This window comes from Cellulomonas gilvus ATCC 13127, from assembly GCF_000218545.1.
GTDB lineage: Bacteria > Actinomycetota > Actinomycetes > Actinomycetales > Cellulomonadaceae > Cellulomonas > Cellulomonas gilvus.
In genome coordinates, this window is the sequence record NC_015671.1 from 3,143,176 (window position 1) to 3,258,065 (window position 114,890).

Sequence of the window (114,890 nt, forward strand, 5' to 3'; positions counted from 1 at the left end):
GCGCCCACGGGGAAGTCGCGCTCGTCCAGCAGGCGGCGCATCACGGCGCCGACCTGGCCCGTGGCGCCGACGACGGCGACGGTCGGGTTCGCGCTCATCGGCCCGTCCCCCCGTACACCACGGCCTCGTCCTGGTCGGAGTCGAGCTCGAACGCCGTGTGGATCGTGCGCACCGCCTCGTCGAGGTCGTCGGCGCGGGTGACCACCGAGATCCGGATCTCCGAGGTGGAGATCATCTCGATGTTGATGCCCGCGTCGGACAGCGCCGCGAACAGCTTCGCGGAGACACCCGGGTGCGACTTCATGCCGGCACCGATCAGCGAGACCTTGCCGATCGTGTCGTCGTACTGCAGCGACTGGAAGCCGATGTCCGGCTGACGCTCGGTGAGCGCCGCCATGCCCGCGGTGCCGTCGTCGGCCGGGAGCGTGAAGGAGATGTCCGTCAGGCCCGTCGCGGCGACCGAGACGTTCTGGACGATCATGTCGATGTTGACGCCCGCGTCCGCCACGACCTGGAAGATGCGCGCGGCCTTGCCCGGGACGTCGGGGACGCCCACGACCGTGATCTTGGCCTCCGAGCGGTCGTGCGCGACGCCCGCGATGATCGGCTGCTCCATGTTCGGGTCCTCGTTCTTCTCGTTCGTGACCAGCGTGCCCGTGTGGTTGGAGAACGACGAGCGGACGTGGATGGGGACGGAGTAGCGCCGGCCGTACTCGACGCAGCGCAGCATGAGCACCTTGGCGCCCGACGCGGCCAGCTCGAGCATCTCGTCGTAGGAGACGCGGTCGAGCTTGCGGGCGGCGGGCACGATGCGCGGGTCGGCGGTGAACACGCCGTCGACGTCGGTGTAGATCTCGCAGACGTCCGCGCCGAGGCCCGCGGCGAGCGCGACCGCCGTGGTGTCCGAGCCGCCGCGGCCGAGCGTCGTCACGTCGTTCGTCGACTCCGTGACGCCCTGGAACCCCGCGACGATCGCGACCTGACCCTTGTCGACCGTCTCCCGCACCCGCGTGGGGACCACGTCGACGATGCGGGCGCGGCCGTGCACCGCGTCGGTGATGACGCCCGCCTGCTGCCCGGTGAAGGACTTGGCCTTCACGCCGAGGTTGTTGATCGCCATGGCCAGCAGCGACATCGAGATGCGCTCACCCGCGGTCAGCAGGATGTCCATCTCGCGCTGCGGCGGCAGGGGGCTGACCTGCTGGGCGAGGTCGATGAGGTCGTCGGTGGTGTCCCCCATGGCGGAGACCACGACGACGACGTCGTCCCCCGCGCGCTTCGCTGCCGCGATGCGCTTGGCGACCCTCTTGATGCTCTCGGCGTTCGCTACCGACGATCCGCCGTACTTCTGCACGACAAGTGCCACGTGCTGCTCCATCTGTCGCCGGTCGCCGTCTGTCTCAACGGCCCGCCGGGTCCTGTGTGGTCCGGGCGATCGTAGGCACGCCGCCCGGTGGTGTCCATCGTGCTCAGGATGTGGGCAGCTGCTCCGCGGCCGCGATCCTGCGGCGTGCGGTGCGGTTGGCCGCCGCGACGACCACCAGGGCGACGCCGAACATCAGCGCGACCAGCAGCAGCGCGGGTGATGCGCCGTCGATCGTCACGGTCGCGACCACGAGCGCGACGAAGGTCAGCACCGCCACGGCGACGGCCGCGGGCACCGGCACGGCCGCGAGCCACGGGCTGGTGGAGTGCGGACGCTGCACCGAGACCGCGCTGAGCGCCGCGACGACGGCGGCCGCGGCGACCCCCGCGGCCAGAACCCCCGACGTGCCGTCGACGCTCCCGGAGGCGGCGAGGCTCCCGAACAGCACGGCGGCGAGCGCGAGGACCAGCACGACGAGCCAGGCCATCACCACCACCGCGCGCCGACGGCCCGCCGGCAGCGGGGGCACGGTCACGAGACGACGGCCTTCGGCCACTTCCCGGAGCCGAACGCGGGGTCGGCCAGGGCGCGCTCGATGTCGAGCTTGGAGTTGGTCGCGGCGTTGCTGAGCACGAACCCGGCGCCCGTCGCGGCCGTCAGGAACACGACCACGCCGGCGGCAGCGATGAACGGGCCGGCGGGCGCACCGAACACGGTGGACGTGCTCGCGATCGCGCCGATGATGCAGCCGACCAGCGTGGCCAGGCCGCCCGCGATCACCCCGAACTCGACCCACAGCGCGGTCGCCAGGCCGCTCAGCGCCTTGCTCATGCCGTCCGCGAGCGCGGACTTCGCGGCGGCGATCGCCGCACGCTGCGGAGCGAGCGCCTGCTTGTACCGGTCGGCGGCCACGCCCACCCAGACGTCGTCGGCGAGCAGCGTCCCGGCGTCCGCGACGGTCGCCTGGCCACCGACGGGGCCGCCGACCTCGGACGTCCACCGCCCCGCGAGACTCTGCAGGTCCCACGGGAAGCCGGGCTTCGAGAAGTACTTCGCTATCCAGTCCCACAGCGGCTGCAGCTTCTCGCACAGGTAGTCCCACGCGTCCAGCAGGCGGTCGCGGACCCAGCCGAGCCAGCCCGGGATCTGCTCGAGGATGTTCCGGACGGCGCCGTACAGCTCGTCGACGAGCTGTTCGATCCGGTTGACGAGTCGTTCGATCTCGTCGAGAAGCGCCTGTGCGTCCATGGTCGTCGTCCCCCGTCGTGGCTGTCTCGTGGTCGGGCTGGTGGTGGCCGGCGGCCTGCCGGTGGGGTCAGGGGGTCACTCGCGTGGCGTCCACATGCCCGAGAACGTGCTGCGCGCCCGCTCCTCGCTGGCGAGGTACGCCTCGCGCACCTGGGTCAGCGTGTCGCCGATCAGGTCGGTCTCGTCCCGGCCCTGGTTCAGGAGCTCGGCGATCCGGGTCACGCCATTCGTGTACGTGTCGTACAGGCCGGTCTGCAGGGCCGCCCAGGACATCGCGGTGTCCGACGCGGTCAGGCCGGCGGCCGCGGTCGCGGACGTGCCGAGCACACCCGACAGGGCGTGCCACTGCCCCGCGTCCTCGTCGAGCGCCTCCAGGGCGATGGTCAGGTCCACGCTGTCCTCCTGGGTCGGGTCGGTGCGGTGAGCGGGTCGGTGGTCAGCGGACGTCCGGCGTGCGCGCCGACGGCAGGTCGAGGTTCGCGACGAACCGCTCGGGGTCCTCGAGGAGCGCGGACACCCGCCCGATCGCGCTGCTCGCGATGATGCTCGTCGGATCGTGCCCGGCCGCGGCGCGCCCCGCGGCGCGCAGCGCCTCGAGCGTCTGGTGCGCGATGTTGGACGCGTGCGCGCCCGCGAGCCAACGCTCGTCGTACCGGATGCTCGTCGGGTCGCCCGCACCGTTCACGGTCGCCTCGACGTGCCGGTCGGGGCTGTGCCCGACGAAGCCCGCCGTCACCGACGCGGTGACCTGCTGGCGCACGCCGTCGATCGAGTCGTTGAGCTCGCGCAGCTGCCGGACCATGGCCTGCAGCATCTCCGGCGGCACGCTGTCGCGCCCCGCGAGGAGCGCCTGACGGATCCGGTCGAACGTCGCGGCGTCGGGCGGACGAGGGACCCCCGAGGGCTGCTCGGTCGGCGCGGGAGCGGCGTGCGCCGAGACCGCCTGGACCCCGAGCGCGTCGACGGCGGCCTCCTGGCCCACGGCCGCGTCGCCCCACGCCCGGGCACGCTCGTTCGCGGCACCCTGCAGCGCCTCCATCACGGCGGCCCCCAGCGCGACCGGCTCGAGGTCCTCGGCCCACGCGACGTGGATCCGCACCGCCTGGACCCGGCCCTCGCGGCTCAGGGTCGCCTCGACCCGGCCGGTCGAGTCACGGCCCGTCGCCGGACCAGCCGGCCCCCGGAGGAACGGCGCCGCGGCGGCCTCGGTCTCGGCCCGCAGTGCGTCCAGCGCCTGTGGCATCGCCTGGTCCACGCATCCCCCTCGTCGTCGGCGTCGGAACCCTACCAAGTTGTCCGTTACGTCAGCAGCCCGAACGGCGGCACCCGCTCAGTGCTGCGGCACCGCGAGCTCGGCCAGGAGCTGGTCGATCCGTGCGGGCGGGCCGGGCCGTCCCAGGTGGAACCCCTGCAGGATGTCGGCGCCCAGCGCGGTCACGGCCTCGCGCTGCGCGGCCGTCTCGACACCCTCGGCGACGACCGTCAGGTCGAGCGCGTGACCGAGGTTGACGACCGTCGACACGAGCGCGGCACCGGCCCGGTCGCGGCCGATCGCGGCCACGTAGGACGCGTCGACCTTGAGCGTGGACGCGGGCAGCCGACGCAGGTACTCGAGCCCCGCGTAGCCCGTGCCGAAGTCGTCGATCGCCAGACGCACCCCGATCGCGGGCAGCGCGCACAGGTCCTCGAGCACGTCGGGCGCCGAGGACAGCGCGTGCCGCTCCGTGAGCTCGACGCACAGCAGGTGCGCGGGCAGGCCCGTACGTGCGAGCACGTCGGCGACGGTCTGCGAGAACGCGTGCCGGCCCATCTGGGCCGCCGAGACGTTGACCCACATCTCGGGTGCCAGCTCGCCGTGCTGCGCGTACCACCGCGCGGCCTGCTCGGCCGCCTCCTCGAGCACCCACGAGCCCAGCGGGGACATCAGCGCACGGTCCTCCGCGACGTCGAGGAACTGACCGGGCGCGAGCACGCCGAGCGTGGGGTGCTCCCATCGCAGCAGCGCCTCGCACGCGATCAGGCGGCCGTCACGCGCGTCGAAGCACGGCTGGTAGTCCAGGAACAGCCGGCCCTTCTCGGGGATGCGGACCGCGGCGGCGGGGCGGTCCTCCCCCGCGTCGGCGCTGCTCGGCGGCCACTGCACCGCGAGCGTCGCGCGCAGGTCGGCCTCGAGCTCGATCTGCCGCAGCGCACGCACCTGCAGCCCCGGATCGGCGAACTCGTACCGGGCGCGGCCGTTGGCCTTGGCGCGGTACATCGCGATGTCCGCCTCCCGCAGCAGGTCCTCGGCCGTGGTGTGCGGCGACGTGCGCCGGGCGATGCCGATGCTCGCGGACGCGGTGACCATCTGCCCCGCCAGCGGCAGCTGGATGGCCAGCGCACGCGCCACGCGGTCGGCGACCGCGGTGAGCTCCTCGACCGTGCGCACGTCCTCGCTCACGACGACGAACTCGTCGCCCCCGAGCCGGCCCGCGAGCTCCTGGTCCTCGAGCGCCCCCGCCAGCCGGCGCCCGACCTCGACCAGCAGCTCGTCTCCCGCGGCGTGACCCAGCGAGTCGTTGACGTCCTTGAAGTTGTCCAGGTCGACGTACAGCAGACCGACGTCCGTCCCCGAGTGCCGGGCCCGGTTGAGAGCACCGGCCAGGTGCTCGGTGATCAGCGCACGGTTGGGCAGACCGGTGAGACCGTCGTGCAGCGCGTTGAACATGAGCTCGGCCTCGGCCTCGCGCCGCGCCGTGACGTCCGTGAGCATCGCGACGACGTACGCGCCGCCACCCTGCTGGTCCGGCATGACCGAGGCCAGCGACACCTGGGCCCACACCGTGCGCCCGTCGGCGCGCAGGAACCGGTGCTCGATCAGCTCGGTCACCGGCTCGCCCAGCATGAGGCGCTCGAGCGTCGCGGCCACCAGCGGCAGGTCCTCCGGGTGCGCGAGCCGGGCCACCGTCGTGCCCGTGAGCTCGGCCGCCGAGTAGCCGAGCAACGCCTCGAGCGCGGGGTTGACCTGCAGCACGCGGCCGGTCGTGGGCGCCTCGATGCTCACGAGCCCCACGCCGATCGGGGCGTTCACGAACGCGAGGCGGAACCGCTCCTCGCTCGCCGCGAGCGCGGCGTCCCGCGCCCGGCGCTCGGCCTGGTCGGTCGCGACCAGGATGAGGCCCGCCGGGACGCCGCCCGCCTGGCGCACCGTCACGGACAGCAGCACCTCACGGAGCTCGCCGGACTTCGCGCGCAGCTGCCACGCGCGCGTCGTCGCGACCCCGGACTGCACGAGCGCGGCCACCCGGTCCCGCGTGTGCGAGTCCGCGGGCACGCCCCACGTGCCGCTCACGTCGGCCCCCGGCGCGCGCAGCATGTCCGTGCGCTGCCCCAGGACCTCGTCCGCGGTGTAGCCGAGCAGCAGCTCGGCCCCGCGCGAGAACGTCTCGATCCGGCCCTCGAGGTCGGTCGCGATGACCGCCTGCTGGGTCGCGGCCGACAGGATGCCGGTGACCAGGTCGAGCGAGTCGCGCATCCTCGCCTCGGCGGCACGCACCTGGGACGCGTCGCGGACCGAGGCGACGACGACCGAGCCGGAGTCCAGCTCGGCGGCCGCGAGGTTGACCTCCACCGGGACGTCCCGGCCGTCCTTGTGCCGCGCGGAGATGCCGGGTCCGGTGATCATGGGCTGCGCGTGGGCGGCCGCGGTGTACCGGGCACGGTGCCCCCGGTGCGCGGCCGTGAAGGCGTCGGGCACGAGCATCTCCACGGCCCGCCCCACGACCTCGCTGCGCTCGTACCCGAGCAGCGCACGCACCTGGTCGTTGACCTCGACGATCACGCCGTCCGGCGAGCAGATGACGATCGCGTCCGGCATCGCCCGCAGCAGCGCGTCGGCCGGCAGGCGCGACGTCGCGCCGTCACCGTCGGCGGCGCCGCCCCTGGTCCCCCGCATCGAGCCATCGTCGGGCCCGGTGGGGCGGGCGGCAACGGCGAGGGTGCGGTCGGCCTCGAAATCACCCTGTCCGCGCTCCGCAAACCGGGGGGTCTCGGACGAACCGCCGCGCTCGGGCGATCTCATCCCGCGGACGGACGTCGCCCCGGCGCCGGGTCGCTACGGTCGTCGCCATGGACGACGTGGTGAGTCAGAGATCCGGACCGGAGGTCGCCACCGCGGCGGCGGGCGGCATCGTCGTGCAGGGGGTGCACCGGAGCTTCGGCGCGGTGCACGCGCTGGCGGGGATGGACCTGACCGCACGGCCCGGTGCGGTCACCGCGCTCGTCGGGCCGAACGGCTCCGGGAAGACCACGCTGCTGCTGGTCCTCGCGGGCCTGCTCGTGCCGGACACGGGACGCGTCACCATCGCGGGGCACGACCCGGTCGCGGACGGACCCGCGGCGCGTGCGGTCACCGGCTGGATGCCGGACACGTTCGGCACGTGGGACTCGCTGACCGTGCGGGAGGTGCTGCTGACGTTCGCGGCCGCCTACCGCCTGCCCGCCGCCCTCGCGCGCACCCGCGTCGACGCGCTGCTCGCGACCGTGCACCTCGGCGAGTACGCGAACCGTCCCGCGTCGGTGCTCTCGCGCGGGCAGAAGCAGCGCCTCGGCCTGGCCCGCGCGCTGGTGCACGACCCGCAGGTGCTGCTGCTCGACGAACCCGCGTCCGGGCTGGACCCGCGCTCGCGCGTCGACCTGCGCGTGCTGCTGCGCTCGCTCGCCGAGCAGGGCAAGACCGTGCTGGTCTCGAGCCACATCCTGTCCGAGCTCGAGGAGATGTCCGACGACGTCGTCTTCGTCTCACGCGGGCGCACCGTGCAGACCGGCGACGTCGGCGCCACCGGTGCCGGCAGCCGGCGCACGTGGCACGTCGGCGCGCTGTCCTACGCCGCGCTCACCACCTGGCTGACCTCCGTGGGCGCCGCCTGGCGTCCGGACGACGAGTCGGCGCAGGCACCCGGCGACGGACCCGGCGGGGTCCTGATCGACGTGGACGGCGAGCAGGGGGCCGCCACGCTCATCAAGGACGCGGTGGCCGCGCAGGTCCCGCTGGTGCAGGCCGCACCCGCGACCGGCGCGTTGGAGCGGGCCTACCTGGCCCTCGAGGAGGAGCGACGATGACGACGGTCGAGCAGAGCCCGGCACCCGCCGCGGCGCGCGGCACCTGGGGCCTGAGCTGGCACGGCGTGCGCACCGTCGCCGCGCTGGAGCTCCGCCAGCGCGTGCGGTCCACGCGCTGGCTGATCGCGCTCGCGGTGTACTTCGTCGTGCTCGGCGCGCTCACGCTGATGCTGTTCGGCGCGGTCTCCTCGCTCATGGGCTACGACGACGACGGCGGTTCGACGAGCCGTGGCCCGACGCTGTTCAGCGCGGTGACCTTTCTGGTGCTCGGGCTGGGCCTGCTGGTCACGCCCACACTCACGTCCACCGCCGTCAACGGTGACCGCAACGCCGGCACGCTCGCCACGCTCCAGGTCACGCTCCTGACACCCGCCGAGATCGCGCTCGGCAAGCTCCTGGCCGCCTGGGTCGCGTCGTGCGCGTTCCTGGTGGTCAGCGTCCCGTTCCTCGCGCTCGCCACCGGTGCCGGGCCGACGCCCTGGCGCTCGCTGCTGTTCGTGGTGCTGCTCATCGCAGGGCTGCTGGTCGCGGTGTGCGGCATCGGACTCGGGCTGTCCGCGCTGGTGTCCCGGACTGCCGGGTCCACGGTGCTCACGTTCGTCAGCGTCGCCGCGCTCGCGTTCCTGTCGCTGATCCTGTTCGGCCTGACCTACCCGTCCGTCACCGCCACCGAGACCGCGCGCGTCTACACCACGCCACCGGACTGGGACGGCTCGATGATCGGCGACGTCGGGTGCGAGACGCGCGAGGAGCTGCGAGACGTCGCCCACACCGAGCGCACGTGGTGGCTGCTCGCGATCAACCCGTTCGTGATCGTCGCCGACGGCGCCGGGACCTCGCCGGCGTCCTCCGAGGCGACGATCGCCGACGGGGACGTCCTGGCCGGCATCCGCTACGCCGTCCGCGACGCGCGCGACGGCGCCGCAGCCGTGGTCGACGAGTGCTGGCTCGACGACACCGGACGCGAGCGGGAGGTGCTGAGCACCGCCCCCGTGTGGCCGTGGGGGTTGGCCGGGAACCTGCTGCTCGGTGCCGCGGGGTACGTCGTCGCGGTCCGTCGACTGACCGTCCCGCAGCGCAAGCTCGCGCGCGGGACCCGCGTCGCGTAGCGGCGCCTGACGGGCACCCGCTCCCGCGGTGTGCCCGTCAGGGCTGCAGCGCGTCGTACTCCGCCTCGGCCGCCACGTCGTCGGCCACGTCCAGCCGCAGGTGGGCGAGCATGACCTGCAGCGTGCGCAGCGTGCTGGACGCGCGCTCGCCCCAGTCGGACAGGTAGGAGAACTGCCACCACCACAGCGCCTCGAGCACGCCCCCGGCCTGGTGGTGCCGCAGTCCCTGCGCGAGCGCACCGGCGATCGCGACGAGGTCGCCCGAGATGGTCGCGGGCTCGACGTCCGGGTCCAGGAGCGGGTCCACCACCTCGAGGTACTCGTCGACTCCCTCGAACGCGTTGGCGAGCCCCGCACGCAGCGGGTCCACGTCCGGGTCGGGCCCCAGGTCCGGCTCGAACCGCTCGGCGGGCACCACGTCCGTGGTGGCACCGAGCCGCGCCCCGACCGCGAGCACGTCCGAGACCGCGAGCAGCAGCAGCGGCAGCGCGGCCTCCGGGTTGGCACCCGCCGCGACCTCCGTCACCGTCGTCAGGTACCGCCGCGACTCCGCGGCCACCGCGTCGGCGATCTCCTGCAGACCCTCGTCCGCCGTGCTGGTCATGGTCGCTCCCCTCGTCGTGCCCGCGCGCGTCACGCGCTCAGCAGGCGCCGGCCCTCGAAGGCCCGGCCCAGCGTGACCTCGTCCGCGTACTCCAGGTCCCCACCCACCGGCAGGCCCGACGCGAGGCGGCTGACCGTCAGCCCCATGGGCAGCAGCAGCCGCGCGAGGTACGTCGCGGTCGCCTCACCCTCGACGTTCGGGTCCGTGGCCAGGATCACCTCGGTGACCGTGCCGTCCGTCAGCCGGCGCATGAGCTGCGCGATGCGCAGGTCGTCCGGGCCGACCCCCGCGATCGGGTTGATGGCGCCGCCGAGCACGTGGTACCGCCCGCGGAACTCGCGCGTGCGCTCGATCGCGACGACGTCCTTGGCCTCCTCGACCACGCACAGAGCGGTCGGCGAGCGCCGCGGGTCACGGCAGATGCGGCACTGCGGCTCCTGCGCGACGTTGCCGCAGATCTCGCAGAACTGGACGCGCTCCTTGACCTCGATGAGCGCGTCAGCGAGCCGCCGGACGTCCGCCGGGTCGGCCGCGAGCAGGTGGAACGCGATGCGCTGGGCACTCTTGGGACCGACGCCGGGCAACCGCCCGAGCTCGTCGATCAGGTCCTGGACCGCGCCCTCGTACACGACGACCACCCTACGTCCTGCCGGCCCGACGGCACCGCGCGAGCCGTGGCCGCGCCGACGCGCCGGCGGACCCGTGTGCCGTGCCGCGGACGGTCAGACCCGGCCGTCGTCGATCTGCTCGTCGATGACCGTGCCGCCCAGGATCTGCGCGACGAGCGGCGCACCGACCAGCCCCGACGACGCGACGTCCGGGTCGTCAGGCGACAGGTCGTCGTACAGGTCGGGCGGCGGGCCGGACGGTGCCGCGGCCGGCTCGGGCCGGGGGGCTGCGGCCGCCGCGGCCGCGAGTCGCTGCGCCCGCGCGAACGCCGACTCGGGTCCGGAAGGCACGGGCGGGCGCACGCGCTCGGCCGGCGCCGCGGCCGGTGTCGTCGGTGCCGGGACGCGTCGCTGCTCCGTCACGTCCGGACCCGCGCCGTGCGACGACGGCGCCTCCGGGGCCGGCGCGTCCTTGGGCTCGTCGTGCGCGGGCGGCTCGACGTCAGCGGCGGGACGGCTCGGTGCTGCCGTCGCGGGCGCCGGGTCGCCCCAGGACGCGGCCGCGTCAGCGGGGCTGATCACGCCCGGCACGCTCGGCACGGCACGCGCAGCGGGCGCAGCGGGCGCAGCGGGCGCGGCTCGCGGGGCCTCCTGGGGCCGGGCCGGCCGGTCCGGTCCGTCTGTCGCGGTCGACGACGGTCGGCCAGCGGGCGCGTGGCGCTCCGTCGGTGCGGGCGTCGCCCACGGGTCCTCGGGCTCCTCGCCCGGGACCCAGCCGTCGGGGTCGGCTTGCGCCTCGCCGCCGGGTGCAGCCCCGGGTGCCGGGGCCGACGGCGCCGACGAGGTCGCGCGCCGGTGGCCCTCCTGGTCGTCGTCGTCCGACGAGCGGGTCGCCGCCGGCCGGCCCGAGGGTGCGCCGGGACGCGAGGACGGTGCGCGCACCTCGGGTCCCGAGCCGGAGCGCGGTGCGGCGGGACGCTGCGAAGGGGCACGTCCGGCCGAGCCGTGGCCGGCCGGACCGCCCCCGCCCTCGCCCGCGGAGGCCTCCACGCGCACGTCGAAGCCGAGCGTCTCGCGCACCGCTCGGGCCACCACGTCGGCGTGCGGGCCGTTGCGGAACGTGTTCGCGAGCTCGGGTGTGGTGAACGCGAGCCGGAGCGTGGTCGCATCGAGCTCGGCGACCTGGGCGTTGTTCGGGTCGACGAGCGCGCCCGTGACCCGGCGCAGCGAGCGCACGGTGTCGAGCACCTCGGGCCAGCGTCGGCGCAGCGTCTCGGTCTCGCCCGAGACCCCGGAGGGTGCGGGGACGAACGGCGCGTCCTCGACCGGCGCGTCGAGCGCGGCGCGCGCCGCCTCGGGCACGGCCACCTCGCCGCCGACCACGGCGGGGTCCGCCAGAGCCGGATCGGCCGGAAGGATGGCGCCCGCGTCGGCGGTGGTCTGCTCGTCGGTCGTGCGGTCGGGGCCACCCGGCTCGTCGGACGCGACCACGCGGGCGGCACCCGTCGGCGCGGGTCCGCCGACCACGGGCTCCGAGTCCGCGGCCTCGGCGGGTGCAGGCGCGGGCTCGGCAGGTGCGGGCTCGGGCTCGGCAGGTGCGGGCTCGGCGGGAACGGGCGCGGACGTGGTCGGTGCCGGCCCGGCGGGGACGGCGGCCACGGCAGGCGCGGAGGCGGCGGGCACGGAGGCGACGGGCTCAGCCGGAGCGGGGGCGGCGAGCGGTCCGGCGGCGGATGCTCCCGCGTCGTCGCGGGGCGCGGGTCGCGCGGCATCCGGGCTCGCCGGGCTCGACGCCGATCCGCCGGATCGGTGCGCCGCGAGCGCGGCTCGCGCCGCGGCAGCACCGCTGACACCGCCCAGGCTCGGGCGTTCGGGAGCCGGGGTGGCGGCGGTCGCGGGCGACGCCGCAGCGGGCGCGGCGACGGGCGCCGGCCCCGCGGGCAGCCCACGCTCCAGGCGGTCGAGCCGCGCGGCCAGGCCGGTGCTCGCGTCGTCGGCGGCGGGGAGCAGCAGCCGGGCCATGAGCAGCTCGAGGTGCAGGCGCGGGGACGTGGCGCCGGTCATCTCGGTCAGGGCCGCGTTCGCCAGATCCGCTGACCGGGACAGCTCGGTGGCGCCCAGACGCGCGGACTGCACGCGCATCGAGGCCAGCTGGTCCTCCGGCAGGCCGCGCAGCGCGGCACCGGCGGCGTCCCCGGCGGCGTCGATGACGATGAGGTCCCGCAACCGCTCGAGCAGGTCCTCGACGAACCGTCGCGGCTCGTGGCCGGTCGAGATCACGCGCTCGACCACACGGAACGCCGCGGCGCCGTCACGCGCGGCGATCGCGTCCACCAGGTCGTCCAGCAGGGAGGACTGCGTGTACCCGAGCAGCGCAGCGGCTCCCGCGTACTCGAGCCCGGCCTCGTCGGAGCCCGCGATGAGCTGGTCCAGCACCGACAGGGTGTCCCGCACCGAGCCGCCGCCGGCCCGCACCACGAGCGGCAGGACGCCGCCCCCCACGGGCACGCTCTCCGCGTCGCACAGCTGCTCGAGGTAGGGCAGCAGCACGTCCGGCGGGACCAGGCGGAACGGGTAGTGGTGGGTGCGCGAGCGGATGGTGCCGATGACCTTGTCCGGCTCCGTCGTCGCGAACACGAACTTCACGTGGGGCGGCGGCTCCTCGACGATCTTGAGCAGCGCGTTGAAGCCCTGCGGCGTCACCATGTGCGCCTCGTCGAGGATGAAGATCTTGAAGCGGTCCCGTGCGGGGGCGAACGTGGCGCGCTCGCGCAGCTCACGCGCGTCGTCGACGCCACCGTGGCTCGCCGCGTCGATCTCGACGACGTCGAGGCTGCCCGGCCCGCCGCGCGCGAGCTCGACGCATGACGGGCACACGCCGCACGGGGTGTCCGTGGGCGACGCCTCGGTGTTCTGCGCGCAGTTCAGGATCCGCGCGAGGATGCGCGCGCTCGTCGTCTTGCCGCAGCCGCGCGGTCCCGAGAAGAGGTAGGCGTGGTTGACCTGACCCGTGCGCAGCGCCTGCCGCAGCGGCGCGGTGACGTGGTCCTGGCCGATCACCTCGGCGAACGTCTCCGGCCGGTAGCGGCGGTACAGCGCTGTCGTCACCCCCCGAACCCTAGACGCCGGGACCCACACGCGACGACGCCTCCGCACACCCGTGAGGTCACCCGAGCGCGACCCATCCCGCGAGCAGCACCACGAGGCCCGAGCCCGCGGGCGCGGACCAGTCATGCCACCGCGCGCCCAGCCGTCCCCCGGCCCACGCGCCCGCGACCGCGAGCCCGCACTGCCAGCCGAGCGACGCGGCCCCCGCGCCGACCGCGAACGCCACCAGGGCCCCCGGATCCGTGCCCAGCTGCCCGGCCAGGCCGGTGGCAACGGTCGCGAAGATCAGCGCGGTCGCCGGGTTGAGGAGGGTCACGACGACGAACCGCGCCCAGACCCGGACCTGCCGCGGGTCTGCGGCGCCGTCCTCCCGAACCGCCGGCCCGATGCCGTTCGCGCCCCGGCCCAACCACCACCGCACCACCCCGGCCAGCCCGACCGCCGCGAGCACAGCCGCACCACCCACCCGCAGCTGGTCCTCGTGACCGGACAGCATCCGGGTCACCTGGGCCCCGAGCAGGACAGCGAGCACCGCGTAGAGCAGGTCCACCGTCGCGACACCGGCCGCCGCTGCGAGCCCGGCCGGCCGCCCGCGCACCAGCGACTCCCGCACGACCAGGACCGCCACCGGCCCGACGGGCACCGCGACCGACAGCCCCGCGACGATGCCGAGGGCGAGCGCGGCGAGGACGGCGGTGGTGGTCATGCGCGCATCGTCGGGCCTGCGCCGCGCTCGCCGCGAGGCGCGGCGGCGACATCCGCTGTCGCACGACCAATTCGCGCGGTCATTCGGCGTCTCAAGACGCCACGCCCGCGCCTCAGCCGCACAATGCGCTGCGGACTGACACACTCGTCGGCATGGACCGGATCGACGAGGCGATCCTGCGCGAGCTCACGGCCGACGCGCGGCTGCCGTTCCGCGAGCTCGGCGCCCGGGTCGGCCTGTCCGCGAACGCCACCGCGGCGCGCGTGCGGCGCCTGCAGGAGGACGGCGTGATCCGCGGGTTCACGGTGGTCCGGGGGTCGTCGGCCGGCTCGTCGTCCGCGGGGCTCGAGGTGTTCGTGGAGGTGCGGCTGGCGGACGGGACCACCAACGAGGCGTTCACCACCGCGGTCTCGACGCAGTTCCCGCAGGTCACCGACGCCGTGCACGTCACGGGCGCCTACGACTACCTGCTCCACGCGGTGGTCCCCGACGCCGCCGCGCTGGACCTGCTGGTGCGGCGCCTCAAGCGCGATGCCGGCGCCGCACAGACGTTCACGCGCCTGGCCCTGCGGGGGTCGTGACCGTGCACGTCCGCGCCACCACCTCCGCCGACGACCTCGCGCGGGTCTATGCCGACGTGCTGCGCCCGTCCTTCCCCGACGACGAGCTGGCCGACCTGGCCGTGCTGCAGCACCAGCTCACGGCGGGCCACCTGCACGTGGTGGTCGCCGAGGAGGCCGGGGCGCTGCGCGGGGCCGCGCTCGGCGAGTGGTTCCCGGAGCAGGGCGTGCTCCTGCTCGCGCACCTGGCCGTCGCGCCGGGCGGCCGGGGCGGTGGCGTGGGCGGTGCGCTGCTGGACGGCGCGGTGGCGGCGTGGCGTGCGGAGCTGGACCCGTGGCTCGTCGTGGCCGAGGTCGAGGACCCGGCGGTGCACCCCGGCTCACCGGCGCACGGCGACCCGACCGCGCGCCTGCGCTTCTACCAGCGGCGCGGCGCGCGCGTGCTCCCCGTGCCCTACGTGCAGCCCGCGCTGCGACCCGGCGGCGCACGCGTCCCGGGCCTGCTCCTGCTCGCGCTGGCGGTCCGGGAGGACCGGCTCGCGGGCGTCGAGCCCGACGGCACCTGGCTGATCCCCACGCCACCGCTCGACGACTTCCTGCGGGCCTACTACACGTCGGCCGAGGGCAGGGCGCCGGCGTCACTCCCCTGGCCCCCGCTGCCGCCCACACTCGCGGCGCGCCCGGGCTGACGGGCTGCGGCGCCCCGGCACGCAAAGGACCCCCCGTGCACCCGCCAGAGCTCACCTGCCCTTGCTGCCTTCCGGCCCTGGGGGGGTTCAGCGAGATGACGCCGCACGAGGGGTCTGCCGCTCAGCCTAACGCAGCCCGTCAGGCACCCAGCACGTGCCGCAGGTACCGCTCGGGCGCGTCCAGGAACCCGCGCCAGCCGACGACGAGCTCGAGGTCCTCCCACGCCGCCTGCCGCAGCCCCCACGGCCCGACCTCGTAGATCGTCGCGCCCGGCAGCGCCGCGAGCAGGGGCGAGTGCGTCGAGAGGATCACCTGCGAGTCCTGCTGCACCAGGCCGTGCAGGTGCTCCAGCAGCGCCAGGCACCCCGTGAAGGACAGTGCGGACTCCGGCTCGTCCAGCACGTACAGGCCGGGGTGGAGCATGCGCGTGCCGACCAGCTCCAGGAACGACTCGCCGTGCGACATCGCGTGCAGCCCGCCGCTGCCGATGCCGTCCAGGTACGTGTAGTGCCCGTGCATGGTCTCCGCGCGCAGGAAGAACCCGCGTCGCGGCGCTCCGGCACCCCGCACCAGCGAGATCTCCCGCGCGAACGCCGACTCCGTGGCGTGCGTCCGGTGCGTCGACGCCGTGGTCCCGCCCTCCACGCCCAGCCCGAACGCCGCCGCGACGCCCTCCACCAGCGTCGACTTGCCCGCCCCGTTGTCCCCGACCAGCACCGTGACCGCCGTCAGGTCCCACCCCTGCTCGAGCACCTGCCGGACCGCGGGCACGTCGCGGTGCCAGTCCGCGCCGGCGCCGTCGTCCTCGTCCGACGAGCCCGGCGCCTCCCGCGCCTGCACCCGGCGCACGGGCAGGCTGCTCCACGGACCGCTGCGCGCCACCATGCCCGCACCCCACCACACACGACCCACACCGCACGGTTCGGGAGGCCCGCGATCCTCCGCTAGACTCTTGCGCGCAACGCGGACGAGCCGGCCTGGGGCTGGCAGCGCACGCGTCTGGAGGATTCGCCTAGTGGCCTATGGCGCACGCTTGGAAAGCGTGTTGGGTGAAAGCCCTCGGGGGTTCGAATCCCCCATCCTCCGCCGTCCGAAGCGCCCGTGACCTGCAGCGATGTAGGTGACGGGCCCTTCGCCGTCTACGGGTACGGGTGGTCGGCAAGGCCGCGGCGGCGGCTCTGGTAGCAGTTTGCAGTCCAAGCGGCCCGTCTGGGTGGTGCCGTCGCGGCATGATCGACCCATGACTGTGGAGACGCCGCCCCCGCCCGTCGCGCTGACCGAAGATCAAGTCTTCTCGGGCGGAGCAGCTTCCGGGTACCTCCAAATTGCCAAGTGGAAAACGCCCGTCACGTACTTCGTCGGCAGGAACGGGAGTGGAAAGTCTCGCACCGCCCGCGCGGTTGCCGACACGACGGGGGGGAGGCTGCTCTCAACCGACCGACTTACCGGGCTGATGTCCTTCAACGACTATGGATGGGGCTCAGTCCCGTCGGCCTACAAAGGCGTGCCTCTAGGCGAGCCTCAGCGCCAGCACATCCAACAAGTTTCGCGGTCAGCGGGCAGCGCGACCGATGATCTGTACGCGCTAAGAGAGCAACCCGAGGTCGCCCTCAGGGTTGCGGCGTTCGTCCGTCGCGCCCTAGGCCGCGCTATCGACCTTCGCGAAAGCGCAGGCTTCCTGGACCCCTATGTGCGCGTTGGCGACGCCGAGTACTCACTTCTTCGCGACGAGGGGCATGGCCTCCGCGAACTCGTCGTGCTTCTCTCCGCAGCATACAGAAGGGACTGGACCCTCCTTGTAGTTGACGAGCCTGAGTTGCACCTCCATCCATCGATGGTCCGACTTTGGCTCACGGAACTGAACCGAGAGTGCCGGGACTCTGGTAGGCGGGCTCTCATTGTGACGCACGAACCCAGTGTCATCCGGCCTACGAGCCATGAGGATCTTGGAAGCGTCTACTACTTTCAGCAGGGCAGACCTCCGCTCGCAATGAGCGAGGCTGTGCTCCCCGTCCAGGCGCAGCGAGTTACCGCGTCATTGGTCCGCTATCCGACTCTCGTGAGCCAACTGGCGTTCGCGCCGCGGCCCGTCCTGGTCGAAGGCGCCCACGACATCGCCGCTCTCACAACGGCGCTCAAGCGCGGCCAGGCGCCGGAGGTCGCCGCTCAGACCGAGATCGTCGAGTGTGGCGGCAGTGGCGGAGTGGCCCTGTGGTTCGAGATCTGCGGCAAGCTCGGAATTGACGTAAGAGGCATCGTCGACCTTGACGCGCTGCTTGACTCAGAAGTCCAACGCGTAATGGACGCGCGGCCGGAGGTAACCGCCCGCTACGAGACCGAGCTTGCGGCGGAACCGGCCCGCACTAGCACAGTCCTTCGACCACTGCTTCAGGGAGCAGACAAGGCTGACATCCCCGCTGATGGCCGTAGCCGTAGTCGCTGGTTGACGACAGCAATGGGCGGTTCTGCCGGCCACAGCGCGCGCCGGGACAAGTTGCTCGAGATCTGGCGTGACGCTGGTTTGTGGGCACATCCACAGGGCACTTTGGAGGACGTTCTCGGCATCAGAGACAAGGGAGCGGAGCCCGCGAGGTCTGCAGCGTCTTCCCCGGGTGTCATCGATGCCGTCTCCGCCTGGTGCGCGTACGACTTAGACCCCGCAGGCGATGTCGAGGTACTCCTGAACGTCGCCGTTGAACGCGTTGCACATGCGTTGATGGAGGCGATGCGAACGAGCCCGGGCCAAGTCTTCTTCGCGCCGGTCGGCCAGAGCGCTGTCGGTGACTCTCGCCTCGTCCAGGTCAGGCACCAGGGAGGCGACACGTACAGGATCACCGTCCGCGCGCCTGCGCAATTCGAAGGCTACTGGCTGGATTTCTCGAGGGAGACTCCTTCGACCAAGCTTGTGTTGCGGCCTCCCTCAGCCGGACCCAAAGAGGCCGTTGCCGCGACCGACGAGGCTGACGGATCCGGGGCCCAACCCCAGAGCAACTCGCCCGGCTGGTAGCGCGTCATGATGGCCTGCGCCGTCCAGCCGAAACTGCTCATCACCACCCGCTGGTCGCGGCCCGCACCAGTCCGGCGACGGTCAGCTTCTGGCGCAGTTCGATGATGCGGGTGCGTGCGTGCTCGTCGGTGGCTCTCGGGGTGGAGTGCGGGCGCCTGGATCGGGGCTCGAGGCCGTCCAGTCAGGTCTGCTGTTCGAGTGGGCGCCAGCCGGCTCAGGCGGTCAATGCCACTTGGGCGGGAGGGTACGACGTGCGGAACTCAGCGGTGGGCACCGTCAACGACTCCGCTCACGGAGTCCCGTTCGGTGCCTGACCGTCCACGGCGGCGCGAGTCGATCCGAATCCCCTCGGTAGGCTCGAACGGGGACCGCTACGACCATCCCGGCATCGAGCGCTTCCTGGTCCGGAAGCATGCTGCGTCGACAATCCTCCCCGGCTGGATCGGACCCATAGAGTTCGAGAAGAGACAACCGATCACCGTAGCCAAGCCGACTCCACGGAACCGGGCGCACACCCAGAGACCCAATGAGCCAGGGCGACTCACTGGCATCGGCAGCGTCAGTCGAGCGGCTTGAGTGTTCGCAAGAAGCCATCCTTGATCTTTCGCAGCTGCGCAGGCGTAAGCAGAGCGTCCTTGCGGGAGACGCGTTCGACGAGTGCATCCACGTAGAGCATGTAAACAAGCACCTTGAGGGCGCCCTCGTCGTTCCCAACCAACTCGGCCACGAACGGATGCCGCAAGTTCAGAACGAGCGCGAGTTTGTCGCCAGCCGGGAACCCGACGTGCACGAGCGGCTCGCTTGGGTGACTGTCATCGACGAGGCCCAGCGACATCGTCGGGAAGTTCGTATTACCGAAGGTAATGGGGATCAGGTCCCCACCGAGGCCATCGAGCAAGTCACTGACGAGCTCGCTCTCGGCCTCGTCCGCGGCCGGAACGATGCCGGCTTCGACGATCGTTATCTCGGCGCCGAGTTCGTCGTTGTCCTCCAGCTCCTCACGTGTCTGTTCGACGACGGATTCAGCGGCTGCGCGACTGAGCGCGGGCCTGACGTCCGATCGTCGGGACTCGCGCGCCTTGCTGATGTAGTCGGAACAGACATCCTTCAGCGCCTCGAGGAGTTCGTGCTCGTCGGCGCCGGACCAGTCGATGGCGTCCTTGGTGTGGCTGACGCGCCATGCGTCAAAGTCGAGCTCACCGACCAGCCGCTGAGCCTGGAACGAGTTGGGAGAGCCGAAGATCTCCCAAGGCTTCCATCCGTTCGGTGGCCCGCCCTGGATCAGCCGGTCGCGCCTGAAGAGGTGGAAGCCAGCGTCGGCGGCCTTGCCTCGTGCGAGCAGGCCGATCCAGCCACCAACCGGCTTGCCGCCGATGGTGATGTCGATCTCGCGTCGCCACTCGATGGTCTCGTCACCAACCTGCTCGGTGAGCAACTCTGGCTCCACCCACTCCAGGCGTTCCCCATTGAACGTGATGACGACCCGACCGTCGAGCAGATCGCGTCGGTAGATCGACGCGATCTCTCTCTTGATCTTGCCAAGAGTCCGGCCAACGAACACGCGGTCATACTCAAGGAGGCCCTCGACCTGCACACGCGTGTAGTGCTGCGCTGGATCGCGGCCGTCGACAGTCCGGATCGCCAGCGAGGTCGGCTTGTCGGCCTTGAGCTGCGCTACGTCCACCACCGCCGAGTACTCGACCGTCTCGCCGAGTCGCTTACTAATGACACGCCAGCGCGGGCCCAGCCAGCATGCCGCCGTTTTAAGGCCCATCCCGAACTCCGACCGACCGCTGGTGTCTGCCGGTGGCTTCGCAAGCTGGAGAGCACGGCTGAACTCATCGAGGTTCATACCCATGGCGTTGTCCACGACGTCGAGCGTTCCCGCGTCACGATCGTAGAAGAGGTCGACGCACAGGACCGTCGGCTGGCCGGCGGCCTCGTCGATCGCCGCGCGGTGTGCCGCAAAGTTCTGAGTCGCGTTATCCACGAACTCGGCGATGGCGAACCACGGCCGGTACGACAGCCGACGGTACGTCCCATATATGTCGCTGTCCGGGCGGATGTCGACTGTGGGTGATGCGATGTCAGTCATCCGAGCACCTCTCCATTCAGCAGTTCGTAAAGGGCTTGGGCGGGATCAATCGGGCGGATGACCAATGGCCTTCCTTGGACTTGGACGGCGCCTTTTGGCAGGTAGATCGCACGCGCCGTGGTGAGATCGAACACTCGTGTCGGATACATCGTCTGGCCAACACGCAGGCTGAAGTCCTTAATGTTCGGGAAACCGCGGGGCAATGTCCCACGCTGCCGACCGCCAAGGCGCTCAGGCGCGAGTCGGAGTAAGTACTCGACGCCAGAGGGTCCTCGCTTCTCCATCAGGCTGGAGGGCACGCGCCGCCACTCAATCGCGTATGAGCCGCTGCCCGATCTGTACGGGGTTCCGACCGCCAGTTCGAAGCCGAAGTCTCGGCACGCTATGCGGAGCGACTCGCTGAGGTCGTCTGCGACGCAGAGCAGGGTCGGGGGCTCCTCGCGGAGAAGGCGCTCGATGTCGGACGGCGCGAGCGAGGGAAACGCGGCACTCAGGCCCCGCAGAAGGTGTGTGTCGTAGTACGCGGCCTCCAGTGCTTCGAACTGGCCGCGAAAGTGCGACTCAGGGTGGCTTGCGAGTTCAACCTCGACCACGCACCACCGCGAGCAGTCCTTCGAGATGAGCGCAATGTCAGGCCTCACGCGTCCCGCCGGACCGTCAAGGAGTGGCTTCCAGTCGGCCCAGAGCCAGCGTTCCGACAGCCGCTGCACGAAGCGCGGCACGAGTGCCTCGAACTCCCCTTCTCGTAGGCGGATCGGATAGAAGGCTTCGGTCTCTGTCGCGAATGTGGTCACCTGAAACTCACCTCAAACCACGTCACGTCCGCTAGCCCTTCGAGTCGGCGCTCTTCCGCCGCAAGGCGGTCACGCTCGGTTTGGGTTGCGAAGATGGTGGCCACCTCGGCGACTGTCTTGCCAGGACTTGGGCGCAGGAGCCGGCCCAGTCGCTGGACTCGCTGGCGAGTGCTCGCAGAAGAGGCGCACACAAGCCCAAAAGTGGCGTTCGGGACGTCGAGCCCTTCGTCAAGCGCTCTGCACGATACGAGAACGTCGGCCTGTCCTGTCCGAAACAAGAGCAGGCTCCTCAGGGACTGCGCTGGCGACATCTGGGAGTGGTAGGTGGCGACTCGATGCCCCGCGTCCATGAGGCGTCCAGCGATCTCCTCCGCCGCGGCGACCTTCTCGTGGAAGACCAATGAGCGCTCGCCCAGGTGTCGCGACATGATCGCGACTGCCGCAGGTATGCGCGCGCGCGCGCCCTGAGTCACTCGCGATCGCGCGACAAGTCCTCGCCTAATCGCCTCGCTGTTCGCAATCTCGTCCGCGCTAAGGGCGGCGATCCGCTTCGTGAGCCGTGTGTACTGGTCTTCTTCGCTTGGAGTGAGCGGCACGGAGTAGTTCGTCAGCCGGAAGGGCGCCAGGACGCCGTCGGACGCCGCGTCGGCATAGCCGTACTCGTAGAAGACTGGTCCAATCGCCGGCTCAACGAACTCCTCGAACCACTGGTCGTACTCGCGGCTGGGCGTGGCTGAGAGCCCGAGGCTTGCGGACCACTCGGCGTCGATCGCCGTGCGGTTCGAAGGAGAGGCGTAGCGGTGGCACTCATCGGCGACGATCATCCATCGACCGCTGGCTGTGAGCCTCTGGGTCGCTACCCGTGCGGTATTGACGGTCGCAACGTGGAATGTTGCCACGTGGTCCGAGACTCGCCCATCGCGATGAACCGCGAGGTCGCTGCGGCCGATGGTGCCGTCCGCCTGCATCACAGTCAGCCACTGGTCAACTAGCGCCAGCGTCGGGACCACGATCAGGACGCGGATTGCGGGGTCTGCCGTTCGGGCGACCGACATGCAGGCAAGCGCGAAGCGGGTCTTCCCCGCCCCCGTCACGACGCTCGCTACGCCTCGACGCCTTGTGAGCCACTTGGCCAGGGCGTCTTCCTGCCATCTGCGGAGCGGTGTCGCCATCGGTGATCGGACGCCCCTCCGTGTGTGGTCGCAGTTCAGGCTAGTCGTCGCCGACGCCGCGCGTGTCCAATACGGCGGCCGGACTGTGGGGCGAGGACCGTCCACGGACGCGCCGGCCTGAGTGATCGACTACCGCCTGCCCCGGAGAACAGCGGCAACCGAGCCGGCGGCACCCCGAGGGTCATCGTGCTCCCAGATGCGCACCACCAGCCAGCCATCCGCTTCCAGCCAGTGCGTGGTGTCCTCGTCGCGCGCCTGGTTCGCCGCCAGCTTGGCGACCCACCACGCCGCGTTGGACCTCGGTTGGGTTCCGTGCGCCGGGCACCCGTGCCAGAAGCAGCCGTCGATGAAGACAGCGACCTTGGCGCGCGTGAAGGCGATGTCGATCGTTCGCCTCCTCTGCCCGGGCACCGGGTGGTGCACGCGATACCGGTACCCCGCAGCGTGGAGGACACGGCGAACCGCGAGCTCCGCCTCGTTGTCCTTGCGTCGCAGCCGGCTCATCCGTCGCGACACCGACGCATCCGCCGCACCAGGGTGGGCGGGGACGTGGAACGTCGGGGTCACCAGCCCATGCTGGCCCGCGTGCCTCAGCGCCCGCATCCGGGCGGTGACCGACACGCGCGGCGACACGCGGTGGAGCTTGTGCAGCTCGAACGGGAGTTCTAAGCTTCGTGCATGCCCACCGAGCCCGCGTTCCGCTTCGTCGATCTGTTCGCCGGAATCGGAGGGTTCGCGGCCGCCCTGACCGCGTTCGGCGGCAAGGGCGTGTACTCGGTCGAGATCGACCGGGCCGCCGCGAAGGTCTACGAGCTCAACTGGGGCCACAGCCCGCTCGGTGACATCACGCAGGACGCGACCGACTCCGTCATGAACGTGCCTGCCCACGACGTGCTCGCCGCCGGGTTCCCGTGCCAGCCCTTCTCGAAGTCGGGCGCGCAGCGAGGGATGGACGAGACGCGCGGCACGCTGTACTGGAACATCCTCAACATCGTCCAGGCGCACCATCCGTCGGTCGTGCTCCTCGAGAACGTGCGCAACCTCGCCGGGCCGCGCCACCGGCACGAGTGGCAGGTCATCGTCGAGACGTTGCGCGACGAGGGGTACCGCCTCTCCGAGACTCCTGCCGTCTTCTCTCCGCACCAGATCCCGCCAGAGCACGGGGGCCGCCCTCAGGTTCGCGAGCGCGTCTTCATCACCGCGACCTACGACCCCGACGGCATCGGTTCCGCGATCGCGGCCGAGCCGGTCGTCTCGCCTCGTACCCGCGTCGGCGGCTTCGACCCGAGCACCGAGTGGTCGCTCGACGACTTCCTCGACGAGGACCATCACGTGCGAGGTTGCGACCTCTCGGTCGCGGAGAAGCTGTGGATCGACGCCTGGGACGACTTCGTCCAGCTGATGTGGGAGCAGCGCGAGGGCCGCCGCCTGCCGGGCTTCCCGCTGTGGGCGGACGCCTGGCCGACGACGGCGGCGAAGGCGGCCGAGCTGGCGGAACTGATCCGCGCCGAGGAGACCGCCTCGTGGAAGCGGGACTTCCTGGTCAAGAACGCCGCGTTCTACGACGCTCATCGAAGGGTCATCGACCAGTGGGCCGAGAAGTGGGGGGTGTTCACCGACGCCTTCCCGCCCTCCCGCCGCAAGCTGGAGTGGCAGGCGCAGGACACCCCGCGTCTGTGGGACACCGTGATGCACCTCCGACCCTCGGGCATCCGTGCCAAGCGGCCCACGTACCTCCCCGCGCTCGTCGCTATCACCCAGACCTCGATCATCGGACCGCGTGAGCGTCGCCTGAGCCCTCGCGAGGCCGCACGCCTCCAGGGACTGCCTGACGAGTTCACGTTCGGCACCCAGCCGGCGTCCGCGACCTACCGGCAGCTCGGGAACGGTGTCAACGTCGGGGCTGTCTGGAACGTGCTGAAGGCCCACGTGGCGCGCGACGAGGAGATCCTCAAGCGCACCGCCGCAGGGCAGCGGATCGTCCAGGCGGTCCTCGACGCCCCGAGCTCACCCGACCAGCGGCTCCGGGAGATCCTCGCCACCCGCTAGCCTCCGGCTGATGGTCCCGACCGAGCCGTTCCTGCCCGCCGCGTCCAAGGCGGAGGCCGTCGCGCGGATCTACGCTCTCGCGGGGGTCACACCGGAAGCGCTGGGCCCGGGCAGCACCGAGAAGAAATCGGTCCTGGTCGAGCTCGCGAGGCGGCTGGACCTGCCGGTTGACTCGCAAGCGGCCAAGCCGGCGCTCGGTGCCCAGGTCGCGGGCGCGCTCGGCGCCGACTGGCCGCCGGCTGCGTGGTCGAGCGGCTCGACCATCACCTTGTACGGCCTGAACACGCTGCTCGAGGCGGCGACGTTCGAGCTCCACCGGCGGGCGTTCTTGTCCACACCCGAGGACTTGCTCGCGGGGCAGCTCGAGTTCGGCGGCTTCCAGCACGCGCGGAGCAAGCTCGAGGCGGTCAACCGCATCTCCGCGCTCACGCGGAGCGGCCCACAGGTCCTCGGCCCGGGCAGCAAGGAGCGCAAGTCGGTCCTCGTCGATCTCGCAGCCGGGCTCGGGCTCGACGTGGACACCGCGCAGAACAAGGTCGCTCTCGGCGCCGCCATCGCCGCGCGGCTCGGCGCTCGATGGCACGATCGCCACTGGTCCACGGGCCACACCATCACCCTCGACGGGCTCAACGCGCTCCTCGCGGCGGCCGAGAGACGCCTGGGGCTGCTGGGGCAGAGCGCCGCCGACGCGTTCTCCACACCGGCCGACGAGGCCGCGGCGCTGCTGGTGGCGCTGGCCGATGCCATCGACACAGCGTGGGACGGCCGCACCTGTGTCGAGGCCATGCGCGACGCCGAGTTCCGCCACTGGCGACAGACCGAGTGGACGGGCTGGTACTTCGAGTACATCGGCATCGCCGCGCTGGTCAACGCCTACGGGGGCGGGCCACGACGGGTTCGCAACACCTCGTTCGACTACGCCCTGCACTCGACCTGGGATCTCAAGGCGCACAGCGTCCACCGCGACGACGCGGCGATCCTCAACGACCTCGACGCGATCGAGGCAGGGCTCGCCGAGCCTGGCGGGCTGGGGTTCATCGTGCTCAGCGGCGTCGCCGACTACTCGCACAGCGCAGCGTTCGACGCATGGCATCGTGAGCAGCGGGGGGCAGGGCCGGCGCACGACCGGTCGCGCGCGCTCAAGTCAGGATTCGTGCCGCAGCGCCTCGACGCGTTCCACCTGCCGACCATGGAGTCGCTCGAGTCCGCGAGGCTCCGGGGCGAGTTCACCGTGATGGCGCAGGGGCGTCAGCCGGACGGCAGCCCCCGCAAGCCGAAGCTCAAGATCCGGCTCGACGTCGCGCGTTCGTCAGGATCGCTCGTAGCCACGCGCACCCTCAGGACCGGTTGACCTCAGCTGCTCGTCCGCGCGCGAGCCGTGGGACGCTCGGCTTATGAGCAACCCACCCGAGCCGCAGGGACCAGCCGCCGCGTTCCGGGAGGCGTTCGGGCAGGAGGTGCGGCGCGAGGCGCGCGCGCTCCCGCGGGACATGGCACGCAGCGTCCTGGAGGACCTCGCGCTCGGGCTGGGCACGCTCGTGGTGTTCGTGGTCCTCGTCGGCGGGGGCGCGTGGGTGGGTGCGGCGCTGGGCGGGGGCGGGGCCACGCTCGTCGGCGCGCTGGCGGGTGCGGTCGCGTTCGTGGGGGTCGGGGTCGCCGTGGTGGTGGCCGGCGGCGTCGAGGCGGTCCGGCGCCTCCGCGGCCGGGGCGGGGACCGAGCGGGTGTGGGCGGGGCGTCGTAGCGTCGGGAGTCCCGACGTGAGGAGCGGCACGTGCGCAGCAAGGACGTCCTGGCGGACGGCTTCGGCCGGATCGAGGGCCTGGTCCGGTCGGTGGTGGAGGGCGCCGACGAGGCGCTGCTGACCCGGCGGGTCGGGCGCGAGGCGAACACGGTGGCGTGGCTGGTGTGGCACATCGCGCGCGTGCAGGACGCGCAGGTCGCGCCGCTCGCGGGCACCGAGCAGGTGTGGACGGCTCGCGGGTGGGCGCAGCGGTTCGGGCTGCCGTTCGACGACGAGGCCAACGGTTACGGCCAGAGCCCCGACGAGGCGGCGCGCGTGGTCGCGAGCCCGGCGGACCTGCTGGGCTACCTGCACGACGCAACCGCGGCCACGCTCGCGTACGTGGCCACGCTGTCCGACGAGGACCTGGACGAGGTGGTCGACGAGGCGTGGGACCCGCCGGTGACGCGCGGCGTGCGGCTGGTCAGCATCCTGGCGGACGTGCTGGAGCACGCGGGGCAGGCGGCCTACGTGCGCGGCGTGCTCGAGTCATGACCCGCCTGACGAGGCACGGGACGGCGCGGTGAAGCTCCTGCTGACGTCCGGCGGCGTCACCAACGCCAGCATCCGTGCGGCGCTGGTGCAGATGCTCGGCAAGCCCGTCGAGGAGTCCGCGGCGCTCGTGGTGCCGACCGCGCAGTGGGGCCACCCGATGTGCGGGCCTGCGTCGGTGCGCCGCCTGGTGGCGGCGGGGGCCGGGTCCCCGCACCTCGCGGGGCTGGGGTGGGCGTCGCTCGGGGTGCTGGAGCTCACCGCGCTGCCGACGATCGGCGCCGAGCGGTGGGTGCCGTGGGTGCGCGAGGCCGACGTGCTCCTGGTGGACGGGGGCGATGCGACGTACCTGAGCCACTGGGTGCGCGAGTCGGGACTGGCGGCGCTGCTGCCGTCCTTGACGGACACGGTCTGGGTGGGCGTGAGCGCGGGGAGCATGGTGATGACGCCGCGCATCGGGACGTCGTTCGTCGCGTGGCCCGCCGCACCGGACGACTCCGCACTGAGCGTGGTCGACTTCTCGATCTTCCCGCACCTGGACGCGTTCCCCTCCAACACGCTCGAGGCGGCACAGCGGTGGGCGGCGCAGATCGGCGGCCCGGCGTACGCGATCGACGAGCAGACCGCGATCACGGTGGTGGACGGGACGGTCGAGGTGGTCTCGGAGGGGCGCTGGACGCGGTTCGGCTGAGCGGGTGCGGCGTCCCACCAGGCAGACAATCTGTGGGTGAGGCCTCCACGGCGGGCGCTTCGCCCGGTACGGTGGCGCCGTAGTCGCAGTGCATCGCGTATCACCGCCCCGGCCTCCGGTCGGCGCGGCCCGGACGACGACCACCGTGATCACCGGTCCCGGCACCGCCGGGGTCGTCCCGCCGCAAGAAAGTGATCGGCCACATGGCAACTGGCACCGTGAAGTGGTTCAACGCCGAGAAGGGGTTCGGCTTCATCGCGCCCGACGACGGCGGACCGGACGTCTTCGCCCACTACTCAGCCATCCAGTCGAGCGGCTTCCGCTCGCTGGAGGAGAACCAGAAGGTCGAGTTCGAGATCACCGAGGGCCAGAAGGGCCCGCAGGCCTCGAACATCCACCCCCTCTGACCGTCCCGAGCCACGCTCGGACAGTCTCGACGAACGGCGGGTCCCCTCGGGGGCCCGCCGTTCGTCGTTCCTGAGCCGCTCGTGCGCCTGGCCGGGCTCAACCCGCGGACCGGACCTGCCGAGTAGTCAGTGGACGCCGGCTCTGCGGGCGGACCCGACGAGCAGCGCGACGGAGAGGCCTCATGAACGCCCCCACCCCCGGTTGGTACCCCGATCCGCAGCGCCCTGACCTGGTGCGCTGGTTCGACGGGACCGTCTGGACCGCACACGTGGCACCCGCGGCGCCCGGTGGCCCGGGTGCGGCGCTCGCGGCGGCACCGCGGCGCCGGTCGGCCGGCATGACGGCACTGGTGATCACCCTGAGCGTCCTGGGGGTGCTGTTCGTCGTCGGGATCCTTGCGGCCATCGCCATCCCCGTGTTCCTCAACCAGCAGAAGGTCGACGCCTTCCGCGAGGCGGTCGACGCGCAGTCCTGCGAGCGGGTCGAGGACGACTGGACGCGCCTGAGCGTCGAGGACCCGGGACCCGGGGAGCGGCCGGTGGCGTCGATGGACCTGGCGCCGGTCGACGACGAGCGCGCCACGGTGCAGCGGCCGGGCGCGGGCATCAAGGTCCACGTGCTGACGTGCGAGGGGATCGTCGAGGACGACCGGGGCGATCGGAGCTTCGTCCGCATCGAGGTGCAGATGGACCGGGACGGGCAGGGATGGCTGACGCCGCTGGACCCGACGGGCTCGGGCACGCCGTGACGCGCGCGCGTCCATGCCCGGCGCGGCCCGGGAACGCACGGCGCGGCGCCCTCTAGAGTGGCCTCCGTGATCTTCAAGGCGGTGGGCGAGGGCAGGCCCTACCCGGACCACGGGCTCGAGACGACGAAGCAGTGGGCCGAGGTCCCGCCGCGCCAGGTCCGGCTCGACGAGCTGGTGACCACGAAGCGGACGCTGGACCTGGGGAACCTGCTCGCGGAGGACTCGACGTTCTACGGCGACCTGTTCGCGCACGTGGTGCAGTACCGAGGCGTGATGTACCTCGAGGACGGCCTGCACCGCGCGGTGCGGGCCGCGCTGCACCAGCGGCCGGTGCTGCACGCACGTGTGCTGGTGATCGAGTGAGCGACGCGGACCGCGCCCGCGCGCTGCGCCGGCGCCACATGCACGAACGTCAGGCCGTGGTGTTCGGCGTCCTGCTGGCGACCCTTGCGGTGGTCGGCCTGGGCGCCGCGGCCGTCTACACCGGGAGCCTGAGCCTGCCGTTCGTCGAGGAGGAGTTCTCGGCCAGCCCGACCCCCACCCCCGTGGTCCGCTCGTACCCGTGCCCGCCGGAGGGTGCGCGCCCGGTCTCGTACGGCAAGATCACGGTCAACGTCTACAACTCCACCAAGACCGGCGGTCTGGCGGCGAAGACGCTCGCGTCGTTCACCGACCGCGGCTTCAAGGAGGGCAAGACCGCGAACCAGCCCGAGTTCGAGGGCACGGCGCTGGTCACGTTCGGCCGCAAGGGCATCGCGGCCGCGTACACGGTCGCGGCGCACATCCCGGGCGCCCAGCTCAAGCTCGACGCGCGCAAGGACGCCACGGTCGACGTGACGGTGGGCACCGAGTACACGGCGCTGATCCCGGTCGACGAGGTCAAGCTCGACGCCAAGGAGCCGCTGGTCGCGCCCAAGGGGTGCACGCCGCTCGCTGACCTCAAGCCGACCGCGACGACCGCCCCGAAGCCGACGAAGTCCGCCTCGTCGGACTGAGCTCCCGTCCGACGAGGCGGCGCGTCGTCAGTGCGCGGCGCCCTCGACCACGGCGTGCTCGTCGCCACCCGGCGCGGAGGCCGGCGAGGCGGGCTCGTGCGTGGTGCCGCGCCACCGGGCCACCACCCGCATGAGGTGGTAGATCCCGATGGCGCACGCCGTGCCGAGCGCGATGCCCTTGAACGTCAGGTCACCCGGGGTCCAGGTGAAGTCGGCGATGCCGACGACCAGGGCGACCGCGGCCGGCATGAGGTTCACGGGGTCGGAGAAGTCGATGCGGTTCTGGATCCAGATGCGCGCGCCGAGCAGGCCGATCATGCCGTAGAGCAGCGTGGCCGCACCGCCGATCACCCCGGGCGGGACGGTGCCGACGGCAGCCCCGAACTTGGGCGACATGGACAGCACGAGCGCGGCGAGCCCGGCCACCCAGTACGCGGCCGTGGAGTAGACGCGCGTCGCGGCCATGACACCGATGTTCTCGGCGTACGTCGTGGTGCCCGAACCGCCGCCCAGGCCCGCCAGGGTGGTGGCGACGCCGTCGGCCAGCAGTGCGCGGCCGGTCATCGGGTCCAGACTCGTGCCGGTCATCGCGGCGACGGACTTGAGGTGGCCCACGTTCTCCGCGACGAGCACGAACACCACGGGCAGGAACAGCGCGAGCACGTTGAAGTCGATGCTCGGCGTGACGAACTCGGGCAGGCCCACCCACGCGGCCTTGTCGAGCTCCGCGAAGTCCACCTCGCCGCGGATGAGTGCGACGACGTAGCCGAACGCGACGCCCACCAGGATCGAGAGGCGGCCCAGCATGCCGCGGAACAGGACCGCGCTGAGCAGGATCGCGCCGAGCGTGCACATGGCCGTGACGGGTGCGGCGCGGAACCCGCTGGTCTCGTCCACGCCCCACGCGACCGGCGCCAGGTTCAGGCCGATGAGCGCGACGATCGCGCCCGTGACCACCGGCGGCATGACGGCGTCGATCCACCGCGTCCCGGCCAGGTGCACCACCAGGCCGACCACCGCGAGCAGCAGACCGGTCAGCAGGATGCCGCCGACGGCGACGGACTGACCGCCTGAGGCCTTCGCGGCGGCGATGGGGACGATGAACGCGAAGCTCGAGCCCAGGTAGCTGGGCACGCGGTTGCCGGTGATGAGCAGGAAGCCGAGCGTGCCGATCGCGGAGAAGAACAGCGTGGTCTGCGCCGAGAACCCGGTGATCAACGGCACCAGGAACGTGGCCCCGAACATCGCGACCACGTGCTGCAGGCCGATGCCGATGGTCCGCGGCCATGCGAGCCGCTCGCCGGGCGAGACCACCTGCCCGGGCGTGATCCGCCTGCCGTCGCCGTGCACCGTCCACCCGAACCGGCTGCCCTGGGTGGCGTCCTTCGTCGTGCTCGGCTGCGTCACGTGCTCCTCCGTACCCCGGCCGTCGCCGGTCGCTCGCTGGGGGCTCGGGGGGGCGCTCGTCGGCCCCTCGCCCGTCCCGAGAACGGACAGTAGCGGTCCCGCTCGGCGCGCACGGGAGTTCTCCCGGTGGCAAGGTCGTTCGGGTAACGTCCGACCCGACCTCGGAGGTCACGATGTCCGATCACGACGAGACCAACGTCCCGCCCACGGCCGCGGACGCGGTTCCGGGCGGCGTCCCGGACCCGGTGGTGGCGACAGCACCCACGGCGCCGCCGGCAACCGACGAGTCGAAGGACGACGAGATCGACGAGACGCTGGCGGCCGAGCGTCCGCCCGTGTACCCGGCGGCGGGTCCGCAGTCGGGCGTCGTCCTGCCGCCCGTCCCGCCGCGCACCTGACCTGACCGCCGCCCCACCCCGGGGCCCGCCATCACGGAGGCCCCGCTGAACCGGTTGCTGCGATCGCCGCTGGCCCTGTGGTGCGCGTTCCTCCTGGTGCACGGCTGGATCCTGGTCGTGGGCGTGTGGTGGAAGCCCAGTGAGACGTTCTGGGACATCGACCTGTACCGGTGGTGGGTGTGGCAGGGCCTGCACCAGGGCGTGTGGCCCGTGCTGGACGGGCCGTGGGTGTACCCGGTCGGCGCGCTGGTGCCGATGCTCGCCGCGGGCGTCGGCGGCACCGGGTACGGACACGGCTACGCCCTCGCGTGGACGCTGTGGCTCACCGCCTTCAACGCGGCGGGCGTGCTCGCGCTGCTGCACGCGCCACGCGTGATCGGCCACCGGCAGGTGGCGCGGACGCAGGCGGGCGCCTGGTGGTGGATCGCGTTCATCGCGCTGCTGGGCCCCGTCGCGATCGGGCGGCTGGACGGCGCCGTCGCACCGATCGTGGTCGGCGCGCTCGTCCTCGCATTGCGGCACCCCGCCGTGGCCTCGGCGCTGCTGACGTTCGGCGCGTGGGTCAAGGTCGCGCCCGGCGCGCTGCTGCTCCCGCTGGTCCTCGTCGTGCGGCGCAAGGCCGAGGTGGTGGCGGCCGCGGCGACCGTCTCCGCGGTCGTCGTGCTGGGGGTCGCGGCCGGCGGCGGCGCCGCGCACCTCACGTCCTTCCTCGACCAGCAGGACGGCCGCGGGCTGCAGATCGAGGCGGTGGGTGCCACGCCGTGGGTGCTGGCGAGCACCTGGCGGCCCGACCTGCGGATCGAGCTCAACGCGGAGCTCGTGACGTGGGAGGTGCACGGCACCGGCACGCAGGCGGTCGCGGACGCGCTGGGCGCGCTGTTCTACCTGGGGCTGGCCGCCGCGGCCGCGCTGCTGTGGTGGTGCACGCGCCGCCTCGGTGACCGGTTGTGGACCGACGCGACCGTGCGCGCCCAGGTGCTGATGCGCGGCGCGCTCCTGGTCAGCCTGCTGCTGATCGTGCTCAACAAGGTGGGCTCGCCGCAGTACGTCGGGTGGATCGCGCCGCCGGTCGCGGTCGCGCTCGCGCTGCGCCTGCCCCGGTGGCGGACCACCGCATGCCTGGTGGCGGGCATCGCGGGCGTGACGCAGCTGGTGTTCCCGTGGGGCTACGCGGACATCACGGGCGGCGGCACCGGCATGGTGCTGGTGCTCGCCGCCCGCAACGTCGCGCTCGTGGTCCTCACCGTCCTGGTGGTCCGTGACCTGGTGCGGGACGTGCGCACCGCGGCGCCCGCGCGCGCGATCCCGGCCGAGCCCCGGCCGGAGGCTCAGGTCAGCTGAGGGACGACCTCCTCGGCGACCAGCGCCAGGTGGTCCAGGTCCGCCAGGTCCAGCACCTGCAGGTACGTGCGCGTGGCGCCCTGCTCCCCCAGCCACCGCAGCCGCTCCGCCACCTCGCCGGGCGTGCCAGCCAGGCCGTGCTCGCGCAGCTCGTCGGGCTCGCGGCCGATCGCCTGCGCGCGGCGCCGGAACTCGGCCTCGTCGCGGCCCACGCACAGCACGAACGCGGCCGAGAGGACCAGCTCGTCGGCGGGCCGGTCGATCTGCTCGCACGCGCTGCGCACACCCGCGAACTTGTCCGCGACCGTGTCCAGCTCCGGGAACGCGAGGTTGAACTCGCTCGCGTACCGGGCCGCGAGCGCGGGCGTCCTGCGGGGGCCGTTGCCGCCGACGATCACGGGCACACCCGCGCGGCCCCGCGCCTGCTGGACCGGCTTGGGCAGCGCCGGCGAGTCCGTGAGCGTGTAGTGCGCGCCGGTGTGCGAGTACGTCTCCCCCAGAGGCGTGCCCCACAGACCCGTGACGATCTCGAGCTGCTCCTCGAGCAGGTCGAACCGCTTGCGCGGGAACGGGATGCCGTACGCGGTGTGCTCGGCCTCGAACCAGCCCGTGCCCAGGCCCAGCTCCACGCGGCCGCCGGACATCTGGTCCACCTGTGCCACCTGGATCGCCAGGATGCCCGGGTAGCGGTAGGTGACCGACGAGACGAGCGTGCCGAGCCGGATGCGGGACGTCTCCCGGGCCAGGCCCGCGAGCGTGGTCCACGCGTCGGTGGGGCCGGGCAGCCCCGTGCCGCCCATGGCCAGGTAGTGGTCGGAGCGGAAGAAGGCGTCGAAGCCCAGCTCCTCGGTGGCCTGGGCGACCGCGAGCAGGTCGTCGTACGTGGCGCCCTGCTGGGGCTCGGTGAAGATGCGCAGCTGCATGGTCATGTCTTCCTCGTGGTGGTGCGGGGTCGGCGCTGGCACGTCGGGCAGCGGTAGAGCTTGCGGGCGGCCATGTCCTCGACCAGCACGGGCGTGCCGCACACGCGGCAGGGCTCACCCGCGCGGTGGTACACCCAGTGCCGGAGCCTGGTGTCCGTGGCGGCGGCCCGGCGCTCGTCGGGCGTCAGGTCGTCGCGCGTGATGATCATGCCCTCGGCGATGCCCGTGGCCAGGAGCGTCGCCCAGTCCTCCCACAGCGCGGTCGCGGTCCGCACCGGGACCTGGCGGCCGGGCGTGCGCGGGTCCAGGCGCGCGCGGAACAGCAGCTCGGCGCGGTAGATGTTGCCGATCCCCGCGACCACGGCCTGGTCCATGAGCAGCTGACCCACGGCGACCGAGCGCGCGCGCAGACGCCGCACCATCTCGCGGCCCGCCGCGGCACGCTCGTCGTCGTCGGTGAGCGTCGCCGGGTCCGGCCCCAGCCGCTCGACCGCGGCGGCGGCACCCGCGGGGTCGAGCACCTCGCACGCCGACGGGCCGCGCAGGTCCGCGACCGTCTCCTGCGACGCGAGCCGCACACGCACCTGACCGACGGGGTCCGGCGGGAACTGCGCGACCAGCCCGCCCTCGTCGGCCGGGCCCTCGCGCTCGTCCTCGCCCATGCGCAGCACGCGGCGCAGACGTGGCGCACCCATCGAGCCCCAGGCGAGCTCACCCGTGGTCACGGGCGTCAGCCGGCCGTGGAAGTCCCAGGCGCCGTACAGGCCCAGGTGCACGCGCAGCACGTCACCCGAGGCGAACGTGAGGAACAGGTGCTTGCCCACCGCGGTGGACTCGAGCAGCACCTGACCGTCCAGGCGTGCGGCTCCCGCCGCGAACCGGCCCTGGGGCGAGGTCACGCGCAGCGCCCGGCCGACGAGGTCGAGCTCCAGCTGGCGGGCGATGCGGTGGACGGTGTGACCTTCGGGCACGCGTCGCAGGCTACGTCACGGGCGGGTGAAGCGCGGCCCCAGCGGAGCGGGTCGGGTGGTGCCCCGGACGCGTCGCGCGCCGGTCACCACGGCGGCAGGCGGGCGCCGGACCAGGGGGCGGCACCGCACCGCTGAGGGCTCCGCGGGCGGGGGACAGTCGCACGGCTCGGTGGGGCGCGGGTCGGCCTCGGCGCACGGGCACGCCGGGCCGGTCGGCACGTCCTGGGGCACGGTGGTGCTCATGCGGCGGGCTTCTCCCCCACGCGCGAGGCCACGGCGGACGCGAGCGCGGGCCGGGCCGCGCGGGCCTCGGCCAGCGCCGCGGCCCGCTCGAGCACGTCCGTGATCTCGGGGCCGATGAGTTCGTGCCGGTCCAGCAGCGCGTCGCGCAGCGCCTCGACCAGGTGCCGGTTGCGGGACAGCAGGCGGCGCACCGTGCTGCGCGCGTCGTCCAGCACCCCCTCGAGCTGTTCGCGCGCCGCGGAGTCCGCCAGCACGCAGCTCACCAGGTCACGGTCGGCCGCCAGGAACGAGACGAGCGAACCCGTCATGCCCGCCGCACCCACCATCTGCGCCGCCGTGCGCGTGGCCGCCGCGAGGTCGGAGGCGGGCCCGGTCGTCGTCTGCCCGAAGAACAGCTCCTCCGCCACCCAGCCGCCCATCGAGATCTGCACGAGCGCCTGCAGGTCGTACTGCGAGTGCGTCCACACCTCCTCGCAGTCGCCGTGCGCGAGCAGCCCGAGCGCGTCACCGCGGCGGATGATCGTCAGCACCTCGAGCGTGCGGTTGGGCGCCACGAGCCACGCGACCGTGGCGTGCCCGGCCTCGTGCGTCGCGATCAGGCGCTGCTCGGCCTCGGTGTAGCGCACGGGCTGGCCGATCCCCACCATCTCCGTGATGCGCGCCTGCTCCACGTCCTGGAAGGACATCGTGGTCGCACCCCGGCGCAGCGCGTTGACCAGCGCCTCGTCCAGCAGGTGCTCGATCATCACGGGCGTCCAGCCGTTGGTGGCGGCCGCGATCCGGTCCCGCAGCGCCGGGTCGTCCAGGCCCACCTCGTGCGAGCGCCTCGTCAGGAAGTGGTCGACGAGCGCGCGGCGGCCGTGCGCGTCGGGCGTGGAGAACGTCAGGTGCCGGTCGAACCGGCCCGGGCGCAGCAGCGCCGGGTCGAGGGAGTCGGCGCGGTTGGTCGCCGCGATCAGCAGGATCGGTGCGCGGCCGGGACGGCGCTGCATGATCTGGCGGTGCGCCGGCAGCAGCAGGTTGATCGCGGCGACCACCCGGTTGTAGAGCTTGTCCACGCCCGTGGGCTCGTCGAACGACTGCATCTGCACCAGGAGCTCGTTGACCACGCCGCCCGTGCCCTCGGAGATCACCGCGTTCGTCGTCGTGCCCCGCAGGCCGGGCAGCCGCGCGGAGGACGACGACACGCATGCGCTGGCGGCCGACGGCCCGTACGCGGGTGCGCCCGCGAGCATCCCGCCACGGCGCAGCGCGATCGCGTCGATCTCCTCGATGAAGCCGATCGCGCCGCCCTCGCGGCGGGCCGTGGCGCGCAGCGCCTTGAAGTAGGAGCGGATCCGGCGCGCGGTCGCGCCGTAGTACATCGACTGGAACGACGTCGCCGAGACGAACAGGAACGGGACCCCCGCCTCGGCCGCCATGGCCTTGGCGGTCATGGTCTTGCCCGTGCCCGGCAGCCCCTCGAACAGCAGGCCGCGGCGCGGGGTCCCACCCATCTGGTCGGCGAACCGGCGGTGCGTCTGGAACAGGTCGATCGAGCGCCGCACGTCCTCCTTGACCGGGTCGATGCCGATCACGTCGTCGAGGCGCACGTCCACCTGCTCGGGCCGGTACGTCAGGTGCGGCGAGCGGGACGTGCCGAACGTGGTCAGCACCACGATCAGGAGCATCGCGACGAAGAACACGACGATCGTCAGCAGGAACGGGTCCACGTGCGGCAGACGCGGGAACAGGGGCCACCCCGCGAGCGCCGCGGTGATCACCCACGCCTCGATCGCCAGGACGGCGCCCGCGAGCCGGTACACCCGCCGGCGCCGCACCCGCTCACGCTCGACCGCGATGTCGTGCGCGCCCTGCCGGATGGGGGACTGCAGCTCCTCGGCCACGGGCCGCTCCTCTCGCCAGGCACGCGGGCGCGAGGCCGCACGGCGGTGTCCGCTCATCCTGGGACCGGGTGTCCGATTCGGCAATATCAGACATATCGGACCACCCGTTCGGCGTAACCGCGGCGCCGCGGCGGCGTCGGGAGGCCTGGACGGCGGGACGCAGCAGGGCGCCCGCCGCCCCGGGGTCGGGTGGCGGGCGCCCTGGTGCGGGGCGGGTCAGCGGATGCGGACGGCACCCGAGGTGCGGCTCGTCGTCGGGAAGCCGGTCTTGCTGCCCGTGACGGTGACCGTGACCTTGTCGCCACGATCGGCGCCGCGCACGGTGTACGTGCGCGACGTGGCGCCCGTGACCGCGACGCCGTTCACCTTCCACTGGTAGCGCAGCGTGACGGTGCCCGGACCCCACGTGCCGGGGTCCGCGCGCAGCGTCTTGCCGACCGCGGGCGTGCCGCTGATCGTCACCGCACCGGCCTGCAGCGACCACGTGCGCGCCACCGAGGTGACGGTCACGGTGGTGTAGCCCGCCCGGGTGCCGGTGACCGCGACGGCGATCTTCTTGCCGACGTGCTTGCTGGTCAGCCGAAGCGTGCTGCCGGTGGCGCCCGTGATGGTCGTGCCGTCCGCGAGCCACCGATACGTCACGCCCGTGGGTGCGGGCTGCCACGTGCCGAGCCGGGCCGTGAGGGTCGAGCCGACCTTCAGGGTTCCGGCCACGGTGGGCCGGGGCGCGACGAACGTCGCCCGGGCGACGCGCCCGACTGGTCCGGACATGAGCGAGGCCGTGACGAGCCCGTCGCCGAACCCGGTGGCGCGCACCGTGATCGTCGCGCCGGCGTGCGCGGGCGTCAGCACCAGGCTCGGTGCGTTGCCGCCGAGCACCGCCGTGCCGTCGGCGTACCACTGGTACGCCAGGCGCACGCCGTCCGGTCCCCAGCCGGCCGCGGTCGCGGTGAGCCGCCGGCCGACGGTCGGGGTGCCCGTGACGGTCACGGTGCCGGGCTCGACGTGCCGCGGTGCCGGCGTGCAGTCGGGCACGGCGGCGGTCACGACGAACGACACCACCTGCGCGTCCCCGACGAACGTGTACCCCGTGGCGGGCCGCGCCACGACGGTCACGGTCTGGCCCGCAGGCACGGCGACCGTGCCCGTGACCGTCGCGCCGCCGATGCGGTACACCACGCCGGTGGTGGCCGGGATCGCGAGCGACCCGTCGACCGCCTCGCCCTCCACGCACCGCGGGGCGGTGAGCACGGGTGCCGCGGGGGTCACCGCGAGCGGGCCCGTGGCGGCGAGCTCGACCGTGCGGGTCTCCTCCTGGTTGCCCGCCAGGTCCTGCGAGCGCACGTGCACGTAGACGGGCCGGTCCGCGTCCAGCGAGACGCCGAACGGCTCGTCGTACGTGGCCCACATGACGTTCTCGCTGGACTCGGGGTCCGTGCTCGGGCCGTAGGAGAACAGCGTGCGGGACAGGCCCGCGCCGGGCTCGGGGTCCGTGGGCGTGAGCGTGAACGTCGCGGACGTCGCTCCCCGCACGTGGTCGATGCCGGTGACGGGTGCGCGCGTGTCGATCTTCAGCGCGCGCGTGCCCTCGCCCGTGCGGTCCTCGGTGTCGGTCGCGCGGGCCGCGACGGTCACCGCACCCTGGGCGTCGACGGTCACGGGCTCCGTGTACGGCTGCCAGTCGCCGTCGCCGATGCGCAGCTCCACGGATTCGACGGGCGCACCGCCCTCGACCACGCGCACGCTGACCTGCGGTGCCGTGGTGTACCAGCCCGACGAAGCGGGCGCGGAGTCCACGTCGACGACGACCCCGGGGGCCTCCTCGTCGACCACCGGTGCGATGACCCACACCGTGCACTCGACGGGCGGCGCGAAGCCGGCCACCTCACCCTCGACCACGAACAGCTGCTCGGGTTCCGCGTAGTCGGCCGGGTCGGCCGCGTCCCAGGTGACGGGCGTGGTCGAGTCGGCGCTGCCGTCCGTGTGCCATGCGGTCACGCTGCGCGCGCACACGGGTGCCACGCCGGGCGTGGTGATGGTCGTGGTGTGGTCCACCTCATCGACCGGGGACGCCAGGTCGGCGACCACGTGCACGGTCGCCGACAGGTCCACCGTGCCCGCGGTCCCGACGACCGCCGCGGTCCCGATCTCGCCGACGTCACCGGCGGGCACGGGGTCCCACGTCGCGTCGACGTACGTCAGCGGGCCGTTCTCGGGCAGCACCCACACCTCGTCGGGAAGGCTGGGCGCCTGCCCGACGAGCGTGCGCACCGCGACGTCCTCGACCGCGATCGGCGCGTCGGGGTCGACGGGCTCCTCGGGCTCGGTGCCACCGGTCCCCCACGCCTGCCACTCGGTGGCGGCCACCGCGTAGTACGGGTCGGGCGTGCCGCGCTCCTGCGCGTCCAGGACGATGCGCAGCGCCGTGGTGGTCACGGGCGTGAACGTCACGGTGTTGGGGCCGAGCACCTGCGCGGTGCCGGTCGCGATCGGGTACGTGGCCACGTCCACGGGCTGGAAGTCGCCCGCTGCGTCCTTGTACTCCAGGTGCCACGCCGCGGGGCTCAGCACGTTCGCGGAACCGTTGGCGTCGTTCCAGAACCACACCGCGGACCGGCTGACCGTGACGGGCCACTGCCAGTCGTACTGCGCCCAGTGCTGCGGCTCGAACTGGCCGTACGTGCCCCACACGGAGCCGTGGCCGTCGGGCGTGGCCTCGGTGCCGTCGTTGAGCGCGGACGCCTTGTTCCAGCCGGGCACGTAGCTCACGGTCGGCTCGGCGATCAGCGCGACGTTGGTCTCGACCACCTCGTCGGCAGCCGCGAGCGCGGCCGCGGGCACCCCGGTGGCCGCACTCGCCGCCGTCCCGGCCGCGACTCCCGCACCCAGCAGCGTCCCGACGAGCGTGAGGGCGGACAGGCCGGCGACCAGCCGGCGCCGCGCGCTCATCGGGTCACCGCCGGCCGCGTGAAGGGCGCGCGGGCGACGGCCACGAGCACCTTCTGCCGGTCCCGTGCGCTCATCAGGCGTTCGGCGACCCAGGCCGCGGACGTCGTCTGCACGCGCTCGAGCAGCTCCTGGCGGTCCGCGAACGGCGCGGCCGACCACACCTCGTCGAGGAAGGACGTGCCGTCCGGGCGTGTCGGGTTGGCGGCGCCCGAGTCGACGCCCGCGAACGTGATGCGCTTCTCGGAGCGTTGCACGTACATGTGGTACGCCACGTCCTGCCCGGAGAACGCAGGCTCGAACCGCTGCGTGCCGATGGTCACGTAGCCCTGCTCGTCGACGTCGACGCCGCGGGACAGCGAGCCGTCCAGGCCCATCCGGTCGTACAGCGAGACCTGCAGGTACTTGGTCGAGGAGCTCAGCGCGCTGAGCACCACCGGGCCGCGCTGCAGGGACTGGATGTCGGGCCGGTCGATCGTCGGCTCGGCGCGCAGCGGGAGCGCCAGCGTGATGGTCACCTGGTCACCGGCGGCCCATGTGCGGTCCACCGAGAGGTACGTGCCGGGCGTCGCGGTGCCCGCGGCGGTGCTCGCCACCGTGGCGCCGTTGACGGCGACGACGAACGACGTCGCCCACGCCGGCACGCGCAGCCGCAGGTCCAGCTCGCCCGCCCCCTCCGCGATGCGCAGCGTGACCGTCTCGTCGTTCGGGTAGTCGCCCTCCTGCACGATCCGCAGGCCGCGGCTGGTCCAGCGCAGCTCGGACGGGACGTACAGGTTGACCCACAGCGCCGAGTCGTCGGCGGAGCGGAACCAGATGGAGTCCTGGTACTTGACCGGGCTCTCCAGGCCCGTGCCGCCGCAGCACGTGCCGATGTTCCCGTTCCCGTACTCCTTCCGGGCCCCGGGCCCCACCGGGAACATGTACAGGTTCTGCGGGCTGGTGGTCGAGGCCTGGTCGCGCTTGCCACCCAGGATGTGGTTGAGCACCGTGCGCTCGTAGTAGTCCATGTACGCGGGGTCCTGCTGCTCGAAGAACAGCGTCCGCGCGACCTTGAGCATGTTGTAGGCGGCGCACGACTCGGCGTTGCGCGGGCCGATGTCCCCGGCCACCGTGTTGGCCGGGCCCCACATCTCGCCCTCGCCCGTGCCACCGTGCGCGTACATCCGGCCGGGCACGATCATCCCGAAGAAGTTGCGCGTGGCGGCCGTGTACGTGGCGTCGCCCGTCCAGGCACCCAGCTTGGCGTAGCCGACGAACGTGGGGATGTGCATGTTGGCGTGCTTGCCGTTGAGCGTGTCGCGGTCCTGCGCGCACGCGGTCACCAGCGAGCGCAGGTCGAACAGCGCGGCCGCGGCCAGGAAGTCGTCACGGTCCGCCGCGGCGGACAGCGTGTAGAGGTCCACCAGGGCGTCGTTCATGCCGCCGGCCTCACCGCCGATGTAGATGCCCCACATGCGCTCGAGCTGCTCGGGCGTGCACGCGGACAGCCGTGCGTGCGTCCAGCGCCCGAGCCCCTCGGCCAGCTGCAGCGCGAGCGCGCTTCCGGTGTACCGGTAGGCGTCGATCAGCCCCGCCAGGATCTTGTGGCACGTGTACCACGGCGCCCAGATCTCGCCGTAGGGCGCGTACGCCTCGAGCGCGCTGAACTGCCACTCGCCGTAGGCCGCCAGGAAACCCGGGTGGGAGTACTTTCCCGTGGCCGCGAGCGCGGCGCGGCACTCCTCGAGCCCGTCGACGAAGTCGTCGACCTTGTCCAGGATCGCCTGGTCGCCCGTGGTCGCGTACGCCATGGCGAGCATGGACAGGAAGTGCCCGCCGTAGTGGCCGCGCAGCAGACCGCCGGCCCCGCGCGTGTTCTGCCCCCGCACGTACTCCGCGGGGCCCCAGCGCTGCTCGTCGGGCGCCGGACCCAGCTCCTCCCAGCCGCCCGGTGCGCTGGCACCCCTCACGTCCAGGTTCGCGTTGCGGCGGAACACGACGAGCACGCGGTCCACCGGGTACGCGCGTGCCAGGTCCACCATCTGCTGCTGAGCGCGCGTGAAGACCGACTCGCCCAGCGAGACCTCGGTGAGGTTGAAGGGCCGGACGGTCCACGACGCGGGGTAGGCCGGGACGTGCTCGGCGGCGGTCGCGGCGTCGCGGGACAGCCGCGGGAGCGCGGCGGCCGCTGCGGGGCGCGCGCCACCGAACGCCCCGGGGACCGCGCCCGCGAGGCCGACGGCCGCGGTGGCGAGCGCTCCCGCGCGCAGGACCGTGCGACGGCTGAACGGTCGCTGCGCGAGCGCGGCGCCGGGTGGGCGCGTCTCGCTGCTCGGTGCGGACGGGTGGTGGTGCTGCTCCATGTGCCCTCTCCCTGGTCGACGTTGACCTCGCCGGGCGGTCGGTGGCAGCCGCCGGCCCAGCACCGCGCCCGGGCATCGGTGCTCGGGAACGGGGTGCGCTGCGAGTCTTCCCCGATGGTCGCGGGCTCGCAATGGGTTTCGGTCTTTTCGGCGAGGCAATGTGCCCGAGGCACCCGATCGGGGGCGCGCGTGTCCGTGGACCTGCCCCGGGGCACCATGAAGTCAGGAGGAAAGCCATGAGCCCGCACCGCCTCGTCCGCCACGCCGTGCTCGTCGCTGCGCTCCTGGTCCCGTCGCTGGGCGCGTGCGCCGCGCCGCGACCGGACACGCCGCCCCCGCCCGTCGTCGTCCGCGCGCCCGTGGCCGTCTCCAAGACGAGCGCGCCGCCGCCCGACGTCCGCGTGGACCTCACCGGACTGGTGACCATCGACCCGACGCACGTGGTGCCCGGGCTGCCGGGCCTCGACGGGCTCACCCAGCTCGCCTCCGACGATCCCGCGCTCGGCCGGTGGCGCACCGTCGTCGTGGTGCGGGACACCGCCGCCTACGCCACCCCCGGCGGCGGGTCGGCGACGCCCGTGGGCGTGCTGCCCGCGCGCACGTTCCAGGCCCGGACGGTCGTGCCGGTGGTCGACGAGCGTCCGGGCTGGCTGCGCGTCATGGTCGCGGCACGCGGCGCGCTGCCGAGCCGGGACGCGACCCGCACCAACGAGCGCACCGCGTGGATCCGCACCGGTGACACCCAGCCCGCGGGCACCGACTGGCGGATCACCGTCTCCACGGCGCGGCAGACCATGACCGTGGACGACGGCACGGCCGTCACCACCTACCCCGTGCTCGCCACCGGCAGCCCGTCACGTCCCACACCGCCGCGGCCGCAGTTCGTCGTCGGCACGTTCTGGACCGACCCCGGCTCGACCACGCCGCGGATCATCCTGCTGTCCAGCCAGAGCGAGACGATGGACGACTACGACCGCGCGACGGGCACGTCCGCGACCGCGTTCCACACCACCACGCTCGCGTCCCGTGGCGAGGTCTCCAACGGGTGCATCCGCGTGTCCGACGACGTGCTCGACGTCCTGTGGCGTGCGGTGCCCGCGGGCACGCTCGTGCTGGTGACGCCGTGAGCCCGCGCCGGCCGCCCGAGCGACGGCCGGCGCGGCCCGTCAGCCTCGCGCCGCCTCGACGGCCGCCCGCAGAGCACCCGGGACGGTGAAGTTCTCGGTCCAGCGCACCCCGTCGATCGTGACGGTGGGCGTCCCGACCTTGCCCTCCTCGTTCGGCGGGATCTGCGACATGCCGGCCGCCGCCCAGCCCGCGAACGTCCGGCCCTGGTCACCCTGCTCGGTGAACCGGGCCACCACGTCGTCGTCGACACCCACCGACCGCGCCACGTCCGCGATCTCGTCGTCGCTCAGGCCCGGCGTGTTCTCCTGCGGCTGCGTGCCCTCCGCGAACAGCGCCGAGAGGAACGCGGTGAAGTGCTCGGGGTCCTGATCGGCGATCAGCCCCGCCGCGTTCGCAGCACGCGTCGAGTACGCCGTCCCGCGGGACAGCTCGTCCAGCGCCGCCACCGGGTGGTAGACGACCGTCACGCCCTCCTGCTGCGCAAGCTCCTCCAGGTCGGCACCGTTGACCCGGTCGAAGATCCCGCAGTACGGGCACATCGCGTCCAGGTAGACGTGCACGGTCACGCCGTCCTCGGCCGCGACGCCCGCGCCGGCCGCACTCACGGGCACGCCGCCGTGCACCGGGTCGGCGGCGCGCGGCAGCACCACTCCCCCGACCGTCGGGCGGGCCTCGGGGAACTTCGCCGCGTCCCCCTCCCGCTGCTGGAGGAACGTCACGACGAGCGCCGTGAGGAGCCCGGTGAGCGCGAGGGCGAGGATCGTCACCGCGGCCACGCGCTGCGACCGGCGCTTGCGCTGCGCGGCGATGCGGTTCTGCTGGGCCTGCAGCCGCGCCTGCTCGCGGCGTTCGGCGTTGGTCAGGGGCGCGCCGGGGCGCGCGTCGTTCGTGGTCATGGTCGGTTGCTCCGTCGGTCGTCGGTGGGGATGGGTCGCGGCTCACACGAGCCGCGGCGGCCCCCTGTACGACCACGCGCTCGCATGCCCCGCACCCCGCGCCGACGACGCGCGGAACGTCGCGGGCACCCGCGTGCCCACGCGCGGCGTCCACGCCGCACCCGTCCCGACGACGAGCCGCGCCAGCAGTCCCCGCACCGCCGCGACCAGCGGCGAGACGGCGCGCGCCACGGCCGGGACCGCCGGCGCCAGCAGGAAGGGCACGCCCAGCAGCGGCAGCACCGCGACCGCGATGAGCACCGCCGCCCGCGCACCCGTGGAACCGCCGCCACGCTCGTCGACGCAGCCCGTGACCTGCGCCGCGGTGCTCAGGTGCAGCTCGAGCGCCGTGCGCCAGCCGACCGGCACGCAGGTCTCGGCCACCGCACGCCCCTGTGCGAGCACCGTCGCCCACACCAGGGCGACGGTGACCACCAGGGCCCGGCCGCGTCCCGCCACGTCGGCGAGCCTAGACCTCCGGGATGTCACCCGTCCGGGACGGGTCGGCCACCCCCTGAGCGCCGAACGCTGCGCCGCGTCCCCGACGCAGGCGGATGTCACGACACGGATGTGCGGCGCGTCACGCCGGACTTCTCGTCGGCGCGCCGGTGAGCGCAAGACCGTCGTCGGGCGCCCAGGGGCGCACCAGAACGGGGGGCACGTGAACAGAAGACTGCGCATCGGAGCGCTGGGGGCCGCTCTCGCCGCGGTGGCGGCGTGACTCAGCTCAACGTGTCCTCGACCGTCTTCTGCCGCGATGTGGTGACGGCGCGGGATGCCTGGCTGCTGTCGGGCACACGGCCTCAGACCCCTGCGGTCGCGCGCCCCGATCATCCCGAGGACGGGTTCGACGAGTTCATGGACGGCTGGGTCTCGATGGTCGACGACGCGGTGGACTCGGGTGACCCCGACGGCCTCCGGGACTGGCTCCTGGGCGACGGCGGGTGCCGTGATGTTGTGGCTGACCCGCAGGACCCGCAGCGGACGATCGTCGATGTCCTGGCGGGCTAGCGCGGCGGGTCTCGTCGTGCTGGTCGCGCTGTGCGGCTGCACCGACGACGCACGTCCCGAGACTCCCGCGGCGGCACCGTCCGCCACCGCCGCGGACGAGAAGCCTCGCGCGACGGTGCTGCAGCGAGACTTCGCGCTCGACTACCACCTGGACGCGACGACCGCCGACGGCGTGCCGATCACGGTCGCCTCGCACCGGCCGACGAGATCACCGGCAGCATCGCCGCCGCCACCGCGATCCTGCGCAAGCACGGCTTCGAGGTCGTCGAACCCGCGGCCGCGACGCGCGTCGCACCACGGCCCGCCACCCGGGCCTCGTCGCCCCGGACGTCCACCCGCGCCGCCACCACGACGACCGCACGCCGCTCCACCGCCGCACCCGAGCGCGTGGCCCCCGTCTGCCCCACCTGCTCGATGACCCTGCCGGGCACCGGCGTCTGCGACTACTGCGACTGAGCTCGCACCGCCGTCACGGCACGCGCAGGATGCGCACCGGGTCCGCCCGGGCCGCCGCGACGGCCGGCGGCACCGACCCGACGAGCGTCACCAGCACCGCCAGGACGAGCACGCCGCCGACGAACGAGGCGGACGGCCACGCCACACCGTCGATCCGGAGCGCGACCAGCCCTCCGATCCCGCCCAAGACCGCGCCCACCAGCCCAGCGCACGCCGACTGCACGAGCACCAGAGCGACGACCGCAGACCTCGTCGCCCCGAGCGCACGCCGGCGACCGAAGTCCCGACGCCGGCCCGCCACGGCCCCGAGCATCGTGACGGTCACGAGCACGAGGCCCACTCCGAGGACGCCGGCCATCGTCTGCCGCGACGCGGCCCCCAGGCGGCCGGCGACCACGTCGCGCAACTCCAGGGCGCCGTCCGAGACCGAGACGTCGACCGCGGCCGGCACCTCGGCGACCAGCAGAGCGCGCAACGCGTCGGCGACCTCCTGCGCGCCGGTCGCCGACCCGGCGAGCACGTACACGTAGCGCAGCGGAACGTCCTCGTCCGCCCCCGCCGGTCGCAGAGCACCCTGGTCGATGAAGCTCAGCGGCCCGGACCCGTGGATCTGACCCACCACCGCAAGCCCGCGCGTCCCGTCGCTCACGGCGCCGGCGACGTCCGGCATCCGCAGGGCGCTCGACGCCGCACGCCCGACCACCACCTCGCCGGGGCTCGTCGGAAGGCGTCCGACGGTCAGCGCGACGTCCGCCGGGAGGTCGCCGACGAACGCGCGCAGAGGAACCGGACCCGCACGCCCAGCGCCGACGTTCTCGACGTCGACCGCAGGACCCAGCCCGAACGCCCAGCTCACAGAGCCGAGAGCGGCGACGGAACGGACGGTCGCCGGGTCGATCCCGGCCTCACCCGTGGTGTCCGTCGCGACGACCAGACGTGTGCCGACGGCGTCGATCGACGCGACGACCGCCGCTTCGGTCGCAGCCGCACGGCCTGTCGTCAGCAAGGTCACCAGAGTGACGAGGGCGACGACGACCGCGGCCGTCGCGGTCGCGACGGGCTGGGCGCGTGCGGTGAGGACCGCATCGCGGCCCAGTGCGCGCATCCGCGGAGCACCGGCGAGCTGCGGCCGCGACCTCGCGGCCCCGTCTCGGGTCGCCGCGACCGGTGGTGCCACGCGCTCGACCGTCACAGGGTGACCCGCTCGTCCGCACGCGCGGCGAGGCGCGCGTCGTGCGTCGCGACGACGACCGTCGCGCCGGCCGCCGCGGACTCCGTGAGGACCTCCCACACGACCTGCGCGGAGTCGTCGTCCAGGTTGCCGGTCGGCTCGTCGCAGAACAGCACGGGTGGGTCGGTGACCAGCGCGCGGCACATGGCGACACGCTGCGCCTGGCCTCCAGAGATCTCACCGGGCCGGTGATCGGCCCGGTGCCCGACCCCGACGCGCCGCAGCAGGTCACCCGCCCGGTCACGCGCGGTCGCCGCGGCCATACCGGCGAACAGCGCGGGTTCGCAGACGTTGTCCATCACGGTGCGCGCGGGGTCGAGCATCGCATCCTGGAAGACGAAGCCCGACGTCGTCGCACGCCATCGTGCGCGGCGCCCGTCCGGCTGGGTGTCGAGGACCTCGTCGTCCCACAGGACGTGCCCCGCCGCGGGTCGCAGCAGGCCCGCGACCAGGTACAGCAGGGTGGACTTCCCGCGGCCCGAGGCGCCCGTGATCGTCGTGACCGCCGCCTGCGCGAAGTCGAGGTCGAGGTTGCTGATCACCAGCGGCGCGCCACGCCGGTACCGGAAGCCGAGCTCCCGGACCGTGAGCCGCGCGCTCATCCGGCGGCAGCCGTGGCGTCGGTGTCCGGCTGATCGCCCGGATCGCCAGCCGGATCGCCGCCCGGCTGGTCCGGCTGGGCTTCGGGTGAGCCGGCGAACAGCAGGACCCGAGTCCCGGCCGCGATCCCGGTCACGACCGCCCGCGTCCCGTCCTGCGCCTCGATGGTGACCGGTACCCGGTCTCCGTCCCGTCCGACGAGGAACGACGAACCGTCCGCCGCGGTCGCGAGCGCCGCCAGCGGGACCACGGGTCCGGTGACCTCCGGTGCGGTGACGATCGTTGCGGTGGAGGTGAGCTGGTCGTCGGTGAACGGGAGGTCTGGGCACTGCTTCGCGCACAGCGGGTCACCGTCGGCGGTGAGCACCTGCCACGTCGTCGCGCCCGACTCGGCCGAGACGGCGGACTCCCCGACGACGCCCTCGACCTGCGTCCCGTCGAGGTCGACACGCACGGCCTGCCCCGTCGTCGGGGTCTGCGTCCGCCGGTCCGCGTCGAGCCGGATCGTGACCTCGGGCACCGACTGCACAGGCACCAGGAGGTCCGCTCCGCCGGCGACGGTCCGGCCGACCGTCACCTCGGCCGCAGGCGTCATCCGGGTCGGCAGCTTCGGGACGAACACCACCGAGCCCGCGGCGACCGTGCCGGTCGACGGCTGTCCGGACGCCTTCTGCCAGGCACGAACAGCTGTCTGCGTGCTCGACCCGTAGACACCGTCCGGTTCGGTCTCCAGGTACCCGAGGTCGGCGAGCATGCGCTGCAGCTGGTCGACGTCGGCGCCCTCGTCCCCGGGGGCCAGCTCACGGAACGACGGCACGCTTCCCTGCGCCACGACGACCGGGTGCAGGTCGAGCGTGAGCAGCACGTCGCCCTGGTCGACAGGCTCTCCGGGTGTCAGGTCGATCGAGGTGACCATCCCGCCCTGCGGGCTGGTCAGTGCGGGGAGCCGCGGCCACGAGACCGTCACGGGTGCCTCGATCGTCGACCCGATCACTCCCTGCTCGACACTCACCAAAGCCGGAGCGCTGGACTCCGCCTGCGGCGACGGCGGGACGAACGTCGCCCGGCCCGCCCAGAACCCGAGGCCACCGGCGACCACCGCGACCGCGGTCCACGCCACCGCCGCCCGCGCGCGTCCCATCACAGCGCCGAGTACTGCGGGCACTGCACCTCGGCACGTTCGATTCGGCCCGCGAGCTCGGCGTTTCCCGGATCGTCCTCGACCATCCGTGCGAGTTCCCCGTACGGGCTCCACACCTCAGCACTGGCCCCGTCTTCGCGACCACTGATCAATGCCTCGACCCACGCCTCACGGGACGGCGGCTCGGGAATGTCGAACCCGAGGTGCTCCAAGCATGCCGCGACATCTTGCTCTGCGTCGTACTGGACGCCGAGCTCGTCCGCAGTGGGTTCGTGCGGCGCCGGATAGCCGAGTTCGATGCGGCATTCCTCCACATCCGCGTCGAACCTCTCCAGCTCTGAGCGGTCCTCGTCCTTGCCGAACACGAAGGGCTCTTCGGACCCACCGCCGGCCATCATCGTGCGGTCCCAGCCCTTGTCGTCCATGCACCGCTGATACCCGAGCCGGGACTCCTCCGACTCGCGCGCCTGCTCCGCGAACCACGCCGGCGGAGACCACTGCGCCTGAGCCTGCGGCGTCTCGCCCGTGCACGCCGACAGACCGTGAACAGCCCCAACAACAAGCACCCCGCCCAGCATCCATCGCCGAGCAACCAGTCGAGCTTGGCGCGTCCGATTGTCCATCACTGCCATCGTCATTCCCCCTGCTATCCCTTTGGCCGGACGCACTCTCGCACATCCGCCTCAGAGCCGCACCCAAAGCCAGCCACCTGGTACGGCACCATCTCACGCACGATGTCTACTCCGTGTCGCACGAAGGCGTGGGTCGCACGGCGGCACCGGTGCGACCCACGCCGAATCCTTCGGCGCCTAGATCGTGCCGCAGTAGCGGCTGGCGCTCGCCAGATCGTCAGCGATCACCGTGACCGAGGTTGCCATCTGCTTGGCCGTCTTGGTTGTCCGCGTCTTGTAGGCCAATCCGTTGGCGTAACGCCACCCGTACCGCGCCCCCTCCGGGGTCACCAACTCGTGATACGTGTCACCCCAGCTGTAGGTCTTGATGTGAACCTGCCAGCCGGTGGAGGACGTGCACGTGATGTCCGCACTGTTCGTCCACGCCGACGCTCCGACAGCACTGCCGACGATCAGCGCTGCGCTGGCGATAAGTGCCAGAGCGGCGCGCTTGGTCTGCTTCAAACGCATTGACTCCCCCTAGAGTCTTGAAGTGAGAGGGAGCCTGGCCCGCTTCTCCGGACACCTGGTCTGAGGCGATGATCGTCTCGGAGAGGAGTCCTGGATGCCTGCAGCCAAGCCGCCTGAGTTCCGGCGCCGAGCAGTGGATCTGGCCCGATCGGGTCAGCAGTCGGTCGCGAAGGTCGCCTCCGATCTGGGGATCAGCGAGTCGTGCCTGCGCCGGTGGGTGGCCCAGGACGACGTCGACGCCGGTCGCCGTGAGGGCGTGAGCAGCGACGAGCGGCGTGAACTGGTCGAACTGAGGCGCCGCAACCGAGTCCTGGAGATGGAGGTCGAGATCCTCAAGCGGGCCTCGGCCTACTTCGCCCGGGAGAACGTGCTCCCAAAATGAGCGCCCGGCTGGTCCAGGAACTGGCGGCAGGCTCGATCGTGTGGCCGTTGAAGGGATCGAGGAGCAGGTCGTTCAAGCTGCCCATCCCCCCGAACGCGCGACGGACTTCACGGGGATCGAGGGCTCCCGAGTCGAGGGCGACCAGGCGATCTCGAGCCCACCCGGCCCAGAACTGCTCGTCCGCATCGTCGAGGAGGTCGCGCAACTCGACGAGGACCTGGCGCAGCTCTCCTTCCGGCACACCGACATCGTGTCCGCTCGGCCACCCGCGTCAGCGCCGCGCGCGCCGACGCTGCACAGCCGCCAGCGCGGCGAGCAGCACTGCAGCGAAGCCAACCACGATCGCGCACTCGAGCAGGATCACCGTGGTCGCGGTGGCAGCGAGGTCGGCAGCGCTCGCCGCCCAGGTGAACAGGACCGCGGCCGCGCCTGCCGCCGGGACGGCGACAGCCATGGGCCACGCGACGCTCCAGCGCTGCACCGAGCGGACCGTCCGCGGCTCGGCGCCGAGCGCCAGCAGCACCGCGTCCTCGCCCGACACCGCCAGGACACGGTTGCCGAACGCGAGAGCGGCCCCCGCGCTGAGCAGGGCGGCTGCCGCCACGAGTGCCGCCGCGCACCAGCGGGCGATGTACGGAGCCGCCATGGCCACCTCACCCCGCGGTGCGACGTCGGCCGCGGGCAGGTGGCTCGCCGCGGCCTCGACCTCGTCCAGGCTCACCGCGCCTGTTCGCGCCAGCACCACAGCGCCGCCCGCCACGACGTCGGGGCTAACCTCCTCGACGACGTGCGCGACCTCGACCGGGGCGCCCAGCGCGATGCGCGCCCGCCTGACCAGCGCGTCGGGCTCGCCGCACCCCTCGTCGGCGAGCCCACGGGCCAGGTCCTCGCACGAGTCGAAGACCGCGGTGCCGCTCGACGTCCGGTAGCCCACCGCCACGCCGGGCAGCGCGTCGCGCAAGGACGCGACGTCGCCGGGGCGCGGCTCACGCCATCCCACCTCGTACACGCCGGAGCTCTCGGGCGCATCGGCCGCTGTCATCTGCAGGTACACACCGGAGCCTGCTCCCAGCACGAAGACGAGCAGCGCGAGCGTCGCGGCCGGGCGGGCAAGACCCCGCGCATCCGCTGCGAGGCGACGCCCGGCGAGCCACGGTCCGACACCGCGCAGCCGGGCCAACGGCACGGCCGCCCGCCGCACCAACCAGGGCAGCGCCAACGGCAACGCGAGCGTCGTCACCACGAGCGTGGCGAGAAGGATCAGCACGCTCGTCGGCCGCGTGAACAGGCGGGCAGCGACGATGCCGGACACCGCGAGCCAGAGCGGCACGGCACTGAACCAGCGAACCCGCCGGACCGAGCGGCCGCGCACCGACGGGTCGCCGGGCCGGAGCCGAAGCGCGCCGACCGCGCCGGCGACGACGACGGCCGCGAGCGCGATCGCCGCGGACTGCCCGGCGGGGATCGAGAGGTCCCCGGCCCGCAGGTCGATCCCGGCGACCGGGACATGGCCGACGTGCGGGGCCGCTGCGGCGCACGTCAGTGCCGCGACGAGCGCGGCGGGTGCGACGAGCGCTGACGTCTCGAGTGCGCCGAGCGCCATGAGATCGACGGGGCGCGACCCGAGCAGGAACAGCACGCGTGCGCGGCGGGCGCGGACGTCCGAGCCGGCCGACGCGGCCGGGACCAGGGCGACCAGTGCGGGGATCGTCAGCAGCCACAGCGAACCGAACAGCGCTGCGAGCGGTGACGGCATGATCGGGTCCGTCTCCACGCTCAGCTGGGGTGACGTCGCGTCGGCGACGCCGAAGCCGGCGACCGGTGCGAGCGCCCCACCCGCGCCGAGCGAACGCCCGTCGGCCGGCCGCGCGTACGCGTACCACTCCGACGGCGAGGCGAGTCCGTCGTCCCCGATGGTGCCGCGCACACCGGATCCGGCCGCGGAGGTCCGCCACCCCAGGGCGTCCGCGACACCCGCCTCGGCGAGCGCCGGTGACACGACGTAAGTCCCCGGGTCCGGCAGCCGGCTCAGGCCCGGCGGCACCGGAGCGTCGCCGGCCCGCGGGTCCAGCCACAGCACCGGGAACTGCCGGACGTCGAGGAACCCGCCGCGCACGACCGCGTGCAGCGGTGCGTCGGGCGATGCGAAGTCGACTGCGGGCGTCCGGTCGAGGATGCGCTGCGCGGCCTGCTGCGACGCCGAGACGATCCCCGCCCCCAACGCCATCGCCGTCACACTCATCAGCGCCGCGAGCACGAGCGTCACCTGACGCCAGCGTTGCGAGCGATCGGTGCTCCACGCGACACGCACCGCCAGGGAGACGATCAGGCTGGCGCGGCTCACACGTGTGCCACGTGCGCGTCGGCGCGCAGGTCCACGACGCGGTCGCACAGCGCCACGACGTCGGGGTCATGGGTGGCGAGGACGGTGGCGACACCCGCTGCACGCGCGTTCGCCGTCAACAGCCGGGCGACGGCGAGCGCGTTCGTCCGGTCCAGCGAGGCCGTCGGCTCGTCGGCGATCACCGCGTCCGGACGCGACACGAGCGCTCGCGCCACCGCTGCGCGCATCGCCTCGCCGCGGGACAACGTCCCGGGGGACGCCTCGGCCTTGTCGCCCAGCCCCATCGACCTCAGCTGCTCCTGCGCCCGTGCCACGGCCGCACGCCGCGCTAGCCCGGCCAGGACCAGCGGCAGCGCGACGTTCTCGACGACGCTCAGCTCCTCCAAGAGCTCAGGGTCCTGGAACACCACTCCCAGGTGCTCGCGGCGGAACGTCGCGCGCGCCCCCGTCGGTAGCGCGGTCACGACGACCCCGGCGATGGTGACGGACCCGGAGCTGGGCACCTGGACTCCGGTCAGCGCACGCAGCAGCGTGCTCTTGCCCGAACCCGACGGCCCCACGACCGCGACCGCCTCGCCCGGTGCGGCACTCAGGTCCGTGGCCTCCAGCGCCTGCACGCCGCCGACGCTGACCGCCACCGCAACCGCGTCGATCACGGCCGGTCCCGAGGCGCGCGCTCGCCCGGCTCGACCGGGGTCACGTCAGCGCCCCGCTGCGGCGTCGGCCCGACGCGGACGCCGTCGTCCCCCTGCACGAACCCACCATGGCCGGAAACTAGCAGCCGCCCCGCGTCGGCACGCCTCGTTCCCTTCGGGTACCGACCGGTCGGCGCTGGTGTGACGCGCGTCACGCCCGGCCCTTCGTCGGCGCGCCGAGGACCGGCAATACCGTCGTCGGGCGCCCGGGGGCGCACCAGGACGGGGGGCACGTGAACAGAAGTCTGCGGATCGGAGCGCTCGGGGCAGCGCTCGTCACGATGGCGGCGTGCGGCGCGGGCACGCCGGACCGCCTCGAGCCGGACTCGCCGGCGCTGGCCGGGCTGCCTCCGGACGTGGTGCAGGAGCGGCTCGCCGACCCTGAGCTCCTGGAGACGGTCGACTCCGCCCCCGAGGGCGAACGCGTCCTCATGACTCAGCTCAACGTGTCCTCGACCGTCTTCTGCCGCGATGTGGTGACGGCGCGGGATGCCTGGCTGCTGTCGGGCACACGGCCTCAGACCCCTGCGGTCGCGCGCCCCGATCATCCCGAGGACGGGTTCGACGAGTTCATGGACGGCTGGGTCTCGATGGTCGACGACGCGGTGGACTCGGGTGACCCCGACGGCCTCCGGGACTGGCTCCTGGGCGACGGCGGGTGCCGTGATGTTGTGGCTGACCCGCAGGACCCGCAGCGGACGATCGTCGATGTCCTGGCGGGCTAGCGCGGCGGGTCTCGTCGTGCTGCTCGCGCTGTGCGGCTGCACCGACGACGCACGTCCCGAGACTCCCGCGGCGGCGCCGTCCGCCACCGCCGCGGACGAGAAGCCTCGCGCGACGGTGCTGCAGCGCGACTTCGCGCTCGACTACCGCCTGGACGCGACGACCGCCGACGGCGTGCCGATCACGCTGGACGGGCCGCGTGGCACGCGCGTCGTGCCGACGGTGAAGGACGGGACGCCCGTCGAGGCCGGTGACCAGGTGGCACGCGTCGAGGTGGACCGCGCATACCGCGCCGAGCTCGCGGCGGCGGCCGGGACGAGCCGCATCGACGCGGCGGCACTGGACGCCCTCGAGGAGGCTGCGGGCGTGCTGCGAGCACCGGTCGCTGGCGTGGTGGACCACGCCGGCGGTCACCTGACGCTCGCGGCGACCGGCACGGACGTGGTGACACCGCTGTCCGGGCTGCAGGACCTCCGCCTGCGTGCGCTGGACATCCGCGCGGTCGCCACCGTCGAGACAGTCGTCGGGCAGCGCGACGTCGCGTGCGCGCACGTCTGGGTGGTCCCGGACCTGGACGGCGACGACGAGTCCACCGCAACCCTCCGGTGCCGCCTGCCGCGCACGGCCGAGACCGCCCCCGGTCTGCGCGCCGGCCTCGCGGTCACGTCCGAGGTCATCGCGGACGCGACGCTGGTGCCGAACGCCTATGTGGGCTCCGACCACTCGGGCTACGTCGTCACCGTCGTCGACGGCGGGACGGAGCGCGAGATCCCGGTGGACGTCGGCCCGAGCGACGGCGTCGTGCGGGTCATCCGGACCCCGCTGCCTGTGGGCGCGGAGCTCGTCCTGCCCGCCACCGCCCCGTGAGCGCGCCCCCGGTGGTCGAGCTCGAAGCCGTCGTGGTCGAGTACCCGACCGGTGCCGAGCCCGTCCGGGCCGTCGACGGTGTGACTCTCGCGGTGCAGCCGGGGTCCTCGACCGCCGTCGTCGGCCGGTCCGGCAGCGGGAAGTCCTCACTGGTCGCGGTCATGGGCCTCATGCGGTCCCCGACGTCGGGGCACGTGCGCGTCGAGGGCCGGGCCGTGGACTCCGCCCGTGTCCGGCACGCGGTGCGGGCCGGCACGATCGCCATGGTCTTCCAGTCCTTCCACCTCGAGACGCATCTCAGCGTGACCGAGAACGTCATGCTCCAGTGGTTCGTCACCCGCAGCGACGAGTCGCGCCGGTCAGCGCGGCAGCGCGCGGCGGACGCCGCTGACCTCGTCGGACTGGGTCATGCCGCGGCGCGGCGGGTGAGCGACCTGTCCGGCGGCGAGCGCCAACGAGTCGCGATCGCGCGGGCCCTGTTCGCCCGCCCGCGTCTCCTGATCGCCGACGAGCCGACGGGCAACCTCGACGAGACCAACGCCGAGCTGGTGTGCTCGCTGCTGTACGCCGCGCCCGCGCAGACGGGCGCGGCGGTCGTCGTCGTGACGCACGACCCCGTCGTCGCCGCCGGCGCCGACCGCACCGTCCGCATCGTGCGCGGCCGGCTCGCCGCGTCCCCGCAGGACGTCGGGTGAGCCGCTCCCTCCGGCTCGCCGTGGTCCTCGCGCGCCGGTCGCCGTTCCGCATCGTCATGCTCACCGTGCTGACCACGGTCGCGATCGTCATCTTCGCTCTCGTGTCCGAGCTCGCGCGCGTCTCCCAGGAAGGCCTCGACTCCGCGATCGTCCAGGACTCCGGCCTGCACGGCTCCTACGAGGTCTCGCTGGACGGCTCGCTCCAGGCGAGCGACGCCACAGTCGACGAGGCGGCACGGCACACCGCGGCCGGCCTCGGCGCGAGCGTGTGGGGCCAGTGGGTCGACCTCCCCGAGACCCGTTCCGAGTGCCCGCCGTTCGAGCAGGTGGGCGAGCAGTCCCTGCGCGTGCTGTGGCGCGCACCGGGGGTCCCGTTCGACCTGCCGTTCGGCGACACCGGCGGGATCGACACCGTGTGGTGCATCGACGGCCAGCAGATCCCGCCCGACGCGCTCTACCTCCCGGACGCCGACCACCAGGCCGTCTACGGCACGCGCCTCTACCTGCGCGGCGACTACCAGGACCTCGTCCTGCTCAGCACCACAGGTCCTCTGCGGCGGGGATTCATCGTGGTCACCGGCCAGGACCAGGACCTGTCCGACGAGGTGCACTCGCTCGCCCTGGAGACGATCGCCCCGCTGGCCGCGTCCACCGAGATCGACCCCGGGCCCCGCGTGACCGTGCAACGCATCGATCAGGAGAACGCCTCGGTCCGTGACGCCTCCCGCGGGGTCGGCCTCACGTACGGCGTCATCGGCTGGGGCGTGCTCGTGCTCGCCGGCATCGCGCTCGTCGCCGTGCAGGCCATCGTCACCCGTCAGCGTTCGTGGTTCTACGCCCTCGCCCGGTCGATGGGCGCGGGCACGTGGCGCATCGCCGCCATGCTCTCCGCCGACACGGCGCTGGTGCTGGTGGCCTCCTCGGCCGCGTCGCTCGCCGTCCTGACCACCGCGCAGCCCGCCGTCCGGGACTTCGCGGACCGCGCCTTCGGCGTCGACGCCCACGTGCTCGACCTCGACGTCGCCGTGACGCTGGCCGCCGGGCTCGGTCTCATCTTCGGCGCCACGGTCCTCACGTCACTCGTCGGCACCGTGCGCCGTGACCCCATCGCCGTCCTGGAGTCCCCACGCGACTGAGGAGTTGCTGCACGGTGCACGCCGCGCGAACGGTCGACAGGGCGTCATCGGGCGGTCGTCGTCACGCGCGCTCAGACCCAGCGTCGCGGACCGCCTCCGAAGACCTCCGCGGCCTTCCGCAGACGGTCGGATGGTGCCACGGTGTCCTTGACCGCGTGGAGCGGGCTGATCGGATCGGGCCGTGACACCGGTGGGCGGCCGATCGGCCCGCTCGAGCCCCGGACGCAGGCAGGGGGACGGATGCACACGAACTCCGCATGGGTGAGCGCCGCGGTGCTGGTGCTGGTGACGGGCTGCGCGAGCGTGACCTCCCCGTCGGCGTCGCGTGTGGCGGACGCTGAGGACGTCGTCTACCGGGCCTACGACGCCGCGTACGGCTCACTGGAGCAGAGGCAGGCGTTCGCGAGGGGCCTGTGGGACAGGTCCCAGGACGCGGCGCAGGCCTGCATGGCCCGCAAGGGCTTCGAGTACCTCCGGCCTCCGGACCCCGACCCGGGGCTCCGTCCCACGAGGCTGACCGGCGGTACGGGGTCCAACGAGGTCCACCCGGTCAGCGCGGCCGGGTGGCGACTCGCCGAGGAGTGGGTCGCGATGCACCCGCCGGAAGAGCCGGCACCGTCCGCCGCCGCCGGCGACGACTACACGGACGCGCTCAGCGTCTGCTCGAGCGGTCCGGACTTCTCTCCGCCCTGGGACGTCCCTGCCTCGGAGCCCCTGCAGGTTGCCATCAGTGACGCCGTCGCCGAGGTCGTCGCGCTCCCTGCGGTCCGCGACGCCTGGTCCCGCTACCCCGCCTGCATGTCGGACCACGGCTACCCGACGATCACGACCTCGAAGGAGCTCTACCTCGCCATCCAGAAGGAGTTCTCCCGGCTCATGCCCCTGGGCGGGAGCTCCCCGAGCCCCGAGCTCGACCAGGCCAGGAAGTACGAGCTCGCGGCCGCGCAGGCCGACGCCGACTGCCGCACCACGACCTACGAGCTCGCGATCGTCGCGCTCGCCGCGCGGCTCGGGCCCTGGCTCGAGGAGCACCCCGACCTGGTCGCCCAGTCGATCGCAGGCTGGGACTGCGCCGGGGACTGCCCGGCGGTGGGTACGACGGGCCGACATCAACGACGGCGTCGTTGACGGCCAGACGTCCAGTGAGCAGAACGAGCTGTCCCAGCTGCGCCATGGGACGCTCCGGTTGCACCAGGAGGACGACGAGATCCTGCGCCGCGCGGCGGACTACCCCGCTGCCCGCTCGCTCCCGCAATGCTCCCCGCTGGTCCGTGATGTGGCCGCAGTGAGCATCCCGGTGCGGTCTGCCTGCGGGGTGCTCGAAGCGGGCGTACTACGCCTGCTTCCGCATCCGGCGCGTGGCGCCCGATGCACGGCGCTCGAAACCTGAGCCGCCCCGACCAGCCATGAGCGCTCGAACGAGCGTACGATGGCAGGAGTTCCGGGATGACCTGCTGTCAGTCGACGGCTCACCTCCTGGCACGGTGAAGGAGGGCGTCATGCCCGTCCAGCGCAACACCAGGTCTCACTCATCGTCCTCGCCTCTCGACGTGCCCCTGCGCCCGCTGCCTGACGGCTACCGGCCGTCGAAGGTCGCCAACGGGTCTCCCACGGACAGGCCGGTGCGCTCGCGGACCGGCGCCGCCTGGGTCGGCGTGTGCGTCGGCGTCCTCGTCCTGATCGCCCTCGTGGTGTTCATGATGCAGAACACGACGCCGGTCGAGGTCACGTTCCTCGGGATGTCCGGCTCGGCCCCGCTGGCGCTCGTGCTCCTGATCGCGGGCATCGGCGTCGGCCTGATCGCCCTGGTCATCGGGAGTCTGCGGATCGGGCAGCTCCGTCGCCGCATCCGCTCGGACCGGCACGCCGCCTCGGTGTCGACCCTGTGACAGCCAGTCGCCGCGCACCAGCGTCGACTTCTTCCACCTGAACAGGGGCCACCGCCATGACGACCACCGGTAACACCGCCCACTCCCCTGCGACGCCCGCCACCGACGGCCCCGGTTCCGTGACGAGGGACCTCCGCCTGCTCTCGGTCCTCGAGTCCGGGCTCCCCACTCAGCTCGGTACGCCCGACGAGCCCGCCGCCTACACGGTCCCGGCCGTGTTCTCCCGGCAGGTCAGCCACGACGAGCGGGCCCGCATCGAGGCCCCCGCGACCGCCCAAGCCCTCGCGGCGCAGATCGGCGCCCCGGCGGACGGGCCCACCCTGCGGCTCGTCGTCTCCGACCGTCGCCTCCTGATCGAGAACACGACCCTCGCACAGCTCCACGACGGCCTCGCCGCCGCCCTGGCTGCCATGCTCCGCGACCTCGGGCGCGACCTGCGGGCGCAGACCTCGGAGCGGGCGGTCGAGGCCGAGGCCCTGGCGGTCGGCGAGCGTCGGCGTGCCGCCGCGACACACACGGTGGCCGAGTCGATCCGCTTCGTGTGAGGCCGTCGTGCACGCCCAGCCAGCGGTGCGTCCTCGACGAGGTCCGGGGCGGCCCCCAGCTGGAGACCACCCCGGACTTCGTGAGCTATCGAGGTCCACCTCGGTGAACTCGACATGGCGGTAGCGGTGGGATTTGAACCCACGGTGGACTTTCACCCACACACGCTTTCGAGGCGTGCTCCTTAGGCCGCTCGGACACGCTACCTCGGTGCAGAAGGGTACCCGCTCGGAGCCCGTGCACCGAATCCAGGCCGCCGAGCACCCCGCGGCCGGTGCGACGTAGCGTGGGCGGGTGAGCTCCGACGACGCCCGCCCCGTCACGCCCGGCTCGCTCGCGGACGTGATCGAGGTGCTCGCGGGCCGCCGCCTGGCGGTGCTCACGGGTGCGGGCGTGTCCACGGACTCGGGCATCCCGGACTACCGCGGCCCGGACTCACCGCCGCGCACGCCGATGACGTTCCAGCAGTTCATGGGCGACGAGGCGTTCCGGCGGCACTACTGGGCGCGCAACCACGTGGGCTGGCGGCACGTGGGCCGGACTCTGCCGAACGCGGGCCACCGCGCGCTCGCGGAGCTGGAGCGCCGAGGTGTGGTCGGCGGGCTGATCACGCAGAACGTGGACCTGCTGCACCAGGCGGCGGGGTCGCGGCACGTGATCGACCTGCACGGCCGGTACGACCGTGTGGTGTGCCTGGACTGCGGCACCGTCATCTCCAGGGCCGAGCTCGCGGACCGGCTGGACGCGCTGAACCCCGGGTTCGTGGAGTCGGTCGGCGCGGTCGGGGACGTGGAGATCGCGCCGGACGCGGATGCGGTGATCGAGCAGACCAGCCACTTCGTCGTCGCGGCGTGCGCGGTGTGCGGCGGGGTGCTCAAGCCGGACATCGTGTACTTCGGGGAGCTGGTCCCGCGTGAGCGGGTGGAGCGCGCGTACGCGATGGTCGACGCGGCCGACGCGCTCCTGGTGGCGGGCTCGTCGTTGACGGTGCAGTCCGGGCTGCGGTTCGTGCGGCACGCGGCACGGACGGGCAAGCCGGTCGTCGTCGTCAACCGCGGGGCCACGCGCGGGGACCGGTACGCGGCGGTGGCGCTGGACGGCGGCACGTCGGAGACGCTCACGGAGCTGGCGCAGGAGCTGCCGGCTCCTTAGTCCTCGCGCTGCGCCTCGAAGAAGTGCCGCAGCAGCGTGGCGCACTCGTCCTCGCGGACGCCGCCCACCACCTCGACGCGGTGGTTGACGCGCCGGTCGCGGACCACGTCCCACTGGGACCCGCACGCGCCGGCCTTGGGGTCCCACGCGCCGAGCACCAGACGCGGGATGCGCGCGAGGACCGTGGCCCCCGCGCACATGAGGCACGGCTCGAGCGTCACGACGAGCGTGCAGTCGTCCAGCCGCCACCGGCCGAGCGCCTCCGCGGCCGCGCGCAGCGCCTGCACCTCGGCGTGGCCGGTGGGGTCGCCGTCCGCCTCGCGCACGTTGCGCCCGCGTCCGACGACGGCACCGTGCTGGTCGACGACGACGGCCCCCACCGGGACGTCCCCGGTGGCCACGGCGTGCCGGGCCTCGTCGAGCGCGAGGCCCATCGCCCACGCGTCCTGGGGCGCGGGCGGGCGCGCGGGGCCGGTCATGCGGCCATGATGGCGCACGGCAGCCTCGTCGGGACGAGTAGCCTGCACGCATGCGCCTGCACGTCGCGGACCACCCGCTCGTCGCCCACAAGCTCACGGTCCTGCGGGACGTCACCACGCCGTCGGCCACGTTCCGACTCCTCGTCGACGAGCTCGTCACGCTCCTCGCGTACGAGGCGACGCGGGACGTCCGCACGCGGGAGGTGGAGATCACCACCCCGGTCGCGACGACGACGGGCACCAAGCTCGCGCAGCCGCGCCCGCTCGTGGTGCCGATCCTGCGCGCGGGCCTGGGGATGCTCGACGGCATGACGCGCCTGCTGCCGTCTGCCGAGGTCGGGTTCCTGGGCATGCAGCGCGACGAGGAGACGCTCGAGGCGATCACGTACGCCAACCGCCTGCCCGAGGACCTGTCGGGCCGGCAGTGCTTCCTGCTGGACCCGATGCTCGCCACGGGCGGCACGCTGGTCGCCGCGATCGACTACCTGCTGCAGCGCGGTGCGCGTGACGTCACCGCGGTGTGCCTGCTCGCGGCGCCCGAGGGCATCAAGGTGGTCGAGGACTTCGTCGGGGACCGCGCGGACGTGCAGGTCGTGGTCGCGGCCGTCGACGAGCGCCTCAACGAGAAGGCGTACATCGTGCCGGGCCTGGGCGACGCGGGCGACCGCCTGTACGGCGTGGTCTGACCCCGCCCCGACGACGCCCGCGGCCGCTCGGGCGCGACGTCACCCGTCCGGGCGAACCCTCCCGGTCGCCGGACCCACGGCGCCTGCTTAGCGTGGGCGCCATGCGGATCGCGGTCGCGGGTGGGCACGGGAAGGTCGCGCGCCACCTGGCCCGCGCGATGGCGGCCAACGGTGACGTGCCCGTGGCGCTCATCCGCTCGCTGGACCAGGTGGACGACGTGACGGCCGACGGCGCGGAGGCCGTGATCCTCGACCTCGAGCGGTGCAACGCGCTCGACGTCGCGGGTGTGGTCTCGGGTGCCGACGCCGTGGTGTTCGCGGCGGGCGCCGGGCCGGGCAGCGGTGCGAGTCGCAAGGACTCGGTGGACCGCGGCGCAGCCGCGATGCTCGCCGAGGGCGCGCACGCGGCCGGGGTGCGGCGCTACGTGCTGATCTCCTCGATGGGGGCGGACGCCGCTCCCCCGCCGGGCACGGACGACGTGTTCGCGGCGTACCTGCAGGCCAAGACGGCCTCCGAGCTGGACCTGCGTGGACGGGACCTGGACTGGACCATCCTGCGGCCGGGCATGCTGACCGACGACGAGCCGACGGGCCTGGTCCGGCTCGAGGAGTCCGTGCCGCGCGGCGCGGTGCCGCGCGCGGACGTCGCCGCGGTGCTGCTGGCGCTGCTGCACGAGCCCGCGAGCGCGGGCCTGGTCCTCGAGCTGACGTCGGGCGTCGTGCCCGTGGCCGCGGCCGTCGCCGCGGTGGTCGACCCCGCGGACTGAACGGGGTCAGCCGGCGGGCTGCGTCCGCAGGGTGATCGCCCCGACCAGGTACTGGTCACCGGTGGTCACGGGCGTCAACGACGAGACGTCGCACCCGATCGTCGTCGGCGCGAAGCCCTTGGCGTCGATGCCGAGCGACGACGACGTGCGCCAGCCGACGGCGGACGAGTCGAACGCGTTCCCGGCGGACCCGCGGGTGCCGTCGGACCGCAACGGCACCAGGTCGGTCGTCGCGTCCGTGCACAGCCCGCCCAGGCGCAGCCGGTCCCCGCTCAGCCCGCGGTCGCCCTCCCAGCCGACCACACCGATGCGCGCGGTCGAGCCGGCGGGCGTCGAGAACCGGAACGCGGGCGGCGGCGTCGCGGTGCCGACCCACAGCCCCCCGTCGTACACGGTCACGCGCGCGTCACCGGGCGCGGCGTAGACCACCACGAGCGACCAGCCGCCGTAGTAGGTGGGGTCGTTGTCGTTCCGCGTGGCGCTCACGGCGGAGTCGGCCAGCGACCATGCCCCCGCACCGCGCTCGCGCACCTGGGCGGTGACGTCCGCGAACGACGTGTAGTAGCGCCGACCGCTCGCGTCCGAGCGTTCGGCCGTCTCCCCGCGCACCGGCACGTAGGCGCCGCCGGGTCCGCGCAGGAGCGCCTGGTCGAGCGGGCCGCTCCAGGTGTCCGTGCCGCCGCGCACGGCGGACCAGTACAGCCCCGCGAACGCGATCTCCCGGCCCTGCGGCACCGTCAGCGTGGTGGTGGAGGACACCGGGACCTTCGCGCGGAGGGTGCCCGCCGCGGGCGGGGCCTCGTCGAGCGGGAGCATCTTCTGGCTGTTGTTGTCCGCCAGACCTGCCTGGGCGCGCACGCACGCCGCGAGCTTCGCATCGCACGTCAGCACCGGGGCACCCGCCTCGGTCACGTCCCAGCCACCGGTGTGCGTGGTGAACCGCTCCGCGAGCACGCCGGACCGGCTCGGCACGTCCGCGTGGCCGACCGCGTCCTGTGCCCCCGCCGCGCGCGCGGTGACCGTCACGGTGGTGGGCGAGCTCCACGTGGAGCGCACGGGGAGCAGCACCTCGACGACCTCACCCGCCGCGACGTGCGGCCACCGGCACGTGACGTCCGCGTACCGCACCTCGCACGCGGCAGGCACGGGAGCGTCGGGCCGCGCCGTGACCAGGAGGTTGCCCGGCAGGTCCACCGTGGCCACCACGTCGGCCGCGTCTGCCGCATCGGCGCCGCCCTGCACGCGGACCGCGAACACCACCTCGCCGGCGTCGTCGGCCCGCAGCCCGACGGCCGCATCGGTGACCGTCAGCACGGGTGCGGTGCCCCGGACGGCCGCGGTCCACGTGCCCAGGTCGGCGTCGTGCGCGCTCGCGGCGGCCACCAGCGACCCCGCGTCCCCGACCGCGCCCGCGCGCGCCTGCACCGCGAGCGTGAGCGACGCCGCGGCCCCGGCCGCGAGCCGCGGACCGTCGCAACGGACCGTCTGCGGCGACGTCGGCTGCGGCCGCAGGTCCGCGGCGCACCGCCAGTCGCCGGTACCCGAGTCCGGCACCCAGTCCAGACCCGTGGGCAGCTGCACCACGAGCGCCGCGGCCTCGGCGTCCAGGTCCCCGGTGTTCGCCACCGTGAGTCCGAACGACGACGTGCGTCCGCCCGCCACCGTCACCGTGGCCGGACCGTCCACCGCGAGCGTCGCCGGCTGACGCACCCCGACGGCCACCCGCGCGGACGACGAGTACGGGCTGCGCACCGGCGCGAGCTCGAGGCGCACGTCCGCTGCGTCGTCGCTCGTCGCCGTCAGGCCCACCGTGAGGGGGACGGCCTGGCGCCCGCCCATGCCGTCACGTTCGCAGGCCAGCACGTCGGGCCCCTCGGCGCGGCACGTCCAGGGCGCGACCACGTCGCCCGTCCACGTGACACCGGCCGGGAGCGTCAGACGAGCCTGCGGGCGCTCGGCCTGCGCGCGGCCCGCGTTGTGCAGCAGGAACGTGGCGGTGCGCTCGCGGCGCGCCACCAGCGCGACCGGCTCCTGCGCGGGGTCCAGCGCCAGGCGCGCGGGCGACGGCGTCACGTCGATGCCGATGGGCGGGGGCCGGTACTCGATGCCGAGGCCCGTCACGGCGAGCCCCACCTGGGCGGCGTCCGCGTCGAACGTCTCGTCGATGCTCACCTGCACCGTCAGGCGCGCGGCGTCGCGCGCGGGCAGCGACGCGAGCGTGCAGCGGGCCAGCTGCGGGCTGGGCACCACGCAGGTCCAGTCGTCCGCGGCGGCGAACATCCGGGGGGCCACCAGCGCGGTCGCTGCGAACGGGCCCGACCAGGACGGGCCGGCGAGCACCGTCGTGGGGGCCGTGCCCTGCGCGGAGTCGACGACGACGCCCTCGGGCAGCGTGACCTCGGCGACCAGCTGGACCGCGGCCTGCCCGCCGTCGTTGCGGACCGTGAGCGACAGGTCCTGACCGGCGGCGCCGCCCGCGAGGACCAGGCCGTCCGGGGGCAGGTCGATGGTCAGCGTCGGGTCGTCGGGCGGGTCCGTCGGCTCGGTGGTCGGCTCGCCCGTGGGCTCGGTGGTCGGCTCGCCGGTGGGCTCAGCCGTCGGCTCGGTGGTCGGCTCCCCGGTCGGCGGCGGGGTCGTCGGGTCCGAGGTCGGCACGCTCGTCGGGGCGTCGGTGGGGTCGCTCGTCGGGTCCGGGTCCGTCGCACCGGGGACGTCGGACGGGGCGGTCGACGGGTCCGACGAGGGTGCCGTGCTGCTCGGCGCGCTCGGCCCGCCGGGCGTGACGACCGGCACCGGGGTCGCCGTGCCGGTGGGGAGCACGCCCGGACCGGCCTCCGGGTCCCGGCCCCCGCCGTTCATCCCGATCGCCATCGAGACCGCGACGGCCGCGACGATCACGGCACCCGCGACTGCGGCGACGACGACCGCGGGAACACCGGAGAGCAGGCCCGCGATGGCACCGCCACCCGCGGCGGCACCACCCGCGCCGCCCGCGGCACCCGCCGCGCCCGAGCCGGCAGCGCCCGCACCGCCCTCCCTGGCGGCACCCCCGGTGGCGGCGCCCGACCCGGCCGTACCACCGGTCACGGCGCCCGACCCGGCAGCGACGGCTGCGGCGGCACCCACGGCCACCCCGCCGGCGGGAAGCAGGCCCGCGAACGCGCCCAGACCCGCGAGCCCGAGCACCAGCGGCGCGATCACGGCACGCATGCCGTGGTTGACGTCCCCGAGCTCGAGCAGCAGCGCACGGCACTCGCCGCAGCCCTCCAGGTGGGCCTCGACCTTGCCCGTCTCGCGCGTGCCCAGCCCACCGCGCACGTACGCACCCAGCGACCCGGCGACACCCTGGCACCCGGGCTCGAGCGGGTCACGCAGGTGCTGCTGGAGGTACGCCTGACGCAGACCCTCGCGCGCGCGATAGGCGAGCGCCGCGACGCCATTCGCGGTCAGCCCCAGGATCGGGGCGATCTCGGCGGGCGTGAGCTCCTCGACCTCGGTGTGCCAGAGCACGGCCTGCCACCGCTCGGGCAGCGAGTGGAACGCGCGCGCGACCACACCGCGCTCGAACCCCGCGAGCGTGGGCTCCTCGGCCGTGCCCGCGAGCGCCGTGCCCGCCTCGAGCGTGGCCAGGTCGTCCGTCGGCGTGACCTTGCGGGCCCCCTCACGCCGCACGGCGGCCGTGCGCCGGACCACCGTGAACAGGTAGGCGCGGAAGGCCTCGTCGGGACCGTTGCCTCGCTGCAGCGCGCCGTACACGGCCGCGAAGGCGTCCGAGACGACGTCGTCGGCGTCCGCGGGGTCGTTCGTGTACTGCCGCGCGACCGTGGTCGCGGCGGATGCGTGCCGCTCGTACAGCGCGGCGAATCCGGTGGGGTCGCCGGCGCGCACGGCTGCGATCAGCTCGGCGTCGCTGCGCGCGACGGTCGCCGCATCCACCTGGTTGACCTCGCTGGGGACAGGCGTGCAGGAAGCACGCGAACCCGTCCAGGGTCGCATACCGGACGGACGCGGCGTAATCACCAGGAACCGCCGCGGTTGGGCCGACCGGGTGAATGTGCCGGACCGGCGTCATAGCCTGCGGGAACGCCCCTCTCATCGCACGTGACAGCCGAGAACCTGCCCGTCCTTCCGACGCAGTCGTCGCACCTGCTCGCGCGGTGGCGCGACGAGAGCGTCGCGTCCGTGTGGCGCCGCCCGTCCGACTGGTACCACCCCGCGGTCGACGAGCTCGCGCTCGCGCTGCTGCTCCGGGACGACCCGGTGCCCGCGGCGGCACGGCTCGGCCAGGCGCGCGGGGACATGGGCGTGGGCATCGCCGAGGCGATCGACGACCTCGCGTGCCTGTACCGGACGACGACGAGCGCCGAGCCCCCGCTGTCCGTGGTGCGTGCGCTGTGCACGGGCTGGGCGGACGCGTCGGCGGCGCCCGTGCACCTGCCCGTGGCGCAGGACGCGGAGTCGGGCCTGCCGACGGGCGACTACCTGCGGCTGCGCGTGGCGGAGTGCTACCCGGACGGCTCCCCGGAGGGCGACCTGCTCGTGGTCGACGTGGCCGCGGGCGTACCGGACCCGTTCAGCCGGATGGCACGCCAGGCGGCGGTCGGTGCGGTGCTCCGCGAGCTGTTCGGCGCGGCCCAGCCGATGGCGAGCCTCGGCGGCGGCACGTTCGTCGTGCTGCTGCGTCCGGGGCAGGACGTGACCGACGCGGTGGACTCGCTGCCCACGCGCATCGCGGCGCAGGCCGCCGCGGGCGGCCTCGAGGACGTCACGCGCTCCCCCCTGCGCACGTGGACCGAGCCGCTGCCGCCCACGGCCGACGAGGCCGCCGTCCGGCTGCGTCGCCTCGCGCGCACCTGACGCGCCCCCGGCCGGTTGCGCCCCGGAGCAGCGGGGTTACCGTCGTGGGATGAGCCCCGCCGGACTCGCCCCGCATGATCCGGTGCGTTCGCCCGACGCCGGGCCGACGCGTCCCGTCGGGGGTGCGCTCCCGGCACCCGACGCGGACGTGGTCGCGGAGCCCGGTCCCCTGCTGACGACGGGGCACCGCGCGGACGTCTTCGTGCTCGACGACCACACGGTGCTGCGGCGCTACCGCTCCGGCGAGGACGCGAGCGCCGAGGTCGAGGTGCTGCGCCACGTCAGCGGCCACGGCTTCCCGGCACCCGCGGTGTTCGCGGCCCAGGGCCCGGACCTGGTGATGGAGCGCCTGCACGGCCCCACGCTCCTGCAGGCGCTGGCCGCGGGCGAGGTCTCGCTGCCGGACGGGGCCGCGATCCTCCTGGACCTGCACGAGCGCCTGCACGCCGTGCCGGCTCCGGGCGCCGCGCGCGCGGGCGACGTCGTGGTGCACCTCGACATCCACCCCGGCAACGTCGTGCTGTCCGAGGCGCGCGGGCCGTCGCTCGTCGACTGGGCCAGCGCCCGCGCGGGCACCGCCGCGCTCGACGTCGCCGTCACGTCGCTCCTGCTGGGCGAGGTCGCGGTGGACGCGGACGGCGACTACTCCAAGGGCGCCCGCGCACTGCTCGCGGCGTTCGCCACGCGCAGCCCGGTCTCGCCGCTGGAGACGTTGGAGGAGGCGGTCGCCGCCCGCAGCGCGTGCCCGTCCCGCCTGCCGGAGGAGATCGCGCTGATCGGCCAGGCGGCCGCGCTGGTCCGCGAGCTCATGCGCGTCAGCCACTGACCCCGGGTGCGCCGGCGCCCGCCGCGGTGTCCGCAGCGGGCGCCGGGGCTTGCGGGTGGCGTCAGGCCACGGGGGCGAATGTCAGGCAGTCGGCGGTGTCCTGGCCGGCGCCGACGCGGATCGAGTCCGCGGTGCACTCGAGGTGCGAGTTGTGCGAGCACTCGGCCCGCTGGCACGCACCGACGTGGCTGAGCACCTTGTCGAGGCCGCCCTTGACGGTGAGCGGGATGAAGGTGGCGCACTGCGCGTCACCCGAGGTGCCGCCGATCGTGATCGCCGCGGCGTGGCAGTGCGAGTGGTCGTTGTACGAGCAGCCGGCCACCGAACACTCGGCGATGGCGGGCAGGTCCATGAGGTCGGTCACGGTGCGCCTCCGGGGGTTCGTCACGTGCATCGGGCCGAGCCGGGGGGCTCAGCTCCACCCACGCTAGACCCGCTGCGCGCCCGGCGCCAGGGTGGCGCACCGGACATCTGCGCAGGTCAGGGGCTGTTTTTCGGCAACAGGTGCGTGACGTAAAGGCCGTCCGCGCAGGTCAGCCGACCTCGGCAAGCGTGCGCGGTGCGCGCCACATCGCCACCGGCTCGGCGTGCGGCACGCCGTCGATGACGCCCTGCGGCTCGAACCCGTGCCGCCGGTACAGGCCCCGGTTCCGCTCGGTGGACGACTCGAGGTAGGCGCCCACGCCCGCGGCGTCGATGAACCGCAGCCGGTGCTCGAGCAGCCGCGAGCCCACGCCCGCCCCGCGCGCGGCCGCGGTCACGCCGATCTGACCGAGGTACCAGTGGTCCTCGGCCGGGCGGCGGCGCGCGAACGCGCTCCGGCCCGTCAGCGCGCGGCGGACCCCGCCCAGCCCGAGCGCCCGCAGGAAGCCGGGCGTCTGCCCGAGGAGCGCGGGGAGCGTGGCCCCGTCCGTGCCCGGCAGCTCCCACACGGCCGCGCCGAGCAGCGCACCGTCGTGGCCGCGGATCACGTCGACGACGGCCGCGTCACCCTCCGCGGCGAGCAGCGCCCCGAACAGGTGGGTCGCACGCTCCCGGCGGCCGTCGCGCGGTCCGACGAAGCCGACGATCACCGGGTCGTCCTCGAAGGCCTCCCCCAGCACTGCCGCGACGGCGGGCAGGTCGGCGGGCGTCGCGGGCACGACGAGCACGGGGTCTCCTGACACGGGCGAACTGGACAACTGTCCACATTGTGCCACCCCGCGCCGCGGAGCGGGAGCGGGCCCCCGCGTGACGTGCGTCGCTCCCGCACGGACGCACGCGGGGCGACGGGCGCAGGTCCCGACGGGACCCCCGCCGGGGCGCCGTAGGCTCGGTGTCGTGGCCACCTTCTCCGCAGTGACGCGTCAGCACATCCTCCAGGCGATCGCGGAGTACGACACCCGCGGGCCCGAGGACTTCCTGGGCGTCTACGGGTTCGAGCCGTCGCCCGAGTACGCACTGGTCCACGAGGGCCGCCGGTACGACTCGAAGGCCGTGCTCGGGGTGGCGCACCGGTACGCGACCGGCCGGATCGCGCTGTCCGACGAGTTCCACGGTGGCATGCACGCGGCCGCCACGGTGCTGCGCAAGCGCGGGTTCGAGGTCGACGAGCCGCGGTCCACGCCCGGTGCGGCGCCCCGGCCCGCCGCGGGTACCGCCCGCCGCGCCGCGACCGCGACCCGCGCGGTCCGCAAGCCCGCGGTGCCCGAGCGCGTCGCACCCATCTGCCCCACCTGCTCCACCACGTTGCCCGGCACGGGGATCTGCGACTACTGCGGCTGACCGCACGGCGGCGCCGGGCAATGCGCTCGTCGCGCCACGCCGCGGCGCGTACGGTGCGGGGCTTGTGAACCTGACCACCGAGCGGCTGCTGCTGCGCCCGTTCCGCGCCGACGACGGCGAGGCGCTGCACGCGTACCTCAGCCACCCGGACGCGGTGCGCTACGAGCCGTACGGCCCGCACACCCGGCAGGAGAGCGCACGGGCGGCCGCGGACCGCGCGCACGACGAGCGGTTCGTCGCCGTGTGCCTGGCGGACGGCACGCTCGTCGGGAACCTGTACGTCGCACCCGAGGGCCCGCCGCAGTGGCGCACCTGGACCGTCGGCTACGTGATGAACCCCGGCCACTGGGGCCACGGGTACGCGACCGAGGCGGTGCGCGCCCTGCTCACCGAGCTGTTCGTCGTTCGTGGGGCGCACCGCGTGGTGGCCCGCTGCGACCCCCGTAACACCGCGTCGTGGCGCCTGCTGGTGCGCGTCGGGATGCGCCGCGAGGCCCACGTGCTTCAGGGCGCGAGCTTCACCACGGCCCCCGACGGGACGCCCGTGTGGCACGACACGTACCAGTACGCCGTGCTCGCGAGCGAGTGGGGTGGCGAGGCGCTCGAGCCCGGGAGGATGGACGGATGAGCGCAACCCTCCAGGCCCGCCAGGTGGCCGCCGCGTTCGGCGACCGCGAGCTGTTCTCCGGGCTGGACCTGGTGGTGGCACCCGGCGACGTCGTCGGGCTCGTCGGGCCGAACGGTGCGGGCAAGACGACGCTGCTGCGGATACTCGCGGGCCTGCGTGCGCCCGAGTCCGGCGCGGTCGCGCTGTCCCCCGCGTCCGCGCAGGTCGGCTACCTGCGGCAGGAGGTGGAGCGCCGGTCCGACGAGAGCGTGCGTGCGTTCCTGGAGCGGCGCACCGGCGTGCACGACGCGCAGCGGGCGATGGACGCCACCGCGGACGCGCTCGCGAACGACGAGCCCGACGCCGCGGATGCGTTCACGCATGCGCTCGAGCGCTGGATGGCGCTGGGCGGCGCGGACCTCGACGCGCGGCTCGGCGTCGTCGCCGACGACCTGGGCCTGGCCGTGGACCTCGGCCTGTCGATGACCGCGCTGTCCGGTGGGCAGGCCGCGCGCGTCGGGCTCGCGGCGCTGCTGCTGTCCCGGTTCGACCTGTACCTGCTCGACGAGCCGACCAACGACCTGGACGCGGACGGGCTGTCCCGGCTCGAGGAGTTCGTCGCGCAGACGCAGGCGCCCGTCGTCGTGGTCTCGCACGACCGGGAGTTCCTGGCGCGGACCGTCACCACGGTCGTCGAGATCGACCGGAGCCTGCAGCGCGTGGCCACGTACGGCGGCTCGTACGACGCCTACCTCGAGGAGCGCTCGACCGCGCGCCGCCAGGCACGCGAGGCCTACGAGGACTACGCGGGGCGCCGCGACGCGCTCGCCGCCCGCGCACGTATGCAGCGCGCCTGGATGGAGAAGGGCGTGCGCAACGCGCGGCGCAAGGCCACCGACGGCGACAAGCACACCAAGCACCACCGGGGTGAGACCTCCGAGAAGCAGGCCGCCAAGGCCCGCCAGACCGACCGCGCGATCGAGCGACTGGAGGTGGTGGCCGAGCCGCGCAAGGAGTGGCGCCTGCAGATGAGCATCGCCACGGCGCCGCGCTCGGGCGCGGTGGTCGCCACCGCGCGGGCCGCCGTGGTGCGGCGCGGCGACTTCACGCTGGGCCCCGTGGACCTCCAGCTCGACTGGCAGGACCGCGTGGCCGTCACCGGCCCCAACGGCGCCGGCAAGTCCACCCTCCTGGCGCTCCTGCTGGGCCGCGTCCGGCCGACCTCCGGCGCCGCGACGCTCGGCTCCGGCGTGCAGGTGGGCGAGGTGGACCAGGCGCGCGCCGCATTCGAGGGCGACCAGCCCGTGGGCGAGGCGTTCGCGCGCGAGGTCCCCGACTGGACCACCGCGGACGTACGGACGCTCCTGGCCTAGTTCGGGCTCGCGGGCCATCAGGTGGGCCGGCCCGCGGCGTCGCTGTCCCCCGGCGAGCGGACGCGGGCCGCGCTCGCGCTGCTGCAGGCCCGCGGCGTCAACCTGCTGGTGCTCGACGAGCCCACCAACCACCTGGACCTGCCCGCGATCGAGCAGCTCGAGCAGGCCATGGACTCGTTCGAGGGGACCGTCCTGCTGGTCACCCACGACCGCCGCATGCTCGACACCGTCCGCCTCACGCGCCGCTGGCACGTCGAGGACGGACGCGTCACCGAGGTCACGCCCGACTGAGACCGCTCGAGGGACCACGATCCCGACGCGGTGTCGATATGATGCCGACACCGCGTCGGGAAATGCTCGGCGCGCGGCTACGAGAGGCCCGTGCCCCGTGTTCCTCGCCCGACGTGAACTCGCCTTCGCGCGCACCCGCTTCGGCCTCATGGGCGCGGTCGTCGCGCTCATCGCCGTGCTCATGGTCCTGTTGTCCGGCCTGTCCTCCGGCCTCGTCGTCGACGGCGTCTCCGGGCTGCTCCGCAGCCCGATCCAGGCCGTCGCGTTCGCCGAGGGCACGCGCACCGACTCCGCGTTCACGCGGTCCGAGGTGACGAGCGAGCAGCGCGACGCCTGGGCCGCGCAGCCGGACGTCGCGGAGGCCGAGCTGCTGGGGACGTCGATCGTCAACGCCAAGAACGAGGACGGGACGCCGGTGGACCTGACGCTGTTCGGCGTCGAGCCCGGCGGCTTCGTCTCCCCCGCCGCCGCGGACGGGCGTGCGGTGACCGACGACGGCGAGGTGGTGCTCAGCACCTCCGCGCGCGACCTGGGCATCGAGCTGGGCGACGTCATCACGCTGGACCGCCTGGGCACGACGCTCGAGGTGGTGGGCTTCACCGCCGACCAGCGCACTTTCGGGCACGTGGACATCGCGTTCCTGTCCCTGCGCACGTGGCAGGAAGTGCATGCGGGCGCCGGACCGGGCGACCAGCTCACACCCGAGGCGTACCAGGTGGCCAGCGCCGTCGCGCTGCGCGGCCCCGGCGGGGCCACGCCGGACCTGGCCGCCGGCGACGCCGCCGCCGGGACGTCCGCGCGGACCATCGAGGACGCCTTCGACTCCTCGCCCGGGTACAGCGCCGAGCTCATGACCATGCAGCTCATCCAGGCGTTCCTGTTCGCCATCTCCGCGCTCGTCGTCGGCGCGTTCTTCACCCTGTGGACGGTGCAGCGGACTCGTGAGCTCGCGGTGATGCGCGCGATCGGCGCCTCCACCCGCTACCTGCTGACTGACGGCCTCATGCAGGCGGCGATCCTGCTGGTCACCGCGGTCGGTGTCGGCGTCGCGATCGGGCTCGGCGCGGGGGCCGCGCTCGACGGCACCGGCATGCCGTTCGCGCTCGAGGCCGGACCCGTCACGACCGGCGCCGCGCTGCTCCTGGGCCTCGGCCTCGTCGGCGCGGCCGTGGCCACCGCGCGCATCGCGACCGTCGACCCCGTCACCGCACTCGGAGAGAACCGATGACCACCACCTCCCCGCACCAGCCGGCCACTGCGACCCGGACCGGGCTGCGCCTGTCCGACGTCACCCTGACCTTCGGCGACGGAGACCAGCAGGTCGCCGCGCTCGACCACGTGGACCTGGAGGTGGCACCCGGCGAGCTCGTCGCCGTCGTCGGACCCTCCGGGGCGGGCAAGTCGAGCCTGCTCGCCGTCGCCGGCGGGCTCGCCCACCCGACGTCCGGCGCGGTCGTCGTCGACGGGATCGACCTGACCGGGCTGCGCTCGCGTGCGCTCGCCGCGTTCCGCCGCGACCAGGTCGGCTTCGTCTTCCAGTCGGGAAACCTGGTGCCGGCCCTCACGGCCCTGGACCAACTGCGCCTGGTGGAGCGCATCACCGGCCGCCGCGCACAGACCTCACCGGAAGCCCTGCTCGACGCGGTCGGCATGACCGACCGCGCGCACCGCCGGCCCGGCAAGCTGTCCGGCGGGGAACGTCAGCGCGTCGGGATCGCGCGGGCCCTGGTCGCCTCGCCGTCCGTGCTCCTCGTCGACGAGCCCACCGCCGCGCTGGACCGGCGGCGCAGCCACGAGATCGTCGAGCTGCTGGCCCGCGAGACGCACGACGTGGGCGTCGCGACGGTCATGGTCACGCACGACCACGACGTGCTCGTCCACTGCGACCGCGTGCTCGAGATGGTGGACGGGCGCCTCTCGCCCGTGTGACCGCGACGGCGGCCGCGGATCAGGCGGTCCCGGCCGCCGTCGCCAGATCGCGCAGGTACGGCTCGACCACCGCGGCCGCCGACGCGTACGCCCGCTCCAGGTCGCCCGTCTCCTCGACGTGCCGGGACGCCGCGTGCACCACCGCGTTGATCAGCTCCGTGGTCAGCGCCACGTCGGCCGCGCCCAGCTCCTGCAGCGCCGCCCGCACCGGGACCAGCAACTCCTCGTGGAACGCGCGCGACCGCCGCGCCAGGTCCTCCGACGCCGCGACCGACGCGAGCGTCCGCGCGAGCGCGTGCTCGCCGTCGGCCACCAGCTCGAGGTTGACCCGCACGTAGGCCAGCACGCGCTCCGCGGGCCGCTCGGCCGCCGCGAGCCCCACCGCCAGCCGCTCCTGCCAGCGCGGGAACGAGTCCGCCACCACCGCGCGCAGCAGGTCCTCACGCGACGTGTAGTACTGGTAGACGCTCGACCGCGAGAGCCCCGCCACCTGACCCACCGCCGCGAGCGTGGGGACCCGGTCCGGCGCCGCCGTCAGCAGCTCCCGCGCCGCGTCCAGCAACGCCCGCTCACGAACCGCGCGATGCTCCGCCACCGTGGGGGCGTCGATGCGTGGCATGCCGTCCCTCCCTGATCACGGTCCCGCGGCCCTCCGCCGAGCCGCAGGCCAGGATCCCACGCTCCCTACGTGGACGTGCACGCCCGAGCAGGTCGTAGATCAAGATGTCCGGAGAAGCGGGTCAAGCTCCGCCCTCGTCACCAAGACCAAACTCCGCGCCCTGACCACCGACGCCAGCTGACTCAGGACGTCTTTCCGGTCTCGAACATCAACTGCCCAAGGCCGGCTCGCATCTGAAGAAAGTCGGCGATCTGCTGAGCGTGGTCAAGGTCGAGCGCGTCGATCGCGAGCAGCGTCGCCGAGGACCACTCGACCACGGCACCGAGCTCGGTGAGTCGCTCGACGATCTCCTCCCGCGGATGCGCCGAGCGCCCGAAGTAGGCGCGGAACACATAGTGACCCGACGGCTGGACAACCGTGTCCAGCACGTACCTGCGGCCGTGAGCCTCCCGCGTCTGCACGACGTCACCCAGCGCGACGTCGTAGAGGAAGAACGGGATGCAGCACAGCTCGAAAGTGTCCTCGGAGACCTGGCGTGCCCAGAGCTGCTCGAAGCGACCCTCCTCGGGAAGCTTGGCGTTGATGACGAAGTTGGCCTTCTCGCGCCACGCCGGCCCTGAGTGCGTCGAGAACTTCTCCGCGGCCGTCACGAGCCCAGATCCCACCACGACGGCGGCCAGGGCCCCTCGTACCCAGCGGGTGGGTTCACGGGGAAGTCCCGGCTGTTCTTGGAGTTATTGCACCAGGGGCAGGTGGTCTGGCCGTTCTCCACGGTGGCGTTGCCACCACGAGACCTCGGAATCACATGATCGACCTGCGGGCTATCCGTCTCCATGCGGCAGTAGACACACGTGCTCGGATTGTCCTGGAGCACCTCTTCGCGTACCGACCCGGGGAACCTCTGGCCCGCAGTAGGACCACCAGAGGAACCAGGCTTGATCGCAGGGATCGCGTCGCCTGCGGTGTTTGCGGCAACTACGTCGTCGCGGGCGAAGGCAGGGCTTGCCCACGACCCGACTGCCGGCCCCGCAGGCGACCCGCGCACGTACGTCGTCGTTGCGCTCTGCGACGACGGCAGCGCGGGTGCGTCGTAGGCGTAGGCGACCGCGTCGTAGGCGTAGGCGGGCGTCGCAGCGGAGTCGGGCCCGACGACCAGGACACCGAGCATGGCGACCAGCGATGCGAGGAGCCACTTCATTCGAGCGACTCTCTCGCCAACACAGCTCGGCCGATCTCGTCGCCAGCGGACGTGTTGGCAAGCCACACCACAGAACCGGGCGTCGGAACGTCCTCGCCCCACTCGTCGAGCCAATCGCGCCGGATGCGGTCGGCGGCTTCCTCGGCGCTGCCAGGCCAGGGGATGTGCTCACCAGCTATGACATCACCGGCAACCATCAACCCCTCGTCCAGGACTTCGGCGATCAGCCCGAGCGTGTAGTCCCTGAGCGCCACGGGGTCTTCTGCACCGCCCAACCGTGCCGACATCAGCGCCCAGCCCGCGTCAGCCCAGTCGTCGAGGCCGCCGACGAGGAGATCCTCCTTGGGGGTCCTTCGCATGCTTGTCACTCGTCCACGTGGATTCGATAACGGGAACCGTCCGGCATCCGAACGTCGATCGTCGGGCCGCCGCTCTTCGATGAGCTTCGGAGTCCGACCTGAGCACCGTTGTTTCGGGGCGCCACGGTCACCTGCGGTGTGGCAGTCCAGCCGGACGGAGCAGGATCCGCGCTGTACGGCGCCGGCGCACCTACCGACGCAGCGACGGCCTCTCCGGGAGGCACGACCGCTACAACACCCAGCACCACGCCCATAGCGGCAACCAACCCGATCCAAGCCCGCAGACCCCCTGCACGCACGCTCCACTCCCCACGGTCGGTCGGCTGGCCGTTCCAGCCGGTTACGCTCGCGCCGCCGGGGAAGTCACGTCGCCCCTCGATCGCTCTGGCGGGCCGATTGGGCTCGGCCGAGCGCCCGGCGACTCCATTCGTACCACCTTGAGATCGTCGGGAACCCGGCCTGGCCCAGGTAGGCGCGTCCAGCGCTCGATCGCCCCCATAGATCACCCAGATGGCCCAGATGCGCACCGCCTGCCGCCAAGGTCGGCCCGCGCGGCAGGCCGGCCGCATCGGTGCGGAACAAGCGGGGACGCACGGACCGACTGCGCGCTGGCCCGAGGCGGCTACACGAAGCGGAGGAGCATGGTGTTGTGGTTCACGACATCGTTCGTAGGTGCCGGGGGAGCCTGGTCAGGCCCTCGACTCCACCGCGCCTTGGACCGAGCCACCCCCGCACACCGCCTACCACACCCGCCCCAAGGTGCCCGGCGAAGCAGGTCCGGCTCGCTCCGCCAGGCGGGGAGAAATCGGATCAGAACTCCCAGTCCTCGTCCTCGGTGTTGACGGCCTTGCCGATGACGTAGGAGGAGCCCGAGCCGGAGAAGAAGTCGTGGTTCTCGTCGGCGTTCGGGGAGAGCGCGGACAGGATCGCCGGGTTGACGTCGGTCTCGTCGCGCGGGAACAGCGCCTCGTAGCCCAGGTTCATGAGGGCCTTGTTGGCGTTGTAGCGCAGGAACTTCTTGACGTCCTCGGTCAGGCCGACGCCGTCGTACAGGTCCTGCGTGTACTCCACCTCGTTGTCGTACAGCTCGAAGAGCAGCTCGAACGTGTAGTCCTTGAGCTCGTCGCGCTCGGTCTGCGAGAGCTTCTCGAGGCCCTTCTGGAACTTGTAGCCGATGTAGTACCCGTGCACCGCCTCGTCACGGATGATCAGGCGGATCAGGTCGGCCGTGTTCGTGAGCTTGGCGCGGCTGGACCAGTACATCGGCAGGTAGAAGCCCGAGTAGAACAGGAACGACTCCAGCAGCGTGCTGGCCACCTTGCGCTTGAGCGGCGAGTCGCCCCGGTAGTACTTCATGACGATCTCGGCCTTGCGCTGGAGGTTGACGTTCTCCTCCGACCAGCGGAACGCCTCGTCGATCTCCTTGGTGGAGCACAGCGTCGAGAAGATCGACGAGTACGACTTCGCGTGCACTGACTCCATGAACGCGATGTTCGTGTAGACGGCCTCTTCGTGCGGGGTCAGCGCGTCCGGGATGAGGGAGACCGCACCGACCGTGCCCTGGATGGTGTCCAGCAGTGTCAGGCCGGTGAAGACGCGCATGGTCAGCGTCTTCTCCGCCTCGGTCAGCGTGGCCCACGACTGGATGTCGTTCGAGACCGGCACCTTCTCCGGCAGCCAGAAGTTACCGACGAGCCGGTCCCAGACCTCGGCGTCCTTGTCGTCCTCGAGCCGGTTCCAGTTGATCGCCGAGACACGGTCGATCAGCTTCAGCTTCCCGGTGGGGGTCATGCCTTCTCATCTCCCTGGAGTACGAGCAGAGCGAACTGCCGCTCGACGGTCGAGTCACAGAACCTGCACTGCGGGTTCCAGACGCCCTTGTTCGTGTGATGCCTCGTGTGCGCGCTGCGGCGGCTCGACGGCTTCGGACGTCCGACGCGCGCTGCAGACATCTTCGCGCGGGTCTCCGCCGACGCAGACCGCCCGTAGTTCGGGTTGAGCTCGCCGCGACGCGCGCCAGAGAGCGCCTGCCGCGCCTCTGCGCTCATGTGATGGCCGTAGCTCGGATGCTCCGGGCCGAACTTTCCGAAGTTGGGATTCGCCTCGCCCGTGTTGCTCCCGGCTCGGTCACGCGACCAACGGGCGCGCTGCTCCGCCGAGTGGCTCGCGCCGTAGAACGGGTTGAGCGCTCCCGGACGGCTCATGCCTTTCCGCCCGGTCGAGCGCACGCGTGCCGCCTCTCGCTGCTCGTCGCTCCACACGACGCCGGTCGGGCCGAGACCACCGTCCGTGAGGTTGAGCAGGCGGTCACCGCTCGCCCGCCGTTCGGCGATCCAGCGGATCTCGGCGGCGCCCAGGTCCTCGCGCGTCGTGAGCACGAGCTCGAGCTCGTCGACGACCGCCTCGTGGTCGTGCTTGCGCAGCCAGTCGTAGAACGGCGTGCGACGCCCGGCGCGTGCGTTCGCTCGGTGCCGAGCGAACCGGCGCAGCGCAGTCGACTCGGTCATGCCGATATACCGGTACTCCGTCGATCCGACTGCACGGATGCCGTACACGCGACCCACGACGACGGGGATGTCGTCACTCATCACGCGTTCGGCTCCGAGTCACAACATGCAGGAGACGCAATTTTCAACTTCCGTCCCCTCGAGGGCGAGCTGGCGGAGGCGGATGTAGTAGATCGTCTTGATGCCCTTGCGCCAGGCGTAGATCTGCGCCTTGTTCAGGTCACGCGTGGTGGCGGTGTCCTTGAAGAACAGCGTCAGCGACAGGCCCTGGTCCACGTGCTGCGTGGCCTCGGCGTAGGTGTCGATGATCTTCTCGTAGCCGATCTCGTACGCGTCCTGGTAGTACTCCAGGTTGTCGTTCGTCATGAACGGCGCCGGGTAGTAGACGCGGCCGATCTTGCCTTCCTTGCGGATCTCGATCTTCGACGCGATCGGGTGGATCGAGCTCGTCGAGTGGTTGATGTAGGAGATCGAGCCCGTCGGCGGGACGGCCTGCAGGTTCTGGTTGTAGATCCCGTGCTCCTTGACCAGCGCCGCGAGCTCGCGCCAGTCGTCCTGCGTCGGGATGTGGATGCCGGCCTGGGCGAACAGGTCGCGCACGCGCTCGGTGCGGGGCGCCCACTCACGCTCGACGTACTTCTCGAAGTACTCGCCGCTCGCGTACTTCGACTTCTCGAAGCCGTAGAACGCGGTGCCGCGCTCCTGCGCCAGGAGGTTCGAGGCGCGGATGGCGTGGTAGGCCACCGTGTAGAAGTAGATGTTCGTGAAGTCGAGGCCCTCGTCGGAGCCGTAGAAGATCCGCTCACGCGCCAGGTAGCCGTGCAGGTTCATCTGGCCCAGGCCGATCGCGTGCCCGCCGCGGTTGGCGCGCTTGATCGACGGGACGGACTCGATGTCCGTCTGGTCGGAGACGGCGGTGAGCGCGCGGATCGCGGTCTCCACCGACTTGCCGAAGTCGGGCGAGTCCATCGCCAGGGCGATGTTCATCGAGCCGAGGTTGCAGGAGATGTCCCGGCCGACGTGGTCGTAGGACAGGTCCTCGTTGAACGTCGACGGCGTCGAGACCTGCAGGATCTCCGAGCACAGGTTCGAGTGCGTGATCTTGCCCTCGATGGGGTTGGCCCGGTTCACCGTGTCCTCGAACATGACGTACGGGTAGCCGGACTCGAACTGGATCTCCGCGAGCGTCTGGAAGAACTCGCGCGCGCTGATCTTGGTCTTGCGGATCCGTGCGTCGTCGACCATCTCGTAGTACTTCTCGGTCACGTCGATGTCCGCGAACGGCTTGCCGTACACGCGCTCGACGTCGTACGGCGAGAACAGGTACATCGGCTCGTTCTTCTTGGCGAGCTCGAACGTGATGTCCGGGATCACGACGCCCAGCGAGAGCGTCTTGATGCGGATCTTCTCGTCCGCGTTCTCGCGCTTGGTGTCCAGGAACCGGTAGATGTCCGGGTGGTGCGCGTGCAGGTACACCGCGCCGGCACCCTGGCGCGCACCCAGCTGGTTGGCGTAGGAGAACGAGTCCTCGAGGAGCTTCATGACGGGGATCACGCCCGAGCTCTGGTTCTCGATGTGCTTGATCGGCGCGCCGTGCTCACGCACGTTCGACAGCAGGAGGGCCACGCCGCCGCCGCGCTTGGACAGCTGCAGCGCGGAGTTGATGCCGCGCGCGATGGACTCCATGTTGTCCTCGATGCGCAGCAGGAAGCAGGAGACGGGCTCGCCGCGCTGCGCCTTGCCGAGGTTGAGGAACGTGGGCGTGGCGGGCTGGAACCGGCCGGACACGATCTCGTCGACCAGCGAGATCGCGTAGTCCTGGTCGCCCTCGGCGAGCGCGAGCGCCACCATGCAGACGCGGTCCTCGAACCGCTCCAGGTAGCGCTTCCCGTCGAACGTCTTCAGCGTGTACGACGTGTAGTACTTGAACGCCCCGAGGAACGTCTGGAAGCGGAACTTCTTCGAGTACGCGTACTGGAACAGCGTCTTGATGAACGCGCGGTCGTACTGCGCGAGCACCGCCGGGTCGTAGTACTTGTTCTCGACGAGGTAGTCGAGCTTCTCCTCCAGGTCGTGGAAGAACACCGTGTTCTGGTTCACGTGCTGGAGGAAGTACGCGCGGGCCGCCTCGCGGTCCTTGTCGAACTGGATCTTCCCGTCAGCGCCGTACAGGTTCAGCATGGCGTTGAGGGCGTGGTAGTCCAGGCCCGACGCCTCTACGCGGAGATCAGTGACTGTCGCTGCCACAACCGTTCCAATCCGTCTCGGACGCGGAGCACGTCCTCGTTCGTTCCCATGAGCTCGAAGCCGTACAGGTAGGGGACGCGGCACTTGGCCGCGACGATCTCCCCCGCGATGCAGTACGCCTCGCCGAAGTTCGTGTTGCCCGCGGCGATGACGCCGCGGATGAGTGCCCGGTTGGCCGCGTCGTTGAGGAACTTCACGACCTGCCGCGGCACCGCACCACCCTCGTTGCCGCCTCCGTACGTGGGCACCACCAGCACGTACGGCTCTGTGACGTGCAGGAAGGGCTCCGTCGGACGCAACGGGATCCGCTGGGCCGGCAGGCCCAGCTTCTCCACGAAGCGGTGCGTGTTGTTCGACGCCGAGGAGAAGTAGACGAGCGAGCTCATCGGTGCCCCCACGGGGTCGGACGGACGTCGATCCGGTGCGCCGGGACGCTGCCCGGCGAGTGCCGTCGCCTCAGGCGACGGTGACGGCCTCGAGACGCTCCGCGAGCGCCTTGATGCGGTCGGGGCGGTAGCCCGACCAGTGGTCGCCGTCGACGATGACCACGGGAGCCTGCAGGTGGCCGAGCGACATCACGTAGTCGCGGGCGTCCGCGTCCTCGCTGATGTCGACCACCGTGTAGTCCGCACCGAGCTTGTCGAGCGCACGGTACGTCGCGTTGCACTGCACGCACGCGGGCTTGCTGTAGACCGTGATCGTCATCGTGCTCTCCCCGGAGACTTGAGGTGGAACTGAAGCTGCGCGGCGACCCTGAAGACCTTCTGCGAGCGCCCGCGGCGACCCTCTACGGGGCTTCCGACGACCACTCGGCACCCCGGCCGATCGCGTGAGGAAGACACTACACCTTGTGTCTGACACCGCAACGAACCACTAGGTGTTGTGTTACACGGCTGTGGTTTTTCACCCTGGTGGACGACTCGTCCACAGGCTTCGAGGGTACGGCGGACCTCTGACAGAGCCCCTGACCTGCATGTTCCTGCGGGTCGAACGACACGGGCGTGATTCGACCCACAGGGGCCCACAGCGGCGTCCACACCGCGACGCGTGTTGTCCCCCGTGTCGTCCACAACCGGTATGCCCGATTCACCCCGAAAACGGGCGTCGCCCCGCCGCCGCACCCGGTTCCACCGGAGGCTCGGCGACGGGGCGGGGTCCACCGTCTGGACGGTCAGGAGGCCGTGGTGGCCGTCCAGGCCGCGCGCAGGCCGTCGACGAGCGGGGTCGTCGGGCGGCCGATCAGGGTGCGCAGGGTGTCGGTCACGTCCGCGAGCGTGCCCGCCGCGATGTTCTGGTCGAGCGCGACCAGGAAGCCCGCGGTGCCCTCGTGGAGGCCCGCGGCCAACAGACCCGCGCGCTGCTCGTCGGGCGTCGCGCGCACGTAGGTCACGGGCCGGCCCAGCACCTCACCGACCGCGGCGGCCAGCTCGTCGTGCGTCCACGCCACGTCGCCCGTCAGCTCGTAGGTGCGGCCGTCGTGCTCCGCGCTCGTCAGCACCGCCACCGCACCCGCGGCGAAGTCGGCGCGGGACGCCGAGGCGACGCGGCCGTCGCCGGCGGACGCGACCACCTGGCCGGTCGCGGCGGCCTGCTGCAGCGTGGGCACGTAGTTCTCCGTGTACCAGTTGTTGCGCAGCACGGTCACGACGAGGCCCGACGCGGTCAGGAGCTCCTCGGTCGCCCGGTGCTCGGGTGCGAGCACGAGCTCGGTGGCGTCCGCGTGCGGCGCGCTCGTGTAGACGATGCGGCGCACACCGGCCGCGCGCGCGGCGTCGATCGCCGCGCCGTGCTGCGCGACGCGCTGCCCCACCTCGGAGCCCGAGACGAGCATGAGCGTGTCGGCGCCCGCGAGCGCGGCCGCGAGCGTCTCGGGGCGCGCGTAGTCGATCTCGACCACGCGCACGCCGCGCCCGGCCAGGTCCGCCAGGCGCTTGGTGCGCCGGCCTCCCGCGACCACCTGGTCCGGGGCGACGCCGGCCTCCAGCAGACCCTCGACGATCAGACGGCCCAGGTGGCCGGTGGCCCCGGTGACGACGACAGACATGTGCTTCTCCTCGATCAGGTGTTCCGTGCGGTGCCGGACGGCCGGTGCGCGGCCTCCGGACGGTCCAACGGCGCGGGCCGCGTACACTTTCCCGATCGACCGTACCCACTTCGTCGTCGGGTACCTACCTGGGGGTAAGCATGCAGACCACGACGCTGAGCGGCGCTCCGGACGTGACCCAGGTCACGGGCTTCGCCGCGATGCTCGCGGCCGGTCGGCTGCCCGCCGCGTGCCCTAGCCGCATCGTGCTGGACCACGTGACCAGCCGGTGGGGCGTCCTGGTGCTGGTCGCGCTGTCCCAGGGCAGCCTGCGCTGGGGCGAGCTGCGCCGGACCGTGGAGGGCGTGAGCGAGAAGATGCTGGCCCAGACGCTCCGCACGCTCGAGGCGGACGGGTTGGTCGAGCGCACCGTCACGGGCACGGTCCCCCCGCGCGTGGACTACGCGCTCTCGGAGCTGGGCCACGGCCTGACCGCCCACCTGCTCCCGCTCATGGGCTGGATCGGCGACCACGCCGACGCGATCGTCGGACGCTCCGCCGCCACCTGAGCCGCCCACCGCAGGTGCCGGGCGCGGTGTGCGCGATGCTAGGCGCGTGCACGTGACCACGCTCGGCCCCCTCGCGATCGACGGGCATCCCGTGCGCGGCGAGCGGCTCGCCGCCGTGGTCCGCGAGCTCGTCGACGCGCGCGGACGCGCGGTGTCCGTGGGCGCGCTCGTCGACGCCGTGTGGGACGGTGCACCGCCCGACGACGCGACCGGTGCGGTGCAGGCGCTCGTGTCCCGCGTCCGACGCCTGGGCCTGGCCGTGCAGTCCACGCCGGGGGGCTACCGCGTCCCGGCCGACGACGTGCGCGTGGACGCCGACGAGGCGCGCGACCTGCTCGAGACCGCGCACCACGCCCTGCGCGCCGGGGACGTGCCCGCGACCGTGGCGGCCGCCGCGCAGGCCCGCGCGCTGCTGCCCGCGGTTCCCGACACACCCGTGGCCGTGCACCTGCTGGCCGACGCGGCCGCGGTCGCCGCGCAGGTGGCGCTGCGCACCGGCGGGCCGTTCGACGAGACCGACCTGCGCACGCTCGCGGCCGGCACGCCCCCCGACGAGCCGTCGGTCGCGATGCTGGTCCGGGTGCTCGCGGCGCAGGGCCGCGACGCCGAGGCGCTCGACGTGGTCGAGCGGCTGCGCACCGAGCTGGTCGAGCGGTACGGCACCGACCCGTCACCCGTGGTGGCGCAGGTGCACCTGGCGCTCCTGCGCGGTGAGCTGGCACCGGTCCGGCCCGCTGCGCCCGCACCGGCCGCCGCCGACGCGCTGCCCGCGGCATGGCGCCGCCCGGCCGCGCCGCTCGTCGGGCGTGCCGCGGACGTCGACGCGGTGCTCGACGGCCTGGCCACGGCGCGCGTGGTCACGGTGGTCGCGACGGGCGGCGCCGGCAAGACCCGGCTCGCCACCGAGGTCGCGCGGCGCGTGGGCGACCGGCCCGGCCGCACCGTGCACGTGGTCGAGCTCGCCGGGCTGCGCTCACCCGAGGAGGTGCTGCCCGCGGTGGTCGCGGTGCTCGGCGGTGCGGAGACGGTCGGTGCGCGCACGGACGTCACCGCGGAGCGCCGCGTGCTGGACCCCGTGGGCCGGCTGCGCGCCGCGACGCAGGAGCTCGACGGGCTCGTCGTGCTGGACAACTGCGAGCACGTGCTGGACGCCGCCGCGGACGTCGTCGCGATGCTGCTGAGCGTCGCCGGGCCGGAGCTGGCCGTGCTGGCCACGTCCCGCGCACCGCTCGGGCTCATGGGCGAACGCGTGCACCGGCTGGGCACGCTGCCCGACGACGACGCGCTCGCGCTGCTGCGTGACCGTGCGCGCGCGGGCCGCGCGGACCTGCCGTGGGACGACGAGCGCGCGCTCGCGCTGTGCCACCGCCTGGACAACCTGCCGCTCGCGCTCGAGCTCGCCGCCGCGCGGCTGCGCGCGATGCCGGTCCAGGACGTGCTCGACGGCCTGCACGACCGGTTCGCGCTGCTCGACGACGCGCTGCGGGGACTGCCCGAGCGGCACGCGAGCCTGTGGGCGATGGTCGACTGGAGCCGCGCGCTGCTCGACGCCGACGACCGGGACCTGCTCCAGCGGCTGTCCGTGGTGCCGGCGGCGTTCACCGCGGCCACGGCCGCGGCGGTCGCGGGCCGCGACGAGGCGGCGGTGCGGCGCGGGCTCGCGGTCCTGGTGGACCAGTCGCTGCTCGCGCTCGACGACGACGGCGTGCACCCCGCGCGCTACCGCATGCTCGAGACCGTCCGTGAGTACGGCGACGCACGGCTCCAGGCCGCCGGGGACCGCGCCGCGGCGATGCGGGGACTGGTCGCGTGGGCCGCGGCCGAGGCCGTGGACCTGGCCGCGCGTCTCGTCGGACCCGGCCAGCTCGACGCGCTCGCCGCATGCGCACGCGACCAGGAGACGTTCGTCGGCGCGCTGCGGTGGGCGCTCGCGCACGACGACGAGGCCGCCGCGGTGGACCTCTGCGCGGCGCTGTTCCACTGGTGGACCATCCGCGGCCTGCACGTGGAGACCGTCACCTGGGCCACGCGTCTGCTGGCCGCCGACGACCCCGCGCGCCGCCGCACGTCCGCGCTGTACGCCGCACGTCGGGACGGCGACGACAGCGCGCCGCACGGCGACCGCCTCACCGCAGCCGCGGTGCACGCCGCCGTCAACAGCGGCGTCACGGCGTCCAACCGGCTCGCGGCACTCGCGGGGCGCGTGCTGCGCGGTGTGCGGGGAGAGCAGGCCGCGCAGGTCGGCGACCGGATGCGCGCGGTCTCGACCGCGTTGCCCGCCATGACGTTCAGCGACCCGGCGCGCGCGGAGCTCGCCGCCGCCGAGCTCGCGCGGCACGGCGACCCGTGGGTCCGCGGGCTCGGCACGTTCCTGGGTGCGGCCGTGCGCGAGAACGCCGGCGACCCGGCCTCGTGCGTGCCGGACGCGCTCGCCGCGTACGCGCTGTTCCGGCAGGCGGGCGACCACTGGGGCATGGGCATGACCGCGCAGGCGGTCGCGCAGTGGTCGGCACGCCTGGGCGGCGAGGACGTGATGACGTGGCTCGAACGCGCCATCGAGCACCTGGAGCTGGTGGGTGCGCTGCTCGACGCGCGCAGCCTGCGCCTGCTGCTGGATGTGCAGCACGCGCTCACGGGCCAGGAGGACCGGCTCGAGGCGCTGCGGGAGCTGGCGGCCGCGCCCCACCTCGAGCCCATGGACCGCGCGCAGGCGCTGCTGGGCCTCGGTCAGGTGCTGCTGGGCCGGCGCGAGCGCGACGAGGCCGCGCAGCACGTGCTGCGCGCGGTCGATCAGCTGGGCGACGACGAGGGCGGCGCACCGCAGTCCCGCACCGTGCTGCGCGTCGCCGCGGCCGTGCTGCTGCTGCACGCCGCCGTGCCGGACGGCTGGCCCGACGAGCCCGGCGGCGTCACGGGCGTCGCGGGGATGAGCCCCGACGACGTGCAGGCCCGCGTCGTGGAGATCGTGACGCCCACCGCCGCCGACGTCGCGCGCATGCGGGACATGCCCGTGATCGGCGCGTACGCGCTGGGCACGGCGGAGCTCGCGGCGTTCCGCGGCGACGCCGCGACCGCGGCCGAGCTGTGGTCGCTCGGCACGCGGCTGGGCGCCACGATCGCGTGGATCACGAGCTCGCTGGACCCCGAGACGTCGTTGACGGTCCGCCTGACCGGTCCGGCCGCGACCGCACGGGTCGGCGACCTGCGGGCTCTGCCGATCCAGCAGGTCACGGCCCGGATCGAGACGATCGTCAACGACGTCCTGGGTGCCCGTCAGACCTTGCGCCGGTAGGCGCGCATCGCCAGCGGCATGAACACGGCCACCAGGCCGACGCACCACGCGAGCGTCCACCACACGTGGTCGCCCAGCGGCGTGCCCAGGAACAGGCCGCGCATCGAGTCCACCAGGTGCGTCAGCGGGTTGACGTCCACGAAGCCCTGCATCCAGCCCGGCAGGTCGTCGGTCTGCACGAACACGTTGGAACCGAACGTCAGCGGCATGATCAGCAGGAACATCACGCCCTGCACCGCGCCCGACGTGCGCACCAGCATGCCCACCCACACGCTCACCCAGGACAGGCACACCGCGAACAGGATCGCCAGCAGGCAGCCCGCGATCATCTGCAGCGGATCGGTCGCGATGCGGAAGCCCATCGCGTAGCCCGTGGCCAGCGTGACCACGGTGACGATCACGTAGCGCACCACGTCGCCGCTGACCGCACCGAGCAGCGGGGCCGAGCGCGGGATGGGGAGCGACTTGAACCGGTCGAATATCCCCTTCTCCATGTCGGTATTGAGGTTCACCCCGATCGCGATCGCACCCATGGCGATGGTCTGGCCGAGGACGCCCGGCAGCAGGAACTGCAGGTAGTCGCCCGTGCTGCCGGCCACCGCGTTGCCGAAGATCGTGACGAAGATCGCCAGGAAGATGATCGGCTGCAGCGTGACGTCGATCAGCGCCTCGGGCGTGCGCCACGTCTTGATGAGGCTGCGCCGGGTCAGGGCCGCCGAGTGCCGCAGCAGCGGGAACGGTCGTGCGTGGGTGACCGCCGCGGGGGTGCGCGGCGTCTGCGTGCGCTGGTCGAGGGTCGCGGTGCTCATGCGGCCACCTCCGTCGTGGGGTCGTCGGCCGTGGGCCGTCCGGTCAGGGTGAAGAACACCTCGTCGAGGCTGGGCAGGTGCAGCGAGAGCTCCGTGACCGTGATGCCCGCGGCGCCCAGGCGGGCCACCGTCTCGGTCATCGCCGCGTCCGAGGTGACCGGGACCGCGAGCATGCCCTTGCGGATCTCGTCGGCCGGGGTGCCCGTGCTGACCTGCGTGAGGATCTGCGCGGTCTCCTCCAGGCGCGCCGGGTCCGCGGGGCGGACCTCGAGCGTCTGGCCGCCGACGATGCGCTTGAGCCCGTCGGGGGTGTCGTGCGCGATCACGCGGCCGTGGTCGATCACGGTGATCTCGTCGGCCAGCGCGTCGGCCTCCTCGAGGTACTGCGTGGTCAGCAGCACGGTCGAGCCGTCCGTGACCAGCGAGCGCACCACGTCCCACATGGCCTCACGCTTGGCGGGGTCCAGGCCCGTGGTGGGCTCGTCGAGGAAGATCACGTCCGGGCGCCCGACGAGGCTCGCGGCCAGGTCCAGGCGGCGGCGCATGCCCCCGGAGTACGTCTTCGCGGGCCGGTCGGCGGCCTGCGTGAGGTCGAACCACTCGAGCAGCTCGACCGCACGCGCGCGGGCGCCGGCCCGGCCGAGGTCCAGCAGGGTGCCGAACAGCACCAGGTTCTGCCGGCCCGTGAGGTCCTCGTCGACGGACGCGTACTGGCCCGTCAGGCCGATCATGTGACGCACGCGCTCGGCGTCGCGCACCACGTCCAGGCCGTTGATGCGGGCCTGGCCCGCATCAGGCTGCAGCAGCGTGGACAGGATGCGCACGGCCGTCGTCTTGCCGGCGCCGTTGGGGCCGAGGACACCGAGCACGGTGCCCCGGGGGACGACGAGGTCGACGCCTTGCAGCGCCTTCGTCTCGCCGAAGTGCTTGACGAGGCCCTCGGCCTCGATCACCAGGTCTGTGGTCATGCGACGAGCCTGGCCGGACCGCCTGACACGGCGCCGACACCGTCCTGACACGGCCGGGTGGGCACGCCGTCAGCGGGCGTGGTGGGGCCGTGCCGGTGGACGACCGACGGTCAGTCGAGGTCGCGGCAGAGCAGCAGCAGCGTGACGTCGTCCACCGACGACGGGTCGGTGCACTCGCGCAGCACGTGGTCGATGTGCACGGGGCGCGTCGGGTCCTCGCGCTGGAAGGCCCGCACCAGCCGCGCCAGGCCCGCGCGCAGGGTGGTGGAGCGCGAGTCCACCAGGCCGTCGCTGTAGAGGACCAGCCCGCCGCCGGGCTCGATGCGCAGGCGGTGCGTCGGTGGTTCGCCCGAGCCGACGCCCAGCGGCCGGTCCACGCGCGTCTCGACGAGCTCGGCACCGCCCACCGCGTCGAGCAGCAGCGGCCGCGGATGGCCCGCGATCGCGAGCTCGACGTCACCGGTCGCGCGGTCCACGGCCGCGACCACCACCGTCGCCATGTCGGTCGCCATCGTCCGGCGTGCCACCACGTCGGTCCAGCGCAGCGCCTGCGCCGGGGAGTCACCCCGCAGCAGGAACGCGCGCAGCGCGTTGCGCAGCTGACCCATCGCCGCCGCGGCCGGAAGGCCGTGGCCCGCGACGTCGCCGACCACCACCGCGAGCCGGCCGTCGGGCAGCGTGAGCGCGTCGTACCAGTCGCCGCCGACCCGACCACCCGGGGCGGGCACGTAGCGCGCGTGCACCTGCCAGCCGTCCAGCTCCGGGAGGGTGGCCGGCAGGAGGCTGCGCTGCACGGTCTCGGCAGAGGTCAGCGCCCACCGGGTGCGCAGCAGCAGCGTCTCGAGCAGGCGCCGGCGCAGGTCCTCGGCGGAGCGGAGCTCCTGGGGCGTCCACGGCGTGCACTGGCCCCGCACCGTCTGCGTCCACTTCTCGAACGACTTGCGCGGGCTCAGGCGCACCGTGTCGCCCTCGCGGCGGGCGATCGCCTTGTTCTGCGGGTCGCCGCCCCAGCTCACGTCGCGCACCGCCTCGTGCCGGAACCACACGATCACGCGGTCCTCCGGCAGCCGCACCGCGAGCAGGCCCGCGACGCCCGGGAGCGTCGCCGCCAGGTCCGGCTCCTGGTCCGCGAGCGCCGTCCGTGCCGTGACGTCGGTGGCCTGCTCGGCCAGCCACGTGGTGAGCACCGCGAGGTCGTCGGGCACCTCACCCTCGGCCTGGCGCTGACCGTCGCCCAGGACCACCACGCCGTGCGCGGGCACGAGCGTGCGCAGCGAGACGTCCGAGCGGGACCTGCCGACCAGCGCCTCCGCGAGCGTGCGGTCCGCATCGCGTGAGGCGATCAGCAGCTGCACCAGCGTGGCCTCCGCCGCCAGGGCCGCCTGCAGCTCGTCCTCCTCGGCGCGGGCCACCAGGCGCAGGGACAGCGAGGACCCGAGGAACTCCGCCGCGGCCCGCACGCCGAACGGCGGGTGGTGCGGCCCGGAGTAGTGGTGGCACGCGATCAGGCCCCACAGCCGGCCGTCCCGCAGCAGCGAGATCGACATCGACGCCGCGACACCCATGTTGCCCAGGTACTCCAGGTGGATGGGCGAGACGCTGCGCAGCACCGAGTGCGTGAGGTCCAGCGGCTGACCCGAGCCGGGGTCCAGGCCCGGCACGATCCGCGACGGGGTGTAGCCGACGTCGGCGATGAGCCGGATCCAGTTCTGCTCGTACAGCGCCCTGGCCTGCGGCGGGATGTCCGAGGCCGGGTAGTGCAGGCCCAGGAACGAGTTGAGGTCCGCACGTCTGGCCTCGGCCACCACCTCGCCGTTGTACTCGGCGTCGAAGCGGTAGATCATCACGCGGTCGAAGCCCGTGAGCGTGCGCACCTCCTGCGCCGCGACGTCGTACAGCTCGGTGAGCGAGCCTGACGCGCTCAGCCGCTCCATCGCGTCACGCACGGCCTGGTAGGTGTTCGGGAACGAGAAGGGCCGCGGTCCGGTCGACTCCTCGAGCTCCACCACCAGGAGCGTCCGGTCCGCGACCGCCACGCGGTGCAGCACCGCGTCGAGCTCCACGCGTCCTCGCGGGGTGCGCGCGGGCACGACGATGGGGTTGCGCTGGCGCAGGTTGCCGAACGTGCGCACGTGCGCGCGCACCAGCTCGGCCGCCTCGGTGCCCAGCACGTGCTCGAGGCGCGCGCCCAGGGCGTCCTCGACCTGGACGCCGAGCAGGTCCACGACGTTCTGCGAGACGTGCTCGACCGTGAAGTCCGGCTCGCTCACCGCGAGCAGCACGCCGTGCGGCTGGACCGACCCCGGCACGTGGATGGGCTCACGCGCGCAGTTGTCGAGGTCGACCGGCTCACCCGGCGCGAGCAGCGACGCGTCGGGGCCCGCCTCGCCCATGCCCGTCCTCCCCTTCACTCCCGCTGCCGACCGGAGTGAACGGTAACCCACGCCCCCGACGAGCCCGCCCGGGACCTCACGCGTGAGTCGCGGCGTCGACGAACCGCGTGAGCAGCCGGTCCGCGTCCAGCCACGGTCCGGGCCCCGGACGGAGCGCAGCGGCCCCGCCCACCGACACCGCTGCCGGCTCCTCCACGGGGACGGCGGCGGTGACGGCCGCGTCGTCGACGAGGCCCGCCCGCTCGGCCGCCAGCAGCGCCGCCCCCACGGCGACCGGCTCCCGCTCGAGCACCAGGTGCACCGGCCCGGGGGTCACCATGCCCTTGAGGCGCGTCCAGGCCGGGTTCGCGTGCGCAGGCCCGCCCAGCAGGCGCACGTCCGTGTCCCACCGGGACGCCCCGCCCGCGAGCTCCGCCTGGACGTCCAGCATCCACCGGGCCTGCAGCGCGAGCCCGACGAGCAACCCGCGCAGGTGCGCCACGGGATCGGCCGGCACGCGGCCCACCGGCCTGGGCCGGGCCCCCGGGTCGGGTGCGGGCGTCTGCCGGCCGGCGACCGACGGCAGCAGCAGGAACGCGTCCTCCTGCGTGCGCAGCGCGCGCCACCAGTCGTCGTCGCGCGCGTCCGAGGCCGCCGCGAGCAGGTGCGCGCGCTCGTCGTCGGCCAGGTCACCCGCGTACGTGGCGAGCCACCACGCGACCGCGCCGCCCGCGCTGGACGTGCCCGCCACCAGCGCGGGCAGGTCGCCGCGCACCGTGCGCACCAGGCTCATGCCGGCGGCCGCCACCGGGTCCGGGGCCGGGTCGCCCTCGAGCACCGTGCAGACCACCTCGGCCGTGCCCAGCGAGTCCGCCACCCGGCCGGGCTGCCGGACGCCCGCGGCGAACGCCGCGACCGCATGGTCGTGCCCCGCGACCGTCACCGGGATCCCGGGGGGCAGGTCCGCGGTCGCCGGTCCGGGACGCACCGGCACGGTCTGGCCCGGCGCCAGCACGCGGGGCACGTGCCGCGCGGCCAGCCCGACGCCCGCGAGCAGCTCGTCGTCGAACGCGTCCGGGAGACGCCCCGGCCGGCCCAGGCGGTAGGCCATGGTCCGGCCCGCGAGCGTGTGGTCCGTGACCAGGCGGCCGGTGAGCGCCAGCACCACCAGGTCCGCGGCGCCCGCCCAGCGGCCGTCGTCGTGCAGCCACCCGGGCGCGTGCTCGCGCAGCCAGGCCCACGTGGCCAGCGGCACCTTGCCCGAGGCCCGCACCCCCGTCGCCGCGAACAGCTCCGCGCGGCCCCACCGCGCGGCCAGCGCGTCGGCGTGGGTGTCGCCCCGGTGGGCGTCCCAGCGCAGCCACGCGCCGCGCGGCTCGTCGTCGGGACCCACCGGCACGCCCGTCTCAGCCATCGACGCGACGCCCACCGCACGCGGTGCGGGCCGCCCGTCGAGGACGCGCGTCAGCAGGGCCGCGAGAACGGTCGACAGGTCGCCCGGCTGAGGGGTGGGCGCGGCGGCCACGGCCACGGCGCGCGCCTGCTCGACGTCGACGAGCGCGACCTTGAGGTTCGTCGTCCCGACATCCACCCCGACCACCAGCACGCCCCCATCCTGCCCGGGGGCGCGCTCGTCAGTCGCGCGTGGGACGCCAGAGGACGACGGCGCCCGCCGCGGCGATCGCGCGGGGAGCCTGCTGCGGGCGCGGCGTGCGCGGGACGCGCCGGGTCGCGACGACGTCACCGCGCGGGTCCGCGGTGAAGACGCGGCGGCTCGGCTCGACGAACGAGCGCAGGTAGTCCACCTGCCGCGCGAGCCGCTCGACCTGCGCCTCGAGCTCGAGGATCCGCTTGATGCCCGCCAGGTTCACGCCCTCGTCCTGCGACAGGCGCTGCACCTCACGCAGCGTGGCCACGTCCCGCAGCGAGTAGCGCCGCCCGCGGCCCGCGGTGCGGCGCGGCGAGACCAGCCCCAGCCGGTCGTACTGGCGCAGCGTCTGCGGGTGCATCCCGGCGAGCTCGGCGGCGCGGGAGATGACGAACAGGGGTGCGTCGTCCTGCACGGTCACCTCCCGGCCGTCCGCTCGTCGGGCTCGGTCATCGCCGCGCCTGGGCCATCAGGTCGGCGCGGACGTCCTGGCCCGACGTGGCGATGCCGAACGCCTGGACCGCCTCCCGCGCCGCGTCCGAGAGCCGCTGCGGCACGACGACCTGCACGGTCACCAGCAGGTCGCCCGCGTCCTTCGTCGGGCTGCTCGCGTCCTTGCCCGGCACGCCGCGGCCCTTGACGCGCAGCACGCGCCCCGACGGGGTGCCCGCGGGCACCTTGACCCGCACGACGTCCCCGGCCAGCGTCGGCACGTCGACCGTCGCGCCCAGCGCGGCCTCGTCGAACGCGATCGGGACCGTGACCTTGAGGTTGCGGCCGTCGAGCGCGAACACGGGGTGCGGGGCCACGCGCACGGTCACGACGAGGTCGCCCGCCGGGGCCCCCGGCTCGCCCGGCCGGCCCTTGCCGCGCAGCCGGATCTTCTGGCCGTCCCGCACCCCCGCGGGGATGCGCGCGTTGACGGTCCGGCCCTCCACCTGCAGCGAGACCGTCGAACCCTCGACGGCCTGCCGGAACGGCAGCTCGACCACGGCCGCAAGGTCCGCACCCGGCTGCGGGCCCCGCTGGAACCCGCCGCCGAACATCCCGCCGAGGATGTCCTCGAACCCGGCCGCACCGCCCGGTGCGTACCGGACGCGGCCGCCGCCACCCCCGCCGCCGCCGAACATGCCGCCCAGGATGTCCTCGAACCCGCCCCCGCCGCGGCCGCCCGCGGTGAACCGGGCGCCCCCGGCCATCGCGCGCAGCTGGTCGTACTGCTGACGCTGCTCGGCGTCCGAGAGCACCGAGTACGCCTCGCCGATGTCCTTGAACGCGGCCTCGGCCTGGGGGTTGTCGGGGTTGTGGTCCGGGTGCTTCTCCCGGGCCAGCTTGCGGTACGCCTTCTTGATGGTCGCCGCATCGGCGTCCTTGGAGACGCCGAGCACGGCGTAGAAGTCCTTCTCGAGCCAGTCCTGACCGGTCACGGCGCCTCCCTCCGGGTACGTAGCCTGCTCGTCGTCACGCCTCCGGGTCCACCACGGCGACGCGCGCGGCCCGCAGGACCCGCTCCGCCGTCCGGTAGCCCGGCTGCAGGACCATCTGGACCGTCGCGACGCTCACGTCGGCCGAGTGCGAGTGCATGAGCGCCTCGTGCACCGCGGGGTCGAACTCCTCGCCCACGGCCCCGTAGCGCTCGACGCCGAAGCGGTTGAGCGTCCCCTCGAGCTTCTCCGCGATCGACGCGAACGGGCCCGTGAGGTCGCCGTGCTGACGCGCGAGCTCGATGTCGTCGAGCACCGGGATGAGCGCCTCGGCCACGGACGCGACGCCGCGGTCGTGCGCCGCGCCGGCCTCCGTCTTCGAACGCTTCACGTACGCCGAGTACTGCTGCTCGAGGTTGTAGTACGCCGCGTTGGCGCGCTGCAGCTCCTCGAGCCGCTCGGCCGCGAGCTGCTCGGCCGCGCCCGCGGGGGCGGCCTCCTGCTGGCCCGCCGCCGCGGCGGCCTCGGCCTCCGCGATCACGGCCTCCTCGGCCGTGGGCTCACGCAGCTCGCCCGTCTCCGGGTCGATGCGTCGCTTGTCGGTGAACCGGGGGGACTCCCCCGGGCCCTCGTCGGGCCCGGGGGTCGTCGGCTGGTCGGTCACTTCTTGTCGTCCTCGTCGTCCACGATCTCGGCGTCGACGACGTCCTCGTCGGACGAGTCCGCCGGCGCGTCCGCAGGCGCCGACTGCTCGGCCTGCGCCTGCGAGTAGATCGCCTCACCGATCTTCTGCGCGGCCGTCGACAGCGCGGCCGTCTTGGCCTTCACGTCCTCGACGTCCGTGCCCTCGAGCGCGGTCTTGAGCTCGCCGACCTTGGCCTGGACCTCGGTCTTGACCTCCTCGGGGAGCTTGTCCGCGTTGTCCACCAGGAGCTTCTCCGTGGAGTAGACGAGCTGCTCGGCGGAGTTGCGCGCCTCGGCGTCCTCGCGACGCTTCTTGTCCTCCGACGCGTGCTCCTCGGCCTCACGGACCATGCGCTCGATGTCCTCCTTGGGGAGGGCCGAGCCGCCCGTGATCGTCATCGACTGCTCCTTGCCCGTGCCGCGGTCCTTCGCGGACACGTGCACGATGCCGTTCGCGTCGATGTCGAACGTGACCTCGATCTGCGGCATGCCGCGCGGCGCGGGCGCGATGCCCGTGAGCTCGAACGTGCCCAGCGGCTTGTTGTCCCGCGCGAACTCACGCTCGCCCTGGAACACCTGGATCAGCACCGACGGCTGGTTGTCCTCCGCGGTGGAGAAGATCTCCGACCGCTTGGTGGGGATGGCCGTGTTGCGCTCGATGAGCTTGGTCATCACGCCGCCCTTGGTCTCGATGCCGAGGCTCAGCGGCGTCACGTCGATCAGCAGGACGTCCTTGCGGTCGCCCTTCATCACGCCGGCCTGCAGCGCGGCACCCACGGCCACGACCTCGTCCGGGTTGACGCCCTTGTTGGGCTCACGGCCGCCCGTGAGCTCCGTGACGACCTCCGTGACCGCCGGCATACGCGTCGAGCCGCCGACGAGCACCACGTGGTCGATGTCCGACAGCTTGATGCCCGCGTCCCGGATGACCGCGTTGAACGGCGCCTTGGTGCGGTCCAGCAGGTCCTTGGTCATCTCCTGGAACTTGGCCCGCGTGAGCTTGGTGTCCAGGTGGATGGGGCCGTTCTCGCTCATCGACAGGTACTGCAGCGAGATGTTGGTGCTGGTGGCCGACGAGAGCTCCTTCTTGGCCTGCTCCGCCGCCTCACGCAGGCGCTGCAGCGCGATCTTGTCCTTCGACAGGTCCACGCCCTGGTTCTTCACCTCGGCCACCAGGAAGTCGACGATCCGGTTGTCCCAGTCGTCGCCACCCAGGCGGTTGTCGCCCGACGTCGCGCGGACCTCGATCGTCGAGAAGCCGTCGTCGTCCTTGCCGACCTCCAGGAGGGACACGTCGAACGTGCCACCACCGAGGTCGAAGACGAGGATGAGCTCGTCCTCCTTGCCCTTCTCCAGGCCGTACGCCAGCGCCGCCGCCGTGGGCTCGTTGATGATGCGCAGCACGTTGAGGCCCGCGATCGCGCCCGCGTCCTTGGTGGCCTGACGCTCGGCGTCGTTGAAGTACGCCGGGACCGTGATCACCGCGTCCGTGACCGGCTCACCCAGGTACGCCTCCGCGTCACGCTTGAGCTTGCCGAGCACGCGCGCCGAGATCTCCTGCGGCGTGTACTTCTTGTCGTCGATCTCCACCGTCCAGTCCGTGCCCATGTGGCGCTTGACCGACGCGATGGTGCGGTCCACGTTGGTGACCGCCTGACGCTTGGCGACCTCGCCGACCAGGACCTCGCCCGTCTTGGAGAACGCGACGACCGACGGGGTGGTGCGCGAGCCCTCCGCGTTGGCGATGACCGTGGGCTCGCCACCCTCGAGGACCGAGACGACCGAGTTGGTGGTGCCGAGGTCGATGCCGACTGCTCGTGCCATGTGCTGTGCCTTCTTTCGCTTCCGGTGCTCTGGACGCTCTTGAGTCCGCTGCGCTCAACCTTGCACCCCGACCCTCGGGCCATGCAAGCCGGGCGGACCGAACTTGAGTCTGCTGGGCTCAACTTGCGGATGGCGGGGCCTATTCCGGGGTGCGCGAGCTGCTCGGCGCCTCGCGGGCGCTCGCTACGACACCCGCGCCTTGATCACCGGGCGTGCCGCCACGCGACGACCTCGCCATCGCGGTCCGCACCTGGCTCTCGGACGGCTCGGCACGGTCCAGCCGCACGTCGACCCACGTCGGGTACCGAGAATGGTGGACAGCGTCCGGAACTCCGGGTCCGCGGGCTGAGCAACCCTGTCGTCGTGGCCGCTCTCACGTCCCCGGCGTCGTGAAGGACCTGACACGAGAGTGAGACGGCTGCCGTCTCGCCTTCGTGTCAGGGTGCAGGTCACAGCGTCGGCCCGCGGACGAGTCCGGTGGGTTCCTACAGCACCGAACGCAGACCTGACCCTCGACACACCCCACCCGCGCCCGGAGCACGCCGTTCGTGTTCCGCGGCACGAACACAGGTCACGCGCGTCTTCTGGACAGTCGATCCAGGGCGCGCGGTGACGCGTCAGGTGACTCTGCGGGGGAGACGATCCGTTCGTGTGGAGATCGGTGATCGGCGGCCCGAGGAACGACGCCGACCACTACGGTCGGAACGCGCGTCGACGAACACACCGGATGACGCCGGCGCCTTTCGACCCGGTCCGATCCTGCGAGCGGCGTCAGCCGGATCCGGGTGGCTCGCCCATCAACGCCCAGGAGTGAACGTGACCGACCAGCCCGTCCTGCTGTTCCTGCACGGAGTGGGCGCGGGGGACCCCGACGACGTCTGGAAGGACGTGCTCGACGCGAGGCTGCGCGAGATCGGGTACCCCGGGCTGGGCGGTGTAACGGTCATCGCCCCCAAGTACCCGAACTCGCTGGTCGCCAGCGACGACCGGCACCCACTGCCGGGGATCACAGTCAAGGAGCCGTCCGGCGAGGAAGCACGCCGGAACCGACTGGAGTTCGACCGCCGGGAGAGCGCGATCGAGAACCTGCTCGAGAAGCACGAGCGCGGGTCGGACTGGCTGCTGGGCGAACCCCTCACCGACGTCGCCCTGCGAGCCAAGGTGTTCGCTCAGGCGACGAACTACCTCCGCAAGCCGCAGGTCCGCGCCAACGTCCTGACGAGGGTGCTCGGTGAGGTCCCGGCGTCGGGCCGAGTCGTGATCATCGGGCACAGTCTGGGCTCGGTCGTCGCGGCCGACGTCCTGCGCAGGCTGCCGAGAGGCGTCCGCGTCGTCGGCATGGTGAGCATCGGCAGCCCGCTGTCGAGCGCGTCTTTCCACGTCGACGGACTGCGCGACGGGCTGCGACAGCCGCCGACCAACCTGGACTGGTGGGTGAGCTTCTGGAACCCCCTCGACCCCGTGACGACGCACAGGGGCGTGTCGTCCGCGTTCCCGTGGATGACTGACTACCGGGTGAGGACCACGGTCAACCACAAGGTCCACGACGCCGTGACCTACCTCGCTGACGCGCGGGTCGCGCTCGTCGTCGGCCACGCGCTCCACGGATCGCAGTCCAAGGAGCTCGCCACGGTCATGAAGGGGCTCGACGTGCCCGTTGATGCGACCGAGACGCTCATGCTTCTCGCCCTCCGCTATGCCTATCTCACCGAGGTCAAGCTCCAGGGGGCCGTCAAGGAGAGGTACGCCTGCGCACGGCGTGAGGTCCAGGCGAATGCGGTCGCGGCACTCATGGACCGTCGAACGCAAGACGACAGGCCGGTGCCGGCAGCTGTCGCGTCCCTGGCCCTCGACCTGACCGATCCGCACTCCCCCGTTCCCGAACCCGGTCGGATCTCGCCCGTCTCGAAGGACGAGGCGGTGCTGCCGCTGATCAGCGTCATGACCGCCAACGTGATCCGACCGTTCGAGATCGACGTCGACGAGACCGTCCGCGTCGAGGCGCTCGAGGACCTGACCATCGAGATGGGCCTCGGGCGCCAGTACGCACGTGATCTGATCGACGCCGGGGTAGCGGTCCGAGAGGCGCTCTCCGGGAGCACGAACTGGGTGAGGTGGACCGCCCTCGGGCTCGGGGCCGCGGCGCTCGTCGCGGCGACCGGGGGTCTTGCACTTGCCGCGGCACCCGGCGTCGCGGGAGCGGCGGCGATCACCAGTGCGCTCGCAGCCTTCGGCCCCGGTGGGATGATCGGCGGCCTTCTGACGGCCGGTGTTCTCGTCGGCACCGGAGGTGGCGGGGTGGTGCTGGGTCTGACGAGCCCGGGCACGACCGCCGAGGCCGTCGAGGCCGTCGTCTCGACGCAGCTGACCGCCGCCATCCTGCGACAGCGCCAAGAGCTCGAGCAGGACTTCGCCACATGGGCGACCCTCGCCGAGGCCGGCAGGGCGCTCCGCCGGGAGCAGGCTCATCTTGCGGTCATCTCGGACCCGTCAGCACCGTCCCTCAAGGAACTCGAGCGCAAGCTCAGGACGGTCGATCGAGCCCTGGCGTACCTCACCGCCGTGGGGCTGGGCCCGGGGGAGCCTGACGGGCCGAGTGTGTCGCCCGCTGCGATACTGGAACGGGCCACCGACGCGTTCCGGTCCGTCGACATCGACGGGGACGGCGCCCCCGACCCACGTCGCGCGCGGACAGCCGCGGACGACGCCCGCAGCGCTGTCTCGGCCTTCCTGCGACGCAAGCGGGTGAGCACCGAGGAGGACGCCGACCCACTCCGAGGGCCTTGACCCACTCCTCCCTCTCGCGACGCCCGAAGGTTGCTCCGTATGGCTTCGATGTGGACGCGATCCTGTTCGACATCGACGGGACGCTGGTGGACTCGACCTCAGCGGTCGAGCGGGCGTGGCGCGCGTGGTCCGTGGCCCGCGGGATCGACGCCGTGGAGGTCCTCCGGGTCGGCCACGGGCGCCGCTCAGAAGACACGGCGGCCGAGTTCGTGCCTAGCGAGCATTGCGCCGCTGCGGTCACCTCGCTCGAGCGGCTGGAGCTGGCGGACCTGGATGACGGGATCGCGCTCCCCGCCACGCGGGGCCTCCACGCGCGCACAGTCGGCCCCCGGCGCGCTCGCCGCGGCGACCCTCGCCTCCGCTCCGATCGATGGGCCGCGGTGACGTCGGGGTCGCAGCTGCTGATGCGTCAGCGGCTGGCCGCCGCCTGGCTACCGGTGACGGTGGCGCTACTCGACCCTCGCGCGCCCTGCCCGCGCCAGGGTCCAGGGCTCGCCCCTCGAGTTGTCAGCCAGGACCCCGGTCTTCCGAAGCACGGTCGCCGCCCAGCGAAGGTCGTACTGCCAGGTGTAGAGCAAGTCGCCGGCGCTCTCGATCTCCCGCTGGTGTAGCCGCCAGACCTCCTGGCTCACCTCGAGAACCGATCCTGAGCCGCCCAGCGACTCGAGCGCCTCGACCAACCAATCCCGCAGGACGTCGCGCACAGCCATGCGAGCAGCTTCGCGGCTTCGGCCACGACGAGCTAGGGGCAGAGACCGCGTTCACCCCGCTGGACCACGCTACCCAGACGTTTGGCTGACGGCGACGGTGGACCCGATGCCGACCGGCCCCACGTTCCGCGCGTCATCCGTCGACCGTCCGCGGATGGCGCAGCGCTGCGCGGCTGCACCGACGGGTGCGTACACCGACAGGCAGTCGAGTCGAACGAAGGACGCTCGGCCACGTTATCGCGCGACCGTCCTGCGCGACCGTGGCAGGCGCGAGCCTCTCCGCCCAATTCCCCCGACGGGCCGACCAGGTCACAGGTGCTCTGCCAGTCTGCCCGCCACCGCGCGAGCCAGAGGAGGTGGCACAGCGTTCCCGATCTGTCGCGCGATCGATGCACGGGTCCCGACCCACAGGTAGTCGTCGGGGAACCCCTGGATGCGAGCGGCCTCGAGATGAGTGATCGGGCGGTGCTCGGTCGGGTGGAGGAAACGCCCCTTCTCGGGTCGGTAGAACTCGGTCCGGACTGTGACCGCCGGCCGCTCCCAGACGAGGCGGCCCATGACGTCGCTCGCGCCGCGCGTGTTGCCGCGCCAGCACTCCGCGAGCAGGTGGTCGGAAAGATCCCTGCGACTGCCGCCGTACGGGATCGACTCGTAGCGCGCACGGGACAACGGGGTCGCGGCAGGCATGAAGTGGAGGTCGTGACTCTTGAACGCGCCCGGGTGGAGCGCGCCGTTCACCTCGACCCACGACTCGGGCAGCCGTGCCGCAGAAGGACGGACATCCACATCCGCGAGCACGTCAGCGAGGCACGTCCGCCGAGCGTCGAGGTCAGGCCGCCCCAACGGGCGGGTGCCTGCGCGGCGGCCGACCAAGAATGCCCGTCGCCGGTTCTGCGCCCCGCCATGATCAGCGGCGTTGAGCACCCATGCCTCGAGGGACCAGCCCTGAAGGCGCCCTCCTCGAGATGCCTCCGCAGCAAGCGCCTGGTACTCCGGTGACTCGAGGAACCGCGGTACGTTCTCCATGACGAAGAATGCCGGACGGACCCGCTCGAGAACACGGAGGTAGTGCTGCCACATCCGGTTGCGCGGGTCGTCCGAATCTCGCTTGCCCAGTAGCGAGAAGCCTTGGCACGGCGGACCACCGAGAACGACCTCGGCACGCGGGAACGAGCCCTCGGCGTACTGCGCGATGTCCCCGACGACGACGTGATCGCCGTGGTTGAGCGCATAGGTGGCGGCGGCGTGCGGGTCACGCTCGACGGCGCCCACGGACCTGAAGCGCCCCGTGGACACAAAGCCGGCGGTCAGGCCACCGGCACCGGCGAAGAGGTCGAGGACGGGGACCACGTTCTCGCCGGCGACGGCGTCACGCCGGGAAGAGGGCGGCATCGGGGACTTCCTGGCTCCCGACGACGGCGACCCGGTCGAGGAGGACATTGCGGTGCTCGCAGCTGGTCTCGGGCAGAAGCACACACGCGTGACAGGCTGCGAGGTTGAGGTTGTCGGTGCCCGATCCGCGCGACTCCGCGCACACGGGGTCGGAGGAGCACCACCGGCCGTGCTCGATCGCGGTGCGGAAGATCGGCGCGAAGACGCGCTCCTTGGCCAGCGCAGCCAGCCCTCCCAGGCTCCCGGCGGAGTCGGACGACGCGGTGTACACGAGGATCCCCGCTTGCCCCGGAGCGGCGTAGAGCCGCTCACGCAGCGCCGACGCCGGGTACCCGGCGTGCAGGCTCAGCTCGTTGACGAGCATGTGCGCGAGGGTGTGCAGCACGACTGTCCTCGGCGCCACGGGTGGCGCCGCGGGCCGTCCCGCTGCCCTGTCCCTGCGGGCCTGCGCCATGGTGATCGCATCGGCCCGGCCACGGGCCGCGGCCGTGCGCTCCCACTCGGCGAGCCGGTCCTCCCGGAGCCTGACGAAAACGCCTTCGCCGTGCACCTCCACGGCGGGGAGCCAGGGCAGTGGCGCCTCGCTCAACGGTGACAAGCCTGCGGCGCCCACGTCCTCACCCGAGTCGTCGACTCGCGGCACCGCAGGTGTCACGCGCGAGAAACCCGCCAGTGCACGGACCTCGCGCAGCCGGTGGACCGCCGAGACCTGAACAACCTCGTCAGCGACCGAGGCGTCGACCTCCTGCGCCTCGCAGATGAACGTGTCGAGGGATGCGCCCGGCCCCGTACCCGCGCACAGCGCGTTGTACTCGTCGTGCCGGAGCTCGGCCTCGGTGAGCGCGCTGCGCGCCGCGAGACCGCGACGCTGCGCGATGATCGCACGCACGGCGTCCACCGTCACTCCCGGGGAGTTCTCAACCATCCGCGAGAGCGTCGCCGACAGGGCGTCCTCGGGCAGGTGCTCGAGGACCATCCAGTGCCGGTCGACGAACGATGCGGCAGCGGTCGACCACGGCGGGATGGAGATCGTCGAGCGCATGGCTGCGAACCACACGTTGGACGATCCTCGCTGGAGGGCACGCAAGGGACGGTCGCAGTCGGACGCGTCCGTCTCGAGCCAGGGGCGACGACCACTGCATCGACGCACCGGAGGCAGCGCGTTCCGACCGAAGGCCCCGTTCAGCGTCTTGGCCTGGACACCGCACGAGCAGCCGATGACGATGTCGGAGAGCGACGACGACCGCCCGAGCATCCGGAGACTCAGCCTGTGCTCGTCAGCGCTCTGAGACTCCGCTTCCTCGCCACGATGCACCCATTGGTAGTACGGGAAGTCCTCGATGTGCCCCGCGTCGCAGCACGCCACGAATCGGGACGGGACGAGCCGAGCGCCCTGGCACTGCTTGCACCACATCGTCTGCTGGTCCTGGAGCCTGTTGAGCGGGCCCAGGACGTGGCACTTCGGGCAGTAGTGCGCCAGCGGGAACCGCATGACCGGCACGTCGCCGCCACGCAGGCCTGCCGCCGGCGTGCGGAAGTGGGTCACTCCGAGCGCCCGCGCGAGACGGGGCTCGTCGAGACGGGGTGACGTGGAGGGCCAGTACTCGATCCCCATGACGACGAAGCTCTGGTCCTCGGCAGGAAAGAGGCTCCCGACCCCGTACGTCGTGACGAGCTGGCTCTGCCGGGCCTCCCCGATCGCCCTACTGGCCACTGTGCTTCCTCCGCGTCTGGTAGAGCGAGCTGGTGGCGTCGACGTTGCGCAGACTCGTGAGAGTCGGCCACGCCGGTTCGCTCACCGGGAACTGGTCGAGCTGGTTCTCCTGCCGCCCGAACGGCGAGCCACCGGCAGGCACGATGAGCGCCCCCATCGGGGCACTCCAGGAGGCATACTTCTGGACCCGTTCGTCGTCGAGGGCGTCCCTCCAGTTCTCGACCAGCGCATCGAGAGCGTCCAGCACACGCTGCTCCTCCTCCGGCGCTACGTCGCGGACCCGCTCGCGGACGATCTCGCGGATGCTCTCCGTCGCCGCCTCGTCGGTGACGGCCGCGACGGCGGTGTCCTCGGATGCACCCGGCACGAGCAGACGCACGAGGGAGACGAGCACTCCGTGCAGTCCACGGTCCACCGCGCGCGGTGCGAATGGGGTCGCACCGGTGGCCTCGACCTGTCGGTAGAGCGCGCGGTGGTACGGCAAGAAGGACTCGTAGTGCGAGAGATCCCTCGTCCGTGCCGAGTTGTACAACGTCACCACCAGGCCCGGATGTCTCCGGCCCACGCGGCTCGTGGCCTGGATGTACTCGGACGTCGTCTGCGGCTGCCCCATGACGACCATGAGACCGAGCCGGTCCACGTCGACGCCGACGGAGATCATGTTCGTCGCCAGGACGATGTCCTGGCAGTCGTCGCCCCCCAACGACGTGCTCAGCTCCTTGAGGCGCTGCGGGACCTCGTCGGAGGGCACGCGTGACGTGAGCTCCTTCGGTTCGTTGATCTCGCGCGCCTCGGACCCCCCGCGCCGTGCGACCACGGGAATCCTCGCCGGGACGTCGTCGATCGACTGGATGAACGCGGCCCCCAGGACCCTGAGGCTGTTGAAGTAGCCGAGAAGCGTCCAGTAAGCGTCCTTGACCTCATCGGTCGCGTCGAGGTCCTTCCCGGCCTGGAGCAGAGCCGCGTACGACCGGACGAGCAGCGTCGCGTGGCTCGTGCCTGGTGCGAGCACGCCCACGTACTGCCTTGCGGGCAGTTCCTCCGCCGGCGCCTCCACCGCGAAGAAGCTGTCCCCCGGGTCGATGCCCGGGGGCGGGAACTGGCGCGTCTCTCGGTCGAAGACGGCTCTCACCTGCTCGTCGGCTCGCCGGATCGTGGCGGTCGAAGCCACGATCTTCGGGCGCGCGACTCCGGTCGCCGCGGCATCGACGGCCGTCTCGTAGAGCCCGACCAGCGTGCCGAGGGGACCACTGATCAGGTGGAGCTCGTCCTGGACGATGAGGTCAGGTGGCTCGACCGCGCCATCGGATCCGAGGATGCGCCGGACCTTGGGGTTCCACGCCATCATCGCGAACTTGTCCACGGTCCCGATGAGGAGCGACGGTCGGACGTCGTAGACGTCCTCGTCGACGAGCAGGACCGGGAGCCCGTCTCGGAACTCGCATCGATCCCCCGGGCAGCGCACACGCAGGCGTCGCGGGACACCACGGTCGAGGGAGTACGCAGCGTGCGAGAGCGTGGCACCGCACCACGGGCACGACAGGAGCTGTCGAGGGTTTCCGTGATCGCCCGTCGGCCGTCCGTCGCGCAGGCACTTGAGCGCCGCGGACGCGGCCTCGTGGGTGTTCGGTGTACCGGACCGACCGACCCACAGACCGATCGTGACAGGCTCCGCGTCCGGCAGGGCACGGCTTCGCCATCTCTCGAGCGCGCACACGAGCCCGGCGGCGCGCTCGAACTGCTGCAATGTGAGCAAGCGCAGGGTGTAGCGCATCACGACGCCGACTCCTCCGCCCCCGCCCTTCCCGCCGCGCAGCCTGCGCAGCGCCAGGACGAAGGCGATGAGCCCGAGATACGCCTCGGTCTTGCCACCGCCGGTCGGGAACCAGAGCAGGTCGGCGATCTCCCGCTCGTCCGACTTCTGGTCCACAAGGCCCTCGAGGTTGAGGAGAATGAAGGCCATCTGGAAGGGACGCCACTGCTGCTCCGCGGTCGGCGGCGTCTCGCCTCCCGACCGCACCATCTCCTGACGCGCGCGCTGCTCCTGCATCACCTCGTTCATGACACGGAAGGCTGTCGCGGCGTTCGCGTCGGCGTCGAGCACTTCGATGCCTCGACGCATGCGGTGCGCGGCGTCGCGGGCCGTCCGTAGGTGGTCCTCAGCGGTCCCACGAATGTCCTCGGCGAGCGCGGGGACTCGGGCGCCGGAAGCCGAAACCCACTCGTCGTACGCATCGACCAGGTCGTGGAGTGCGCTGCGGTCGTCCGTGGACGCGAGCGTCGCCATGCCGAAGCGGCCTCGCAGCTCGGCCCGCTCCGCGCGCGAGACCCTCACCTCCTGCCGGGGGAGGAACGTGGTCTCCAGGCACCGAGTCGGGATGGCGTCCCAGGTGACGGCACACCCGTGCCCGACGGCGACCGCGACGGCGTCCCTGTACAGGAGCTCGGCGCTCGCCTCCTCGCTCCCTCGGGTCGAGCGGGCCGGACCGCGTCGCTCACTGAACGATCCACCGACGGCCTCCACCCGGATTACCGGACGGAACCACGCGAACTCGTCCGTGCCGTGCGGCATCTCGCCCCGGAAAGTGTTGACCAGAGCGGCTGTGATCGAGACGTCCGCGCCGTCGGCCGGCCGGACGACCACCCGCAGCTCGAGACCGTCGACCACACCGACCCTGTGATGGTCCGGGACCGTGGTGTCGAACACCCAGGACCGGTCGACCGCTTCGACCCTGTTCCAGCTCCGCGGCCGGCTGGACCTCACACGGTCGACGGCCTCCACCTCGGCGCTCGCCTCAGTCGGCTTCTCGTCGACGACGTCGGCGCTCACCTCCGGCACGTAGCGATCGGCCCGCACCGTCACGACCACCTCGGCGGTAGTGCTCGGGTCGACGGCGAACGTCAGGCCCATCGATGACGGGGCTCGCATGCGCGAGAGGCTCACGCCTGCGTCGACGTCCGCGTCCACCTGCGTCCCGGTCTCCACCTCAGGGGGCGCGGCGGTGTCCTCGATCTCGATGTCCGACGGCGGATGGAGGATGCCGACGATGAAGCGATCGAGCGGCGGCTCGTCGAGGTGATCGTCCTCGGCCGTACCCAGGAGGTCACGCTCGAGTGCAGCCACCATGGCGCTGCGCGCCCGGTACCAGGGGTCCAAGCGACTCACAGCTCGTCCTTCCACTCACGCACCGCGAGGCCGACGAGTCGGACCCCGAGCCACATCCCGTACTTGCCGATCCCACCCGCAGCGTCGTCGACGGGGTCACCGGCGACGGTCTCGACGCACTCGACGTGCACGCCGCGAAGGTCGAGGGCGAGGTTCCCGCCGAGCAGGCTTCGGAGCTGCTCGCCGAAGGCGGCCGTCGTGCGGCCGATCGTCACGCCCTCGTGCTTCACGTCCCAGAAGTGGGTGTCGACACTCGTCCAGTCGTGGACGAGTGTGACAGGGTCACCGGGACGTACGCGCGAGCGCAGGTGCGCCTGGGCGCGCGCGACGTCCTCTCCCGGCGGTCTGGTCCGCTCGAGGTCGTCGCCGCGGATCTCAACCGCCTTCACACTGCCGCGGCGCTGCCAACAGCGCAGCCAGCGCCCCGTGCGCTCGTCGCGCCTCACGAGGTGCGGGTAGCGGTTTCGCTCGATGCGAAGGAGGCGGAAGCGGGCGCGGGTGAGGGCGACGTACTGGACTCGCGCCATCTGCGCCGGGTCCTCGTCGGTGTCACGGCGGTCGTCGTACTGAGCGAACACCACGGTGTCGTACTCGAGACCCTTCGATCGGTGCACCGTCGAGACCACCGGCACATCAGGGTCCTTCGGTTGCAGCTCGGCCGGCACGAATCCGCTCCGGAGCCGACGCGCGACCTCGCGCGTCTCGACGGCCCTCGACCCTGGCCGTCCCCAACCGCGGACGCCTCGCCACCGTTCCACGGCAATCCCTGCGTCGCCCATGGCCTCCGTGAGCGACGCGAGATCCCAGGACCCGGCCCGGCCGAGTACATCCGCCACCCAGGCATCCGTGACCGGCGCGGTGAGTGGGCGTCGTACCTGAACGGGCACCCCCTGCTTCCACAGGTCCTCGGCCTCCATGAGCGCCTGGCCGTTGGTCGCCGTGAGCACCACGAGACCGCCGCCCTGGTGGCGTGCGAGCTCACGGATCCCTTCGTCGTCGACGGGTGTGACGCCGAGGAGGAAATCGCAGATGTCGTCCTCGGCGCCGTTGAGCGAGGGGTCGCCCAGCTCACGGAGGGCGACGGCGGCCGCTGCGTCGCGGGTGCCCGCCCGATAGGAGCCGAGGAGCACACGCTGCTGGACGCCTGGCATCGCCTCGACCCGCGCGACGAGCTCCCCGCTCGTCGTTGGATGCTCGGGCGTCAGCTGGAAGTCGTAGATCGCCTGTGCCGGGTCACCGAGGAGCGTGAAGCCCGCGCCGTCACCGAGTGCGGCGAGGAGCGCCGAGACGAACTCCGCCCGCAGCCCGACGACGTCCTGCACCTCGTCCACGACGACGTGTTCGAGCTCGCGGACACGGTCCCAGGCGCCGGCCTGAAGCGCCTGCGTCGCTCGTGCGATCCGTCGGTCGAACACGTTCCTGCCGGCGATCTCCTCGCCGTACGCCTCCCGGACGATCCGCTGAGCGAGCGAGTCGATGGTGCGGACCGCAGCCACCGCCTGGACGTCGGCCGCCCGGAGCCGGCGCGTGACGGCGTGGACCGCAGCGCGGGAGAAGCTCAGGACGAGCAGGGAGATCTCGGGGTCGACCTGCTCCTCGACCACGAGGTGCTCGACCAAGGCGGACACGACCTCTGTCTTGCCCGAGCCCGGCCCGGCGATGACGACCTGCCGCACGGAGACGTCGACCTCCACAGCCGCCCGCTGACTGAGGTCGAGCAGCGGCGCGCTCACTGTCGCCACAGCTTCTCGAAGGCGCGGAACGCCAGCTGGTCGCCGTACATGCTGAGGTTGTCCTCGACGTCGACGATGAGGACCTTCTCGGATCCGCCGTTGAGGGTGCCGCGGAGACCTCGCCCGACCATCTGCTGATAGACGTTCGGGCTGAACGTCGGCCGGCACACGTAGACCGCCTTCACGGCAGGGGCGTCGAATCCCTGGGTGAGCACCTGGTAGTTGGTGAGGACGCGGATCGACCCTTTGCGGAACTGGTCGATGTAGTGCCGGCGAGCGGGTGTCTCCGTGCCGCTCGAGATCGACACGGCCGGCACACCACGGTGCGACAGGAGCGCCGCGAGCGCACGTGCGTTCTCCACCGACGGGGCGAACAGGAGCACGGGCCAGTCGTCCGGCAGGTCGAGGATCGACTCGACGATTCGACGGTTGCGGTCGTGGTCGTCACCGAGCTGCTGCTCGCGCCGACGAGGGAACCGCCCCATGCTCGTGATCTCGTCGAGCTCGGCCTCGGTGAAGTCGACGGTCGCGCCGTCCAGGGTGCGCTTCTCGACGTGGGCGAGGACGCCCATCTCCCGCAGCGTCCGGTAGGGGTCCTCACCGAGGACGCCGTCGTCGAGCAGGTGGCTGTCGTACCGCTTGACCAGGCGCTGGGTCTCCTCGTCGGACGTCCCGCGGAACGGTGTGGCGGTGAGCCCGATGAGTGGCTTCGCCTCCGTGGCCTTCGCCCCGCGCCCCAGCCAGTCGAAGATGCTCGTGTACGTGGGGCTGACGGACGTGTGCGCCTCGTCCACGATGACGACGGTCGGCTCACGCAGCCAGGTGTACTGCTCGGAGCGGGTGTCGATGATGGACTTGAGCTTGGCGTCGGTCGCGACGACGACCTGGGTACCGTCGGGCTCCTCCTCCACCTCGTTCGGGCCCCACAATCGACCGAGCACCATCGGCCCCGGCCCGAGCGCGCGCCAGACGTAGGTCCAGCTCTCTGCCGCCTGTTCGCAGAGCTCCTCGGACTGCGCGATCCACAGGATCGGCCCTGCCAGGCGACCACGGGCGATCTCCTCGACGAGGGCCTGGATGGTCACGCGCGTCTTGCCGGCTCCGGTCGGGAGCGAGACCACACCGCGCTGACGGCCGATCCCCAGGAGCAGGGATCGGATCCGTTCCGTGACCCGTATCTGGTAGTCGTGAAGCGGCTTGAGCTCGACGGGGCCCTCGATCGCCTCTCGCGCAGGCGACTCCCGTGCCGGGAACCCCGCCCACTCGGCGGGGAGTCCGAGGTCGGCGACCCACTTCCGCTCCTTCTGCCTGCCGGCGAACTCACGCGGCGGCTCCAGGCCCTTCTCGTCGAGCGCAGCTCGCAGGACCCTGAGCACCCCGACCCCGTGCACGGAGAGCACGAGCCGCGCAAGCTCCTCGTCCTCGAGGTCACCGCCCGTGGAGAGCATCTCGAGCGCCTGGCGAGGGACCTGCGCCCGCAGCGCCTCGGCACCGACCGCGGTGACGAGGCCGTGCTCAGGGCTTGTGCGCGCTGCTCGGCGAACCGCGACCTTGTGCTGGGACGCCCGCATGTCCTCCATGGTTCGGAGCACGCGCTCCACGTCCTGAGACGACATCTCCAGCTTGAGGGCGTGTGAGACCTGCAGCAGCGTCTTCGACGGCTCGGTCGCGGTCACGAGCACCCGGCCGGGCTCCCGCCGCTGCTGGATCGGCCTCTCGACCTGTCCCTGCGGCGTCGCGACCAGCTGCACGATGCGGCTGCACCGCTGGAGCTTGACGTCAAGGTCCTCCGCCCCGAGGCTCGGGTGGTTCCTGAGCGGCGGGAACTCGTCGGTGAGATAGACGGCTTCTCCGGTCTCCTCCGCAACGACCTCCTCGCGCAAGAGGTCCTTGCCTTTCGGCATCTCCCAGTGCTCGACGAAGCGCTCGACGTCGCCGTCTGCGACCACCATCGCAGGCACCTGCGCCTCGAGCATGGACTCGTAGACGGCGAGGCTCCCGGTGACGCCGACGTTGCGCGCATGCACGCGCTCCCGTCGGCTCCCGACACGCACAACCAGCTCCTGGGCTTCGAGACGCCCCGGAAGGTACGTGTAGAACTCGTAGCGCCGCTCGTCCTCCGGCCAAGAGTCCGCGATCTGCTTGAGGCGCACCCACTGGTCCGCACCGTAGGCGCTGAGAGACGTACGAGCCCCGAGCTGCTCGGCGAGCTCGACGGGGAGATCCATCGCAACCGGGAAGACGTCGGGTCGGTGGTCGTCACCGCGAACGAGCACATCACGGGGCACCATCGGCCCCATTGAGCTGTCGATCATGCCCCGTCTGCGGAGCATCCAGATCTCGGGTGGACGGTAATGGATCGCCTTCAGCCGGGAGTCGGTGGCGTGCCGGACCCGCCAACTGGGGATCGCCCCCTTGGCGAGCACGGAACGCGTCAGCTCTAGACGCCCCTCCGGCGAAAGGCCGTCGAGGATCCCGAGAGGTGATAGGACCATCCGGTCCTCGACGAGGATCTCCGACGAGTCGACGTCGATGGCGTTACGAGATCTGAACGCGACCCTCGCCGCCTCGCGGTAATCGGCCAACCATCCGGATCGGACCTGCCCGGAAGGGCGCCATTGCGGCTCGCTGACTGCTCCGAGCTCTCGCAGGAGCTCCACATCGGGAGCATGGAAGACCGGATCGATGAGGAACTGCGCGTCCCGGCGACCGTGGGACGGCACCACCGCGCCGGCGAGGAGCGCGTCGTCGAGCCCGACCCACCCTCCTGCTGCGGTCCGGACACGGATGAATGCCTGGACGGGACCGGACGCGCCCGTCTCAAGCACCTCTCTCGCGACGTCGCGCGACACCTGCCGCGTGATGGCCCACACCCGCCTCCAGGCGTCCTTGCCGTGGCGGGCGGCGTCGAGGACGGCGGCCTCGAGCTCGGCCCGCTTGTCGAGGACGGTGACGCCCAGATCGCGGAGAGCCTCGACGATGCCGGGGATGTCCACGAGACGAGGCTCGACGAAGACGCCCGCGGCGTCTTCGGGACCGGAGCGGATGAAGACCCGACCCTTGACCGCCGGAGCCAGCCCACCGTCCTCGAGCGGCACGATCCGCGCTCTGCGGATGTCCTCCACGATCTGGGCCTTGGTGTGGTTGCCGGCAGCCTGAGGGCCCGCCTCACGGACGATACGACCGGCAAGCTGGATCGCCGCTGCGCACGACTCGAGATCTCCTTGGCGTGCGAGCGCCTCGACCCACGCCTTCGCGGTCGAGTTGCGCTTGCCCTCCGGGTCGGCCAGACGCCTGACCTTGAGGCGCCGTTCGGGTGTCGACAGCGTGTGCGGGTGCACCCAGTTCGCCGTCGGCGCCTGCGGGGCACGGGACCACTCGTCCACCCAGGCGGGCTCGATGCCCTCAGGAGCGAAGTCGAGCTCTGAGGGCAGCCTGAGCCGACCGGTGACGTCCGGCAGGCACGCGGTGCGACGGAGCGCGTCGAACACCGGCTCGTTGATGACGTCGTCCGCCCAGCTGCGCCCTTCCTTGCCACGCGCTGGCAGCAGGTCGAGGAATGACGCGGGGTCGTCCTCGTCCACGAGCTCGGCGACGTTGCTCGCCAGCAGCCGAGGGAACACCTCTTCCAGGAGCCCTCTGTTGAAGGCGCCCTGAAGGAGATTGGTGCGGTCGTCGGACAGTCGCCAAGGCGCGTTGATGATGCCGGACATGGTCGTTCTCGCCTCGGTCGGGAAGTACGCCCAGAACTCCCCCACGCGCGTGCGTTCCTTGCCGGTGACGGCCATGGCCCAGTCCAGACGCACTCGCTCCCTGTCGGCGATCCGGCCGCCGTCCGCGCGCGCCTCCGCCGTCGGCGCCCAGACCGTGGAGAGGACCTTCCAGGTGCTCACGCCCTCCTCGCTCACCAGGTCGACGAGGCCACCCGCCCGCTCATTCGCTGTCACCCGCTGATCCGCCATGCCGTCGATCCGGAGCCGGAGGTCCTGGATGTGGCGCGAGAAGAGCAGCAACTCACCCCGGTACGCCAGCAGATCGCGCTTGAGGGAGCCCAGCTGGGTGAGCGCGGGAAGGACGACGACGGTCGTCGCCCAGGACATGAGTTCCGCGAGCACCGGGTCCCGCTCGGCGGCCGCTCGCGGGTCCTCGAGACGCGCAACGCGCATCACCGGGTAGCGAGGCGCAGTCAGCCCCGCTGCGCGGATGGTGCTCTCCGACCAGGCACGGTCGAAGGCGAACGAGACGGAGCGACTGTAGACGCGCGGCTCGGCCGTGACGGCGAGGACGGACTTGAAGCCGATGCCGAACCGGCCGATCCGGTCGTCCGCCTTCGAGGAGAGGTCGGACGCCATGAGGGCCTCGACGCCCTGTGCGGTGAACGGCTCGCCGTCGTTGGCGACGTAGAGCGTGTCCCGCGCCAGCCGCACCTCGATCCGGCCACCGCCGTCGCGAGCGGCATCCACCGCGTTCTGCACGAGCTCGTGCAGCTGCCGGTCACGGTAGCCGCCCTCGGCGATGCGTCGCTCGTTGTTGGCGTCCTCCTCGATCCGCTTCGCATCTCGCGCGTACACCTCGAGGCAGGCGGCCGTCTGCGCCCGCACGACGTCGGCGAGGTTCCCGCCGGACGGATTCCATGCCATTTCCGCGTTGCCCTCCTACGAACGGCCGGCATTCACCGGCGCGCTCGAATCCTGCATCATGCCACTGACAAAGCAGCCTCGACATCCATCATTCGCACATTTGTTCGACAGTTCCTAGGCACTTTGTGCTCGCATTCCGGCACGACCGCCCATTGGCTCGGGCGAAACGGGGTCCGAGGCGCACGCGGGCGGCGACCCTGCCGTCACTCCCGTCCGGGGCCCCCATCCGCCCGCGGTGTCACGGTCCTCGCACTCGTGCATGGCGTCGTCCAGGTCCAGCTTCCGGCCCCGTCTGTGCTGCGGACCCGGGACTTCACGGCAGCCGTGGGCTCGAGACGCGCGGCGGCACGTGCGCCTCGGAGGTCCTCCGTTCCTTGGCGCCCGAGGGGCCTCCGCCACGGCCAAGGTGACTTCGTTCTCGCACTCATGTCAACACTCTCTCGGCGCGCAGCGGGTGAGAAGCAATCGGCCACGCGGGTGAACTACTCGCGCCCGGCCAGCCAGGCCGTCTCGACAGCGCCGGCTGCGGCCTCCATGTCGGCGTGCTCCCAGAACCGCAGCACCCTCCACCCCGACGCGGTGAGCCGAGCGTCCGTGTCGCGGTCCCGGGCGACGTTCGCCTCGAGCTTGGCGCGCCACCACTCGCCGTTCGCGGCGGGCTGGGTGGCGTGCAGCGGGCACGCGTGCCAGAAGCAGCCGTCGACAAAGACAACGAGACGGGCCCTGGGGAAGAGCACGTCGGCCCGCCTGCGCGGGATACCCGGAAGGGTGGCGTCGACGCGGTACCTCAGCCCGCGCCGGTGCAGGGCGCGCCGCAGCGCGAGCTCGGGCGAGGTGTCGCGCCGGTGCTGGCGTGACATGCGGGCCGACACCGCGGGGGACGACGGAACGAGTACATGCGGCGCCGGCCGTAAGGGAACGCCGCCTGCATCCCCGGGCTCCATCGGACCGACCACAGCGGGACGCTAACCGTTCCCGGTCTCCCCCGCGTGGCGGGTTGCCCACCGCTCGCGCGTGCCGTCGTAGCCTTACCGTCGTGACGACCGGGACACCACCAGCGGCTGAGACCCTCACGGTTCTCGACCTCTTCGCCGGTGCCGGCGGCCTCAGCGCCGGCGTCACCTCGCCAGGCGGGTTCCGCAGCATCGCCGCCGTCGAGATGGACCGCGCCGCTGCGGCGACCTACAAGCTCAACCACCCGGGGACCGAGGTCTTTGCGGGGCCGATCCAGGAATGGCTCGATCAGTACGACGTCCCGTCCGTCGACGTCATCGTCGGCGGTCCGCCCTGTCAAGGGTTCTCGACGCTCGGCAAGCAGGACGCCGAGGACGAGCGCAATGCGCTGTGGTACGAGTACGCGAAGACCATCGTGCGCGCGCAGCCGAAGTGGTTCGTCGTGGAGAACGTCGCATCGTTCATGAAGTCGGAGCAGTTCGCCCTCTTCAGGCGGGCGACCTCTCCGGGCGGCATGCTCGAGGACTGGTCGTTCAGCGCCCGGGTCGTCAACGCGGCGGACTACGGCTCTTTCCAGGCGCGCAAGCGCGCGATCCTCATCGGCCACCGCGAGGACGTCCCGGCCCCTGGGTGGCCCGCACCGACCCATGTGGGACGCCACCGGACCGTGGCCGAGGCCATCCGAGGGCTCCCCGAGCCGGAGACCGATGTCTGGCCGACGAGGACAGTCACGGTGAACGGAGACACCATGCCGGGCGGGCTGGCGACCGACGAGCTGCAGATCGGCCGCCATTACCGTCAGCTGTCCCTGGAACGGTTCGCAGTCATCCCGTACGGCGGCAACCGATTCGACCTTCCGGACGACCTCAAGGCACCGTGCTGGAGGAAGCACACGAGCGGCTCCGGCGATGTCATGGGGCGGCTCCACTGGGACAGGCCGTCCGTGACGATCCGCACCGAGTTCTTCAAGCCCGAGAAGGGCCGCTACCTGCACCCCGAGTCGCACCGCGTCATCACCCACCGCGAGGCGGCAATACTCCAGGGCTTCCCAGGCGACTACGTCTGGGCCGGCACCCGGGAGCAGGTCGCCCGCCAGATCGGCAACGCTGTGCCGCTGGAGCTCGGGGCCGCCGTGGGACGGGCGATCCTGGCCGCACACCAGGGCTGGCCCGCGGAGGGTGAAGGGCTCTTCGCCACGCGGTGGGGCCTGATTGGCTCGGCGGTTTGAGCGGAGAGTAGGGGTCGAGGTCCCGAGGATCAGAAGCAGTCACGCAACCCGATCCATCTCGAGGACCCCGACGCGTCTCACGCTACGGGCCGCGCCGACGCGCGCCCAACGACCGATCCCTGTGCTCGCTGTGACGGTCTGCTGGGCCTGGACGGCGTCCAGGTAGAGCCCGTGACGCGAGGCGTGGCGGTGATGCGGGCGGCATCTCGACGCCTTGGCACTTGGAGTGCTGCCCGGACCGCGGGGTCGGCGGGTGCGGTTTGCTGCGGGACGTGCCGCACGGCGACGTGCGCGTTGAGTCGCCTGGCGGCAACGACGCTGCCGCTGTCCCGAGGCGACGTGCCCGTGCGGGCCGTTCACCGGGCAGGTCCCGGCCCTGGCCGGCCGCGCGCGGGGTTCGTCACCGCCGGTCGGTGAGGTGGGCGGTCGCTCAGCTGCGTCGTGAGCACGCCACGATCGCTGGCTCGCCCGCCGGCTCGGAGTCGGATGGGCGACTGTGTGGCGCGCACTGGCATCCGAGCTCCAGCGCCTCGCCGCCGCGGTCGGGATGTCGAAGCTGCTCGTCGTTGACGGACAGCAGCGG

Annotated in this window: 102 protein-coding genes, 2 tRNA genes, 1 other RNA gene and 2 pseudogenes (2 of these 107 only partly in view); 43 read left to right on the forward strand and 64 right to left on the reverse strand. The window is 72.7% G+C overall.

Features of this window, described 5'->3' with window-relative positions; all coding sequences use genetic code 11:
- The 7 genes from CELGI_RS14350 to CELGI_RS14380 form a co-directional block, all read right to left on the reverse strand.
- Positions 1 to 98, reverse strand: the 5' end (the start) of a protein-coding gene (locus CELGI_RS14350) for an aspartate-semialdehyde dehydrogenase (protein ID WP_013884857.1). Its footprint begins 943 nt before the window's first position; the window shows 98 of its 1,041 coding nt (coding positions 1-98); its start codon is at positions 96 to 98; its stop codon lies off the left edge, out of view.
- Complete coding sequence (locus CELGI_RS14355) at positions 95 to 1,366, reverse strand: aspartate kinase (RefSeq protein ID WP_013884858.1); 1,272 nt, start codon at positions 1,364 to 1,366, stop codon at positions 95 to 97. The genes CELGI_RS14350 and CELGI_RS14355 overlap by 4 nt, the downstream gene beginning before the upstream one ends.
- A gap of 103 nt (positions 1,367 to 1,469) precedes the next feature.
- Positions 1,470 to 1,901 carry a hypothetical protein gene (locus CELGI_RS14360; RefSeq protein ID WP_013884859.1) on the reverse strand — a complete coding sequence of 144 codons (432 nt, stop codon included), beginning with the start codon at positions 1,899 to 1,901 and terminating at the stop codon, positions 1,470 to 1,472.
- A complete protein-coding gene (locus CELGI_RS14365; RefSeq protein ID WP_013884860.1) occupies positions 1,898 to 2,614 on the reverse strand; it encodes a hypothetical protein in 717 nt (238 codons plus the stop codon). Before CELGI_RS14365 ends, CELGI_RS14360 begins: the two co-directional genes overlap by 4 nt.
- A 75-nt stretch (positions 2,615 to 2,689) precedes the next feature.
- Positions 2,690 to 3,007 (reverse strand): hypothetical protein, encoded by a 318-nt coding sequence (locus CELGI_RS14370; protein WP_013884861.1) that lies wholly within the window; start codon positions 3,005 to 3,007, stop codon positions 2,690 to 2,692.
- A 43-nt stretch (positions 3,008 to 3,050) separates the two neighbouring features.
- Entirely contained in the window at positions 3,051 to 3,857 is an 807-nt protein-coding gene (locus CELGI_RS14375; RefSeq protein ID WP_150104756.1) for a hypothetical protein, read from the reverse strand.
- 87 nt (positions 3,858 to 3,944) lie between these two features.
- Entirely contained in the window at positions 3,945 to 6,548 is a 2,604-nt protein-coding gene (locus CELGI_RS14380; RefSeq protein WP_169315159.1) for a sensor domain-containing protein, read from the reverse strand.
- Positions 6,549 to 6,721: 173 nt separating this feature from the next.
- Between CELGI_RS14380 and CELGI_RS14385 the strand changes: the two genes are divergently transcribed.
- Both CELGI_RS14385 and CELGI_RS14390 read left to right on the forward strand, forming a co-directional pair.
- Positions 6,722 to 7,714 carry an ABC transporter ATP-binding protein gene (locus CELGI_RS14385; RefSeq protein ID WP_013884864.1) on the forward strand — a complete coding sequence of 331 codons (993 nt, stop codon included), beginning with the start codon at positions 6,722 to 6,724 and terminating at the stop codon, positions 7,712 to 7,714.
- Positions 7,711 to 8,823, forward strand: coding sequence for an ABC transporter permease (locus CELGI_RS14390; protein ID WP_013884865.1), 1,113 nt, complete (start codon positions 7,711 to 7,713; stop codon positions 8,821 to 8,823). The genes CELGI_RS14385 and CELGI_RS14390 overlap by 4 nt, the downstream gene beginning before the upstream one ends.
- Before the next feature lie 37 nt (positions 8,824 to 8,860).
- Here the strand turns inward: CELGI_RS14390 and CELGI_RS14395 are convergent, their stop codons facing one another.
- The 4 genes from CELGI_RS14395 to CELGI_RS14410 form a co-directional block, all read right to left on the reverse strand.
- Positions 8,861 to 9,427, reverse strand: a complete 567-nt coding sequence (locus CELGI_RS14395) for a DUF5063 domain-containing protein (protein WP_013884866.1) — start codon at positions 9,425 to 9,427, stop codon at positions 8,861 to 8,863.
- A 29-nt stretch (positions 9,428 to 9,456) separates the two neighbouring features.
- Positions 9,457 to 10,056 carry a recombination mediator RecR gene (gene recR / locus CELGI_RS14400; protein WP_041574806.1) on the reverse strand — a complete coding sequence of 200 codons (600 nt, stop codon included), beginning with the start codon at positions 10,054 to 10,056 and terminating at the stop codon, positions 9,457 to 9,459.
- Positions 10,057 to 10,149: 93 nt separating this feature from the next.
- Entirely contained in the window at positions 10,150 to 13,143 is a 2,994-nt protein-coding gene (locus CELGI_RS14405; RefSeq protein ID WP_041574219.1) for a DNA polymerase III subunit gamma and tau, read from the reverse strand.
- A 58-nt stretch (positions 13,144 to 13,201) separates the two neighbouring features.
- The gene (locus CELGI_RS14410) at positions 13,202 to 13,849 is read right to left on the reverse strand and encodes a LysE family transporter (RefSeq protein WP_013884869.1); all 648 of its coding nucleotides are present in this window, start codon (positions 13,847 to 13,849) and stop codon (positions 13,202 to 13,204) included.
- Between the two features lie 152 nt (positions 13,850 to 14,001).
- Here CELGI_RS14410 and CELGI_RS14415 point away from each other — a divergent pair, with 152 nt between their 5' ends.
- Positions 14,002 to 14,430: an Lrp/AsnC family transcriptional regulator gene (locus tag CELGI_RS14415; RefSeq protein ID WP_013884870.1), complete on the forward strand. Its 429-nt coding sequence runs from the start codon at positions 14,002 to 14,004 to the stop codon at positions 14,428 to 14,430.
- 2 nt (positions 14,431 to 14,432) lie between these two features.
- Positions 14,433 to 15,098 carry a GNAT family N-acetyltransferase gene (locus tag CELGI_RS14420; protein ID WP_169315160.1) on the forward strand — a complete coding sequence of 222 codons (666 nt, stop codon included), beginning with the start codon at positions 14,433 to 14,435 and terminating at the stop codon, positions 15,096 to 15,098.
- Positions 15,099 to 15,119: 21 nt separating this feature from the next.
- On the opposite strand, the gene ffs is transcribed toward CELGI_RS14420, so the two are convergent.
- An RNA gene (gene ffs / locus CELGI_RS16665) (signal recognition particle sRNA small type) lies at positions 15,120 to 15,216 on the reverse strand.
- Positions 15,217 to 15,237: 21 nt separating this feature from the next.
- Entirely contained in the window at positions 15,238 to 15,984 is a 747-nt protein-coding gene (locus tag CELGI_RS14425; RefSeq protein ID WP_013884872.1) for an AAA family ATPase, read from the reverse strand.
- A 116-nt stretch (positions 15,985 to 16,100) separates the two neighbouring features.
- On the opposite strand from CELGI_RS14425, the gene CELGI_RS14430 reads away from it, so the two are divergent.
- Positions 16,101 to 16,185, forward strand: a tRNA-Ser gene (locus CELGI_RS14430).
- Positions 16,186 to 16,339: 154 nt separating this feature from the next.
- Entirely contained in the window at positions 16,340 to 18,106 is a 1,767-nt protein-coding gene (locus tag CELGI_RS14435) for an AAA family ATPase (protein ID WP_013884873.1), read from the forward strand.
- 559 nt (positions 18,107 to 18,665) lie between these two features.
- Here the strand turns inward: CELGI_RS14435 and CELGI_RS14440 are convergent.
- The 4 genes from CELGI_RS14440 to CELGI_RS14455 form a co-directional block, all read right to left on the reverse strand.
- Complete coding sequence (locus CELGI_RS14440; protein ID WP_013884874.1) at positions 18,666 to 20,201, reverse strand: ATP-binding protein; 1,536 nt, start codon at positions 20,199 to 20,201, stop codon at positions 18,666 to 18,668.
- Positions 20,198 to 20,995, reverse strand: coding sequence for a hypothetical protein (locus CELGI_RS14445; RefSeq protein WP_013884875.1), 798 nt, complete (start codon positions 20,993 to 20,995; stop codon positions 20,198 to 20,200). The genes CELGI_RS14440 and CELGI_RS14445 overlap by 4 nt, the downstream gene beginning before the upstream one ends.
- Positions 20,992 to 22,167, reverse strand: a complete 1,176-nt coding sequence (locus tag CELGI_RS14450; protein WP_013884876.1) for a DEAD/DEAH box helicase — start codon at positions 22,165 to 22,167, stop codon at positions 20,992 to 20,994. The genes CELGI_RS14445 and CELGI_RS14450 overlap by 4 nt, the downstream gene beginning before the upstream one ends.
- Positions 22,168 to 22,296: 129 nt before the next feature.
- The gene (locus CELGI_RS14455) at positions 22,297 to 22,734 is read right to left on the reverse strand and encodes a very short patch repair endonuclease (RefSeq protein ID WP_245528114.1); all 438 of its coding nucleotides are present in this window, start codon (positions 22,732 to 22,734) and stop codon (positions 22,297 to 22,299) included.
- 111 nt (positions 22,735 to 22,845) lie between these two features.
- Here CELGI_RS14455 and CELGI_RS14460 point away from each other — a divergent pair, with 111 nt between their 5' ends.
- The 9 genes from CELGI_RS14460 (at position 22,846) to CELGI_RS14500 (ending at position 29,331) form a co-directional block, all read left to right on the forward strand.
- Positions 22,846 to 24,216, forward strand: a complete 1,371-nt coding sequence (locus CELGI_RS14460; RefSeq protein ID WP_013884878.1) for a DNA cytosine methyltransferase — start codon at positions 22,846 to 22,848, stop codon at positions 24,214 to 24,216.
- A gap of 10 nt (positions 24,217 to 24,226) precedes the next feature.
- Positions 24,227 to 25,567 (forward strand): hypothetical protein, encoded by a 1,341-nt coding sequence (locus tag CELGI_RS14465; RefSeq protein WP_013884879.1) that lies wholly within the window; start codon positions 24,227 to 24,229, stop codon positions 25,565 to 25,567.
- Between the two features lie 43 nt (positions 25,568 to 25,610).
- Positions 25,611 to 25,958: a hypothetical protein gene (locus tag CELGI_RS14470; RefSeq protein WP_013884880.1), complete on the forward strand. Its 348-nt coding sequence runs from the start codon at positions 25,611 to 25,613 to the stop codon at positions 25,956 to 25,958.
- 30 nt (positions 25,959 to 25,988) lie between these two features.
- Positions 25,989 to 26,492 (forward strand): mycothiol transferase, encoded by a 504-nt coding sequence (locus tag CELGI_RS14475; protein WP_013884881.1) that lies wholly within the window; start codon positions 25,989 to 25,991, stop codon positions 26,490 to 26,492.
- A gap of 28 nt (positions 26,493 to 26,520) precedes the next feature.
- Positions 26,521 to 27,180: a Type 1 glutamine amidotransferase-like domain-containing protein gene (locus CELGI_RS14480; RefSeq protein WP_013884882.1), complete on the forward strand. Its 660-nt coding sequence runs from the start codon at positions 26,521 to 26,523 to the stop codon at positions 27,178 to 27,180.
- A gap of 203 nt (positions 27,181 to 27,383) precedes the next feature.
- A complete protein-coding gene (gene cspE / locus CELGI_RS14485; protein ID WP_013884883.1) occupies positions 27,384 to 27,587 on the forward strand; it encodes a transcription antiterminator/RNA stability regulator CspE in 204 nt (67 codons plus the stop codon).
- A gap of 182 nt (positions 27,588 to 27,769) precedes the next feature.
- Positions 27,770 to 28,336, forward strand: a complete 567-nt coding sequence (locus CELGI_RS14490) for a DUF2510 domain-containing protein (RefSeq protein WP_013884884.1) — start codon at positions 27,770 to 27,772, stop codon at positions 28,334 to 28,336.
- Positions 28,337 to 28,402: 66 nt separating this feature from the next.
- Complete coding sequence (locus CELGI_RS14495) at positions 28,403 to 28,699, forward strand: type II toxin-antitoxin system VapB family antitoxin (protein WP_013884885.1); 297 nt, start codon at positions 28,403 to 28,405, stop codon at positions 28,697 to 28,699.
- Entirely contained in the window at positions 28,696 to 29,331 is a 636-nt protein-coding gene (locus tag CELGI_RS14500) for a LytR C-terminal domain-containing protein (RefSeq protein ID WP_013884886.1), read from the forward strand. The genes CELGI_RS14495 and CELGI_RS14500 overlap by 4 nt, the downstream gene beginning before the upstream one ends.
- Before the next feature lie 27 nt (positions 29,332 to 29,358).
- On the opposite strand, the gene CELGI_RS14505 is transcribed toward CELGI_RS14500, so the two are convergent.
- Complete coding sequence (locus tag CELGI_RS14505) at positions 29,359 to 30,738, reverse strand: uracil-xanthine permease family protein (protein WP_013884887.1); 1,380 nt, start codon at positions 30,736 to 30,738, stop codon at positions 29,359 to 29,361.
- 173 nt (positions 30,739 to 30,911) lie between these two features.
- Between CELGI_RS14505 and CELGI_RS14510 the strand changes: the two genes are divergently transcribed.
- Together CELGI_RS14510 and CELGI_RS14515 are read left to right on the forward strand one after the other, a co-directional pair.
- Positions 30,912 to 31,136 carry a hypothetical protein gene (locus CELGI_RS14510; RefSeq protein ID WP_013884888.1) on the forward strand — a complete coding sequence of 75 codons (225 nt, stop codon included), beginning with the start codon at positions 30,912 to 30,914 and terminating at the stop codon, positions 31,134 to 31,136.
- Between the two features lie 54 nt (positions 31,137 to 31,190).
- The gene (locus tag CELGI_RS14515; RefSeq protein WP_013884889.1) at positions 31,191 to 32,477 is read left to right on the forward strand and encodes a glycosyltransferase 87 family protein; all 1,287 of its coding nucleotides are present in this window, start codon (positions 31,191 to 31,193) and stop codon (positions 32,475 to 32,477) included.
- Here CELGI_RS14515 and CELGI_RS14520 read toward each other — a convergent pair.
- The 5 genes from CELGI_RS14520 to CELGI_RS14540 all read right to left on the reverse strand — a co-directional run bounded on the left by CELGI_RS14520 (position 32,465) and on the right by CELGI_RS14540 (position 41,791).
- On the reverse strand, positions 32,465 to 33,400 hold the full coding sequence (locus CELGI_RS14520; RefSeq protein ID WP_013884890.1) for an LLM class F420-dependent oxidoreductase: 936 nt from the start codon (positions 33,398 to 33,400) through the stop codon (positions 32,465 to 32,467). The genes CELGI_RS14515 and CELGI_RS14520 overlap by 13 nt on opposite strands.
- 2 nt (positions 33,401 to 33,402) lie before the next feature.
- Positions 33,403 to 34,371, reverse strand: a complete 969-nt coding sequence (locus CELGI_RS14525) for an Fpg/Nei family DNA glycosylase (RefSeq protein WP_013884891.1) — start codon at positions 34,369 to 34,371, stop codon at positions 33,403 to 33,405.
- A 239-nt stretch (positions 34,372 to 34,610) separates the two neighbouring features.
- Entirely contained in the window at positions 34,611 to 36,500 is a 1,890-nt protein-coding gene (locus CELGI_RS14530; protein ID WP_013884892.1) for an AAA family ATPase, read from the reverse strand.
- A 216-nt stretch (positions 36,501 to 36,716) separates the two neighbouring features.
- Complete coding sequence (locus tag CELGI_RS16625; protein WP_013884893.1) at positions 36,717 to 39,449, reverse strand: Ig domain protein; 2,733 nt, start codon at positions 39,447 to 39,449, stop codon at positions 36,717 to 36,719.
- Entirely contained in the window at positions 39,446 to 41,791 is a 2,346-nt protein-coding gene (locus tag CELGI_RS14540) for a glycoside hydrolase family 127 protein (protein WP_013884894.1), read from the reverse strand. The genes CELGI_RS16625 and CELGI_RS14540 overlap by 4 nt, the downstream gene beginning before the upstream one ends.
- Before the next feature lie 236 nt (positions 41,792 to 42,027).
- On the opposite strand from CELGI_RS14540, the gene CELGI_RS14545 reads away from it, so the two are divergent.
- Positions 42,028 to 42,918, forward strand: coding sequence for a L,D-transpeptidase (locus CELGI_RS14545; RefSeq protein ID WP_013884895.1), 891 nt, complete (start codon positions 42,028 to 42,030; stop codon positions 42,916 to 42,918).
- Positions 42,919 to 42,957: 39 nt separating this feature from the next.
- Here the strand turns inward: CELGI_RS14545 and CELGI_RS14550 are convergent, their stop codons facing one another.
- Both CELGI_RS14550 and CELGI_RS14555 read right to left on the reverse strand, forming a co-directional pair.
- Positions 42,958 to 43,815, reverse strand: a complete 858-nt coding sequence (locus CELGI_RS14550; RefSeq protein ID WP_013884896.1) for a DsbA family protein — start codon at positions 43,813 to 43,815, stop codon at positions 42,958 to 42,960.
- Between the two features lie 42 nt (positions 43,816 to 43,857).
- Positions 43,858 to 44,313 (reverse strand): hypothetical protein, encoded by a 456-nt coding sequence (locus CELGI_RS14555; protein ID WP_013884897.1) that lies wholly within the window; start codon positions 44,311 to 44,313, stop codon positions 43,858 to 43,860.
- A gap of 258 nt (positions 44,314 to 44,571) precedes the next feature.
- Here CELGI_RS14555 and CELGI_RS14560 point away from each other — a divergent pair, with 258 nt between their 5' ends.
- The gene (locus CELGI_RS14560) at positions 44,572 to 44,865 is read left to right on the forward strand and encodes a hypothetical protein (RefSeq protein WP_013884898.1); all 294 of its coding nucleotides are present in this window, start codon (positions 44,572 to 44,574) and stop codon (positions 44,863 to 44,865) included.
- A gap of 179 nt (positions 44,866 to 45,044) precedes the next feature.
- On the opposite strand, the gene CELGI_RS17415 is transcribed toward CELGI_RS14560, so the two are convergent.
- From CELGI_RS17415 to CELGI_RS14590, 6 genes are all read right to left on the reverse strand, one after another.
- On the reverse strand, positions 45,045 to 45,296 hold the full coding sequence (locus CELGI_RS17415; RefSeq protein WP_013884899.1) for a hypothetical protein: 252 nt from the start codon (positions 45,294 to 45,296) through the stop codon (positions 45,045 to 45,047).
- A 38-nt stretch (positions 45,297 to 45,334) separates the two neighbouring features.
- Positions 45,335 to 46,426, reverse strand: coding sequence for an FtsX-like permease family protein (locus CELGI_RS14570; protein WP_013884900.1), 1,092 nt, complete (start codon positions 46,424 to 46,426; stop codon positions 45,335 to 45,337).
- A gap of 83 nt (positions 46,427 to 46,509) precedes the next feature.
- A complete protein-coding gene (locus CELGI_RS14575; RefSeq protein WP_013884901.1) occupies positions 46,510 to 47,154 on the reverse strand; it encodes an ABC transporter ATP-binding protein in 645 nt (214 codons plus the stop codon).
- Positions 47,151 to 48,293 (reverse strand): peptidoglycan-binding protein, encoded by a 1,143-nt coding sequence (locus CELGI_RS14580; protein WP_013884902.1) that lies wholly within the window; start codon positions 48,291 to 48,293, stop codon positions 47,151 to 47,153. The genes CELGI_RS14575 and CELGI_RS14580 overlap by 4 nt, the downstream gene beginning before the upstream one ends.
- A complete protein-coding gene (locus tag CELGI_RS14585; protein WP_013884903.1) occupies positions 48,293 to 48,931 on the reverse strand; it encodes a hypothetical protein in 639 nt (212 codons plus the stop codon). Before CELGI_RS14585 ends, CELGI_RS14580 begins: the two co-directional genes overlap by 1 nt.
- Positions 48,932 to 49,102: 171 nt before the next feature.
- Positions 49,103 to 49,429, reverse strand: coding sequence for a hypothetical protein (locus CELGI_RS14590; RefSeq protein WP_150104758.1), 327 nt, complete (start codon positions 49,427 to 49,429; stop codon positions 49,103 to 49,105).
- A 100-nt stretch (positions 49,430 to 49,529) separates the two neighbouring features.
- Here CELGI_RS14590 and CELGI_RS14595 point away from each other — a divergent pair, with 100 nt between their 5' ends.
- Positions 49,530 to 49,817 (forward strand): IS3 family transposase, encoded by a 288-nt coding sequence (locus CELGI_RS14595; RefSeq protein ID WP_013884905.1) that lies wholly within the window; start codon positions 49,530 to 49,532, stop codon positions 49,815 to 49,817.
- Here the strand turns inward: CELGI_RS14595 and CELGI_RS17830 are convergent.
- Genes CELGI_RS17830 through CELGI_RS14605 form a run of 3 tightly spaced genes read right to left on the reverse strand, consistent with a single transcriptional unit; the run spans position 49,768 to position 52,817 of the window.
- Positions 49,768 to 50,058 (reverse strand): DUF6966 domain-containing protein, encoded by a 291-nt coding sequence (locus tag CELGI_RS17830; protein ID WP_407636803.1) that lies wholly within the window; start codon positions 50,056 to 50,058, stop codon positions 49,768 to 49,770. The two genes, CELGI_RS14595 and CELGI_RS17830, sit on opposite strands and share 50 nt — an antisense overlap.
- Before the next feature lie 30 nt (positions 50,059 to 50,088).
- Positions 50,089 to 52,161, reverse strand: a complete 2,073-nt coding sequence (locus CELGI_RS14600) for a hypothetical protein (protein ID WP_013884906.1) — start codon at positions 52,159 to 52,161, stop codon at positions 50,089 to 50,091.
- The gene (locus CELGI_RS14605) at positions 52,158 to 52,817 is read right to left on the reverse strand and encodes an ABC transporter ATP-binding protein (protein WP_013884907.1); all 660 of its coding nucleotides are present in this window, start codon (positions 52,815 to 52,817) and stop codon (positions 52,158 to 52,160) included. Before CELGI_RS14605 ends, CELGI_RS14600 begins: the two co-directional genes overlap by 4 nt.
- Positions 52,818 to 53,089: 272 nt before the next feature.
- Between CELGI_RS14605 and CELGI_RS14610 the strand changes: the two genes are divergently transcribed.
- From CELGI_RS14610 to CELGI_RS14640, 7 genes are all read left to right on the forward strand, one after another.
- On the forward strand, positions 53,090 to 53,581 hold the full coding sequence (locus CELGI_RS14610; RefSeq protein WP_013884908.1) for a hypothetical protein: 492 nt from the start codon (positions 53,090 to 53,092) through the stop codon (positions 53,579 to 53,581).
- Positions 53,565 to 54,446: an efflux RND transporter periplasmic adaptor subunit gene (locus tag CELGI_RS17485; RefSeq protein WP_013884909.1), complete on the forward strand. Its 882-nt coding sequence runs from the start codon at positions 53,565 to 53,567 to the stop codon at positions 54,444 to 54,446. The genes CELGI_RS14610 and CELGI_RS17485 overlap by 17 nt, the downstream gene beginning before the upstream one ends.
- Positions 54,443 to 55,141 carry an ATP-binding cassette domain-containing protein gene (locus tag CELGI_RS16825; RefSeq protein ID WP_013884910.1) on the forward strand — a complete coding sequence of 233 codons (699 nt, stop codon included), beginning with the start codon at positions 54,443 to 54,445 and terminating at the stop codon, positions 55,139 to 55,141. The genes CELGI_RS17485 and CELGI_RS16825 overlap by 4 nt, the downstream gene beginning before the upstream one ends.
- Complete coding sequence (locus tag CELGI_RS14625; protein ID WP_013884911.1) at positions 55,138 to 56,277, forward strand: FtsX-like permease family protein; 1,140 nt, start codon at positions 55,138 to 55,140, stop codon at positions 56,275 to 56,277. The genes CELGI_RS16825 and CELGI_RS14625 overlap by 4 nt, the downstream gene beginning before the upstream one ends.
- 240 nt (positions 56,278 to 56,517) lie before the next feature.
- Complete coding sequence (locus tag CELGI_RS14630; protein ID WP_013884912.1) at positions 56,518 to 57,405, forward strand: hypothetical protein; 888 nt, start codon at positions 56,518 to 56,520, stop codon at positions 57,403 to 57,405.
- A gap of 371 nt (positions 57,406 to 57,776) precedes the next feature.
- Positions 57,777 to 58,166, forward strand: coding sequence for a LapA family protein (locus tag CELGI_RS14635; RefSeq protein WP_013884913.1), 390 nt, complete (start codon positions 57,777 to 57,779; stop codon positions 58,164 to 58,166).
- Positions 58,167 to 58,285: 119 nt separating this feature from the next.
- Positions 58,286 to 58,711 (forward strand): hypothetical protein, encoded by a 426-nt coding sequence (locus CELGI_RS14640; protein ID WP_169315163.1) that lies wholly within the window; start codon positions 58,286 to 58,288, stop codon positions 58,709 to 58,711.
- A gap of 115 nt (positions 58,712 to 58,826) precedes the next feature.
- Here the strand turns inward: CELGI_RS14640 and CELGI_RS14645 are convergent.
- Positions 58,827 to 58,916, reverse strand: a tRNA-Ser gene (locus CELGI_RS14645).
- Positions 58,917 to 59,003: 87 nt separating this feature from the next.
- Between CELGI_RS14645 and CELGI_RS14650 the strand changes: the two genes are divergently transcribed.
- The gene (locus CELGI_RS14650) at positions 59,004 to 59,861 is read left to right on the forward strand and encodes an NAD-dependent protein deacetylase (RefSeq protein ID WP_013884915.1); all 858 of its coding nucleotides are present in this window, start codon (positions 59,004 to 59,006) and stop codon (positions 59,859 to 59,861) included.
- On the opposite strand, the gene CELGI_RS14655 is transcribed toward CELGI_RS14650, so the two are convergent.
- The gene (locus CELGI_RS14655; RefSeq protein ID WP_245528115.1) at positions 59,858 to 60,340 is read right to left on the reverse strand and encodes a nucleoside deaminase; all 483 of its coding nucleotides are present in this window, start codon (positions 60,338 to 60,340) and stop codon (positions 59,858 to 59,860) included. The genes CELGI_RS14650 and CELGI_RS14655 overlap by 4 nt on opposite strands.
- Before the next feature lie 50 nt (positions 60,341 to 60,390).
- Between CELGI_RS14655 and upp the strand changes: the two genes are divergently transcribed.
- Entirely contained in the window at positions 60,391 to 61,026 is a 636-nt protein-coding gene (gene upp / locus CELGI_RS14660) for a uracil phosphoribosyltransferase (protein ID WP_013884917.1), read from the forward strand.
- 101 nt (positions 61,027 to 61,127) lie between these two features.
- Positions 61,128 to 61,793, forward strand: coding sequence for an SDR family oxidoreductase (locus tag CELGI_RS14665; protein WP_013884918.1), 666 nt, complete (start codon positions 61,128 to 61,130; stop codon positions 61,791 to 61,793).
- 6 nt (positions 61,794 to 61,799) lie between these two features.
- Here CELGI_RS14665 and CELGI_RS16630 read toward each other — a convergent pair whose 3' ends face one another.
- Positions 61,800 to 65,729, reverse strand: coding sequence for a sigma-70 family RNA polymerase sigma factor (locus CELGI_RS16630; protein ID WP_013884919.1), 3,930 nt, complete (start codon positions 65,727 to 65,729; stop codon positions 61,800 to 61,802).
- Between the two features lie 165 nt (positions 65,730 to 65,894).
- Between CELGI_RS16630 and CELGI_RS14675 the strand changes: the two genes are divergently transcribed.
- On the forward strand, positions 65,895 to 66,650 hold the full coding sequence (locus CELGI_RS14675; protein ID WP_013884920.1) for a hypothetical protein: 756 nt from the start codon (positions 65,895 to 65,897) through the stop codon (positions 66,648 to 66,650).
- A 49-nt stretch (positions 66,651 to 66,699) separates the two neighbouring features.
- A complete protein-coding gene (locus tag CELGI_RS14680; RefSeq protein ID WP_013884921.1) occupies positions 66,700 to 67,476 on the forward strand; it encodes a phosphotransferase in 777 nt (258 codons plus the stop codon).
- Positions 67,477 to 67,537: 61 nt separating this feature from the next.
- On the opposite strand, the gene CELGI_RS14685 is transcribed toward CELGI_RS14680, so the two are convergent.
- On the reverse strand, positions 67,538 to 67,840 hold the full coding sequence (locus CELGI_RS14685) for a DUF1540 domain-containing protein (RefSeq protein ID WP_013884922.1): 303 nt from the start codon (positions 67,838 to 67,840) through the stop codon (positions 67,538 to 67,540).
- 169 nt (positions 67,841 to 68,009) lie between these two features.
- On the reverse strand, positions 68,010 to 68,642 hold the full coding sequence (locus CELGI_RS14690; protein ID WP_245528116.1) for a GNAT family N-acetyltransferase: 633 nt from the start codon (positions 68,640 to 68,642) through the stop codon (positions 68,010 to 68,012).
- A 154-nt stretch (positions 68,643 to 68,796) separates the two neighbouring features.
- Here CELGI_RS14690 and CELGI_RS14695 point away from each other — a divergent pair, with 154 nt between their 5' ends.
- The 5 genes and pseudogenes from CELGI_RS14695 to CELGI_RS14715 all read left to right on the forward strand — a co-directional run bounded on the left by CELGI_RS14695 (position 68,797) and on the right by CELGI_RS14715 (position 73,440).
- Positions 68,797 to 69,240: a hypothetical protein gene (locus tag CELGI_RS14695; protein WP_013884924.1), complete on the forward strand. Its 444-nt coding sequence runs from the start codon at positions 68,797 to 68,799 to the stop codon at positions 69,238 to 69,240.
- Between the two features lie 64 nt (positions 69,241 to 69,304).
- The gene (locus CELGI_RS14700) at positions 69,305 to 69,868 is read left to right on the forward strand and encodes a GNAT family N-acetyltransferase (RefSeq protein ID WP_013884925.1); all 564 of its coding nucleotides are present in this window, start codon (positions 69,305 to 69,307) and stop codon (positions 69,866 to 69,868) included.
- A pseudogene (locus tag CELGI_RS14705) lies at positions 69,865 to 71,511 on the forward strand (ABC-F family ATP-binding cassette domain-containing protein). The gene CELGI_RS14700 and the pseudogene CELGI_RS14705 overlap by 4 nt, the downstream one beginning before the upstream one ends.
- Before the next feature lie 97 nt (positions 71,512 to 71,608).
- Positions 71,609 to 72,739: an ABC transporter permease gene (locus CELGI_RS14710; protein WP_013884928.1), complete on the forward strand. Its 1,131-nt coding sequence runs from the start codon at positions 71,609 to 71,611 to the stop codon at positions 72,737 to 72,739.
- Entirely contained in the window at positions 72,736 to 73,440 is a 705-nt protein-coding gene (locus CELGI_RS14715) for an ABC transporter ATP-binding protein (RefSeq protein WP_013884929.1), read from the forward strand. Before CELGI_RS14710 ends, CELGI_RS14715 begins: the two co-directional genes overlap by 4 nt.
- 19 nt (positions 73,441 to 73,459) lie before the next feature.
- On the opposite strand, the gene CELGI_RS14720 is transcribed toward CELGI_RS14715, so the two are convergent.
- The 10 genes from CELGI_RS14720 to CELGI_RS14765 all read right to left on the reverse strand — a co-directional run bounded on the left by CELGI_RS14720 (position 73,460) and on the right by CELGI_RS14765 (position 82,414).
- Complete coding sequence (locus CELGI_RS14720; RefSeq protein WP_013884930.1) at positions 73,460 to 74,059, reverse strand: TetR/AcrR family transcriptional regulator; 600 nt, start codon at positions 74,057 to 74,059, stop codon at positions 73,460 to 73,462.
- Between the two features lie 182 nt (positions 74,060 to 74,241).
- A complete protein-coding gene (locus CELGI_RS14725) occupies positions 74,242 to 74,709 on the reverse strand; it encodes a DUF4265 domain-containing protein (protein WP_013884931.1) in 468 nt (155 codons plus the stop codon).
- Positions 74,706 to 75,257 carry an HNH endonuclease gene (locus CELGI_RS16830; RefSeq protein WP_013884932.1) on the reverse strand — a complete coding sequence of 184 codons (552 nt, stop codon included), beginning with the start codon at positions 75,255 to 75,257 and terminating at the stop codon, positions 74,706 to 74,708. Before CELGI_RS16830 ends, CELGI_RS14725 begins: the two co-directional genes overlap by 4 nt.
- Entirely contained in the window at positions 75,254 to 75,616 is a 363-nt protein-coding gene (locus CELGI_RS14735; protein WP_013884933.1) for a hypothetical protein, read from the reverse strand. Before CELGI_RS14735 ends, CELGI_RS16830 begins: the two co-directional genes overlap by 4 nt.
- A gap of 810 nt (positions 75,617 to 76,426) precedes the next feature.
- Complete coding sequence (nrdF, locus tag CELGI_RS14740) at positions 76,427 to 77,407, reverse strand: class 1b ribonucleoside-diphosphate reductase subunit beta (RefSeq protein ID WP_013884934.1); 981 nt, start codon at positions 77,405 to 77,407, stop codon at positions 76,427 to 76,429.
- On the reverse strand, positions 77,404 to 78,171 hold the full coding sequence (locus CELGI_RS14745) for an NUMOD3 domain-containing DNA-binding protein (protein ID WP_245528117.1): 768 nt from the start codon (positions 78,169 to 78,171) through the stop codon (positions 77,404 to 77,406). The genes nrdF and CELGI_RS14745 overlap by 4 nt, the downstream gene beginning before the upstream one ends.
- Before the next feature lie 51 nt (positions 78,172 to 78,222).
- Complete coding sequence (gene nrdE, locus CELGI_RS14750) at positions 78,223 to 80,370, reverse strand: class 1b ribonucleoside-diphosphate reductase subunit alpha (protein ID WP_013884936.1); 2,148 nt, start codon at positions 80,368 to 80,370, stop codon at positions 78,223 to 78,225.
- Positions 80,340 to 80,756 (reverse strand): class Ib ribonucleoside-diphosphate reductase assembly flavoprotein NrdI, encoded by a 417-nt coding sequence (nrdI, locus tag CELGI_RS14755; protein ID WP_013884937.1) that lies wholly within the window; start codon positions 80,754 to 80,756, stop codon positions 80,340 to 80,342. Before nrdI ends, nrdE begins: the two co-directional genes overlap by 31 nt.
- Before the next feature lie 70 nt (positions 80,757 to 80,826).
- Positions 80,827 to 81,075, reverse strand: a complete 249-nt coding sequence (gene nrdH, locus CELGI_RS14760) for a glutaredoxin-like protein NrdH (protein ID WP_013884938.1) — start codon at positions 81,073 to 81,075, stop codon at positions 80,827 to 80,829.
- Positions 81,076 to 81,541: 466 nt separating this feature from the next.
- Positions 81,542 to 82,414 (reverse strand): SDR family oxidoreductase, encoded by an 873-nt coding sequence (locus tag CELGI_RS14765; protein ID WP_013884939.1) that lies wholly within the window; start codon positions 82,412 to 82,414, stop codon positions 81,542 to 81,544.
- 200 nt (positions 82,415 to 82,614) lie between these two features.
- Between CELGI_RS14765 and CELGI_RS14770 the strand changes: the two genes are divergently transcribed.
- Both CELGI_RS14770 and CELGI_RS14775 read left to right on the forward strand, forming a co-directional pair.
- Entirely contained in the window at positions 82,615 to 82,962 is a 348-nt protein-coding gene (locus CELGI_RS14770; RefSeq protein ID WP_041574817.1) for a winged helix-turn-helix transcriptional regulator, read from the forward strand.
- 46 nt (positions 82,963 to 83,008) lie between these two features.
- A complete protein-coding gene (locus CELGI_RS14775; protein WP_041574224.1) occupies positions 83,009 to 86,254 on the forward strand; it encodes a BTAD domain-containing putative transcriptional regulator in 3,246 nt (1,081 codons plus the stop codon).
- On the opposite strand, the gene CELGI_RS14780 is transcribed toward CELGI_RS14775, so the two are convergent.
- The 8 genes from CELGI_RS14780 to dnaK all read right to left on the reverse strand — a co-directional run bounded on the left by CELGI_RS14780 (position 86,236) and on the right by dnaK (position 95,983).
- Positions 86,236 to 87,063 (reverse strand): ABC transporter permease, encoded by an 828-nt coding sequence (locus tag CELGI_RS14780; protein WP_013884942.1) that lies wholly within the window; start codon positions 87,061 to 87,063, stop codon positions 86,236 to 86,238. The genes CELGI_RS14775 and CELGI_RS14780 overlap by 19 nt on opposite strands.
- Entirely contained in the window at positions 87,060 to 88,031 is a 972-nt protein-coding gene (locus CELGI_RS14785; protein WP_013884943.1) for a daunorubicin resistance protein DrrA family ABC transporter ATP-binding protein, read from the reverse strand. The genes CELGI_RS14780 and CELGI_RS14785 overlap by 4 nt, the downstream gene beginning before the upstream one ends.
- Positions 88,032 to 88,141: 110 nt before the next feature.
- A complete protein-coding gene (locus CELGI_RS14790) occupies positions 88,142 to 90,424 on the reverse strand; it encodes a SpoIIE family protein phosphatase (RefSeq protein WP_013884944.1) in 2,283 nt (760 codons plus the stop codon).
- A gap of 76 nt (positions 90,425 to 90,500) precedes the next feature.
- The gene (locus CELGI_RS14795) at positions 90,501 to 92,009 is read right to left on the reverse strand and encodes an FGGY-family carbohydrate kinase (RefSeq protein ID WP_013884945.1); all 1,509 of its coding nucleotides are present in this window, start codon (positions 92,007 to 92,009) and stop codon (positions 90,501 to 90,503) included.
- Between the two features lie 28 nt (positions 92,010 to 92,037).
- The gene (locus CELGI_RS14800) at positions 92,038 to 92,466 is read right to left on the reverse strand and encodes a heat shock protein transcriptional repressor HspR (RefSeq protein WP_013884946.1); all 429 of its coding nucleotides are present in this window, start codon (positions 92,464 to 92,466) and stop codon (positions 92,038 to 92,040) included.
- 34 nt (positions 92,467 to 92,500) lie between these two features.
- The gene (locus tag CELGI_RS14805) at positions 92,501 to 93,478 is read right to left on the reverse strand and encodes a DnaJ C-terminal domain-containing protein (RefSeq protein WP_013884947.1); all 978 of its coding nucleotides are present in this window, start codon (positions 93,476 to 93,478) and stop codon (positions 92,501 to 92,503) included.
- 34 nt (positions 93,479 to 93,512) lie between these two features.
- The gene (locus CELGI_RS14810) at positions 93,513 to 94,139 is read right to left on the reverse strand and encodes a nucleotide exchange factor GrpE (protein WP_013884948.1); all 627 of its coding nucleotides are present in this window, start codon (positions 94,137 to 94,139) and stop codon (positions 93,513 to 93,515) included.
- Positions 94,136 to 95,983, reverse strand: a complete 1,848-nt coding sequence (gene dnaK / locus CELGI_RS14815; protein ID WP_013884949.1) for a molecular chaperone DnaK — start codon at positions 95,981 to 95,983, stop codon at positions 94,136 to 94,138. The genes CELGI_RS14810 and dnaK overlap by 4 nt, the downstream gene beginning before the upstream one ends.
- 816 nt (positions 95,984 to 96,799) lie before the next feature.
- On the opposite strand from dnaK, the gene CELGI_RS14820 reads away from it, so the two are divergent.
- Both CELGI_RS14820 and CELGI_RS17835 read left to right on the forward strand, forming a co-directional pair.
- Positions 96,800 to 98,770, forward strand: a complete 1,971-nt coding sequence (locus tag CELGI_RS14820; protein ID WP_013884950.1) for an alpha/beta hydrolase family protein — start codon at positions 96,800 to 96,802, stop codon at positions 98,768 to 98,770.
- A 50-nt stretch (positions 98,771 to 98,820) separates the two neighbouring features.
- A pseudogene (locus CELGI_RS17835) lies at positions 98,821 to 98,913 on the forward strand (HAD family hydrolase); the annotation flags it as partial.
- Between the two features lie 306 nt (positions 98,914 to 99,219).
- Here the strand turns inward: CELGI_RS17835 and CELGI_RS14825 are convergent.
- The 7 genes from CELGI_RS14825 to CELGI_RS14855 form a co-directional block, all read right to left on the reverse strand.
- Positions 99,220 to 99,480 (reverse strand): hypothetical protein, encoded by a 261-nt coding sequence (locus CELGI_RS14825; RefSeq protein ID WP_013884951.1) that lies wholly within the window; start codon positions 99,478 to 99,480, stop codon positions 99,220 to 99,222.
- A 309-nt stretch (positions 99,481 to 99,789) separates the two neighbouring features.
- Positions 99,790 to 100,872, reverse strand: a complete 1,083-nt coding sequence (locus tag CELGI_RS14830; protein WP_013884952.1) for a DNA cytosine methyltransferase — start codon at positions 100,870 to 100,872, stop codon at positions 99,790 to 99,792.
- Positions 100,850 to 102,586 (reverse strand): DUF1998 domain-containing protein, encoded by a 1,737-nt coding sequence (drmB, locus tag CELGI_RS14835; RefSeq protein WP_013884953.1) that lies wholly within the window; start codon positions 102,584 to 102,586, stop codon positions 100,850 to 100,852. The genes CELGI_RS14830 and drmB overlap by 23 nt, the downstream gene beginning before the upstream one ends.
- Positions 102,576 to 105,497, reverse strand: a complete 2,922-nt coding sequence (locus CELGI_RS14840; protein WP_245528118.1) for a helicase-related protein — start codon at positions 105,495 to 105,497, stop codon at positions 102,576 to 102,578. Before CELGI_RS14840 ends, drmB begins: the two co-directional genes overlap by 11 nt.
- Before the next feature lie 251 nt (positions 105,498 to 105,748).
- Positions 105,749 to 107,485: a UvrD-helicase domain-containing protein gene (locus tag CELGI_RS14845; RefSeq protein ID WP_013884955.1), complete on the reverse strand. Its 1,737-nt coding sequence runs from the start codon at positions 107,483 to 107,485 to the stop codon at positions 105,749 to 105,751.
- Positions 107,482 to 112,125 (reverse strand): sacsin N-terminal ATP-binding-like domain-containing protein, encoded by a 4,644-nt coding sequence (locus tag CELGI_RS14850; RefSeq protein ID WP_013884956.1) that lies wholly within the window; start codon positions 112,123 to 112,125, stop codon positions 107,482 to 107,484. The genes CELGI_RS14845 and CELGI_RS14850 overlap by 4 nt, the downstream gene beginning before the upstream one ends.
- A gap of 482 nt (positions 112,126 to 112,607) precedes the next feature.
- Positions 112,608 to 112,985: a very short patch repair endonuclease gene (locus CELGI_RS14855; RefSeq protein ID WP_041574820.1), complete on the reverse strand. Its 378-nt coding sequence runs from the start codon at positions 112,983 to 112,985 to the stop codon at positions 112,608 to 112,610.
- Positions 112,986 to 113,161: 176 nt separating this feature from the next.
- On the opposite strand from CELGI_RS14855, the gene CELGI_RS14860 reads away from it, so the two are divergent.
- Positions 113,162 to 114,307, forward strand: coding sequence for a DNA cytosine methyltransferase (locus CELGI_RS14860; RefSeq protein WP_013884958.1), 1,146 nt, complete (start codon positions 113,162 to 113,164; stop codon positions 114,305 to 114,307).
- Between the two features lie 496 nt (positions 114,308 to 114,803).
- Positions 114,804 to 114,890, forward strand: partial view of a GmrSD restriction endonuclease domain-containing protein gene (locus CELGI_RS14865; RefSeq protein ID WP_013884959.1) — the 5' end (the start) only. The gene runs 2,064 nt beyond the window's last position; the window shows 87 of its 2,151 coding nt (coding positions 1-87); it begins with the start codon at positions 114,804 to 114,806; the stop codon falls past the right edge of the window.

What these genes read in the sequence shown, in the direction of transcription:
- CELGI_RS14365 (WP_013884860.1), bottom strand. Translation starts at nt 2,614, where the DNA reads ATGGACGCACAGGCGCTTCTCGACGAGATCGAACGACTCGTCAACCGG.
- CELGI_RS14375 (WP_150104756.1), bottom strand. Translation starts at nt 3,857, where the DNA reads ATGCCACAGGCGCTGGACGCACTGCGGGCCGAGACCGAGGCCGCCGCG.
- CELGI_RS14380 (WP_169315159.1), bottom strand. Translation starts at nt 6,548, where the DNA reads ATGCGGGGGACCAGGGGCGGCGCCGCCGACGGTGACGGCGCGACGTCG.
- CELGI_RS14385 (WP_013884864.1), top strand. Translation starts at nt 6,722, where the DNA reads ATGGACGACGTGGTGAGTCAGAGATCCGGACCGGAGGTCGCCACCGCG.
- CELGI_RS14390 (WP_013884865.1), top strand. Translation starts at nt 7,711, where the DNA reads ATGACGACGGTCGAGCAGAGCCCGGCACCCGCCGCGGCGCGCGGCACC.
- CELGI_RS14395 (WP_013884866.1), bottom strand. Translation starts at nt 9,427, where the DNA reads ATGACCAGCACGGCGGACGAGGGTCTGCAGGAGATCGCCGACGCGGTG.
- CELGI_RS14410 (WP_013884869.1), bottom strand. Translation starts at nt 13,849, where the DNA reads ATGACCACCACCGCCGTCCTCGCCGCGCTCGCCCTCGGCATCGTCGCG.
- CELGI_RS14415 (WP_013884870.1), top strand. Translation starts at nt 14,002, where the DNA reads ATGGACCGGATCGACGAGGCGATCCTGCGCGAGCTCACGGCCGACGCG.
- CELGI_RS14425 (WP_013884872.1), bottom strand. Translation starts at nt 15,984, where the DNA reads ATGGTGGCGCGCAGCGGTCCGTGGAGCAGCCTGCCCGTGCGCCGGGTG.
- CELGI_RS14435 (WP_013884873.1), top strand. Translation starts at nt 16,340, where the DNA reads ATGACTGTGGAGACGCCGCCCCCGCCCGTCGCGCTGACCGAAGATCAA.
- CELGI_RS14440 (WP_013884874.1), bottom strand. Translation starts at nt 20,201, where the DNA reads ATGACTGACATCGCATCACCCACAGTCGACATCCGCCCGGACAGCGAC.
- CELGI_RS14450 (WP_013884876.1), bottom strand. Translation starts at nt 22,167, where the DNA reads ATGGCGACACCGCTCCGCAGATGGCAGGAAGACGCCCTGGCCAAGTGG.
- CELGI_RS14460 (WP_013884878.1), top strand. Translation starts at nt 22,846, where the DNA reads ATGCCCACCGAGCCCGCGTTCCGCTTCGTCGATCTGTTCGCCGGAATC.
- CELGI_RS14465 (WP_013884879.1), top strand. Translation starts at nt 24,227, where the DNA reads ATGGTCCCGACCGAGCCGTTCCTGCCCGCCGCGTCCAAGGCGGAGGCC.
- CELGI_RS14470 (WP_013884880.1), top strand. Translation starts at nt 25,611, where the DNA reads ATGAGCAACCCACCCGAGCCGCAGGGACCAGCCGCCGCGTTCCGGGAG.
- cspE (WP_013884883.1), top strand. Translation starts at nt 27,384, where the DNA reads ATGGCAACTGGCACCGTGAAGTGGTTCAACGCCGAGAAGGGGTTCGGC.
- CELGI_RS14490 (WP_013884884.1), top strand. Translation starts at nt 27,770, where the DNA reads ATGAACGCCCCCACCCCCGGTTGGTACCCCGATCCGCAGCGCCCTGAC.
- CELGI_RS14510 (WP_013884888.1), top strand. Translation starts at nt 30,912, where the DNA reads ATGTCCGATCACGACGAGACCAACGTCCCGCCCACGGCCGCGGACGCG.
- CELGI_RS14520 (WP_013884890.1), bottom strand. Translation starts at nt 33,400, where the DNA reads ATGCAGCTGCGCATCTTCACCGAGCCCCAGCAGGGCGCCACGTACGAC.
- CELGI_RS16625 (WP_013884893.1), bottom strand. Translation starts at nt 39,449, where the DNA reads ATGAGCGCGCGGCGCCGGCTGGTCGCCGGCCTGTCCGCCCTCACGCTC.
- CELGI_RS14540 (WP_013884894.1), bottom strand. Translation starts at nt 41,791, where the DNA reads ATGGAGCAGCACCACCACCCGTCCGCACCGAGCAGCGAGACGCGCCCA.
- CELGI_RS14545 (WP_013884895.1), top strand. Translation starts at nt 42,028, where the DNA reads ATGAGCCCGCACCGCCTCGTCCGCCACGCCGTGCTCGTCGCTGCGCTC.
- CELGI_RS14550 (WP_013884896.1), bottom strand. Translation starts at nt 43,815, where the DNA reads ATGACCACGAACGACGCGCGCCCCGGCGCGCCCCTGACCAACGCCGAA.
- CELGI_RS14570 (WP_013884900.1), bottom strand. Translation starts at nt 46,426, where the DNA reads ATGCGCGCACTGGGCCGCGATGCGGTCCTCACCGCACGCGCCCAGCCC.
- CELGI_RS14575 (WP_013884901.1), bottom strand. Translation starts at nt 47,154, where the DNA reads ATGAGCGCGCGGCTCACGGTCCGGGAGCTCGGCTTCCGGTACCGGCGT.
- CELGI_RS14580 (WP_013884902.1), bottom strand. Translation starts at nt 48,293, where the DNA reads ATGGGACGCGCGCGGGCGGCGGTGGCGTGGACCGCGGTCGCGGTGGTC.
- CELGI_RS14585 (WP_013884903.1), bottom strand. Translation starts at nt 48,931, where the DNA reads ATGACGATGGCAGTGATGGACAATCGGACGCGCCAAGCTCGACTGGTT.
- CELGI_RS14595 (WP_013884905.1), top strand. Translation starts at nt 49,530, where the DNA reads ATGCCTGCAGCCAAGCCGCCTGAGTTCCGGCGCCGAGCAGTGGATCTG.
- CELGI_RS17485 (WP_013884909.1), top strand. Translation starts at nt 53,565, where the DNA reads ATGTCCTGGCGGGCTAGCGCGGCGGGTCTCGTCGTGCTGCTCGCGCTG.
- CELGI_RS14630 (WP_013884912.1), top strand. Translation starts at nt 56,518, where the DNA reads ATGCACACGAACTCCGCATGGGTGAGCGCCGCGGTGCTGGTGCTGGTG.
- CELGI_RS14635 (WP_013884913.1), top strand. Translation starts at nt 57,777, where the DNA reads ATGCCCGTCCAGCGCAACACCAGGTCTCACTCATCGTCCTCGCCTCTC.
- CELGI_RS14655 (WP_245528115.1), bottom strand. Translation starts at nt 60,340, where the DNA reads ATGACCGGCCCCGCGCGCCCGCCCGCGCCCCAGGACGCGTGGGCGATG.
- upp (WP_013884917.1), top strand. Translation starts at nt 60,391, where the DNA reads ATGCGCCTGCACGTCGCGGACCACCCGCTCGTCGCCCACAAGCTCACG.
- CELGI_RS14665 (WP_013884918.1), top strand. Translation starts at nt 61,128, where the DNA reads ATGCGGATCGCGGTCGCGGGTGGGCACGGGAAGGTCGCGCGCCACCTG.
- CELGI_RS14680 (WP_013884921.1), top strand. Translation starts at nt 66,700, where the DNA reads ATGAGCCCCGCCGGACTCGCCCCGCATGATCCGGTGCGTTCGCCCGAC.
- CELGI_RS14715 (WP_013884929.1), top strand. Translation starts at nt 72,736, where the DNA reads ATGACCACCACCTCCCCGCACCAGCCGGCCACTGCGACCCGGACCGGG.
- CELGI_RS14720 (WP_013884930.1), bottom strand. Translation starts at nt 74,059, where the DNA reads ATGCCACGCATCGACGCCCCCACGGTGGCGGAGCATCGCGCGGTTCGT.
- CELGI_RS16830 (WP_013884932.1), bottom strand. Translation starts at nt 75,257, where the DNA reads ATGAAGTGGCTCCTCGCATCGCTGGTCGCCATGCTCGGTGTCCTGGTC.
- CELGI_RS14735 (WP_013884933.1), bottom strand. Translation starts at nt 75,616, where the DNA reads ATGCGAAGGACCCCCAAGGAGGATCTCCTCGTCGGCGGCCTCGACGAC.
- nrdF (WP_013884934.1), bottom strand. Translation starts at nt 77,407, where the DNA reads ATGACCCCCACCGGGAAGCTGAAGCTGATCGACCGTGTCTCGGCGATC.
- nrdI (WP_013884937.1), bottom strand. Translation starts at nt 80,756, where the DNA reads ATGAGCTCGCTCGTCTACTTCTCCTCGGCGTCGAACAACACGCACCGC.
- nrdH (WP_013884938.1), bottom strand. Translation starts at nt 81,075, where the DNA reads ATGACGATCACGGTCTACAGCAAGCCCGCGTGCGTGCAGTGCAACGCG.
- CELGI_RS14765 (WP_013884939.1), bottom strand. Translation starts at nt 82,414, where the DNA reads ATGTCTGTCGTCGTCACCGGGGCCACCGGCCACCTGGGCCGTCTGATC.
- CELGI_RS14770 (WP_041574817.1), top strand. Translation starts at nt 82,615, where the DNA reads ATGCTCGCGGCCGGTCGGCTGCCCGCCGCGTGCCCTAGCCGCATCGTG.
- CELGI_RS14780 (WP_013884942.1), bottom strand. Translation starts at nt 87,063, where the DNA reads ATGAGCACCGCGACCCTCGACCAGCGCACGCAGACGCCGCGCACCCCC.
- CELGI_RS14785 (WP_013884943.1), bottom strand. Translation starts at nt 88,031, where the DNA reads ATGACCACAGACCTGGTGATCGAGGCCGAGGGCCTCGTCAAGCACTTC.
- CELGI_RS14790 (WP_013884944.1), bottom strand. Translation starts at nt 90,424, where the DNA reads ATGGGCGAGGCGGGCCCCGACGCGTCGCTGCTCGCGCCGGGTGAGCCG.
- dnaK (WP_013884949.1), bottom strand. Translation starts at nt 95,983, where the DNA reads ATGGCACGAGCAGTCGGCATCGACCTCGGCACCACCAACTCGGTCGTC.
- CELGI_RS14825 (WP_013884951.1), bottom strand. Translation starts at nt 99,480, where the DNA reads ATGGCTGTGCGCGACGTCCTGCGGGATTGGTTGGTCGAGGCGCTCGAG.
- CELGI_RS14830 (WP_013884952.1), bottom strand. Translation starts at nt 100,872, where the DNA reads ATGCCGCCCTCTTCCCGGCGTGACGCCGTCGCCGGCGAGAACGTGGTC.
- CELGI_RS14840 (WP_245528118.1), bottom strand. Translation starts at nt 105,497, where the DNA reads ATGGGCCTGACGTTCGCCGTCGACCCGAGCACTACCGCCGAGGTGGTC.
- CELGI_RS14850 (WP_013884956.1), bottom strand. Translation starts at nt 112,125, where the DNA reads ATGGCATGGAATCCGTCCGGCGGGAACCTCGCCGACGTCGTGCGGGCG.
- CELGI_RS14855 (WP_041574820.1), bottom strand. Translation starts at nt 112,985, where the DNA reads ATGTCACGCCAGCACCGGCGCGACACCTCGCCCGAGCTCGCGCTGCGG.